This window comes from Pseudomonas sp. WS 5027 (assembly GCF_012985695.1).
Classification (GTDB): domain Bacteria; phylum Pseudomonadota; class Gammaproteobacteria; order Pseudomonadales; family Pseudomonadaceae; genus Aquipseudomonas; species Aquipseudomonas hygromyciniae.
Map to the genome: position 1 here is coordinate 1 of NZ_JAAQWU010000003.1, position 115,343 is coordinate 115,343.

General features: G+C 57.4%; 112 protein-coding genes and 1 pseudogene (1 of these 113 running past the window's edge). 30 read left to right on the forward strand and 83 right to left on the reverse strand.

What is annotated here, in order from left to right:
• Positions 1–256: 256 nt before the first annotated feature.
• Positions 257–1,012, reverse strand: coding sequence for a spermidine synthase (locus HBO09_RS04985; protein ID WP_169996771.1), 756 nt, complete (start codon positions 1,010–1,012; stop codon positions 257–259).
• 142 nt (positions 1,013–1,154) lie between these two features.
• On the opposite strand from HBO09_RS04985, the gene HBO09_RS04990 reads away from it, so the two are divergent.
• Complete coding sequence (locus tag HBO09_RS04990; RefSeq protein ID WP_169996769.1) at positions 1,155–2,501, forward strand: 3-deoxy-7-phosphoheptulonate synthase class II; 1,347 nt, start codon at positions 1,155–1,157, stop codon at positions 2,499–2,501.
• Between the two features lie 169 nt (positions 2,502–2,670).
• Here the strand turns inward: HBO09_RS04990 and HBO09_RS04995 are convergent, their stop codons facing one another.
• Both HBO09_RS04995 and HBO09_RS05000 read right to left on the reverse strand, forming a co-directional pair.
• The gene (locus tag HBO09_RS04995) at positions 2,671–3,903 is read right to left on the reverse strand and encodes a winged helix-turn-helix domain-containing protein (protein ID WP_169996767.1); all 1,233 of its coding nucleotides are present in this window, start codon (positions 3,901–3,903) and stop codon (positions 2,671–2,673) included.
• A gap of 44 nt (positions 3,904–3,947) precedes the next feature.
• Positions 3,948–4,157 (reverse strand): DUF1127 domain-containing protein, encoded by a 210-nt coding sequence (locus tag HBO09_RS05000; RefSeq protein ID WP_169996782.1) that lies wholly within the window; start codon positions 4,155–4,157, stop codon positions 3,948–3,950.
• 70 nt (positions 4,158–4,227) lie between these two features.
• On the opposite strand from HBO09_RS05000, the gene HBO09_RS05005 reads away from it, so the two are divergent.
• Positions 4,228–5,109 carry a LysR family transcriptional regulator gene (locus HBO09_RS05005; protein ID WP_169996765.1) on the forward strand — a complete coding sequence of 294 codons (882 nt, stop codon included), beginning with the start codon at positions 4,228–4,230 and terminating at the stop codon, positions 5,107–5,109.
• Here the strand turns inward: HBO09_RS05005 and HBO09_RS05010 are convergent.
• On the reverse strand, positions 5,099–5,848 hold the full coding sequence (locus HBO09_RS05010; RefSeq protein WP_169996763.1) for a sulfite exporter TauE/SafE family protein: 750 nt from the start codon (positions 5,846–5,848) through the stop codon (positions 5,099–5,101). The genes HBO09_RS05005 and HBO09_RS05010 overlap by 11 nt on opposite strands.
• A 108-nt stretch (positions 5,849–5,956) precedes the next feature.
• On the opposite strand from HBO09_RS05010, the gene HBO09_RS05015 reads away from it, so the two are divergent.
• From HBO09_RS05015 to HBO09_RS05025, 3 genes are all read left to right on the forward strand, one after another.
• Positions 5,957–6,907, forward strand: coding sequence for a LysR family transcriptional regulator (locus HBO09_RS05015; protein WP_170060851.1), 951 nt, complete (start codon positions 5,957–5,959; stop codon positions 6,905–6,907).
• Between the two features lie 77 nt (positions 6,908–6,984).
• Positions 6,985–7,428 (forward strand): MarR family transcriptional regulator, encoded by a 444-nt coding sequence (locus tag HBO09_RS05020; protein ID WP_169996760.1) that lies wholly within the window; start codon positions 6,985–6,987, stop codon positions 7,426–7,428.
• Between the two features lie 250 nt (positions 7,429–7,678).
• Positions 7,679–8,098, forward strand: coding sequence for an organic hydroperoxide resistance protein (locus HBO09_RS05025; protein WP_169996758.1), 420 nt, complete (start codon positions 7,679–7,681; stop codon positions 8,096–8,098).
• Between the two features lie 61 nt (positions 8,099–8,159).
• Here HBO09_RS05025 and HBO09_RS05030 read toward each other — a convergent pair whose 3' ends face one another.
• A complete protein-coding gene (locus HBO09_RS05030; RefSeq protein WP_029298017.1) occupies positions 8,160–8,732 on the reverse strand; it encodes an elongation factor P in 573 nt (190 codons plus the stop codon).
• Positions 8,733–8,781: 49 nt separating this feature from the next.
• A complete protein-coding gene (gene earP / locus HBO09_RS05035; RefSeq protein WP_169996756.1) occupies positions 8,782–9,915 on the reverse strand; it encodes an elongation factor P maturation arginine rhamnosyltransferase EarP in 1,134 nt (377 codons plus the stop codon).
• Between the two features lie 132 nt (positions 9,916–10,047).
• Between earP and HBO09_RS05040 the strand changes: the two genes are divergently transcribed.
• A complete protein-coding gene (locus HBO09_RS05040) occupies positions 10,048–10,416 on the forward strand; it encodes a hypothetical protein (RefSeq protein WP_169996754.1) in 369 nt (122 codons plus the stop codon).
• 13 nt (positions 10,417–10,429) lie between these two features.
• Complete coding sequence (locus HBO09_RS05045) at positions 10,430–10,912, forward strand: GreA/GreB family elongation factor (RefSeq protein WP_169996752.1); 483 nt, start codon at positions 10,430–10,432, stop codon at positions 10,910–10,912.
• A 5-nt stretch (positions 10,913–10,917) separates the two neighbouring features.
• Here the strand turns inward: HBO09_RS05045 and cysB are convergent, their stop codons facing one another.
• From cysB to HBO09_RS05070, 5 genes are all read right to left on the reverse strand, one after another.
• Positions 10,918–11,892: an HTH-type transcriptional regulator CysB gene (gene cysB / locus HBO09_RS05050; protein ID WP_010176165.1), complete on the reverse strand. Its 975-nt coding sequence runs from the start codon at positions 11,890–11,892 to the stop codon at positions 10,918–10,920.
• 104 nt (positions 11,893–11,996) lie between these two features.
• Positions 11,997–12,497: a universal stress protein gene (locus tag HBO09_RS05055; protein WP_169996750.1), complete on the reverse strand. Its 501-nt coding sequence runs from the start codon at positions 12,495–12,497 to the stop codon at positions 11,997–11,999.
• A gap of 70 nt (positions 12,498–12,567) precedes the next feature.
• A complete protein-coding gene (locus HBO09_RS05060; protein ID WP_169996748.1) occupies positions 12,568–13,485 on the reverse strand; it encodes a 5'-nucleotidase in 918 nt (305 codons plus the stop codon).
• A 9-nt stretch (positions 13,486–13,494) separates the two neighbouring features.
• The gene (locus tag HBO09_RS05065) at positions 13,495–14,457 is read right to left on the reverse strand and encodes a putative 2-dehydropantoate 2-reductase (protein ID WP_169996746.1); all 963 of its coding nucleotides are present in this window, start codon (positions 14,455–14,457) and stop codon (positions 13,495–13,497) included.
• Positions 14,454–14,831: a thioredoxin gene (locus HBO09_RS05070; protein WP_169996780.1), complete on the reverse strand. Its 378-nt coding sequence runs from the start codon at positions 14,829–14,831 to the stop codon at positions 14,454–14,456. Before HBO09_RS05070 ends, HBO09_RS05065 begins: the two co-directional genes overlap by 4 nt.
• Before the next feature lie 145 nt (positions 14,832–14,976).
• Between HBO09_RS05070 and HBO09_RS05075 the strand changes: the two genes are divergently transcribed.
• Positions 14,977–16,053, forward strand: coding sequence for a 3-deoxy-7-phosphoheptulonate synthase (locus tag HBO09_RS05075; RefSeq protein WP_029297994.1), 1,077 nt, complete (start codon positions 14,977–14,979; stop codon positions 16,051–16,053).
• Between the two features lie 56 nt (positions 16,054–16,109).
• Here the strand turns inward: HBO09_RS05075 and HBO09_RS05080 are convergent, their stop codons facing one another.
• On the reverse strand, positions 16,110–16,391 hold the full coding sequence (locus tag HBO09_RS05080; RefSeq protein ID WP_029297992.1) for a GNAT family N-acetyltransferase: 282 nt from the start codon (positions 16,389–16,391) through the stop codon (positions 16,110–16,112).
• Positions 16,392–17,004: 613 nt separating this feature from the next.
• Here HBO09_RS05080 and oprI point away from each other — a divergent pair.
• On the forward strand, positions 17,005–17,256 hold the full coding sequence (gene oprI, locus HBO09_RS05085) for an outer membrane lipoprotei OprI (RefSeq protein ID WP_003172710.1): 252 nt from the start codon (positions 17,005–17,007) through the stop codon (positions 17,254–17,256).
• Between the two features lie 134 nt (positions 17,257–17,390).
• On the opposite strand, the gene HBO09_RS05090 is transcribed toward oprI, so the two are convergent.
• The 3 genes from HBO09_RS05090 to HBO09_RS05100 are packed head-to-tail and all read right to left on the reverse strand — an operon-like array spanning position 17,391 to position 19,377.
• Positions 17,391–18,359: a L,D-transpeptidase family protein gene (locus tag HBO09_RS05090; protein ID WP_169996744.1), complete on the reverse strand. Its 969-nt coding sequence runs from the start codon at positions 18,357–18,359 to the stop codon at positions 17,391–17,393.
• 59 nt (positions 18,360–18,418) lie between these two features.
• A complete protein-coding gene (locus HBO09_RS05095; protein ID WP_029297976.1) occupies positions 18,419–18,715 on the reverse strand; it encodes a hypothetical protein in 297 nt (98 codons plus the stop codon).
• Positions 18,716–18,771: 56 nt separating this feature from the next.
• Complete coding sequence (locus tag HBO09_RS05100) at positions 18,772–19,377, reverse strand: arylesterase (RefSeq protein ID WP_169996742.1); 606 nt, start codon at positions 19,375–19,377, stop codon at positions 18,772–18,774.
• 10 nt (positions 19,378–19,387) lie between these two features.
• On the opposite strand from HBO09_RS05100, the gene HBO09_RS05105 reads away from it, so the two are divergent.
• Both HBO09_RS05105 and HBO09_RS05110 read left to right on the forward strand, forming a co-directional pair.
• A complete protein-coding gene (locus HBO09_RS05105) occupies positions 19,388–20,071 on the forward strand; it encodes an ABC transporter ATP-binding protein (protein ID WP_029297972.1) in 684 nt (227 codons plus the stop codon).
• Complete coding sequence (locus HBO09_RS05110) at positions 20,071–22,581, forward strand: ABC transporter permease (RefSeq protein ID WP_169996739.1); 2,511 nt, start codon at positions 20,071–20,073, stop codon at positions 22,579–22,581. The genes HBO09_RS05105 and HBO09_RS05110 overlap by 1 nt, the downstream gene beginning before the upstream one ends.
• A gap of 67 nt (positions 22,582–22,648) precedes the next feature.
• Here HBO09_RS05110 and greB read toward each other — a convergent pair whose 3' ends face one another.
• Positions 22,649–23,122 (reverse strand): transcription elongation factor GreB, encoded by a 474-nt coding sequence (gene greB, locus HBO09_RS05115; RefSeq protein WP_169996778.1) that lies wholly within the window; start codon positions 23,120–23,122, stop codon positions 22,649–22,651.
• Positions 23,123–23,260: 138 nt separating this feature from the next.
• A complete protein-coding gene (locus HBO09_RS05120) occupies positions 23,261–24,454 on the reverse strand; it encodes a hypothetical protein (protein WP_169996737.1) in 1,194 nt (397 codons plus the stop codon).
• A gap of 310 nt (positions 24,455–24,764) precedes the next feature.
• On the opposite strand from HBO09_RS05120, the gene HBO09_RS05125 reads away from it, so the two are divergent.
• The 3 genes from HBO09_RS05125 to HBO09_RS05135 are packed head-to-tail and all read left to right on the forward strand — an operon-like array spanning position 24,765 to position 28,221.
• Positions 24,765–25,691, forward strand: a complete 927-nt coding sequence (locus HBO09_RS05125) for an ABC transporter ATP-binding protein (protein WP_169996734.1) — start codon at positions 24,765–24,767, stop codon at positions 25,689–25,691.
• A complete protein-coding gene (locus HBO09_RS05130) occupies positions 25,688–26,413 on the forward strand; it encodes an ABC transporter permease (RefSeq protein WP_169996732.1) in 726 nt (241 codons plus the stop codon). Before HBO09_RS05125 ends, HBO09_RS05130 begins: the two co-directional genes overlap by 4 nt.
• Before the next feature lie 26 nt (positions 26,414–26,439).
• The gene (locus HBO09_RS05135; protein WP_262381180.1) at positions 26,440–28,221 is read left to right on the forward strand and encodes a Gldg family protein; all 1,782 of its coding nucleotides are present in this window, start codon (positions 26,440–26,442) and stop codon (positions 28,219–28,221) included.
• Between the two features lie 9 nt (positions 28,222–28,230).
• On the opposite strand, the gene HBO09_RS05140 is transcribed toward HBO09_RS05135, so the two are convergent.
• The 3 genes from HBO09_RS05140 to HBO09_RS05150 form a co-directional block, all read right to left on the reverse strand.
• On the reverse strand, positions 28,231–28,539 hold the full coding sequence (locus HBO09_RS05140) for a class I SAM-dependent methyltransferase (RefSeq protein WP_169996727.1): 309 nt from the start codon (positions 28,537–28,539) through the stop codon (positions 28,231–28,233).
• 247 nt (positions 28,540–28,786) lie between these two features.
• Positions 28,787–29,221: a DoxX family protein gene (locus HBO09_RS05145; RefSeq protein WP_169996725.1), complete on the reverse strand. Its 435-nt coding sequence runs from the start codon at positions 29,219–29,221 to the stop codon at positions 28,787–28,789.
• A gap of 103 nt (positions 29,222–29,324) precedes the next feature.
• On the reverse strand, positions 29,325–30,746 hold the full coding sequence (locus tag HBO09_RS05150) for a transglycosylase SLT domain-containing protein (protein WP_169996723.1): 1,422 nt from the start codon (positions 30,744–30,746) through the stop codon (positions 29,325–29,327).
• A 235-nt stretch (positions 30,747–30,981) separates the two neighbouring features.
• Here HBO09_RS05150 and HBO09_RS05155 point away from each other — a divergent pair, with 235 nt between their 5' ends.
• The 3 genes from HBO09_RS05155 to HBO09_RS05165 all read left to right on the forward strand — a co-directional run bounded on the left by HBO09_RS05155 (position 30,982) and on the right by HBO09_RS05165 (position 33,872).
• Positions 30,982–31,788, forward strand: a complete 807-nt coding sequence (locus HBO09_RS05155) for a TatD family hydrolase (protein WP_169996721.1) — start codon at positions 30,982–30,984, stop codon at positions 31,786–31,788.
• Between the two features lie 96 nt (positions 31,789–31,884).
• Entirely contained in the window at positions 31,885–33,366 is a 1,482-nt protein-coding gene (locus HBO09_RS05160; protein ID WP_169996719.1) for a methyl-accepting chemotaxis protein, read from the forward strand.
• 143 nt (positions 33,367–33,509) lie between these two features.
• On the forward strand, positions 33,510–33,872 hold the full coding sequence (locus tag HBO09_RS05165) for an Mpo1-like protein (protein WP_169996717.1): 363 nt from the start codon (positions 33,510–33,512) through the stop codon (positions 33,870–33,872).
• Between the two features lie 7 nt (positions 33,873–33,879).
• Here HBO09_RS05165 and HBO09_RS05170 read toward each other — a convergent pair whose 3' ends face one another.
• The 3 genes from HBO09_RS05170 to HBO09_RS05180 all read right to left on the reverse strand — a co-directional run bounded on the left by HBO09_RS05170 (position 33,880) and on the right by HBO09_RS05180 (position 35,914).
• Positions 33,880–34,677, reverse strand: a complete 798-nt coding sequence (locus HBO09_RS05170) for an acyl-CoA thioesterase domain-containing protein (RefSeq protein WP_169996715.1) — start codon at positions 34,675–34,677, stop codon at positions 33,880–33,882.
• Positions 34,678–34,778: 101 nt separating this feature from the next.
• Positions 34,779–35,540: a CHAD domain-containing protein gene (locus tag HBO09_RS05175; RefSeq protein WP_169996713.1), complete on the reverse strand. Its 762-nt coding sequence runs from the start codon at positions 35,538–35,540 to the stop codon at positions 34,779–34,781.
• Between the two features lie 95 nt (positions 35,541–35,635).
• Entirely contained in the window at positions 35,636–35,914 is a 279-nt protein-coding gene (locus HBO09_RS05180; RefSeq protein WP_029300795.1) for a hypothetical protein, read from the reverse strand.
• Positions 35,915–36,130: 216 nt separating this feature from the next.
• On the opposite strand from HBO09_RS05180, the gene HBO09_RS05185 reads away from it, so the two are divergent.
• The gene (locus HBO09_RS05185; RefSeq protein ID WP_169996711.1) at positions 36,131–37,168 is read left to right on the forward strand and encodes a patatin-like phospholipase family protein; all 1,038 of its coding nucleotides are present in this window, start codon (positions 36,131–36,133) and stop codon (positions 37,166–37,168) included.
• A 324-nt stretch (positions 37,169–37,492) separates the two neighbouring features.
• Here HBO09_RS05185 and HBO09_RS05190 read toward each other — a convergent pair whose 3' ends face one another.
• From HBO09_RS05190 to kdpF, 6 genes are all read right to left on the reverse strand, one after another.
• Entirely contained in the window at positions 37,493–38,188 is a 696-nt protein-coding gene (locus tag HBO09_RS05190) for a response regulator (RefSeq protein WP_169996709.1), read from the reverse strand.
• A 49-nt stretch (positions 38,189–38,237) separates the two neighbouring features.
• Positions 38,238–40,889, reverse strand: a complete 2,652-nt coding sequence (locus HBO09_RS05195; protein ID WP_169996707.1) for a sensor histidine kinase KdpD — start codon at positions 40,887–40,889, stop codon at positions 38,238–38,240.
• A 136-nt stretch (positions 40,890–41,025) separates the two neighbouring features.
• Positions 41,026–41,571, reverse strand: coding sequence for a potassium-transporting ATPase subunit KdpC (kdpC, locus tag HBO09_RS05200; protein ID WP_169996705.1), 546 nt, complete (start codon positions 41,569–41,571; stop codon positions 41,026–41,028).
• A 57-nt stretch (positions 41,572–41,628) separates the two neighbouring features.
• A complete protein-coding gene (kdpB, locus tag HBO09_RS05205; RefSeq protein ID WP_169996703.1) occupies positions 41,629–43,692 on the reverse strand; it encodes a potassium-transporting ATPase subunit KdpB in 2,064 nt (687 codons plus the stop codon).
• 5 nt (positions 43,693–43,697) lie between these two features.
• Positions 43,698–45,392: a potassium-transporting ATPase subunit KdpA gene (kdpA, locus tag HBO09_RS05210; RefSeq protein WP_169996701.1), complete on the reverse strand. Its 1,695-nt coding sequence runs from the start codon at positions 45,390–45,392 to the stop codon at positions 43,698–43,700.
• An 8-nt stretch (positions 45,393–45,400) separates the two neighbouring features.
• Complete coding sequence (gene kdpF / locus HBO09_RS05215) at positions 45,401–45,490, reverse strand: K(+)-transporting ATPase subunit F (protein WP_032863112.1); 90 nt, start codon at positions 45,488–45,490, stop codon at positions 45,401–45,403.
• Positions 45,491–45,903: 413 nt separating this feature from the next.
• On the opposite strand from kdpF, the gene eat reads away from it, so the two are divergent.
• The 3 genes from eat to HBO09_RS05230 all read left to right on the forward strand — a co-directional run bounded on the left by eat (position 45,904) and on the right by HBO09_RS05230 (position 48,272).
• Positions 45,904–47,268 carry an ethanolamine permease gene (gene eat, locus HBO09_RS05220; RefSeq protein ID WP_169996699.1) on the forward strand — a complete coding sequence of 455 codons (1,365 nt, stop codon included), beginning with the start codon at positions 45,904–45,906 and terminating at the stop codon, positions 47,266–47,268.
• A gap of 111 nt (positions 47,269–47,379) precedes the next feature.
• A complete protein-coding gene (locus tag HBO09_RS05225; RefSeq protein WP_003172675.1) occupies positions 47,380–47,547 on the forward strand; it encodes a DUF2897 family protein in 168 nt (55 codons plus the stop codon).
• A gap of 134 nt (positions 47,548–47,681) precedes the next feature.
• A complete protein-coding gene (locus HBO09_RS05230) occupies positions 47,682–48,272 on the forward strand; it encodes a TetR/AcrR family transcriptional regulator (RefSeq protein WP_169996697.1) in 591 nt (196 codons plus the stop codon).
• Positions 48,273–48,289: 17 nt separating this feature from the next.
• Here the strand turns inward: HBO09_RS05230 and HBO09_RS05235 are convergent, their stop codons facing one another.
• The 26 genes from HBO09_RS05235 to HBO09_RS05360 form a co-directional block, all read right to left on the reverse strand.
• Positions 48,290–48,625 carry a helix-hairpin-helix domain-containing protein gene (locus HBO09_RS05235; RefSeq protein ID WP_169996695.1) on the reverse strand — a complete coding sequence of 112 codons (336 nt, stop codon included), beginning with the start codon at positions 48,623–48,625 and terminating at the stop codon, positions 48,290–48,292.
• Positions 48,626–48,733: 108 nt separating this feature from the next.
• On the reverse strand, positions 48,734–50,728 hold the full coding sequence (locus HBO09_RS05240) for a nucleoside-diphosphate sugar epimerase/dehydratase (RefSeq protein WP_170060855.1): 1,995 nt from the start codon (positions 50,726–50,728) through the stop codon (positions 48,734–48,736).
• 87 nt (positions 50,729–50,815) lie between these two features.
• The gene (locus HBO09_RS05245) at positions 50,816–51,856 is read right to left on the reverse strand and encodes a glycosyltransferase family 4 protein (RefSeq protein WP_169996693.1); all 1,041 of its coding nucleotides are present in this window, start codon (positions 51,854–51,856) and stop codon (positions 50,816–50,818) included.
• Entirely contained in the window at positions 51,853–52,815 is a 963-nt protein-coding gene (locus HBO09_RS05250; protein WP_169996690.1) for an SDR family oxidoreductase, read from the reverse strand. The genes HBO09_RS05245 and HBO09_RS05250 overlap by 4 nt, the downstream gene beginning before the upstream one ends.
• Positions 52,815–54,068: a glycosyltransferase family 4 protein gene (locus HBO09_RS05255; protein WP_169996688.1), complete on the reverse strand. Its 1,254-nt coding sequence runs from the start codon at positions 54,066–54,068 to the stop codon at positions 52,815–52,817. The genes HBO09_RS05250 and HBO09_RS05255 overlap by 1 nt, the downstream gene beginning before the upstream one ends.
• Before the next feature lie 13 nt (positions 54,069–54,081).
• Positions 54,082–55,212: a UDP-N-acetylglucosamine 2-epimerase (non-hydrolyzing) gene (wecB, locus tag HBO09_RS05260; RefSeq protein ID WP_169996686.1), complete on the reverse strand. Its 1,131-nt coding sequence runs from the start codon at positions 55,210–55,212 to the stop codon at positions 54,082–54,084.
• Positions 55,213–55,236: 24 nt separating this feature from the next.
• Positions 55,237–56,355: an NAD-dependent epimerase/dehydratase family protein gene (locus tag HBO09_RS05265; RefSeq protein ID WP_169996684.1), complete on the reverse strand. Its 1,119-nt coding sequence runs from the start codon at positions 56,353–56,355 to the stop codon at positions 55,237–55,239.
• 3 nt (positions 56,356–56,358) lie between these two features.
• Complete coding sequence (locus HBO09_RS05270; RefSeq protein WP_169996682.1) at positions 56,359–57,393, reverse strand: polysaccharide biosynthesis protein; 1,035 nt, start codon at positions 57,391–57,393, stop codon at positions 56,359–56,361.
• A 310-nt stretch (positions 57,394–57,703) separates the two neighbouring features.
• Positions 57,704–58,486: an AglZ/HisF2 family acetamidino modification protein gene (locus tag HBO09_RS05275; protein WP_169961299.1), complete on the reverse strand. Its 783-nt coding sequence runs from the start codon at positions 58,484–58,486 to the stop codon at positions 57,704–57,706.
• 1 nt (position 58,487) lies between these two features.
• Positions 58,488–59,102, reverse strand: a complete 615-nt coding sequence (gene hisH / locus HBO09_RS05280; RefSeq protein WP_169996680.1) for an imidazole glycerol phosphate synthase subunit HisH — start codon at positions 59,100–59,102, stop codon at positions 58,488–58,490.
• On the reverse strand, positions 59,099–60,232 hold the full coding sequence (locus HBO09_RS05285) for an N-acetyl sugar amidotransferase (protein WP_169996678.1): 1,134 nt from the start codon (positions 60,230–60,232) through the stop codon (positions 59,099–59,101). Before HBO09_RS05285 ends, hisH begins: the two co-directional genes overlap by 4 nt.
• Before the next feature lie 31 nt (positions 60,233–60,263).
• Positions 60,264–61,412, reverse strand: a complete 1,149-nt coding sequence (locus tag HBO09_RS05290) for a hypothetical protein (protein ID WP_169996676.1) — start codon at positions 61,410–61,412, stop codon at positions 60,264–60,266.
• A complete protein-coding gene (locus HBO09_RS05295; RefSeq protein ID WP_169996674.1) occupies positions 61,399–62,631 on the reverse strand; it encodes a hypothetical protein in 1,233 nt (410 codons plus the stop codon). Before HBO09_RS05295 ends, HBO09_RS05290 begins: the two co-directional genes overlap by 14 nt.
• A gap of 54 nt (positions 62,632–62,685) precedes the next feature.
• The gene (locus HBO09_RS05300; RefSeq protein ID WP_169996672.1) at positions 62,686–63,351 is read right to left on the reverse strand and encodes a GDSL-type esterase/lipase family protein; all 666 of its coding nucleotides are present in this window, start codon (positions 63,349–63,351) and stop codon (positions 62,686–62,688) included.
• The gene (locus tag HBO09_RS05305; protein ID WP_170060852.1) at positions 63,326–64,579 is read right to left on the reverse strand and encodes a hypothetical protein; all 1,254 of its coding nucleotides are present in this window, start codon (positions 64,577–64,579) and stop codon (positions 63,326–63,328) included. Before HBO09_RS05305 ends, HBO09_RS05300 begins: the two co-directional genes overlap by 26 nt.
• A gap of 33 nt (positions 64,580–64,612) precedes the next feature.
• Complete coding sequence (locus HBO09_RS05310) at positions 64,613–65,548, reverse strand: Gfo/Idh/MocA family oxidoreductase (protein ID WP_169996668.1); 936 nt, start codon at positions 65,546–65,548, stop codon at positions 64,613–64,615.
• Between the two features lie 12 nt (positions 65,549–65,560).
• Positions 65,561–66,544 (reverse strand): Gfo/Idh/MocA family oxidoreductase, encoded by a 984-nt coding sequence (locus tag HBO09_RS05315; RefSeq protein WP_169996666.1) that lies wholly within the window; start codon positions 66,542–66,544, stop codon positions 65,561–65,563.
• A gap of 29 nt (positions 66,545–66,573) precedes the next feature.
• Entirely contained in the window at positions 66,574–67,335 is a 762-nt protein-coding gene (locus tag HBO09_RS05320; protein WP_169996664.1) for an oxidoreductase, read from the reverse strand.
• Positions 67,322–68,023: an acylneuraminate cytidylyltransferase family protein gene (locus tag HBO09_RS05325; RefSeq protein WP_169996662.1), complete on the reverse strand. Its 702-nt coding sequence runs from the start codon at positions 68,021–68,023 to the stop codon at positions 67,322–67,324. Before HBO09_RS05325 ends, HBO09_RS05320 begins: the two co-directional genes overlap by 14 nt.
• A complete protein-coding gene (locus tag HBO09_RS05330; protein WP_169996659.1) occupies positions 68,020–69,036 on the reverse strand; it encodes a Gfo/Idh/MocA family oxidoreductase in 1,017 nt (338 codons plus the stop codon). The genes HBO09_RS05325 and HBO09_RS05330 overlap by 4 nt, the downstream gene beginning before the upstream one ends.
• Entirely contained in the window at positions 69,033–70,079 is a 1,047-nt protein-coding gene (locus HBO09_RS05335; protein WP_169996657.1) for a nucleotidyltransferase family protein, read from the reverse strand. Before HBO09_RS05335 ends, HBO09_RS05330 begins: the two co-directional genes overlap by 4 nt.
• Positions 70,080–70,097: 18 nt before the next feature.
• Positions 70,098–70,766 (reverse strand): acetyltransferase, encoded by a 669-nt coding sequence (locus HBO09_RS05340; RefSeq protein ID WP_169996655.1) that lies wholly within the window; start codon positions 70,764–70,766, stop codon positions 70,098–70,100.
• Positions 70,763–71,848: an N-acetylneuraminate synthase gene (gene neuB / locus HBO09_RS05345; protein ID WP_169961283.1), complete on the reverse strand. Its 1,086-nt coding sequence runs from the start codon at positions 71,846–71,848 to the stop codon at positions 70,763–70,765. The genes HBO09_RS05340 and neuB overlap by 4 nt, the downstream gene beginning before the upstream one ends.
• 3 nt (positions 71,849–71,851) lie before the next feature.
• On the reverse strand, positions 71,852–73,006 hold the full coding sequence (gene neuC, locus HBO09_RS05350) for a UDP-N-acetylglucosamine 2-epimerase (RefSeq protein ID WP_169996653.1): 1,155 nt from the start codon (positions 73,004–73,006) through the stop codon (positions 71,852–71,854).
• Complete coding sequence (locus HBO09_RS05355) at positions 73,003–74,154, reverse strand: LegC family aminotransferase (RefSeq protein ID WP_169996651.1); 1,152 nt, start codon at positions 74,152–74,154, stop codon at positions 73,003–73,005. The genes neuC and HBO09_RS05355 overlap by 4 nt, the downstream gene beginning before the upstream one ends.
• Before the next feature lie 9 nt (positions 74,155–74,163).
• Positions 74,164–75,144, reverse strand: a complete 981-nt coding sequence (locus HBO09_RS05360; protein WP_169996649.1) for an NAD-dependent 4,6-dehydratase LegB — start codon at positions 75,142–75,144, stop codon at positions 74,164–74,166.
• A 582-nt stretch (positions 75,145–75,726) separates the two neighbouring features.
• Here HBO09_RS05360 and HBO09_RS05365 point away from each other — a divergent pair.
• The 4 genes from HBO09_RS05365 (at position 75,727) to HBO09_RS05380 (ending at position 80,495) form a co-directional block, all read left to right on the forward strand.
• Positions 75,727–76,761: a glycosyltransferase family 2 protein gene (locus HBO09_RS05365; RefSeq protein ID WP_169996647.1), complete on the forward strand. Its 1,035-nt coding sequence runs from the start codon at positions 75,727–75,729 to the stop codon at positions 76,759–76,761.
• A 93-nt stretch (positions 76,762–76,854) separates the two neighbouring features.
• A complete protein-coding gene (locus HBO09_RS05370; protein ID WP_169996645.1) occupies positions 76,855–77,544 on the forward strand; it encodes a hypothetical protein in 690 nt (229 codons plus the stop codon).
• Positions 77,541–79,355 carry a hypothetical protein gene (locus tag HBO09_RS05375; RefSeq protein WP_169996643.1) on the forward strand — a complete coding sequence of 605 codons (1,815 nt, stop codon included), beginning with the start codon at positions 77,541–77,543 and terminating at the stop codon, positions 79,353–79,355. Before HBO09_RS05370 ends, HBO09_RS05375 begins: the two co-directional genes overlap by 4 nt.
• A gap of 99 nt (positions 79,356–79,454) precedes the next feature.
• A complete protein-coding gene (locus HBO09_RS05380; protein WP_169996641.1) occupies positions 79,455–80,495 on the forward strand; it encodes an acyltransferase family protein in 1,041 nt (346 codons plus the stop codon).
• 103 nt (positions 80,496–80,598) lie between these two features.
• On the opposite strand, the gene HBO09_RS05385 is transcribed toward HBO09_RS05380, so the two are convergent.
• The 20 genes from HBO09_RS05385 to mtnA all read right to left on the reverse strand — a co-directional run bounded on the left by HBO09_RS05385 (position 80,599) and on the right by mtnA (position 102,321).
• Positions 80,599–80,901, reverse strand: a complete 303-nt coding sequence (locus HBO09_RS05385; RefSeq protein WP_178120355.1) for a hypothetical protein — start codon at positions 80,899–80,901, stop codon at positions 80,599–80,601.
• Between the two features lie 300 nt (positions 80,902–81,201).
• Positions 81,202–81,792 carry an SDR family NAD(P)-dependent oxidoreductase gene (locus HBO09_RS05390; RefSeq protein WP_169996639.1) on the reverse strand — a complete coding sequence of 197 codons (591 nt, stop codon included), beginning with the start codon at positions 81,790–81,792 and terminating at the stop codon, positions 81,202–81,204.
• Between the two features lie 116 nt (positions 81,793–81,908).
• A complete protein-coding gene (locus HBO09_RS05395) occupies positions 81,909–83,471 on the reverse strand; it encodes an IS66 family transposase (protein ID WP_169996637.1) in 1,563 nt (520 codons plus the stop codon).
• 61 nt (positions 83,472–83,532) lie between these two features.
• Entirely contained in the window at positions 83,533–83,868 is a 336-nt protein-coding gene (gene tnpB, locus HBO09_RS28795) for an IS66 family insertion sequence element accessory protein TnpB (RefSeq protein ID WP_169996634.1), read from the reverse strand.
• Positions 83,865–84,197, reverse strand: a complete 333-nt coding sequence (locus tag HBO09_RS05405; protein ID WP_169996632.1) for a transposase — start codon at positions 84,195–84,197, stop codon at positions 83,865–83,867. The genes tnpB (HBO09_RS28795) and HBO09_RS05405 overlap by 4 nt, the downstream gene beginning before the upstream one ends.
• Positions 84,198–84,296: 99 nt before the next feature.
• Positions 84,297–84,614 (reverse strand): metallophosphoesterase, encoded by a 318-nt coding sequence (locus HBO09_RS05410; protein WP_346266411.1) that lies wholly within the window; start codon positions 84,612–84,614, stop codon positions 84,297–84,299.
• Positions 84,615–84,773: 159 nt separating this feature from the next.
• Entirely contained in the window at positions 84,774–84,932 is a 159-nt protein-coding gene (locus HBO09_RS05415) for a DUF6429 family protein (protein WP_169996630.1), read from the reverse strand.
• Between the two features lie 65 nt (positions 84,933–84,997).
• A complete protein-coding gene (locus HBO09_RS05420; protein ID WP_169996629.1) occupies positions 84,998–86,509 on the reverse strand; it encodes an IS66 family transposase in 1,512 nt (503 codons plus the stop codon).
• Positions 86,510–86,527: 18 nt separating this feature from the next.
• Positions 86,528–86,887, reverse strand: coding sequence for an IS66 family insertion sequence element accessory protein TnpB (tnpB, locus tag HBO09_RS05425; protein ID WP_052966798.1), 360 nt, complete (start codon positions 86,885–86,887; stop codon positions 86,528–86,530).
• 405 nt (positions 86,888–87,292) lie between these two features.
• A complete protein-coding gene (locus HBO09_RS05430; protein WP_169996627.1) occupies positions 87,293–88,642 on the reverse strand; it encodes a Wzz/FepE/Etk N-terminal domain-containing protein in 1,350 nt (449 codons plus the stop codon).
• A 369-nt stretch (positions 88,643–89,011) separates the two neighbouring features.
• Positions 89,012–89,245, reverse strand: a complete 234-nt coding sequence (locus tag HBO09_RS05435) for a lipopolysaccharide assembly protein LapA domain-containing protein (RefSeq protein WP_169996625.1) — start codon at positions 89,243–89,245, stop codon at positions 89,012–89,014.
• Positions 89,246–89,270: 25 nt separating this feature from the next.
• On the reverse strand, positions 89,271–89,567 hold the full coding sequence (gene ihfB / locus HBO09_RS05440) for an integration host factor subunit beta (RefSeq protein WP_008437689.1): 297 nt from the start codon (positions 89,565–89,567) through the stop codon (positions 89,271–89,273).
• A gap of 329 nt (positions 89,568–89,896) precedes the next feature.
• Positions 89,897–91,591 (reverse strand): 30S ribosomal protein S1, encoded by a 1,695-nt coding sequence (gene rpsA, locus HBO09_RS05445; RefSeq protein WP_029298694.1) that lies wholly within the window; start codon positions 91,589–91,591, stop codon positions 89,897–89,899.
• A gap of 121 nt (positions 91,592–91,712) precedes the next feature.
• On the reverse strand, positions 91,713–92,402 hold the full coding sequence (cmk, locus tag HBO09_RS05450; protein ID WP_029298696.1) for a (d)CMP kinase: 690 nt from the start codon (positions 92,400–92,402) through the stop codon (positions 91,713–91,715).
• Positions 92,399–94,609, reverse strand: coding sequence for a bifunctional prephenate dehydrogenase/3-phosphoshikimate 1-carboxyvinyltransferase (locus tag HBO09_RS05455; protein ID WP_169996775.1), 2,211 nt, complete (start codon positions 94,607–94,609; stop codon positions 92,399–92,401). Before HBO09_RS05455 ends, cmk begins: the two co-directional genes overlap by 4 nt.
• A gap of 28 nt (positions 94,610–94,637) precedes the next feature.
• Positions 94,638–95,750 (reverse strand): histidinol-phosphate transaminase, encoded by a 1,113-nt coding sequence (gene hisC / locus HBO09_RS05460; protein WP_169996623.1) that lies wholly within the window; start codon positions 95,748–95,750, stop codon positions 94,638–94,640.
• 9 nt (positions 95,751–95,759) lie between these two features.
• A complete protein-coding gene (pheA, locus tag HBO09_RS05465) occupies positions 95,760–96,854 on the reverse strand; it encodes a prephenate dehydratase (protein ID WP_029298704.1) in 1,095 nt (364 codons plus the stop codon).
• Positions 96,854–97,939, reverse strand: coding sequence for a 3-phosphoserine/phosphohydroxythreonine transaminase (serC, locus tag HBO09_RS05470; RefSeq protein WP_169996621.1), 1,086 nt, complete (start codon positions 97,937–97,939; stop codon positions 96,854–96,856). Before serC ends, pheA begins: the two co-directional genes overlap by 1 nt.
• A 226-nt stretch (positions 97,940–98,165) precedes the next feature.
• The gene (gyrA, locus tag HBO09_RS05475) at positions 98,166–100,820 is read right to left on the reverse strand and encodes a DNA gyrase subunit A (RefSeq protein WP_029298707.1); all 2,655 of its coding nucleotides are present in this window, start codon (positions 100,818–100,820) and stop codon (positions 98,166–98,168) included.
• Positions 100,821–101,244: 424 nt separating this feature from the next.
• Positions 101,245–102,321: an S-methyl-5-thioribose-1-phosphate isomerase gene (gene mtnA, locus HBO09_RS05480; RefSeq protein WP_169996619.1), complete on the reverse strand. Its 1,077-nt coding sequence runs from the start codon at positions 102,319–102,321 to the stop codon at positions 101,245–101,247.
• A gap of 109 nt (positions 102,322–102,430) precedes the next feature.
• Here mtnA and HBO09_RS05485 point away from each other — a divergent pair, with 109 nt between their 5' ends.
• The 5 genes from HBO09_RS05485 to HBO09_RS05505 all read left to right on the forward strand — a co-directional run bounded on the left by HBO09_RS05485 (position 102,431) and on the right by HBO09_RS05505 (position 107,801).
• Positions 102,431–103,762, forward strand: a complete 1,332-nt coding sequence (locus HBO09_RS05485; RefSeq protein WP_169996617.1) for a TRZ/ATZ family hydrolase — start codon at positions 102,431–102,433, stop codon at positions 103,760–103,762.
• A gap of 63 nt (positions 103,763–103,825) precedes the next feature.
• Positions 103,826–104,524: a bifunctional 2-polyprenyl-6-hydroxyphenol methylase/3-demethylubiquinol 3-O-methyltransferase UbiG gene (ubiG, locus tag HBO09_RS05490; RefSeq protein WP_003172645.1), complete on the forward strand. Its 699-nt coding sequence runs from the start codon at positions 103,826–103,828 to the stop codon at positions 104,522–104,524.
• 4 nt (positions 104,525–104,528) lie between these two features.
• Positions 104,529–105,200, forward strand: a complete 672-nt coding sequence (gene mupP / locus HBO09_RS05495) for an N-acetylmuramic acid 6-phosphate phosphatase MupP (RefSeq protein WP_169996615.1) — start codon at positions 104,529–104,531, stop codon at positions 105,198–105,200.
• Between the two features lie 154 nt (positions 105,201–105,354).
• Positions 105,355–106,095, forward strand: a complete 741-nt coding sequence (locus tag HBO09_RS05500; RefSeq protein ID WP_169996613.1) for a YciK family oxidoreductase — start codon at positions 105,355–105,357, stop codon at positions 106,093–106,095.
• A 779-nt stretch (positions 106,096–106,874) separates the two neighbouring features.
• Positions 106,875–107,801: a GGDEF domain-containing protein gene (locus HBO09_RS05505; protein ID WP_169996611.1), complete on the forward strand. Its 927-nt coding sequence runs from the start codon at positions 106,875–106,877 to the stop codon at positions 107,799–107,801.
• A 23-nt stretch (positions 107,802–107,824) separates the two neighbouring features.
• On the opposite strand, the gene HBO09_RS05510 is transcribed toward HBO09_RS05505, so the two are convergent.
• The 8 genes and pseudogenes from HBO09_RS05510 to HBO09_RS05540 all read right to left on the reverse strand — a co-directional run.
• On the reverse strand, positions 107,825–108,616 hold the full coding sequence (locus HBO09_RS05510; RefSeq protein ID WP_169996609.1) for an iron-containing redox enzyme family protein: 792 nt from the start codon (positions 108,614–108,616) through the stop codon (positions 107,825–107,827).
• A 46-nt stretch (positions 108,617–108,662) separates the two neighbouring features.
• Positions 108,663–111,125, reverse strand: a complete 2,463-nt coding sequence (locus HBO09_RS05515; protein WP_169996607.1) for an EAL domain-containing protein — start codon at positions 111,123–111,125, stop codon at positions 108,663–108,665.
• Positions 111,126–111,220: 95 nt separating this feature from the next.
• Positions 111,221–113,026: an ABC transporter ATP-binding protein gene (locus HBO09_RS05520; protein ID WP_169996605.1), complete on the reverse strand. Its 1,806-nt coding sequence runs from the start codon at positions 113,024–113,026 to the stop codon at positions 111,221–111,223.
• Positions 113,019–113,621, reverse strand: a complete 603-nt coding sequence (locus HBO09_RS05525; protein WP_169996773.1) for a DsbA family protein — start codon at positions 113,619–113,621, stop codon at positions 113,019–113,021. The genes HBO09_RS05520 and HBO09_RS05525 overlap by 8 nt, the downstream gene beginning before the upstream one ends.
• Positions 113,622–113,657: 36 nt before the next feature.
• Positions 113,658–114,599, reverse strand: a complete 942-nt coding sequence (locus HBO09_RS05530) for a rhodanese-related sulfurtransferase (RefSeq protein WP_169996603.1) — start codon at positions 114,597–114,599, stop codon at positions 113,658–113,660.
• A 104-nt stretch (positions 114,600–114,703) separates the two neighbouring features.
• Positions 114,704–114,793: pseudogene (locus HBO09_RS28800) on the reverse strand (outer membrane lipoprotein carrier protein LolA); the annotation flags it as partial.
• A 31-nt stretch (positions 114,794–114,824) separates the two neighbouring features.
• Positions 114,825–115,118: a BolA family protein gene (locus HBO09_RS05535; RefSeq protein WP_169996601.1), complete on the reverse strand. Its 294-nt coding sequence runs from the start codon at positions 115,116–115,118 to the stop codon at positions 114,825–114,827.
• A gap of 3 nt (positions 115,119–115,121) precedes the next feature.
• Positions 115,122–115,343: the final stretch of a DUF2059 domain-containing protein gene (locus tag HBO09_RS05540; RefSeq protein WP_057958889.1), read on the reverse strand. Its footprint extends 294 nt past the window's final position; only the last 222 of its 516 coding nucleotides appear in the window; the start codon falls outside the window, past its right edge — the gene reads right to left on this strand; its stop codon occupies positions 115,122–115,124.

A 115,343-nucleotide genomic window follows, 5' to 3' on the forward strand; every position in this document is an offset into this window, starting at 1 on the left:
TGGGCTGCGAAGCAGCCCCAATAAGCCCGCCGCGTTTCTTCAGATAAACCGCGATGGCCGGGTTTAGGGCGGCTTCGCCGCCCAGCGCGGGCGATGCGGCGTTCCGACAAGCCCGCTCGCCACAACAGCCCTATCTGCCTGGGTTTATGCGATGCAGCAAAATTGTGTAGATACCTATGCTCATCGCGGGCAAGCCCGCTCCCACATTTGACCGCGCACACCTGTGGGCTTGCCCGCGATGGGCCAGTACCGACACCTACGTCGCCGGCCGAACAGCCTTGATCAACGGCTGCAACGAATACCCCAGGCGCGGCGCCAGCGCCTCGGCCCGCGCAGAAACCGCCGCCAGGTCTAGGGTCTGGTCCAGATCCGCCGGCACGATCAGGATCACATTGCCCTCCTTCACCGGCAACTCCCAGTAGTGCCGATGATAAAGCCCGCGCAACAGCGCAGCACCCAGCGGCTTGCCATCATCGGTCGCCCACTGGTTGATCACCAACCAACCGCCGGGGTTGAGTTTCTTCTGGCAGTTTTCCAGGAAGGTCCAGGCCAGATGGCCAACCCCAGGCCCTACATCGGTATACAGGTCGACGAAAATCAGGTCCGCCGGCTCTGCAGTCTCCAGCAACTCCAGCGCATCGCCCACGCGGATGTACAAGCGCGGGTCATCATCAAGCCCCAGGTACTCGATGGCCAGGCGCGGTACGTCCGGGCGCAGCTCAATCGCCTCGACATCTTCCAGGGGCAGGAACTTGAGGCAGGCCTGGGTCAGCGTCCCGGCCCCCAGGCCAAGGAACAGCGCGCTTTCGGGCTGCTCATGGCATAAGGCGCCAATCAACATGGCACGGGTGTAGTCGTACTCGAGCCAGCTTGGGTCGGCGGTGAACACACAGCTTTGCTCGATGGCATCGCCAAACTCGAGAAAGCGGTAGTCAGCCACTTCCAGCACACGGATCATGCCGAAGTCATCGTGGACCTCAGCCAACAGGCGCTCGACGCGCTCCTCAGTCATTTCATCTCCTAATGGGCCCGGACACGGGTGCAAGCCGCCTGGTAACAAGCGGGAAAGGCGCGATTGTCGGCCAAGCAGCGCCAGCAGGTCACGCACTAATTGCTGATAACATGCACGCTCCCGACATTCATTCGAGTTCACGATGAGCCAACCTTGGAGCCCCGACAGCTGGCGCGCCCTGCCGATCCAGCAACAACCCCACTACCCCGATGCCGCGCACTTGCTGCAGGTTGAGCAGAGCCTGGCCAGTTACCCGCCGCTGGTCTTCGCCGGTGAAGCCCGGGAGTTGCGCCGCCAGTTTGCCGAGGTGACCCAGGGTCGCGCGTTCCTGCTGCAAGGTGGCGACTGCGCCGAGAGCTTTGCCGAGTTCTCCGCAGCCAAGATCCGCGACACTTTTAAAGTGTTGCTGCAGATGGCCATTGTCATGACCTTCGCCGCCGGCTGCCCAGTGGTCAAAGTCGGGCGTATGGCCGGCCAATTCGCCAAGCCGCGCTCGGCCAACGATGAAACCATCGACGGCATCACCCTGCCCGCCTACCGTGGCGATATCGTCAACGGCATTGGTTTCGACGAGAAAAGCCGCGTCCCGGACCCCGACCGCCTGCTGCAGTCCTACCACCAGTCCACCGCCACCCTGAACCTGCTGCGGGCCTTCGCCCAGGGCGGTTTTGCCGACCTGCACCAGGTGCACAAGTGGAACCTGGACTTTATCGCCAACTCCGCCCTGGCCGACAAGTACAGCCAACTGGCGGATCGCATCGACGAGACCCTGGCCTTCATGCGCGCCTGCGGCATGGACAGCTCGCCACAATTGCGCGAGACCAGCTTCTTCACCGCCCACGAAGCACTGTTGCTCAACTACGAGCAAGCCTTCGTGCGCCGTGACAGCCTGACCAACGATTACTACGACTGCTCGGCCCACATGCTGTGGATCGGCGACCGCACGCGCCAGCTCGATGGTGCACACGTCGAGTTCCTGCGCGGGGTGAACAACCCGATCGGGGTCAAGGTCGGCCCGAGCATGAATCCTGACGACCTGATTCGCCTGATCGACATCCTCAACCCGGACAACGACCCCGGCCGCCTGAACCTGATCGCACGCATGGGCGCCAACAAGGTCGGCGATCACCTGCCCAACCTGATCCGCGCCGTGCAGCGCGAAGGCAAGCAGGTGCTGTGGAGCAGCGACCCGATGCATGGCAACACCATCAAGGCCAGCAGCGGCTACAAGACCCGGGACTTCGCGCAGATCCTCAGCGAAGTGAAGGAATTCTTCCAGGTCCATGAAGCCGAAGGCACTTACGCCGGCGGGATTCATATCGAAATGACCGGGCAGAATGTCACCGAGTGCATCGGCGGTGCGCGACCGATTACCGAGGATGGCTTGTCGGACCGCTACCACACCCATTGCGACCCGCGGATGAATGCCGATCAGTCGCTGGAGCTGGCGTTCCTGATTGCCGAGACGCTGAAGCAGGTCAAACGCTAGGGCCGCGAATCCCCCTGTGGCGAGCGGGCTTGTCCCGCGCTGGGCTGCGAAGCAGCCCTAAAACCAGGCACTACGCAGTATCTGATACACCGCATTGGCTTACTGGGGCTGCTTCGCAGCCCAGCGCGGGCGATGCGGCGTTCCGACAAGCCCGCTCGCCACAGGGGCCCTACCTGCCTGCCTCCATTGCCAGCATCGCCACCCGCAACCGGGCCGCACTGTGCCGCTGACAATTGATCTGCACCTGCTCCAACCCCAGCCAATCAGCCATCTGCCGCAAGTTCAACGCCAACGCCAACATCCCCGCTTCGTCCAGCCCCGGTTCTTCCTCGTGCACCGCGTGGACCGCCAGCCGCCCGCTGGCACGCTCGGCCCGCAAATCCACCCGCGCAGCAATCCGTTCGTTGTGCAGGAATGGCAGCACGTAATAGCCGTAAACCCTTTTGTCCTGCGGGGTGTAGATCTCCAACCGATAACGGAAGTCGAACAGCCGCTCGGTACGGCTACGCTCCCAGATCAACGAATCGAAGGGCGACAGCAAGGCACTGGCCGCGACTTTGCGTGGGACGCTCGGCTCAGGCAGGCAATATGCCGGCTGTTTCCAACCCTGGACCTGGCAGGCCTGCAATTGCCCATCCTCGACCAGCTCGGCAAGGCGCCCGCGACTGTCTGCCGGTTCCAGGCGAAAGTAATCGCGCAGGTCCTTTTCCGTCCCCACACCCAACGCCGTCGCGGCATGCAGCAGCAGGCCACGCTGGGCACTGTGCTCACTCAAGGGCGCCTGTTGCAGAATCGCCGGCGCAATGACCCGCTCCGGCAGGTCGTATAGCCGCTCGAAACCACGGCGCCCGGCCACCGTCACCAGGCCGGCGGCGAACAACCACTCCAAAGCGTGCTTTTCGTCACTCCAGTCCCACCAGGGCCCGGCGCGCTCCTCACGGGTCGACAGGCTGCCAGCCCCCAACGCGCCCTGCTGCTCGACGATAGCCAATACCCGGCGGATGGTGGCCTGTTGCTCGCGTCCAAAACGCGCCATCTGCTGATAGATCCCCTGCCCCTCGGACGCACGCTGCATACGCCAGCGCATCAGCGGATACAGGGCCATGGGCAGCAGCGAGGCCTCATGCCCCCAATATTCAAACAACGTGCGCCGCCGCCCCTGACTCCAGGCGGCCTGTTCGAGCAGCAGCGGGGAATAACTGCCCAGGCGGGAAAACAGCGGCAGATAGTGGGAACGCACCACGGCATTGACCGAATCAATCTGCAACACCCCCAGTCGCTCGATCAGGCGATTGACCTGCACGGCCTTGACCTGCGCAGGCGGTTGCCGCCCGGAAAAGCCTTGGGCCACCAGCGCCATGCGGCGCGCCTGCTTAAGGGAGAAACTCAGATCTGCGGGCATGTGCATCTCCTGATTAGGCCCGCAGACTGTAGCGCGAACCCCCGTCATTTACCCAACGGATCATTCCAGAAATGCCGGTGACGCTCTTGCTCGACATCTGCGCGGGACAAGCCGATATCCTTGAGAGATTCATCACTCAGCTCTGCCAGGAACTGCCGCTCGCACTGCAGCGCGTACCAACGTAAAACCCTTTGAAACAGCCCAGCAAACGGGCGCTTCGCCAGCACCCCATCCTCTTTTTTTTGGCCTTTCATCATCTCGCCCTCCAGTGGGGATGACTAAAGTCTGTGCCTGGCGCTAACATCAATCCAACGAATGTTTCTTATGAAATACATCTCCAGGATTGATCAATTGCGTAATTACCCGAGTATCGATACCGAAGTGCTGCGCACCTTCGTTGCCATTGCCGACCTGGGTGGTTTCACCCGTGCTGGCGAGCAGATCAATCGCACTCAGTCAGCGGTCAGCATGCAGATGAAGCGCCTGGAAGAGGACGTGCTGCAACGCAAGCTCTTCGAGCGTGACGGCCGACAGGTCAGGCTCACGCCCGAGGGCCAGGTGCTGCTGGGGTATGCGCGGCGCATCCTGAAGCTGCACAGCGAAGTCTTCAATACCTTACGCGAGCCGCACATGGTCGGGCTGGTACGGATCGGCACGCCGGACGACTACGTGATGCGCTACCTGCCCGGCATTCTCAAGCGGTTTTCCAAAGCGTACCCGCTGATCCAGATCGAGATGCACTGCGAAGGCACGCCGGTGTTGATGCAGCGACGTGACTTGGCATTGACCGTCATCAGCCGTGAATCGGGGAGCGAAGTCGGGGAACTGCTGCGCAACGAACGTATGGTCTGGGTGGCATCCCACTGCTTCTGCGTGGACGAACACGAAGTCCTGCCCCTGGCAGTTTCCGGCATGGACAGTTATTGCACCCACTGGGCCACCGCATCGCTGGATGCCTCGGGGCGTCCGTACCGCCTGGCCTATCACAGCTCCAACGGGGCCGCGATTCTAGCGGTAGTCGGCGCAGGTCTGGCGGCGATGGTCATGATGGAAAGCCTGGTCACCGACGATCTGCGCATACTCGGCAGCGACGAAGGTTTCGGCCCACTGCCGATGGTCAATTTACGGCTGCTGCGCAATCCAGCCATGGCCTCCCCGATCACCGAATGCCTGGCCGAGTACATTCTTGAGGGCTTCAGACCTTAAAGGTCAGCATCACCGCGCACACCACCAGGAAGCCGCAGAACAACCCGCGCAGCAAACGCTCCGGCAACGCATGGGCGATCTTCACCCCCCAACTGATGCTGAGCAGCCCGCCGACGGCCAGAGGCACGCCGATCAGCCAGTCCACTTCCTGATGCCAGGCATAGGTCACCAGGGTGACGCTGGTACTGGGTAAAGCCAGCGCCAGGGACAAGCCTTGGGCGACCACTTGGCTGGTGCCGAAAATGCTGGTCAACACCGGGGTAGCAACCACTGCACCACCGACGCCGAACAAGCCGCCCATGGAGCCGGACACCGCCCCCAATACCCCGAGCCACGGCCAGGAATAGCGCATCTGCGCTGAAGGAGGTGCATTGCTGGTGACCATGCGCACCAGGTTGTACGCCGACAGCGCCACCAGAAACGCAATGAAGCCAATGCGCATGACACCTGCATCGATACCCACAGCCCAGATCGAACCCAACCAGGCAAAGCAAAAACCCATGAGCCCAAGTGGCAAGGCATGGCGCAGCTCGATCCGATTGCGCTGGTGATAACGCCACAACGCCAGCATGACATTGGGCACAACCATCACCAGCGCAGTACCTTGGGCGATTTGCTGGTCCAGGCCAAACAGTACCCCCAGCACCGGAATCGCGATCAGCCCGCCACCAATGCCGAACAATCCGCCCACGGTGCCCAAGGCTATGCCCAGCAGCACATACATCGCTAGATCCACCACAACACAACACTCCGCCGTCTCAAGCCCTGCATGCTACGCAGTCCCCCCTAGTATGGAAACGCACAGCAACGCACAATGGCTATGCCAAATCCGCACAAGCGCATCCCCATGAACCCCACCACCTTGACTGATCAACTGAGCCTGTTTCTCGATGTACTGGAGGCAGGCAGCTTTTCTGCTGCCGCGCGGCGCCACCCACTCACGCCCTCCGCTGTGGCCCGTCGGATCGACAGCCTGGAAAGCGCCGTGGGTAGCCGGCTATTCCTGCGCAGTACCCATGCGGTGCTGCCCACGCCTGCAGGCACGGCATTTGCCGAGCGTGCAAGGCGGATTGTCCGGGAGTTGCAACTGGCCCGAGCCGAGGCTGTGTCCTTGAGCCATGCGCCCGAAGGCCTGATTCGCGTGGATGCACCCGCCGCGTTTGGCCGGCGCCACCTGGCGCCGGCAATCGCAGACTTTCTGACCGTCTACCCAGGGCTGGATGTGCACCTGCACCTGATCGACAGCTTTGTCGACATGCAGGGCGAGCACCTGGGCAAGGTTGATCTGGTGCTGCGCGCCGGGCATATCGTCGATACACGACTGATCGCCACGCCGCTGGCCAGCATCGTGCGCATCGCCTGCGCCAGCCCGGCCTACCTGAAAAACCGGGGCACGCCGACCCATCCCAGCCAGTTGAATGAGCATGACGGCCTAGACTGGGAAGGCTTGGCGCCAATGTTCGCCTGGCGCTTTGAACTCGATGGTCGTAAGAACACCTACCGTCCGCAGCGTATCCGCATGAGCGCCAACAATGCCGAAGCCCTGCTATCCGGCGCCCTGGCCGGGCTGGGCATCGCACACTTGCCCACCTGGCTGGCCAGCGAGTATCTAGTGCGTGGCGAACTGGTGCCGTTATTCTGCGAAAACGGCCTGCCTAACGCCGAAAGTGCTGGTATTTACGCCCTACGCCTGGAACAACAGGCCAACGCCCGCAGCCGCCTGCTACTGGAGTACCTCAAGAGCCGTTTCAGCCCTATCCCACCGTGGGATCTGGCGCTGCAAAGCGGCTGGGGCTGACTGCTGCGACAGATTTATCTGGCGCGTTAAAGGTTTGACCGCTAGATTCCAGAGCAAATACGTTTTAAGGCACTGCCATGACCGACCCTTGCGATTCCCTGCTCCTCAACAACCAACTGTGCTTTGCCTTGCACTCCACATCGTTGTTGATGACCAAGGTCTACAAACCCCTGCTGCAAGCCATCGGCCTGACCTACCCACAGTACTTGGCGATGATGGTGTTGTGGGAAGAAGATGGTTTGACCGTGGGCGAAATCAGTAGCCGCCTGCTCACCGATCCGGGCTCACTGACACCGCTGCTCAAGCGCCTGGAAGCTGAGGGCCTGTTGAGTCGCACCCGTAGCCGTAGCGATGAGCGCGTAGTCGTGGTGGAATTGACCGAAGCTGGCCGAGCCCTGCGGGACAAGGCCGTGGATGTTCCCCCATGCATCCTAGGCGCCAGCGGGATGCAGATGGAGCAACTGCAGAAGCTGCAGGCGGACTTGCTGCAATTGCGCAGGAATTTGCAGAGTAGCGTCTGACCCTCACGCTGTTTTCGACCAAACATACCCCTGTAGAAGCCGGCTTGCCGGCGAAAATTGCGAGCGATAACGCGGTGTGCCTGGTGCCCCGCGTCGCACTCGGGTTTTTCGCCGGCAAGCAGGCTCCTACAGGGGATCGGGACTGGTTCGTAAATTTATATTGCGCACTAAACATTTGCGCGATACATTCACCTCGTACATTACTTAGCGCGCAAACTTTTAGCGCAAATTAAACCGCGAGGAGTCTCCCATGCAAGCTCTCTATACCGCAGTAGCCACCGCCACTGGCGGCCGTGATGGTCGTGCCGTTTCCAGCGACAACATCCTCGATGTCAAACTTTCTACGCCAAAAGAGTTGGGCGGCGCTGGCGGTCAAGCCACCAACCCGGAACAACTGTTCGCCGCTGGCTATTCGGCCTGCTTTATCGGCGCACTGAAATTCGTCGCCAGCCAGAGCAAACGCAAAATCCCCGATGACGCCTCGATCACCGCCCATGTGGGCATCGGCCAGATACCCGGTGGTTTTGGCCTGGACATCGATCTTCACGTGTCCCTGCCCGGCCTGGAACAAGATGAGGCGCAAAGCCTGGTGGAGGCTGCCCATCAGGTTTGCCCTTACTCCAACGCCACCCGTGGCAATGTCGATGTGCGTTTGCATATCACGGTGTGACTGGTCACCAGGCATAAAAAAACCCGACTCTTGGTCGGGTTTTTTATCAGTAACGCCAGAATTACTTCTTGGCGCGACCTTTGTACGAACCACCTTCACGGGTGTCGATCTCGATCAGATCGTCGATTTCGATGAAATCAGCCACTTGCAGTTCGGTACCGTTAGCCAGCTTGGCTGGCTTCATCACTTTGCCCGAAGTGTCGCCGCGAGCGGAACCTTCGGTGTAGGCAACCTTACGCACGATGGTGGTCGGCAGCTCCACGGAAACCAGGCGCTCTTCGAAGAAAATGGCTTCGCAGACGTCGGTCATGCCTTCTTCAATGAACGGCAGAACAGCTTCGATATCTTCAGCGTTCAGCTCGTACATGGTGTAGTCGGTGGTGTCCATGAACGTGTAGGTGTCGCCGCTGATGAAGGACAGGGTCGCTTCTTTACGGTCGAGGATTACGTCGTCCAGCTTGTCATCGGCGCTGTATACGGTTTCGGTCTTGTAACCGGTCAGCAGGTTCTTCAGCTTGGTCTTCATGATTGCGCTGTTACGACCAGACTTGGTGAACTCAGCTTTCTGAACCAACCAAGGGTCGTTGTCGATACGGATCACGGTACCGGGTTTCAGTTCTTTACCAGTTTTCATTACGAATATCCGAAATTTGGATGGGATTTACAAAAATCAAGGTCGCGTATCATATCCAATTTTCATAAAACTGTACCAGCGCCGTCGCAAGATCAGCCTGCAAGGCCTGTTCCAGACACCATTTTTCGGCGTGCTCGGTCAGTTCCGGCCAATGCCCCAGCAGGATTTTCCAGCTTGAGGCCATATCGCTGTCGGTGTTCCAGGCTTGCCATAGGGCGATCAGCGCGGCTTTTGCGGGTGCCGACAGGCCTTGGGTATAGAGCGCGAGGAAGGCATCGAGCTTGTCCAGGTGAATATCATCGTCCTGACGATAGATGTGCCATAGCAACGGGCGCCCAGCCCATTGCGCACGCACGAAGGAGTCTTCGCCGCGCACGGCGTTGAAATCGCAGCACCACAACAGGCGGTCGTATTGTTCCTGCCGCACGAACGGCAGTACCTGGATCGTCAGCGTACCGCGCAGATGAATATCCCCTGCTACCAACGCCTCGACACCCAGCCAGCGCTGCACGTCGCCGAGGATGCGCCCTTCCGGCACCAGCAGATGAGTGGCTTGCCCATCAGCCGCCAACACGTCCAGCCAACTGGCCAATCCGGCGTTTTCATAGGCAAACAGCGACATCAGGCGCGCGCCCTCTGCGGGAAACACGCCCAGCGCCTGCAGGAATTGTTGCCGAGCCTGCGGGTCACGCTGAAAGGCCTGCCGTTGTTCAATCAGCCCGACCTCACGCAACAAGCCGCCCGTACCAGAACGAAACCCCGGGAAGAAGAAGTACTTTTGCACACCCTTGAACTTCACCGACGGCAGGCCGTGGCAACCGACGACCCATTCCTCGGCGCTTAAATAGTCAAGGTTCATCCACAGTGGCGGGAGCTCACACCCAGCCATGGCCTCCATATAGTCATGGGGCAATTGGCAGGCAAACGCGGCAATCACCACATCAGCCGCTGGCGTAGCCGCCCAGTGCGCTGACCAGTGACGCACATCGACGCCCTCTTGCCACTGCTGGTCCAGTTGCACATCCACCTCAGGGCACATGCGTTCGAACGCCCGCAAATCATCGACCCACAAGCGCACCACGCAGGCGTGTTCCGCGGCCAATTGCCGGGCCAGGCGCCAGGTCACGCCGATGTCGCCGTAGTTGTCGACGACGCTGCAAAAAATATCCCAGCGGGCTTTCATTCCGGGCTCCATCATTCAAAGGCTCGATTGTCCGCATAAATGCCGCCATGCAGAAGGGTTGATCGCGATTATTCTGCACGCCGGCTATGCGACAATCCTTCGCTCACCGCAACCGTGTGCCAGGAGGCCGCCATGTCCGATCGCCCGCTGTCGATGTTCAAACTCAGTATTGCCGTGGCCATGGGCCTGTGGCTGGGCTTTGTCGCCATCGCGCTGACAGGCTGGCTGGCCTCGCGCTACCTGCTTGAACAGCCCGTGGCCGCCGTCACCCAGGCCGTCCAACAACTGGGCAAGCCGCCCGCCGTTACACCAGAGCCACCGAACCGGATGTTTGAGCAATACCAACAGAACCTGCACAAGCAGGAACAGCAACAGGCCCTGGACCAGGCGCGGGCGAACCCGCGCAATCTGTCCAACCCCAAATGCCAGTTCTGGCTCCAGCAGGACCAGAACGCCCCCAACGACAAGAGCCGGGCCAACGTCCTGCAATTTTGTGATTGAGCCGCAAGCCCCCATGAATAAACACGCCGTCCTCCAGTTGATCCTGGAAAAACTCTCCGCCGACCTGGATGTGGCGCAACGCGCCGCGCAAACCGCCTACGAAACCGCAACCCACGAAGAAAACATCGCCGAGAACAAGTACGACACCCTGGGCCTGGAAGCGTCTTACCTCGCCGCCGGGCAAGCCAAGCGCGTGGAGGAAATCAGGCAATCACTAGTGCTGTGTCAAAACCTCAACCTGCGACCCTACGATGAGCAACGGGGCATTGAAGTGGGCGCTTTGCTCGGCCTGGAAGACGACAACGGCCGTCAGCAATGGCTATTCCTCGCGCCGGACGCGGCAGGCCTGAAAGTCTATGTGGTGGGGCAGTTGGTGACCGTCATCACCCCTCGCTCGCCGCTGGGCAAAAGCCTGCTGGGCAAATTAGAAGGGGATGAGGTAGAGATTCTGGTGGCGGGCGCCCGGCAACAGTTCGTGGTGACCGAGGCCCGCTAGGTCGGTCAGTGAACCGGCAGTTCAACGCCGTCGAACAGCTCTTCCAGTTCCTGCTTGTTATGGCACTGGATCGCCTTGGCCATGACTTCACGGGTCAGGTGCGGGGCAAACTTCTCGATGAAATCGCACATGAAGCCACGCAGGAACGTGCCACGACGGAAGCCGATCTTGGTCACGCTGGACTCGAACAATTCGCTGGCATCGAGCACCACCAGATCGCTGTCGAGCTTGGTATCGACAGCCATCTTGGCCACGATGCCAACGCCCAGGCCCAGGCGCACGTAAGTCTTGATCACGTCGGCGTCCGCTGCAGTGAACACCACTTTGGGCGTGAGGCCACGATGGCTGAAGGCTTCGTCGAGCTTGGAGCGGCCAGTGAAGCCGAACACGTAGGTGACAATCGGATATTCCGCCAGCGCTTCCAGGGTCAGCTTCGGCAGCTTGGCCAGTGGATGGCCCTGAGGCACCACGACGCAGCGGTTCCAGCGATAGCACGGCATCATCACCAGGTCGCCGAACAGCTCCAGGGCTTCGGTGGCGATGGCGAAATCGACGGTGCCATCGGCCGCCATTTCGGCGATCTGCATCGGCGAGCCCTGGTGCATGTGCAAGGCCACGTCCGGGTACTGCTTGATGAACGAACTGATCACCGGCGGCAGCGCATAACGGGCCTGGGTGTGGGTGGTGGCGATCGACAGGGTGCCTTTTTTCTCGTTGGAGAATTCCTGAGCGATCTGCTTGATGCTTTCAACCTTGCGCAGGATTTCACCGGCCGTGGTGATGATGCGCTCACCGGCAGGCGTGACGCGGGTCAGGTGCTTGCCGCTGCGGGCGAACACTTCGACGCCCAATTCGTCTTCGAGCAGGCGGATCTGTTTACTGATACCCGGTTGCGAGGTGTAGAGGCTTTGAGCCGTGGCGGAAACGTTGAGGTCGTGGTGCGCCACTTCCCAGATGTAGCGCAGTTGTTGAAGCTTCATATGTGTCCCTCAAAGCAGATAGACGCCACGGATATCAGCGACGGTATATAACTATATTAAAGGTTGGATTGATAAATCTAGAACTTTTTATCGTTTTCACCCCATCACACATCATCACTGCGTCGACGCTGCAGCAAAGGCACCAGATAGACCGGTACCTGAGACAACTGCAACACCCGCGCCGCGGTACGCCCCAGTGGCGCCGAGATCCCGGTGCCCTGGCTATGACTCCCTACGATCAACAAATCCACCGAGAGTTTCTGCGCCTGCTCGAGAATCACTTGGGCGGGATCCCCCTGGATCACCCGCACGGAACGAATCGCCAGCAAGTCCTGCTCGCCGTCCTGCAACTCTTCACGAAAACTGTCCAGCACCCGCTGTTCGATGTTCGCCATTACGGTGTTCAGCCCCTGGCTCTGCCATTCGCTCAACGCCTGCTCATCAAGATAGGTCTGCAGCACCGATTCTGCGAACAGCCCGATCGGCTCCACCACATGAATCACATACAGGTCCGCCTTGAACGTACGCGCCATCGCCAGCGCATGTTGCATCACGTAAGGCGCATACACACCCAGGTCTGAGGCGTACAACATCGACCGAATCATAGAACCTCCCGGGCTGCCAGGATGGCGGGGATTGTTTCAGCTTAGCAGCGCCTCCGCGACTGCGATGAACTTAGCTCTGGACCTGGACTTTCGGCTCATTGCTCACGCCATGGGGCACATGCCCGGTGGCCACAACCTCCCTGGCTTTCTCGCAATGGCCGGCCTGGTCGTCAAAAAACACGTCGGCGGCGAACGCCTCAAGGAACGCTGATTTTTCCAGGCCGCCAAGAAACAGCGACTCATCCAGGCGGATGTCCCACTCGCGCAATGTGCGGATCACCCGTTCGTGGGACGGGGCCGAACGCGCCGTCACCAACGCCGTGCGGATCGGGCATGACTCATCGGGGAACTCGCGCTGCAACAGATTGAGGGCGGCCAGGAACCCTTTGAATGGCCCGCCGCGCAGCGGCTCGCGGGCCGCTTGCCGCTCGCTGGCCTGGAAGGCTTCCAGGCCGCCGCTCTGGTAGACGCGCTCGGACTCGTCGGAAAACAACACCGCATCGCCATCGAAGGCAATCCGCAATTCGGCACTGCAAGCCCGGCGGGCGCCGCCAGACAGAATGGTCGCCGCCGCAAAACCGGCATCCAGTGCGCTGCGTACATCTTCGGCATGGGTCGAGAGGAACAGGTGACTGCCAAACGCCGCCAGATAAGGGTGGGGGTTACGCCCACCGACGAAGGCGGCGCGGGAAATATCCAGGCCGTAATGCTGGATCGAATTGAACACACGCAAACCGGTATCGGCACTGTTGCGCGACACCAGCACCACTTCGACCCGCGCGCGGCCCAGGCTGGCATTGAGGGTCAGGAGCTTCTTGACCAGGGGGAAGGCGTCCCCCGGCTCAAGGATTTCTTCCTCGTGATCGATCTGATACTTGCGGTAGGCCTCGACGCCCTGGGCCAGATAAACCTTATGGCTTTCACCCAGGTCGAACAGTGCCCGCGAGGAAATCGCCAATACCAGTTTGTCGCTCATGCCTTTGGCCATATCTGTTCCTCAACCGTTGCGTCGATCAATAAAGTCCAAGGCCTGATACAGCACCTGCATCCGCGGCATTTCACAGCCAGCGGCCCGGGCGGCAGCCAGTGGACGGGCGTAGATCGCAGCCAGCTCCAGGGGGCGCTGGTGCAGATGGTCGTGATACATGCTGGGCCAGTAGTCCTTCAAACGCTCGGTCATGCTGAACATCTGCGCGGCGTAGCCGGGCGCGATTTCATGACCGCATGCATGGGCGCCCTGCACCACTTCGGCCATCAGGCCCTGGATCAATTCCCGGCTGGATTCGTCGGCCATCAACTCCGAGGTATTCGCACCGAGCAACACCGACAGGCCGTTGTACGGCACATTCCACACCAGCTTATGCCAGCGCGCCTGGTCCAGATCAGGCATGGCCTGGGAGTCGATCCCAGCCTGGCGGAACAGCCCGGCACCCTCTTCGACAATCGCCTGGCGGCGAGCAGTATCATGTGCGGCATCGCCACTGTGATAACCCAGACTGACCCGGCCCATGGCCTGGTGTTCGACAATCCCCGGTCCGGAACGGTGGACGCAGATATAGCAAAGCCCACCGAGCAAATGCAGGGACTCAGGCAAATGTTCGCGTAGGCCGTCTTCGACACCGAGGCCATTTTGTAACAGCACAACCTTGGCATCGGGCGCCGCTACCTGGGCAATGGTCGGTGCCAGCTCAACGTTGCCGGTGGTTTTGGTGCCTACCAGCAGCCAGTCGCAAGGCGGCATGTCGGCCGCATTGGCATAGGCCTGGACCGGGTGCAGGCTCAACGCCCCGTGTATCGCACTATTGAGTTGCAAGCCCCGCTCGCTCACCGCCGCGTATTCACTGCGTAGCAGGAAATGCACGTCGTAACCGGCGCGCGCCAGCATCAACCCGTAAAAACCACCAATGGCACCGGTACCGATAATTCCAATGCGCGGCCCAGGCTCAACAGCACTCGTCATGGCAACTCCTCTGGTAGTTGTTTGAGCGCCTCATTTATAGCGTCGCTCAGGTCACTCGGGTTAAGGCGCACCTGTAGCGCGCCGTGGAGTTGACCCTCGCACACTACAAATAAAGCCGGCAAATGAAAGATCCCGTAGCGCGCAACCGCGCCACCATTATGCCCAGCATCGACCCAACAGAGGTGCTCCACCGGCAGGTCCCAGCCCGGCAACTGTTGGCGCGCCCAACGACAACTGGAACAACCGACACTGGTAAACACCAGCAGCGAAGCGCCAGGCAGCGTCAGCAGTTGCTGGTCGATATCAAAATCCGTCAATTCAAACGCTTTCACTCGATCCGCACCACCACCTTTAACCAGGCAACACACTATCAGGCCACACGACAACGCGCGCAATTGCCCATTGTCGAGCAGGCTTGTACGCGCTAAGGTTCGGCTCCCCGCTGCATTTAAATCATGCTGTGCTCCGCCGCACGGGGTTCGCTGGCGGCCGGCACCCGTGACCCTGACGAGTAACACGATGGCTGATTTACCGATCAACGACCTAAACGTCGAATCCAACGAGACCCTGATCACGCCCGATCAGCTCAAGCGCGAAATCCCTCTGAGCGACGCTGCACTGCAGACTGTCACCAAGGGCCGCGAAGTCATTCGTGACATCCTCGACGGCACTGACCACCGCCTGTTCGTGGTGATCGGCCCTTGCTCGATCCACGACCTCAAGGCTGCACACGAGTACGCCGAGCGCCTCAAAGTACTGGCTGCGGAAGTTTCCGACACCCTGTACCTGGTGATGCGCGTGTATTTCGAGAAGCCGCGTACCACCGTTGGCTGGAAAGGCCTGATCAACGATCCGTACCTGGACGACTCGTTCAAGATCCAGGACGGCTTGCATATCGGCCGCAAGTTGCTGCTGGACCTGGCTGAGATGGGCCTGCCAACGGCCACCGAAGCCCTGGACCCGATTTCCCCGCAATACCTGCAGGACCTGATCAGTTGGTCGGCGATTGGCGCCCGTACCACCGAATCGCAAACCCACCGCGAAATGGCCTCTGGCCTGTCCTCGGCCGTGGGTTTCAAGAACGGTACCGATGGCGGCCTGACCGTGGCGATCAACGCCTTGCAGTCGGTTTCCAGCCCCCATCGTTTCCTGGGGATCAACCAGGAAGGCGGCGTGTCCATCGTCACCACCAAAGGCAACGCCTATGGCCACGTGGTACTGCGTGGCGGCAATGGCAAGCCCAACTATGATTCGGTCAGCGTGGCCTTGTGCGAACAGGCGTTGACCAAGGCGAAGATCAAGCCAAACATCATGGTCGATTGCAGCCACGCCAATTCCAATAAAGACCCGGCGCTGCAACCGCTGGTGATGGAGAACGTGGCCAACCAGATCCTGGAAGGCAACCAGTCGATTATCGGCCTGATGGTCGAGAGTCACCTGAACTGGGGTTGCCAGGCGATTCCAAAAGATCTGGCCGACCTGCAATACGGTGTGTCGATCACCGATGCCTGCATCGACTGGTCCGCCACCGAGACCACTCTGCGCAGCATGCACGCCAAGCTCAAGGACGTATTGCCCAAGCGCAAACGTACCTGACGCACACAAAAACGCCGGGCTAAGCCCGGCGTTTTTTTATGTGCGCATATTTGCTTTCACAGCTTCGCCGCATGGCGCTGGTGGCGCTCCATGTAGCGCTCCACGTAGGAGCAGGACGGGATCACCGTATAGCCCATGCTCTCGGCGTATTGCAGTGCTTCTTCGGTCAGCGCCGCAGCAATGCCGCGCCCACGCAGGGCATTGGGCACAAACGTGCGGTAGATATCCAGGGTCTGCTTCCCCAGGTCCATGTAGGTCAGATAGGCACGATGACCGTCCACATTGGTCTCGAACTGATGACCAGCCTGGTCATGGTGGATGGACAACGCCTCGCTCATCACTACTCCTCGCGGGTCTTGGTTTCTGACCCCTACCTTACCGATGTTTTTCCGGCGAAGGAACATCTACGCCACCCGTGCCGGTTTCGACAACGAGAAAAGCCCTACAGCACTCACGCCCTGCACCCAGGAATAGTAGGCACCAATCCTGTCATTGCTCAAGGGACGCTCGTCATCCGTCGGGCTGGCGGACATAGAAAGTGCTGATCGAACATCTGGTGGTCGATAGCCTGAACATTGCCGGCAGTTGAAGCTTGAGACGAAGCACCGCTCTTAAAGTCACCTCTACATGCGCGAAAGATGCCCATCAGCGCCTGGATAATCTGAACAATAGTATTGGTGCAGATATATAAATTGACATCGACTTACAACGTTTAACACTTGCCAGGCGGCGCTTTCAGCCTGGATCCAATCTCTGACCGCGCAGCAAAAACTGGATATTTTTTATACAAACTCGCTAAAGATTAGCCAAAATAGATTCAGCACAAGAATTTTTTTTGCTTCTTGCGCTACGTCAGTTTACTTACTACAAGTAATGGGTAGTATGTACGCCGGCTATTAGCTCACTCTGAGATAGTAGCCATTAAATAGAAAGTCCTTGAAGGGGAACACGATGAACAACGTTCTGAAATTCTCTGCTCTGGCTCTGGCCGCAGTTCTGGCTACCGGTTGCAGCAGCGTCTCCAAAGAAACCGAAGCTCGTCTGACTGCAACTGAAGACGCAGCAGCTCGCTCCCAGGCTCGTGCAGACGAAGCCTACCGTAAAGCTGATGAAGCTCTGGCTGCTGCTCAAAAAGCACAACAGACTGCTGACGAAGCTAACGAGCGCGCTCTGCGCATGCTTGAAAAAGCTAGCCGCAAGTAATAATCCTTCGGGGTTGTTATCAAGCCGATCCATTTTTGGATCGGCTTTTTATTGCCCGGGATTCGGCTCTAAATCCCGGGCAATAAAAAGCCCGCCAGGAGCAATCCATGGCGGGCGTCGATTGGCGGCAGGTGTTACTGCTGCAGATCGACCGGCATGCTGGTGACCATCGGCACCGCTCCTGGCTCGCCGATCTGCGCGGGCAAGCCATCTTCGGCTGCGACGACATCACGCACTTCATCCCAGTTGACCCGCAGGTTGTTGGCCAGGTCTTCGCGCTTGAGCATCGCGTTGATGACGGCCGTGTGCTTGTCGACCACCGACGGCGTGCCATCATCGTTCAATGGCGCGTGGGCCTCCAGGTAGACCTTGCCGCCGCTGATGCCGAACTTGTACGCCTCATTGATGATCCGCACGGGCGTACCCACCGGGACCATCTTGGCCATCTCCAACACGTTGTTGTTGAACATGCGGAAGCAACCATGACTGGTACGGGTACCAATGCCGAACTTCTTGTTGGAACCATGAATCAGGTAGCCCGGCGTACCCAGGGTGAACTTGAACGGCCCCAGGGGGTTGTCGGGACCGGCCGGCACCACATTGGGCAGCGGGTCGCCGTCCGCCGCATGCTCGGCCTTGATCGACGCGGGTGGGGTCCAGGTCGGGTTGGGGGTCTTGGCAATGATGCTGGTATGGGCAATCGGCGAGCCCCAGCCTTCACGACCGATTCCGAGCGGGAAGGTGTACACCACGTCCTGGCCCTTGGGGTAATAGTACAGACGGTACTCCGCCAGGTTGATCACGATGCCTTCCCGGGGACCTGGCGGCAAAATGAAACGGGTCGGCAGCACAATCTCGACCCCGGCCCCCGGCAACCAGGCATCGACGCCGGGGTTGGCCGCGACCATCTCCGAATAGCCCAGGTCATAAGTAACCCCCAGGTCGGCAAACGTGTCTTCGTACTTGGCCTTGATCACCTGAACCTGGCCGACAATGTCCTCACCCGGCGGTGGCAGGGGCAGTTGCAGGGCTGCAGCAGGACCAACTGCGCACAATGCAGCGAGAGACAGGCAACGGGTGACGACAGACAGGCGCGACAACATCCGGAAAATCCTTCACAGATCGACGAGGGTAAAATGGCGATTGTAGCGTGTACCTGCCCTTAAAGCTCGAAACGCAACTCAGGCCAGATAGGCGGCGTGCCGCGCTTTTGCGATTCGAGAATCGCCCGGCACAAGGGGCACAGGCGCTGGTCCTGGAAGATCGAACGATCCACAGAGGACCAGCGAGGTTGGGCAGGCAACAATGTGCCGCAGAGCGTGCGATCGATGGTGCCACCCAGTTCCAACTGGCGCGTCACCAGGTGCACCTTCACTTCCTGGCAGGCGAACAAATCCAGCTGCTCGTCGGGCTCGATCAGTTGGTAGGCAAACAGGGACCAGGCAGGACGCGACGACATCGGGGGCTCCAAATCGGGGGCGCCACCTTAGCCGAAAGACCGCTGCTAGAAAAGCGTCATAACAGCGGTTTTAGCGTCGGCCAGACATTTTCCAGCAACTTGGCCTGGGCGCCGACTGCCGGGTGCAGTTGATCAGCCTGCATCATCTGCGGATCGCCCCCCACACCCTCAAGGAAAAACGGCACCAGGGGGACGTTTTTTTCCTTGGCCAACACACCATAGACTTCGGCAAATGCGGTGGTGTATCGCGGGCCATAATTGGGCGGCAACTGCATCCCCAACAGCAACACCTTGGCGCCACCGGCCTTGGACTGGTCAATCATCGACGCAAGATTTTGTTGCAATTGCGCCGGGGGCTGACCGCGCAAGCCGTCGTTCCCCCCCAACTCGATCACCACCACGTCGGGCTTATGCTCTGCAAGCGCCGCCGGCAGCCGCGCCAAGCCTCCGGCACTGGTGTCGCCGCTGATGGAGGCGTTGACCACTTTATCGTCGAAACCCTCCTGCTTGAGGCGTTGCTCCAGCAGTGCGACCCACCCTTTGCTGGTATCCAGGCCGAAACCGGCACTGATACTATCGCCAACGATCAGGACAGTACCCGCCGCTGCGTTCTGGGCCATGCACATCAGGGCCAGGCCAGCACTCAAAAACCATATTCGCATCGGATTCTCCATGGGCGCATGCATTCTCACCGCGCAGAACCTTAGCAAAGTGGTTCCCAGCGCGGAAGGTGAACTGACCATCCTGCACGAACTGAGCCTGGAACTGAACAAGGGCGATAGCCTGGCCATCGTCGGCAGTTCCGGTTCCGGAAAGTCCACGCTCCTTGGCCTGCTGGCCGGGCTCGACCTGCCCAGCAGCGGTGAAGTCACCCTCGCCGGCCAGGCCCTGAGCGTCCTCGACGAAGATCAACGGGCACGTATCCGCGCTGAACACGTCGGCTTTGTGTTCCAGTCGTTCCAGTTGCTCGACAGCCTCAATGCCCTGGAAAACGTCATGCTGCCCCTCGAGCTGGACGGGCGCAAGGACGCCCGCGAACGCGCCAGGCACTTGCTCGAACGGGTCGGTCTGGGCCAGCGCCTGACCCATTCGCCCCGCCAGCTCTCCGGTGGCGAGCAGCAACGCGTGGCGATTGCCCGGGCATTCGCTGCCGAGCCGGACGTGCTGTTTGCCGATGAACCCACCGGCAACCTCGACAGCCACACCGGCGAGCGCATCAGCGACCTGCTGTTTGAGCTCAATAAAGAGAACGGCACCACCCTGGTGCTGGTGACCCACGACGAGCGCCTGGCCCATCGCTGCCGACGCCTGATCCGCCTTGAAGCCGGCCTGATGGTCGAGCCCCTGGAGCCTTGATGGCACGTCTGCCGCTGTTGCGCCTGTTCAGCCTTGCCCTACGCCAGTTATTGCGCGATGCCCGCGCCGGTGAATTGCGCGTGTTGTTCTTCGCCCTGCTGGTGGCTGTGGCCGCCAGCACTGCCATCGGTTATTTCGGGGCGCGGCTCAACGGCGCGATGCTGCTGCGCGCCACCGAGTTCCTCGGCGCCGACCTCGTGCTGGAGGGCAGTTCTCCTGCCCGTCCCGAGCAGGTAACCAGCGGCACGCAACTGGGCCTGGCGCACGCCAGGGTGGTGGAGTTCTCCAGCGTCATCGCCACCGACAACGGCATTCAGCTATCGAGTATCAAGGCAGTCAACGAGCAATACCCTCTTCGCGGCCAACTGAAAAGCGCGGCCGAGCCATTTGCCGAAGAAACCTCGGGCGGCGGGCCGAAAGCCGGCGAGGCCTGGGTCGAAGCACGCCTGCTGACGGCACTGGACCTGAAAGTCGGCGACAGCATCGACGTGGGCATGAAAACCCTGCGCCTGGGCCGGGTCCTTACCTATGAGCCGGATCGAGCCGGCAACTTCTATAGCCTCACCCCACGGGTGATGATCAACCTGGCCGACCTTGAGGCCACCGGCGTAGTCCAGCCCGGCAGCCGGGTCAGCTACCGCGAGCTGTGGCGCGCGCCGCAAGCCAGTACCGCCCTGCAGACCTACCGCGACCAGATAACCCCGGGGCTGGCCGCCAACCAGCGCCTGCAGGACGCACGGGACGGAAACCAACAGATCGGGGGTGCCCTGGGCAAGGCCGAGCGCTACCTGAACATGGCCAGCCTGGTCGCCGTGCTGCTGTCCGGGGTGGCTGTGGCCTTGTCGGCGAACCGCTTTGCCAGCCGCCGCTTCGACGCCAGCGCACTGTTGCGTTGCCTGGGTCTGTCGCGCCGGGAAACCATGCTGTTGTTCAGCCTGCAACTGACTGTCCTAGGCTTGCTGGCCAGCCTCGCTGGTGCGGCACTGGGCTGGCTTGCACAGTTGGGGCTATTTTACCTGTTGCACGATCTGCTGCCGGCAGACGTGCCGCCGGGTGGACTGCTGCCCGCTGTCGCTGGCATCGGTACCGGGCTGGTGGCCCTGGCCGGTTTTGCCCTGCCCCCTCTGGCCGCCCTGGGCCGAGTCCCGCCGCTGCGGGTATTGCGGCGCGACTTGCTGCCGATCCCCTCCAGTACCTGGATGGTGTATGGCGCGGCGTTGTTTGCCCTGGGCCTGATCATGTGGCGCCTGAGCCTGGACCTGGTGCTGACCTTCGCCCTACTGGGCGGTGGGGTTATCGCCGCGCTGATCCTCGGTGGCCTGCTCCTGCTGTTGTTACAAAGCTTGCGCCGCCTGCTGGCGCGCGCCGCCCTGCCCTGGCGCCTGGGTTTGGGCCAGTTGTTACGTCACCCGTTGGCGGCGGCGGGCCAGTCTCTGGCGTTTGGCCTGATCCTGCTATCGATGGGTTTGATCGCCCTGCTGCGTGGCGAGTTACTGGACACCTGGCAGAACCAGTTGCCCAAGGATGCACCCAACTATTTCGCCCTCAACATCCTGCCGGCCGACAAGGACGCCTTCGGTGCCCGCCTGCTTGAACTGCAGGCGCAGGCAGCGCCCTTGTATCCCGTGGTGCCGGGACGCCTGATCAGCATCAACGGCGAGCCGGTCCAGGAAATTGTCAGCAAGGACTCCAGCGGCGATCGCGCGATACAACGGGACTTGAGCCTGACCTGGGCGGCCAACCTGCCCCCGGGCAACACCCTGACATCAGGCACTTGGTGGTCGGATCAGCCGGGCGATGCCATTCCAGGTGTGTCGGTAGAGGCCAAGGTCGCCGACAGCCTCAAGCTCAAACTCAACGATCACCTGATCTTCACCGTTGGCGGAGAAAACCGTGAGGCCAGGGTCACCAGCTTGCGGGAGATCAATTGGGACAACTTCCAACCCAACTTCTTCATGATCTTCCAACCGGGCACCCTCAAGGACCTGCCGGCCACATACTTGACCAGCTTTTATCTGGCCGCCGGCCATGACCAGCAGATCGTCGATCTGTCCCGAGCCTTTCCGGCGGTGACCATCCTGCAGGTCGAGGCGCTGCTTGCCCAATTGCGCAGCATCCTGGCCCAGGTCACGCTGGCCGTGGAATACGTGCTGCTGTTTGTCCTGGCGGCTGGCATGGCGGTGCTGTTCTCCGGCCTTCAGGCCACCCTGGACGAACGCATCCGCCAGGGCGCCTTGTTGCGCGCCCTGGGTGCGGAACGCAGGTTGCTGGTCAAGGCCCGGCGTATCGAGTTCGGGCTACTGGGTGCGGTCAGCGGACTGCTGGCCGCGCTGGGTACCGAACTGGTGACTCTGGTCCTGTATCGCTATGCTTTTGACCTGGTCTGGCACCCTCACCCCTGGCTGCTGGTGCTTCCAGTGATTGGTGCAGTGTTGATTGGCGGTGCCGGGGTATTCGGTACGCGCCGAGCGTTGAACGCCAGCCCGCTGGCGGTATTGCGCGAGGGTTGAAACAAAAACACCGGCTCCCGTTTGGGAGCCGGCGTTCCTACAAGCGCCATCGCCAGCAAGCCGGCGCCTACCTGATGTACTCGATGCCGGTGATCCACCAGCACATTTCGCCGCTTGGTGTCTGCACAATGGCTTCATCATCCACCTCTTTACGCAGCAAGGCCCTGGCCATGGGTGAGTCGATGGAAATGTAGTCCATGCGCTCATAAATCTCGTCATAGCCCACGATTCGAAAACGCTTGGTTTCCCCCTGCTCGTTCTCGATATCCACCCAAGCCCCGAAGAACACCTTGCCCTCCTGCTCGGGCATGTATTCCACCACCCGCATATCTTCCAGGCGCTTGCGCAGGTAACGCACCCGGCGATCGATTTCGCGCAGCAGCTTCTTGTTGTACTGGTAGTCGGCGTTCTCGCTGCGATCTCCCAGCGACGCTGCCCAAGTCACTTTGCGCGTGGTATCAGGACGCTTTTCTCGCCACAGGTAATCAAGCTCTTTCTTCAGCGCTTCATGACCTTCTTTGGTAATCAGCTTGGTACTCAAAAGCGTCACATCCCTCGGAAATTTCCATTGGTTCAGACCACTGCCGCATCCGCAAAAGATGCACTGGCTGCCTGACGGCAACCGGTCGGCCTTGATCATAAATGAACGCCAGAAAGTATCCAGGCCTGATTCCCCTGGTCAATCGGGACCAGGTACATTGCCCGCATCCACGCCGCGCTGCCGGTCGATCTTTTCTGCAGGAAACAAGGTTGCGTCCAGGCGATACAACAACGCCTTCAGATCGCCCCTTAGGCCCGATAACTGCCCCATGTTGCTCGCCAGTTGCTCAGCCTGTTGCTGGGTTGCCCGATCCAGCGCCTGCAGCCTGAACGATTCATCTTCGATCTCACGCGCCCAACCCTCCAGGCGGCGTTGCTCTGCCTGCTGCAACTGCGCCTCCCGGGCCTGGTGCTCTTCACGCCCCTTCAACGCCAGGGTTCTTTGCTGCAAGTCAGTCTCCAGCGCCGCCAACTGTTGATTGGCCTGCTCCAGTGCGTTTTTTTCCCGTAGCAACTGACTTCTCTGCTGCTCAAGTTCCTCCTGCTGCTCAAACGCCGCGCGCTTCTGTTGCGTCAACTCTTGCGCCACACGGGCAAGGTTGGTCAGCGTGGTATCCACTTCAAGCAGGGACGCCTGATCCGGCACTACGGCTGGCGGGACGACTTCGGGTGGTGCCACAGTCTCCTGCACTCGCGGAGCAGGTTGCTGGGGCTGCGACGTCTTTGGCGCAGTAGGTAATGGCTCAACAGCCGTTAACGCCGGCAAAACTACCGTCGGCTCCTCGTCCGGCTCCGGCGCCACAGTCTCAGCAAGACTTGCCGTACTGGGTGGCGACACCATTTTTGACGAGAAGCGAATGGACGGCACAATCAGCTCGGCGCTCTCAATCGCAGGCAGGCCAATGACTGAAGTCCCCAGGGTGATCACCTTCATCACCAATACCTTCTTGATCATCAGCGAGTGGTGATCCTCTGGCCTCGCCGTCGGTAGCTTGCTGCCCTTCAAATCAATGAAGTGATAAGGCACCTGCGACTCCGAGCCATTGCCATCCTTGACCCCGGATGCGGTGGCCAGAGTGATGATCTGTTTGAGGACGCTCATCGCCAGTTGCAGGTTGTCCTTGGACTCGATACCTCCAAGAAAATACCGCTCGGCCTTTTTGCGCAATGCAGCGATATAGACACGTGAGCTCCCGGGCTCGACCTCTTCGTCCAGGCTATAGACAAGAAAGTTCGCAGCGATTTGCGGCACCGCAAAGCAACAGAGCAATGCACCGTTAACCGGGGAATCATGACCAGAATGTTCAAGAACAAGAGTACGTAGAAGCATCATCAGTATCGGACTCCATTACGGCAGTACTTCATATACACGCCATCTATCAAATCAAAATCAACACTTCACCAAGAGCAACACAATTGTTTCAGCGAGTGATTGAGGCACATGTAGGACTTACCTTATTCCAGCGTTTCAGCGTTTCCAATCGCCCCTATTGAACGTACCATTTTTTAACAAAACCGCACCTTAAACACTTGATCAACACTTTTTCACCCACGACCTTCGGCCATTTTCAACCTGAAAAACAGGCTTATGGAGCCACTGCATACTCCGCATGCCCCGGCAAACAACCAAGTAGAAAAGTCCAATGATCGAAATAACAAATCTAACAAAAAAAACCGGACGGACAATGGCCATTGACAACTTGACGTTTAGCGCTAGCCCCCGCGAATGTCTAGGATTGTTTGGACATGATGGCGCAGGCAAAAGCACATTACTCAAATTGCTTTCAGGCGCTATTCCGGTAACTTCCGGCACGATAAAAATATATGGCACGGATATCTCCATCCATCCCATAAAGGCGAAAAAAACAATAGGTTATCAACCTGAATCGGCACTCGGCCACGGCAACATGACAGTCAAGAACTTCCTGGGTTTCATGGCCGAGATACGCGGACTGCGTGGCCTGGAAAAACGCAAGATGGTTGATCGGGCAATCACCCGCCTGGAGCTCTGGCGAGTACTTGACTCACCTATCGCAACCCTTCCTCAAGGGCACCAGCGCAAAGTGGCGCTGGCCCAAGCCATCCTGCATGACCCCAGACTGCTGTTACTCGATGAGCCCACCGCTGGCCTGGATCCTCTGCAAAAACAAAAGGTCGGGACGCTCATCCAGTCCCTGGCCGAAGACATGACGGTCATCGTCGCCTCACGCAATCCCGAAGAGTTCTCCTGTATCTGTCAGCGGGCGCTGGTTATAGCCGAGGGAAGATTGCTGGCCGATGCCCCCATCAGCGAGCTACAGCGCAGTTCGCACCATTACCAGGCAATCACTCTGGCCGCCGATACCCCCCTGGACCTGCTGGCACTGGCCGTGCTCCCGGGAGTGGCTGGCATCGAAGAACACCGGCATGCCGCCGGCAGCGTGACCGTGCTCGCGATGCCGGGGCAAATCATCTATCCACACGTCAATGCCCTGGTTGCCAACCGTCGCTGGAAGATCAACACCCTGAGCCTTGAGCCGGGGCGCCTGAGCGATGTCATCCACCATTTGAGCCAGGAGGCACTCAATTGAAACGTCTACCCGTGATATTCAAGCGGCAACTGAGCAGTTACTTATCGAACCCGACTACTTACTTTGGTATCGCGATCTTCTTGATTGCCAACACCGTGCTCGGCTTGCATGTAGGAAACTTCTTGGAAGACACTCAGGAAAACTTACACGCGTTTTTTCAGTTCCATCCTTGGCTTTATCTTTTTTTCATTCCTTTTATTTCAACACTGCTTTGGGCGAACGAGCACAAAGACGATGCATTCTACTTTACAAGCACACTGCCAGTATCTGCCTTCGAGCTGACACTGGGCAAATTTTTGGCCGCCTGGACCCTCTGCGCGTTAACGATTTTATTGAACTTCCCGCTGATCATTACCATAAACTACCTGGGCATAGCGGAGTATTCGACCATGCTGGCCCAGTTCATCGGGAGTTGGCTACTGGCAGGTGCTTATCTTTCATTCGCCTGCCTGATCTGTGTGCTGGCCTACAATCGCCTTATTATTTTCACCATCACACTCGCGCTACTGTTGGCAGTAAGCACGTTATCGCTAGTACTGGATATGTTGGACCATCAGGCACCCATCTGGGTAATCGACAGTTTAATTTCACTCAACCCACAGATACGTTTCAGCGCGATAGATAGTGGCCTTCTGACGCTGCACGACACGTTGTACTTCATAAGCATGATCATTGCGTTCCTCACCGCGACCACCCTTACTTTAAATTTCAGGAAAAGCTGAGAAAGGAAATCCCCATGAGGAACCTCATGCACTTCGGCATGACGTTGATCGTCATTGCCCTGCTTTTTCTTGCCTTCAATCTGGTTTGGGCACTGAAGCTGCCCAATTATCGTCTGGACCTCTCAGAGAAAAAAATCCATACCCTGTCGCCTTCGACGCAGGCCCTGCTCGCGGGGCTTGAAAGCCCCATGGACGTATATTTTTTCAACGCCAGCCACGCCAGTAAAAGTGAAGCATTGAAAAGCCATGGCGCGTACATCGCCCTGCTGCTCAAGGCCTATGAAAGCGCATCAAAGGGCAACGTTACGCTGCACCTGATTGACCCTGAACCCTTTTCAGAGGAGGAGTACAAGGCAGAGTCATTGGGCCTGGATAGAAAGCAGGGGCTATTTGGGCTCATCGGTACCCGTGCCAACCATGAACCTCAGAAAATCCAACGATTCGACCCGGCCCAGGCGAACTTCCTGGAGTATGAGATCAGCCACTTGATCCACAATGTCGCACGCCAGGAACAGCCAGTAATCGGCCTGATCTCCGGAATAACCGTGGACGGCAGCCGGGATGAACGCAATCAGCAAATCGCACCACCATGGCAGTTGCTCAAGGAACTGCGCGGTCAGTTCAATCTGATGAGCCTGGGCAGCGACATTTCGCGCATCCCCGGGCACGTCAAGACCTTGATGGTGGTCCAGCCCGCTCGACTACCGGAACAGGCCCTTTTTGCCATTGATCAATTTGTCCTGGCAGGGGGCAAGTTGATGATGTTTATCGACCCCCTGGATGATCCGGGCTCAACCACCGAGAACCCAGGCCAGCAAAGCCTGCTCACCGCATGGGGCGTACAGATTCCGGCGAACCAGGTATTGGCAGACAGCCTTTATGCAACGCCGGTAGTAGTCGCGAGTGGCCAAGCACCCGTACGCCATCCTGGGGCGCTGACCCTCCCCCGGGAGGCAATGGCGCAGCACGATATCAGCACCTGGGGCGTTGACAGGGTAACGCTGTTGAATTCCGGTACGCTCATGCCCCTGAAAAAAAGCCGCACCACCTTCACTCCGTTGCTCCAGAGCTCAGGGCGAGCCTATACGTTCGATGGCGCACGCTTCGCCCAACAGGATGGATTCGACTCCATGCTCAGCGAGGCCTCCATTCGCGGCCGGCCGAATGTGATCGCAGCACGGATACAGGGCCCCGCCTATTCCGCCTTTCCTGACGGCATCAATGGCCAGAAAGCGACGTTGCAAAAGGCCGCCAATATCCATGTGGTACTGGTTGCCGACACTGACGTGCTCAGTGACCGCGTCTGGCTGGCCGCACGCACTGCCGATGGACAACAAGCGCAGCGCCCGGGCAATGCCAGGTTTGTCTTCAATACCCTGGATAACCTGGCGGCGCCTGACACACTAAGCGCTATCAGCCCTCGCGCGAGCGACGCGCAACAGCCAGGGTTGCTGGACAAAATGCGCAACGAAGCTGCGCAGTCCTACCGGAAAAAAGCCAGCCTCCTGGAGCAACGCCTGGATCAGGCCGAAAAGGAATGGCAGACGCTGAACACGCCGTCATCAATGCTGGGGAGCCAGGCCCTCTCCTCCAACACGCTGCTGCAGGCGCTTAACAAAGAACGCCTGCGCCTGCGCATGGAGCTTCACACCCTGGAAAAGGAAGCCTACAAGGACGTCCGACAGTTGGAACACACCGTGGCACTGCTCACTATCATCCCTGTTCCGTTGATAGTGAGCCTGCTAGGGCTGGGGGTTCTCATGTCGCACCGTCGTCGCCAACATCCACCTGCCGCAGCATTCTATTGAGTGTCGCGGTCAGCGACGGGTAATCAAGCCCTGGCGTGCCACGCGGGTCAGGTGTCGGATGAACTCACCGGCATCTTCGGCGTTGGGCGCCTGGATCACCGCCAGGTCAAAGCTGTCCGTGGCAAAGCGCGCCAGGGACTCGCCGTCTTCGACAAACTGGATCAGGAAGGCCGAAGGACGACCAGTACGGCGGGGCCAGCCATCCAGGTACCGCAACAGCGTCGGCTGGTGCTTGCCGCCAAGGAGGATCTTAGGGTTGCGCTGAGTGAGGCCCGCAGTGATCGGGGCCAGGCGTACAAGAGGTCGTAGTGCATTCATCGTGTCGTGTCTCTGCCTCAAAAGTCTGCGGGCAGGTGAGAGGCAACACCGAACCAGCGCTTTAGCGGTATTTCGAAACCTGGAGCAGGCTTCTGTCGGGACTGCAACGAGTCCCTGTGGCGCCCCGCAATTAGCTGTTTAAATCGGCGCATGCAGCATCCTAGAGAAGCCGGTGGGGCGGTGTCAAGAATCCCGTACAACGAAAAAGGCCCGCACAGGGCGGGCCTTTAACACGTGTGCAGCAAGATCAATTGGCGATGGCGCGGTCGGCAGACAGCTTGCCAGCACCTTCGAACAGGACCGCCACAGTGCCGCCCAGCAGTGCCAGGGCGAACTCATAGCCGTTGTTGGCCATGAACAAACCGTTGCTGATATGCACCGAGAAAATCGCCACCAGCGAGACAATGGTCAAACCCAGCGCCGCTGGGCGTGCCAGCAAGCCAATGATCAGCGCCAGGCCAGCAAAGAATTCAGTGCCGCCCGACAACAGGGCCATCAGCGTACCCGGTGCCAGGCCGATGCTCTCCATCCACTGCGCCGTCCCCGCCAGGCCGCCACCGCCGAACCAGCCAAAGAGTTTTTGCGAACCGTGGGCGGCAAAAATGATGCCGACGAAAATCCGCAAGACAGTCAAGCCAAAGCCTGCACGGGTGGACAGAACGTTTTTGATCATTGGGCTCATGTAGATAATCCTTTTCGATGATGGGGTGGGTTGGCCGCTATATTAATCAGTTTAAAGAATGATAAAAGCCGAAAAAAGCGCTAATCAATATCGATAAATTAGATTATTTGCGTGAGGCGACCTTGGACGTCACCGGTTCCAGGGAGTCCCGTTCCCGATCAAAGGCCAAGTAGTACTTGTTCACGCTATTAACATAGCTGACGCCGCCCATTCCGACCTGCTCCATGGCGATGCGCTCCACCTGGAAGAACCACTGATTGGGGTTCAAACCCCGGCGCCTGGCCTCGGCGCGCATGCCCTGCACCCGTTCCGGGCCCATGTTGTAGGCGGCCAGGACGAACGCCATACGTTCGCGCTCGTTGAGCTTGGGGCTGGCGAAGAACTTGCGGCGAATCAGGGCCAGGTAGCGCGCCCCCGCCTGCACATTGCTGTCCAGGGTCTGGATATTGTTGACCCCTACCCGCTGGGCGGCCGAAGGGGTGATCTGCATCAGGCCCGTCGGCCCACTGCCACTTTTCGCGGCGGGGTTGAAGGACGACTCCTTGAAGGCCAGGGCCGCCAGGTTCAGCCAGTCCATGCCTTGTTCGCGGGCATGCTTTTGCAGGACCGGGCGCAGTTTTTCCAAGCGCTGACGATCAGCCCGCGCCAAGGGGTAGCGCACCTGATAGAGGCGCCGATAGATACGCTGGAAAGCTACATCCTGGTCTGACGGGGTCGTGTAGGTTTTCAGGAAGCGGTCGATGCTGGCCCGCAGCATCGACGCATCCTGGCGCACAAACCAGTACTCCTCGCCCGGCTCGCTGATCGCTACTTGCTTGTCGAAACGCAACTTGGGCAGGATCTTCGACCAGCGCTCGGCAATCGGGCGCTCGACAATGGTCAAGTGGAAGATCCCGGCCTGGACCATCTCCAGCACATCTTCCACCGCCAGGCTGGGGTCCACCCATTCCACCTTGACCGGCGGCAGCTTGCGCAGCGCCAGCTTCTGGTTGATCTGATTGACCGCCTCCCCCGCTGCGCTGCCCGTGGTCAGGGCCAGGGTGCGCCCGGAGAGTTGTTCCAACCGGGTAAACCGCCGCTCGCCCTTGAGACCCACCAGCCACAGCGGCACGTCACTGGCAATCGGGTCACTGCTGCTGATCTTGTGGGCAGCCGTCGCATCCAGTAGCTCACCGGGCGCCACCAGGTCGCCTTCGCCACGGGCCAACGCGCCCAACAACTGATCCTTGGCCTTGGGAATGATCTTGAGGTTGATTTCCTGGCCATCGCGGGCCCGGCCATTGAGGTAGTGCTCGAAGGCCCGCAGGCGATGGTACTCGACACCAATTGACTGGCCCTGGACTTCACCGGAACTGTTGCGACTCTGGTTGACCAGCACGCGCAACGTGCGGCTGCTGCGGATTTCGGCCAGGTCGCGGACCTTGCCCGGCTTGGTCACTTCCAGCGGCCCGTCCAGGCGCGCAACCGCCGCGTTGGGCAGCAGTAGCGTCAGGCATACCATGAGCAATGCCGAGGGTCGGATCATCCGCTCTCCGGAAAGAACAAGGCCCCATGCATCGCGAAAAACGCCACATTGGGGGACAGAAACAGAGCGCCAGAGGCGCAGACTTTGGGCGCAAGGGTGTCACAGCAGCAGGCCATCGGCCAACCACGGTGTTACTTGCGACGTTCAAAGACAGCGATAACTCGTTGTAGTTCTTGGCTTTTCTTATAAATCTACAGCTCTGATAGACTTTCCGGCCGCAGGCGGAGATAGCACCATGCAACTCATTGATATTGGCGTCAACCTGACCAACCCCAGTTTCGACGACAAACACCAGGCCGTGCTCGACCGCGCCTATGCCGCCGGCGTGGGCCAACTGGTCGTCACCGGCACCAGCGTGCCCGGCAGCGAACAAGCCCTGGACCTGTGCCAGCGCTGGGATCCAAGCGCCCGACGATTGTTCTGCACCGCAGGCATTCACCCCCATAGCGCCAGCGACTGGAACGCCGACAGTGCACGGCAACTGCGCGACCTGCTCAGCCAGGACCGGGTGCGGGCCGTGGGTGAATGCGGGCTGGACTTCAACCGTGATTTCTCACCCCGCCCCCAGCAGGAAAAAGTCCTCGAAGCCCACCTGGCATTGGCCGTCGAATTGCAGTTGCCGGTGTTTCTCCATGAACGGGACGCCAACCAGCGCCTGCTGGAGATCCTGCGCGACTACCGTGATCAACTGCCCGCCGCGGTGGTGCACTGCTTCACTGGCGAACAACGTGCGCTGTTCAGCTACCTCGATCTGGACCTGCATATCGGTATCACCGGCTGGATCTGTGACGAACGCCGTGGCACGCACCTGCACCCGCTGGTCCGGGAAATCCCCCGGGGCCGCCTGATGCTGGAAAGCGACGCGCCCTACCTCCTACCGCGCACCCTACGGCCCAAACCGAAGAACGGGCGCAATGAGCCAGCCTACCTGCCGGAGGTGTTGCGCGAAGTAGCCCTGCACCGCGAAGAAAGCCTGGAAGACCTGGCCCAACACAGCTCCGCCTGCGCCCGTGGGTTTTTCGGCCTGCCTGCGTTGGATTGACGCGGTGCATTGACCCATATCAACACCCATTTTCCGGATAGCGGCACAATAATGGCACCTTGCCAATACTGTTTCCGCTATCAGAGAAAACCTTCCATGGGTGCCTGGCTTAGCAATATCTCGCTGAAGTACAAATTCTGGGCCGTGAATGCGGTCGCTTTCATCACCACACTGCTGCTGGTGCTGTATGCCGTGCACCTTGAGCAACAGGCTCGCAGCCATGCCTCCCAAGCCTCGGCACAAGCCCAGGGCCGCTTGCTCGGCGCGTGGCCGGCCGGGCAACCGCTGCCCAAGGACGAGCACTGGCTGGTGTTCCAGCGGGGCCTGGCTCCCGAACTGGCAGACCAGGACCTGTCCGCCCTCAGCGAGGCCCAAGGCTGGGTCGAGTTAAACCCTATGCCGCTGTTCGGCGAAAACCCGTTGCTGGGCGCCGAAGTCATCTCCCGCGCCGACGGCCAGCAAATCGCCGTGCTGGCTTATGCGCCGAGCCTGAGCCAGGTGTTTACCGAACGCTTCACCAACTATGCAGTGGCGGTGCTGATCCTGATGCTGGCGATGCTTTGCGCCTCGCAACTGCTGATCCGCTTTTTGCTCGCCCAACTCAACACCTTGAAAGACGTGATGCTGCACGTCGAGAAAACCGGCGACCTCTCGGCCCGCGTGCCCCTGGCGTGCAAGGATGAGGTCGGGCAGATGGCCAGTGCCTTCAACGCCATGCAGGCCGGCTACCAGCGCGTGGTGAGCACCGTGGCGCGCACCGCCAAACTGCTCGACGACGGCGCCGCACGCCTGGCCAGCAGCATGAATGAGGTCCAGCACGGCATGCTCGGCCAGCAAAGCGAGACTGACCAGGCAGCCACCGCGATCAATGAAATGACCGCCACCGTGTACCACATTGCCCAGCACGCCGGCGCCACGCGGGACCTGTCCCAGACCGCCGACACCCTGGCCGGCAGCGGCCAGGAAGTAGTGACCCGGGTCCAGCGTTCGATTGCCGGGTTGTCCACCGGCGTACAACAAACCGCCGAGATGATCCAGAAGCTGGCCGAGGACAGTCAGAAGATCAATGGCGTGGTCGGGGTGATCCATAGCATCGCCGAACAGACCAACCTGCTGGCCCTCAACGCTGCCATCGAAGCCGCCCGCGCCGGGGAGATGGGCCGCGGCTTTGCCGTGGTGGCCGATGAAGTGCGCAACCTGGCCAAGCGCGTGCAAAGCTCCACCGATGAGATCACGCGCATGGTCTCGGCCCTGCAGGCCGGCACCCGGGATGCGGTGGACTTTATGCAGGAAAGCTCGTTCAAGGCCGATGACTGCGTGCAACAGGCCCAGGAAGCCGGCGCCTCACTCGCTGAAATCACCAGCGCCGTGGCGCAGATGCGCGAGAGCAACACACAGATTGCGGTCGCCGCCGAACAGCAGAGCCATGTAGCCGAAGAGATGAACCGCGCGGTGGTGAGCATCCGCGATGTCACGGAAAACACCGTGCAACAGACCGTGGACTCAGCGACCACCAGCAACGAACTGGCAACCCTGGCCGGAGAGTTGAGCAAGGCCATCGGCCAACTGAAGTTGTGAAGTTGGCTGCCGATCCGTCAGCGCACGCCGCTGACGGATCCCATCAAAACGCTATAACCCCCATAGCCAACCCCAATTCGCCGCCCCTGCCTGCCCAACCTAAACTCTGTTCATCGTGTTTCAACGGACAGAGGATTTTCAACATGGGCAAACGTCACCCCAATCTCCCGGCCTGGCAATGGCGCGTCTACCCGCAGAACCATCAGCACCCGACCAATCTGGTATTGCACCTGATTGCCGTGCCGCTGTTCATCGTCGGGTTTCTGCTGATTGTGTCCGGCGTGTTCAGCCTGAGCCTGGCCAGTTTTGCCATCGGTGTAGTCGGCGTACTCGCCGGCCTTGCCCTGCAGCGCCATGGCCATAGCCTGGAAGCCCAGGCCAGCGAGCCGTTCAGTGATCGTAAGGATGCGGTGCAGCGCCTGGTGGTCGAGCAGTTCGTGACCTTTCCGCGCTTTGTGCTCAGCGGTGGCTGGTGGCAAGCCTGGCGTCAGCGCCACCGCCACTGAAGCTGGCTCAGGCGAAGACCACCACGGTCTGACGGCTGATGGCGATCAACTGACCGTCAGGCCCCCACAACATCGCAGCGGCATGGCCGTAGCCATCGCGGGCATGCTCGATCTCGACGTGGTACTGGCACCAATCCAGGGTCGTCAACTGCGCCAGGGGCTGGAGGAATTCGATGGTCCAGGTCAAGGTGCTGCCCGCCGCCGGTCTCTTGAGATGCGGGAGCAAGGCCGGAGGCCAGGCATCCACCAGCGCGAGGATATGCGCTTCAGTCAAAGGCTCCTCCTTCACATCCCCCCGCAAACGCACCCAACCGCCCATCTCCCGGGATTTGTTACCGGTGAACGGCAAGCCGCCGACGCTCCAGCGCATCGCCAGATGGCGCATGAACTCAGGCGTCACCCCTTTGATATAGGGCAGCTCCTGGCATTCGTCCCAATGCTTGAAGGTTGGCGCGGGCAAGGCCGGCACGTCGATTTCCGAAGGCCGTGATGCGCCAAAGCTGGCCTGGGTCAGGGTCATCACTTCACCGCCCTGCACCACCCGCCCCAGCAACTGGCTGACCGCCTTGCCTTCGCGTAGCACTTGCACTTGATAGCTGGCAGATACGTCGGGCGCCACCGGCCCCACAAATGTCACGGCCAACGAGCGCAACGGGCGGTCTGCTGGTACCTGGGCGCGCAACGCTTCGTATTGCAAGGCGGCAACCAGGCCGCCAAACGTGGCGCGGCCCTGGGCCCATTGCGCCGGGATAGACACGTCCAACGGGTTATTACGGGCGGCGTCGAGCAAATCACTAAAGCGCATGGCGACCTCATATCAAGAAAATCGATGAGCGATCTTAACCAGCGCACCCGCCCGGCACAGCACTTATTCCGGCCAAATACCCAGACAGATAAGCCGCAGGCTCAGAAACAATCCGCCGCCAACTTGTCGAGTACCCGATCCGCCTTGCCTTCGGCCTGAGCCATGGTGCGCTGCCAAACCGCGACACAGGGCTGCAGATCTGCCTGGTGCTCGGCTTGCGCCAGCCATTGCCAGCAGTCGTGCCAATCCCCCAGCGCACCCTGGGCAGACTTGAGACGGGACACGGCCTTGGCCGGCACCTTGCCCAATTGCGGATAAGCTTCGGCCGCGTAGCGCACGCGCTTGATCAACAAGCGCAGGCGATGACGGTCGTGATCGGGATCGTGCAATGCCACCTCGAGCGCCTGCCATTGCTTGGCCAGGCGCTTTTCGATACGGATGCGCAGGCCCTTGAGCAGTTTTTGCTGCTGGGACGCGCGGATAAATCGGGGGAAGGCTTCCATGATGCGCAGTAGTTGCGCCAGTTCCGGGCTTTGCGCCACGTCTTTGTAGGTCTGCGGCTGCTGGCGCAGACGACGGGCCGCTGCGTCATGATAGCCGTGCTGCTGCAGATAGGCCGCCAGCACCTCACGGTCGCGCAGCGGCGTGGTCAATTGACCGACTGCGCTGGCGGCTGCTTCCAGTTGCTCGACGCCAGGCAGTCCGCGCAAGGGGCGCAACAGGCTGCGCAGACGCCGCACCGTGGTGCGCAGGTCGTGCAGCGCTTCGTCATCGGTAACCGCCGCCAAGCGCGCCTGACAACTCAACAATCCGACTTCCAGGCCTATGACCTGGGCGACTAACTGATCCACCAACGCCGACATGCTGCTTCCCCTGTTAAACAACGTCCATGCACCTGCGCAAAACAGGTGCCTGGAACCACCTTAACCACTCCCCCGGCATGTTGCGCTGACTCGGATCAACGCCCGGCGCGCGACTCACGGATATAGAAACGGGCTTTTTCCGCTTTACTGGCGCACCCTTCGAACGCTTCGAATTGTTGCTGGGTCTTGGCACCGGTCAACAACGACAGGGCCTTGGAATAGCTGACCGTCCCGGCGAAACCTTCAGCCTTGGCCAAATCCAGCTCGTGCCACGCGGCATCCAACTGGCTGCCACAGCTATCGCGATAGGCCGTTTTGCCGGCACAACCGGCCAGGGCCAACACAATCACAGGCAAACACATCCAGGCTTTCATCAATGACACCTCAAGAAAAGAAAACAGTCGTGGGATGTAGACGTTGCCTACATCGAAAAGTGCCTTATCACACAGCCTGAAATGCCCAGCGCCGATAGCCAAAGCATACCCGAGCAAATAGCTCGACTTACGAAATTTATCGCTCTGGTCAGCAAGGATTGAAGCCACCCCCTGCTTGGGTGCATTGTGGACAGCTGTTTTGCGAAGGATCCGATTATGAAAAAACGCGTTGCATTGGTCCTTGGCTCCGGTGGAGCGAGGGGTTACGCCCATATCGGGGTGATCGAAGAGATCGAAAAACGCGGCTATGAAATCGCCTGTATCGCTGGCTGTTCCATGGGCGCGGTGGTGGGTGGGATCTATGCGGCAGGCAAGCTGCAGGACTACCGGAACTGGATCGAAAGCCTGGATTATCTGGACGTTCTGCGCCTGGTGGATGTGAGTTTTCGCCTAGGCGCGATACGCGGCGAAAAGGTCTTCGGGCAGATCCGCAAGATCGTCGGCGAGATCAATATCGAAGACCTGCGCATTCCTTACACCGCGGTCGCCACCGACCTGACCAACCAACAGGAAATCTGGTTCCAGGAAGGCTGCCTGCACCAGGCCATGCGCGCCTCGGCGGCGATTCCCAGCCTGTTTACCCCGGTGATGCAGGGCAACCGCATGCTGGTGGACGGCGGCCTGCTCAACCCGCTGCCAATTGTCCCGGTGGTGTCGAGCCATTGCGACTTGATCATTGCGGTCAACCTGAACTCCACCAACCAGAAGCATTACAAACTGCCGGTGATCCAGCGCCCACCAGCATTCAAAAGCCGCTTCGACAACCTGGTGCGTTCGCTGGGCTCGCACCTGCCGTTTCGGCGCAAGCAGGCCGAGCAACTGCTGTTGCTGGAACAGGAAGCGCTGCAGGCGCAAGCCGCCGATATCAACCCCTGGCTCGAAGGCGCCGAGCCCGAAGCCCAGCAACCGGCCGCCGCCCCAGAGTCCGCCGGTGCGCCGAAATCCGCTACCGGTTCGTTCATCATCGACAACGTGGGGCCGGCGTCGCTGCTGGATTTGATCAACCAGAGTTTCGAGGTGATGCAGACGTCATTGGCCCAGTACAAGATCGCGGGCTACCCGCCGGATGTGCTGATCAACGTGCCCAAGCGCGTGTGCCGGTTTTTCGAGTTCTACAAGGCGCCGGAATTGATCGCCCTGGGGCGCGAGATTGCCAGTGATACGTTGGATCGGTATGAGAGTGAGCAGGGTTGAGATCTTTGCTGGGGCTTGGGGCCCTATCGCGGGCAAGCCCGCTCCCACATTTAGATTTGTGAATGCATTCAAAAGGTGGGAGCGGGCTTGCCCGCGATGAGCATCGGTATCTACACAACTTTGCCGCAACACCTAAATCCAGGCAGATAGCGCAGTTGTGGCGAGCGGGCTTGCCCCGCGCTGGGCTGCGAAGCAGCCCCAAAACCAGCCGCTGCGGTGTATCTGGTACAACGCATTCGGCTTATTGGGGCTGCTTCGCAGCCCAGCGCGGGCGATGCGGCGTTCCGACAAGCCCGCTCGCCACAATCCCTCAGCCCTCAGCCCTCAGACCTCAGCCCCCAACAACCGATACCCCACCCCCGCCTCGGTCACGATAAAGCGCGGCTGGGTCGGGTCATCCGCCAGTTTCTGGCGCAAGTGCCCCACCACAATACGCAGGTAGTGGCTGTCTTCGGTATGGGTCGGGCCCCAGATATCCTTGAGCAACTGCTGCTGGGTAATCACCCGGCCGGGATAGCGCGCCAGTTGCGCCAGCACCGCGTATTCCTTGCGGGTCAGGGCCACGTCGACACCGTCCAGCAACACCCGCCGATAGGCCAGGTCCACCGTCAGCGGGCCAAACTGCAGCGCCGCCTGTTGGGCTTCTCCAGCAGGCGCCTGGCGTAACAACGCACGGACCCGGGCCAGGAACTCCTGGATGCCAAATGGCTTAGTCACGTAGTCGTTGGCGCCACCGTCCAGCGCTTGGACCTTCTGCCCTTCACTGGCACGAACCGACAACACCAGCACCGGGGCCGCCGACCATTCGCGCAACTCGCGCAGTACTTGTTGGCCGTCCATGTCCGGCAAGCCCAGGTCCAGCACCAGCAGGTCCGGCTTGCTCAAGGCCGCCTGGGCCAGCCCTTCGGCGCCGGTCCCGGCCTCAATTACCTTGTAGCCCTGGGAGGCCAGGCTGATGCGCAAGAACTTGCGGATCTGCGGCTCGTCATCAATGACCAAAATCGTCGCAGTCTGGCTCATGGTGTTCCGTCACAATCGCTGAAAAAAATTAAGAGTAGCGCACCTGATATCACGCTTCACTGTCCAGGCTCGGCTGGGTCTGCAATGGCAGGAACAACGTGATGCAAGTACCCCGCCCGTCGATGCCCTCGGCCACGCTGATATGCCCGCCGTGGGCACCAACCATGCCCTGGCAGATTGCCAAACCTAGCCCGGTGCCCTGCCCGCCACGGTCGCCGCGGGCGGCGGTGTAGAACATATCGAAAATCTTCGCCCGCTCCTCTTCGGGAATCCCCGGGCCTTCGTCACTGACCGAGAAAAACAACGCCTGCTGCGCCACACCGGCACGCAGTTGCAGACGACCATGGGGCGGTGAAAAACGCGCGGCGTTTTCCAGCACATTGACCAGGGCCTGCTCGATCAAGGCGGCATGCACATAAAGCAGCGGCAACTCGGGCGGCACATCGGTACTGACCTGCAACGGCGCCAATACCGCACGCAAACGGCCGAGGGAGCTGCCGACGATATCGGCGGGCGATACCCAGTCCCGCGCCAGCTTCAGCGCACCATGGCCCAGGCGGGTCATGTCCAGCAGGTTTTGGATATAGCGGTCCAGGCGCTCGGCTTCGTCGCGGGTGCCTTCGAGCAGCTCACGGCGATCTTCCAGGGGAATCGCTTCGCCCAGGGCCAGCAGGCTGTCGATGCTGCCGCGCATGGAGGTCAGCGGCGTGCGCAGGTCATGGGAGACCGAAGCGAGCAAGGCACTGCGCAGTTGCTCGGTTTCGCCATGCAAACGGGCTGCCTCCAGGTTCTGCGCCAACTGGGCACGGGCCAGCGCCTGGGCCAACGGCTGGCTCAAGGCCGTGAGCAGGCGCCGACGTTGACCGCTGAGTTCCAGGCCAGGCTTGGGGCTGACGCCGAGCAAACCCAATGGACCATTTTCAGCGGACAACGGCCACCACCACCAACGCCCAAACGGCAAGGTTCCGGTGCCCATGCCCGCCGGCTGGTCGTGTTGCCAGGCCCAGTCGGCGGCGGCACGTTCGGCCTCGGTGAAGGTGATCGGCCCACCGGTCTCGACCTTCCACTCACTGGGCCCGTCGCGATTGACCAGGCACAGCTGCAAATCGCTCCAGCCCTGCAGATGATGGGCCGCAGCGCTAATCACCGCCTGGCGGTCGGTGGCGGCGGTGAGTTTGCGCGACAGGTCGAGCAGCTCGCTGGTTTCTTCCTGGGTGTCACGCAGAGCCTGCAGTTGCCGGCGCTGGCGAGCAGCCAGGTTGCCGGTCAGCGCCGCCATCAGCAGGAAAAACAACAGCGTCAGCACATCTTCTTCACGCTGGATGGCGAAGGAAAAATTCGGCGGAATAAACAAAAAGTCATAGGTCATGAACGACAGCGCCGCACAGGCCAGTGCCGGGCCCAGGCTGCTGCGAACCGCCACCAGCAGCACCGCCGCAAGGAACACCAGGGAGATGTTGGGCAGCGGCAGGATACTCGACACACCCCACGCCAATGCACTGGCCAGCACGGTTGCCAGCAGCGCCAGGGCGTAGTCGAACCACACCAGGCCCCGCACCTCGGGCAAGCGAGGCGGCACCGGCGTTTCATCGCTGTCGAGCACGTTGATTTCCAGGCCTCGGGCATTGCGCAACAAGCGCGCCGCCAAGCCGCCGCCGAACAGTCGACGCCGCCAGCGCGGGCGCGACTGCCCCACCAACACCAGGCTGGCACGGCGTTCGGCCGCGTGCTGGATCAGGGTCTTGGCCACTTCGCCGGCACGCAGCAACACCACTTCGCCGCCCAGGCGCTCAGCCAGTTGCTGGGCGTTTTGCAGGCGCAGCCGCGACTGCTCGTCACGTACCCGACCGTTGTCCACATGCACCAGGCTCCAAGGCAAATGCCGACGCTGGGCCACACGGCTGGCGTGGCGCACCAGGCGCTCGGCCTCGGCATCGCCATCCACCCCCACCAACAGACGACCGCGCACCGTCGGCGCGGCCTGGCCCAGTTGCCGGTAGCCCTGGGCCAGATCGTCATCGACGTGGGCGGCGGCGGTCTGCATTGCCAACTCGCGCAGGGCCATGAGGTTGGTCTGGGTAAAGAATGCATCGATGGCGGCGCGCGCCTGTTCCGGCACGTAGACCTTGCCGTCGCGCAGGCGCTCCAGCAACTCGCGGGATGGCAGGTCGATCAGCAGCAGCTCATCGGCTTCCTGCAACACCCAGTCCGGCAGGGTTTCGCGCACTTGCACACCGGTGATGCCGCGCACCTGATCGTTGAGGCTTTCCAGGTGCTGGACGTTGACCGTCGTGAACACGTTGATGCCGGCGGAGAGCAGTTCCTGGATGTCCTGCCAGCGCTTTTCATGGCGGCTGCCCGGGGCGTTGCTGTGGGCCAGTTCGTCTACCAGCACCAGCCTGGGTTTGCTGGCGAGCAAGCCGTCGAGGTCCATCTCTTCGAGCATTACCCCACGGTATTCAGAGCGCAGCAGCGGTTGCTGGGGCAGGCCACTGAGCAAGGCCTCGGTCTCGGCGCGACCATGGGTCTCGACCACCCCAGCCACCACTTTGACGCCCTGGCGCAGTTGGGTGTGGGCCGCCTGGAGCATGGCGTAGGTCTTGCCCACGCCCGGCGCGGCACCAAGAAATACTTTGAGCCGGCCACGGCCGTGCTTGGGTAGGTCGGCTAGGAGGGCATCGGCGCGGCCGGAGTCACTCATGGGAACAGGTCTCTCAAGGTCAATAGAGCCACTGTAGGAGCGAGCTTGCTCGCGAAGCACTCAAGTACACCGCGCTCATCCTGGATAAGCGCGGCGCCCTCAGGTTTTTCGCGAGCAAGCTCGCTCCTACAGGGAGTTACAGCTTTTCCAGCGCCATGTTCAGCGCCAGTACATTCACCACCGGCGGCCCCACCAGCGGCTGCTCGATATGCTCGTCCATCAAACGCTCCAGGGTCGCCACCGGTAGCTGGCGTGCCGCCGCTACCCGCGCCAGTTGATAGGCAATTGCCTGCGGTGGCAAGTGCGGATCAAGACCACTGCCGGAGGTCGTCAACAGCGCCAGAGGCACGGGCCCTTGGCCTGGCACCTGGATTTTGCCAGCGTCGTCAAACACCCGCGTCGCCAGCGCCGGGTTGCTTGGGCCCAGGTTGCTGGCACTGCTGGAGACGGTGGCGAACGCACCTGCCGACGGCCGCGAGTGGAACCAGCGCTCGCCGGTAAATTCCTGGGCAATCAGGCTTGAACCCCGCACCTTGCCTTCAGCATCGCGTACCAGGCTGCCATTGGCCTGATCGGGAAAGGCCACCTGGGCGACGCCGGTCACTACCAGCGGATAGGCCACGCCAGTGATCAGGGTCATCAATACCAACAGGCTTATGGCCGGACGGATCATGTTGGACATTTCAGCTTCCTCAATTCAATCGTGACCTTGCAGGAGCCGGCTCCTGCAAGGGTTGGGTCAGACCAGATGCAGCGCAGTCAGCAGCATGTCGATCGCCTTGATCCCGGCGAACGGCACCAGAAGCCCGCCCACGCCATAGATCAGCAGGTTGCGCCGCAGCAACGCCGCCGCACTCGCCGCCTGCACCCGCACACCGCGCAGCGCCAAAGGAATGAGCACCACGATGATCAGCGCGTTGAACACAATGGCCGACAGAATCGCGCTCTGCGGACTGCTCAGGTGCATCACGTTGAGTACGCCCAGTTGCGGGTAGATCGAGGCGAACAGTGCCGGCAGGATCGCGAAGTACTTGGCCACGTCGTTGGCGATGGAAAAGGTCGTCAGCGCGCCCCGGGTCACCAGCAATTCCTTGCCGATCTGCACCACGTCCAGCAGCTTGGTCGGATCGCTGTCGAGGTCGACCATGTTCGCCGCCTCGCGGGCCGCCTGGGTCCCGTCATTCATCGCCATGCCCACGTCCGCCTGGGCCAGGGCCGGGGCGTCGTTGGCACCGTCGCCACACATGGCCACCAGGCGCCCGTCGTTCTGCTCATGGCGGATGCGCGCCAGTTTCTTCTCTGGCGTGGCCTCTGCCAGCACATCATCCACACCGGCTTCGGCGGCAATGGCGGCGGCGGTCAAGGGGTTGTCGCCGGTCACCATCACCGTGCGGATCCCCAGCTTGCGCAGCTCGGCAAAGCGTTCGCGAATACCGGGCTTGACCACGTCCTTGAGGTGGATCGCCCCCAGCAATTTGCCATCGGCACATACCAGCAACGGGGTGCCGCCACTCTGGGCGATCTTGTCGATTTCCCGGGACAGCGCCGGCAACAGGTCCTGGCGTTGCAGACCGATAAACGCCAGCAGCGAATCAACAGCGCCTTTACGGTAGACGCGGCCTTGATAGTCCACACCGGACAAGCGCGTTTCGGCACTGAACGGCACGCCCGTCAGCTCTTGTACCGAGGGCTCGGTGTACGGATGCAGGGCACGCAGGTATTCGACGATGGATTTGCCTTCCGCCGTATCGTCTGCCAGCGAGGCCAGCAGCGCGCCTTCGGCCAACTCCTTGCCGTTGACGCCGGGCGCGGCATAGATGCCAGCGCAGCGGCGGTTACCGAAGGTGATGGTGCCGGTCTTGTCCAGCAACAGCACGTGCACGTCCCCCGCCGCTTCCACGGCGCGCCCGGACTTGGCGATCACATTGAGGCGCACCAGGCGATCCATGCCGGCGATGCCGATGGCCGATAGCAGGCCACCGATGGTGGTGGGAATCAGCGTGACCAGCAGCGCCACCAGGAACACCAAGGGCAGGCTGCCATTGGCGAAATGGGCGAACGGCTGCAAGGTCACGACCACCAGCAGGAAGATCAGGGTCAAGCCGATCAGTAGGATGTCCAACGCCACTTCGTTGGGGGTTTTCTGGCGCTTGGCGCCTTCGACCAGAGCGATCATGCGGTCCAGGGTCGACTCGCCGGGGTTGGCGGTGATGCGAATCACCAGCCAGTCCGAGACCAACCGGGTATTGCCGGTGACCGCCGAGCGATCGCCGCCGGATTCGCGGATGACCGGCGCGGACTCACCGGTGATCGCCGCTTCGTTGACCGCCGCGATACCTTCGATGACTTCGCCGTCACCGGGGATCATTTCCCCGGCCGCTACCCGCACCACATCGCCTTTGCGCAGGCTGGTGGCAGGCACCACCTTGAAGCTGCCATCGGCCTCCTGGCGCCGCGCACTCAAGCCCTCACTGCCGGCCTTGAGGCTATCGGCGCGGGCCTTGCCACGGCCCTCGGCCAGGGCTTCGGCGAAGTTGGCGAACAGCACGGTGAACCACAGCCACAGGGCAATCTGCACCGCGACAAAGGTCGGCACGCTGCTGTCCGGCACCAGGCACAGCACGGTGGTGAGGATTGCGGTCAGCTCGACCACCAGCATCACCGGCGAACGCTTCAACTGGCGCGGGTCCAGTTTGACGAACGCCTGGACCAGTGCGGGGCGCCACAGGGCCGAGATCGCGGTCTTGGCCGACTCCTGGGTCTTGGCCGGAGCGGCATTGTTTACAGGCATATTCATGTTCATACCCCTTAGAAGCCCATGCTCAGGTGTTCAGCGATAGGGCCCAGTGCCAGCGTCGGCAGGAAGGTCAGGCCACCCACCAGCAAAATGGTCACGGTCAGCAACGTCACAAACAACGGGCCGTGGGTCGGGAAGCTGTTCTGGCCAATCGGTGCGCTTTTCTTCATCGCCAGGCTGCCGGCCAGGGCCAACACTGGGAGGATGTAGCCAAAGCGGCCGAGCAACATGCCCAAGCCCAGCATCAAGTTGTGAAACGGGGTATTGGCACCCAGGCCACCAAAGGCCGAACCGTTGTTGGCACTGGCCGAGGTGTAGGCATAAAGCAATTGGCTGAAGCCGTGGGGGCCGGGGTTGCTGATGGTTGCGGCGGTGGCCGGCACGCTGGCGGCAATCGCGCCAAGTACCAGTACGCCCACGGGCATCACCAACAGGGTCACCACCAGCAGCTGCACTTCCCGGGCCTGGAGTTTCTTGCCGAGGTATTCCGGGGTACGGCCAATCATCAAGCCGGCAAGGAACACTGCAATCAGCACGTTGAGCAGCATCCCGTACATGCCGGCGCCGACACCGCCGAAGATCACTTCGCCGACCATCATATTGACCAGCGCCACCATCCCGCTCAGGGGGTTGAGGCTGTCCTGCATGCCGTTGACCGAACCGTTGGACGCCGCCGTGGTGGTCACCGACCACAGCACCGTGCCGGTGGTGCCGAAGCGCGCTTCCTTACCTTCCAGCGGCGCAGTCTGCTCCACGGCCGGATTGTTCAGGGTCGGGTTGGGTTGGTACTCGGACCACAGCGACACCGAACCGCCAATCAGGAACAGCGCGAGCATGCAGCCGAGAATCGCCCGGCTCTGACGCAGGTCCTTGACGTAGTGGCCAAAGGTAAACACCAGCGCCACCGGGATCATGATGATCGCCGCCACTTCAAACAGATTGGCCCAGGCGGTCGGGTCTTCGAATGGGTGCGCCGAGTTGACGCCAAAGAAGCCGCCGCCGTTGGTCCCCAGTTGTTTGATCGCAATCTGGCTGGCGGCCGGGCCGAGCGGGATCACTTGGTCGACACCCTGTAGGGTCAGCGCATCAACGTAGTGGGCGAAGGTTTGCGGCACGCCCTGCCAGACCAGGAACAACGCCAGCACCAGGCATAATGGCAGCAGGCCATAGAGGGTGGCGCGGGTCATGTCCACCCAGAAATTACCCAGGGTGCTGGCGGATTTGCGACCAATCCCACGGCAAAGGGCGACAAGGACGGCAAGGCCCGTGGCCGCACTGACAAAGTTCTGCACGGTCAGGCCAGCCATCTGGCTCAGGTAGCTGAGAGTCGCCTCACCGCTGTAGGACTGCCAGTTGGTGTTGGTCATGAAACTGACTGCGGTGTTGAACGCCTGCGTCCACTCCTGACCGGGTAATTGCTGCGGATTGAGCGGCAAGTAGTCCTGGAACAACAGGATCGCGAACAGCAACAAAAAGCCAGCCAGGTTGAACGCCAGCAGCGCCAGGGTGTATTTCTGCCAACTCTGCTCTTGTTGCGCATCGACCCCGGCCACGCGATAACACACGCGCTCCACCGGCCCGAGCACCGGCGTTAGCCAGGTGCGCTGCCCTTCCATCACCTTGTAGTAGAAGCGCCCCAGAAATGGCGCCGGAACCAGCACCAAGACGAAGAAGGCGATGATCAGCCAATAATCATAACTTTGCATAGCCGCTCCTAGCCCCGATCCGCGCGCAACAGCGCAACCAGCAGATAAATGAACAGCGCCACGGCCAATAGCAGTGACACCCCATCCAGAACACTCATGGAAGTTTCTCCGTCATACGGCGACTGCCGCGTATGGAGGCATTGTCCGCAGGAGGGGTGTAAAGGAGCGAGGGCGAGGGGGTGGAGGGGGCGTAAAGATGGCGTAAAGAGTGGGGTCGCGGGAACGCTATGGCGCCTGATAGGGCCTCATCGCGAGCAAGTCCGCTTCCACGTTTGACCTCGTTTATCCTGTGTGAATGCGGTCGAATGTGGGAGCGGCGGTGCGACGATTCGACTTGCTCGCGAAAGCGTCAGCATAGCCACCGCCGCCCTACCCTGGTGCACGAAATAACGGTCTCAAGCAACAGACTATCTCCCGCACGACAGTTCCAGCCCTTTACGACACCCTTTTCCAAGCTGGCATGGCCGCTGCAACGTCCTGAAACATTCCAAACCGTTCAGGAAGCAGCGCAATGAACACACAACTCAAGCCCACCTTGGGCACCTTGCACCTGTGGGGCATCGCCGTCGGGCTGGTGATCTCCGGCGAGTACTTTGGCTGGAGCTATGGTTGGGGCGTGGCCGGGACGCTGGGCTTCCTAGTGACGTCATTGATGGTCGCCGCCATGTACACCTGTTTCATCTTCAGCTTCACCGAACTGACCACCGCGATTCCCCACGCAGGCGGGCCGTTTGCCTACAGCCGTCGGGCCTTCGGCGAGAAAGGTGGGTTGATCGCCGGGTTGGCCACCTTGATCGAATTCGTCTTCGCGCCGCCGGCGATTGCCCTGGCCATTGGTGCCTACCTGAATGTGCAGTTCCCGGCACTCGACCCTAAACACGCGGCGGTCGGGGCCTACTTCGTGTTCATGGGTTTGAATATTCTCGGGGTGAAACTGGCCGCGACCTTCGAGCTGGTGGTGTGCGTGTTGGCCGTGGCCGAGTTGCTGGTATTCATGGGCGTGGTCGCGCCGGCGTTCAGCTTCAGCAACTTCGCCCTCAACGGCTGGGCAGGCTCCGATACCTTTGGCGCGCCGGCGATTGCCGGAATCTTTGCCGCAATCCCCTTCGCCATCTGGTTCTTCCTCGCCATCGAAGGCGCCGCCATGGCCGCCGAAGAAGCCAAGGACCCCAAGCGCACGATCCCCAAGGCTTACATCAGCGGCATCCTGACCCTGGTGTTTTTGGCCATGGGCGTGATGTTCTTTGCTGGCGGCGTGGGCGATTGGCGCACCTTGTCGAACATCAACGACCCATTGCCCCAAGCGATGAAGACCGTGGTGGGCGAAAGCTCCGGCTGGCTGCATATGCTGGTGTGGATTGGCCTGTTTGGCCTGGTGGCCAGCTTCCACGGCATCATCCTCGGCTACTCGCGCCAGTTCTTCGCCCTGGCCCGCGCCGGCTACCTGCCCTCCTCACTCGCCAAGCTGTCACGTTTCCAGACACCCCACCGGGCAATCCTTGCCGGCGGCGTGGTGGGCATCGCCGCGATCTACAGCGACGGCCTGATCAACCTCGGCGGCATGACCCTTACCGCGGCGATGATCACCATGGCCGTGTTCGGCGCCATCGTCATGTACATCATGAGCATGCTCAGCCTGTTCAAGCTGCGTAGGAGCGAACCGCTGCTGGAACGCACTTTCCGCGCACCGGGCTACCCCATCGTGCCGGCGATCGCCCTGATCCTGGCGTTGGTCTGCCTGGTCGCCATGGCATGGTTCAACACCCTGATCGGCCTGATCTTCCTTGGATTCATGGCCGCAGGCTTCATCTACTTCCAACTGACCGCCCAAGACCGCGCCGACGCACCGGCCGATGCAATGTTGACCGGGCTCTAAACCAGCGAGGCAGAACGGGCCTACAATGGAACGACTGACGAAAGCCGTCACTCAAAGCTGATAGTGCCGTGGGGAATCTTCCCCATGGCAGTCAGCCTCAAGGAGAGCCCTATGCCCTGGTATGCCTGGTTGATCATGGTGGTCGCCATCGGTTCGATCGTTGGTGGCTTGATGATGCTGCGTGACAGCGCCAACAAAGTGGAACTGACCGACGAACAACGCAAACGCGTCGCCGAGCGCAATGCTCAGGCCGACGCCAAGGATGCGCAGGATCGCTGAAACAAACGCCCCGTGCTGACCGATACCGGCAGCACGCCAGGCGAACCGATTCAGATTAGTGCAAATTTGTAATCGCACCGAGAAACGCCGCCAAACCTTGGTTAATATGGCCTGATGTTTCAGAGGGCCCTCTTATGCGCTACTCGCAAAATCACAAAGCTCAAACCCACCAGCGCATCATTAAAGAGGCGTCGGTGCGGTTTCGTCGCGACGGCATCGGCGCCACCGGGCTGCAGCCCCTGATGAAAGCCCTGAACCTGACTCATGGCGGGTTCTACGCCCACTTCAAATCCAAAGACGAACTGGTGGAAAAAGCCCTGCAAGCGGCCTCCGCCGAGCTGGATGCCCATTGTGCAGCGCTCTTCAGCCAAGAGCGGCCGCTGGAAGCATTCATCGACAGTTACTTGTCCGAGTGGCACCACACTTCCCCCGACCAAGGCTGCCCGTTGCCCACCATGTCCTCGGAACTGGGGCAACGCGGCCAACAAAGCCCCACCACCGATACAGTCCTCGACGCCCGACTCAAACAAATCGAAACCGCATTGGGCAGCCCCAGTGCCGACGAACAAAGTCTGGTGATCATGTCGACACTGGTAGGCGCATTGGTGCTGGCGCGTAGTGTCGAAAACCCACAACTGGCGACACGCATTCTCGACGTCGTGCGGGAAAGCCTGAAAACCGGGGTCAATACAGCCACTGCAGATATAAAAAAGGCCGGTCAATGACCGGCCTCCTGCCTTGATTACTTAACCTCCAGCCTGTCGCGATTCTTCTCCAGCAGCGACTTGCCAATCCCCTTCACCTCCAACAACTCATCCACCGCAGTGAACGATCCATTGGACTCGCGATAAGCGATGATCGCCTTGGCCTTGGCGGCGCCAATACCGAACAGATCGCGGCGCAGGGTTTCAGCGTCTGCTGCGTTGAGGTTGACTTTTGGGGCCGACTTTTCGCTTTTGTCTACCTGAGCCGCTACCGGCACTGGCGCTTCGGGCTTGGCCGACGGGGCGGCCATGGCCGTGACGGACAGGCTGGTGAGAACGGCAAAAAGCAGGGAGGAAAAAACGGATTTACGCATTAGAGACGCTCCATGACATCAGTGGGAAAAGCAGCTTTCCGAAGCTGCTTTTCAAACTTAGGTGATGTGGGGGGATAGTCAAAAATGGGTGAGTTACAGGGTGTTAACTCAAGGTTCCAGACGACGTTGCTGGTAGATCCAATCAACGATCTCACCGTCTGGGGCATAACCGCTGACGGTATCGCGCAAGAGCTGGCGGACGCGGTTGTAGTCGTCCGCTTCCACTGCCGCGAGCAATTGAGTCAGCTTGTCCTTGAGTACATCCCATGGCAGGTGATCTTCGTTGGCACTCATGATCATCGGGTGCTGGGTCGCGACAACATTGTCACCGATGAGCAACTCTTCGTAGAGCTTCTCGCCAGGGCGCAAGCCGGAAAACTCGATGGCAATGTCGCCGTGGGGATTTTTGTCGGAGCGTACGCTAAGGCCGGACAAGTGGATCATTTTCTCGGCCAGTTCAACGATCTTCACCGGTTCGCCCATGTCCAGCACAAACACATCACCGCCCTGCCCCATGGAACCGGCCTGAATGACCAACTGCGCGGCCTCGGGGATGGTCATGAAGTAGCGCGTGATTTTCGGGTGGGTCACGGTCAGAGGCCCGCCGGACTTGATTTGCTTGTGAAACAGCGGAATCACCGAGCCAGAGGAACCCAACACATTACCGAAACGCACCATGGTGAAACGGGTTTTGTTGACACGGGAAATATTGGCATTATCACCGAACAATACCGGCGCCAGTTCACGACTCAGGGCTTGCAACGTCAGCTCGGCCAGACGCTTGGTGCTGCCCATGACATTGGTGGGACGCACAGCTTTGTCCGTGGAAATCAGGACAAAGTTGGCAACGCCCGACTGCAGTGCAGCTTGAGCCGTGTTCAGGGTGCCGATCACATTGTTTAACACGCCTTCGGCAATATTGTGCTCGACCATCGGGACATGCTTGTAGGCAGCAGCGTGGTAGACGGTATCTACATGCCAGGTTCTCATCACATCCAGCAACTTGGACTGATTACGCACCGAGCCCAGAATAGGTAGTAACTTGACTGGTAGCGATTCGCGAACGATCCGTTGCTCAAGCTCCGAGAGGATGCTGTAAAGGTTGAACTCGCTGTGCTCGAACAACAGCAGTGTCGTGGGGCGCAGAGACAGAATCTGCCGGCATAACTCAGAACCGATGGAGCCACCAGCCCCCGTCACCAGGACATTCTGACCCTTAACGCAGTGCTCCAGGAGTTCGCCCTGAGCAGGTACGGTATCACGGCCCAAGAGGTCGGCGATGTCGACTTCCTGAATGTCATCGACCTTGACTCGACCGCTGGCCAGATCCATAAAGCCAGGAACACTTCGTACATGGAGGGGGAAGCCTTCGAGGAACCCAAGAATTTCACGACGCCGGCCACGATTGGATGAGGGAATCGCGAGCAGGATCTCTTGAGCGCCGGTGGCGTCGATCATACGTTGGATATGTTTAGGTTTGTATACTTGTAGTCCGGAGATGACCCGCTCGGTAATACTGGCATCGTCGTCGATAAAGGCAACTGGGCGCATCGCGCGGCCCATGCGCAAGGCCGCCACCAATTGGTTGCCTGCTGCTCCCGCACCATAGATGGCAACACGCGGCAGACCGTCTTCACGACTGGTAAACGGCATGTGCTGCGATGCGGAGAACCAGTCTCCCAGAAAGTATTGGCGCATGGCTAAACGTAGCCCACCCACCATGATCAGGCTGAGCCACCAGTAGTTGAAAATAATGGAGCGTGGGACGACATTCTGGTGGTTACTGTACCAGTAAACGACAACGCCCAAAATCAAGGAGGACAAGCTGACTGCCTTGATGATTGCGATTAGTGCATCGTTACCAAAATATCGCATCACTGCGCGATACATGCCAAAGCGGACAAACAAAGGGATAGCGACCACAGGCGCGGCGATAAACAGCCAGAGATGCTCCAGAAACGGATTGACCATCTCATCAATCCCAAGCCGTACGATGAACGCAAGCCATAGCGCCGCCCAAACGACCAACACATCAGTAGCCACCTGAATCAGTCGTTTTTTGCGGCGCGGCAACCCCACCAGGAACGCCCGTAATGTTTCCATAACCCCTTCGCCCACCTCAGACCGCTCCTATAGATTATTACTGCGTACCCATTCTACGTTTATCGACATATTCTGACCTATAAATCGTCACCTGTTACTGGTAGTCGCAGAAGCGCTGCTTTCCAACTCACCAGCATGAAACTTGAGCGCCAGCGCAATAAGGGGTATGTAGGCGATAACCACGCCCAATGCGCCGTCCAGCCCTAGCAAGACCACGCACATCGCAATCGGTAGTAACCAAAACAGGTTAAGAGCTGCAACCGCCAGTGTCACCGGCAAATGCTTGCCACAACGCCTGGAGGCAAATTGATAAGCGTGACTACGATGGGCCTCATAAACTTTGTCTCCGCGCACCAACCGGCGGATCAGTGTGAAGGTGGCGTCCACGATGAATACACCCAACAGAATCAGCCACGCCCATAACAACTGTGAGGAAGCCCACGCCGCCTGGATAGAAAGAACACCTAAGATCATCCCCAAAAAACCGCTGCCTGCATCCCCCATGAAAATTCGAGCAGGCGGGAAGTTCCAGAACAGAAACCCAGCGACAGCCATCGCCAGCAAGAGCGGAAGTAAAACCAAGTCTTCAAGACCATTCAACCAGTAGAGAAGGCAAATACCCAGGCACACACAGATAGCCTCAACGCTGGCAATGCCGTCAATACCATCCATGAAGTTGTACAAATTGAGCATCCATACAAGATAAAAAGCGGCGAGAACACCACCCGCCCACCCCAGGTCCACGCTCATGCCAAAGAGCGTTATTGCTGGTAGCCCGCCCAACCAGAACAGCGCCCAGGCCGCAGCGGCAAAGTGACCCAGCAAGCGCCAACGAGCGGCAATATGACCGTGGTCATCCATGAAACCTATAATCGCGATCAACGCGCCCGAACCACCCGCGGCTATCAAGACATCAGACGACACTGCGTGTGTCCAGCCCAAAAACGGTAAAGCCAAAGTGAAAGCAGCCACAATAGCTACGCCTCCACCACGCGGGGTTGGCACGGAATGAGAGCTGCGGGCGTTTGGAATATCAATAATGCTGCGAACAAGCGCATAACGTCGCAGCGCCGCAGTCAACGCAAACGACAAAACAGCAACGACAGGAATCAACCACCAATAAATCATTGTTTTTTATGTTCCATATAATGCGCCGCGGCTACTTTTAATGCGTTATCCACGGAAACCGGGGGCGTCCATTGTAATAAGGATCGTGTTTTGCTGATATCAACCTGCAAAGAACCGCAAAGTCGCTGAGACAATGACTTTTTACCGAGCAGGTTTGCAGTTGTGCTGAGTATCCAACTGGGGACCGGTAACAACCGCGCCGATTTATCCAGCGCCAGGGCCATCCTGCGCAACAACTGGGTGGTTGAAAGATCCTCTCCATCGCTAACCAAAAATGTCTGATTGGCCGCCCCGCTATGGACTATGGACGTTACGATCAAGTCGACCAGATTATCCAAGGCCACCAGACTCCGGCCGTTATGAATTGCGCCAAATGGCAAAGGGACAGCCTTGTCCAGCCAGCGCATCATGTTCAGAAAGTTGGCTTTCACACCTGGGCCATAAACTAATACCGGCCGAATAATCACGACTTCCATTGCGGTACGACCCGCCAAATCCCGCAATCCCTGCTCCGCTTCCATCTTGGAAACACCATAGGGGTCGCGTGGTTCAGGGCGGTCATCTGCAGTATAGGGCTTACCTGGCTCGGTGCCCTCGCCATTGACCTTGATGGAGCTGATAAAGACAAAACGTCGGACTCCCGCTTCAGCCGCTTGCCGAGCGAGATTCAAGGTGCCCTCAACATTAACCTTGCGAAAAGCCGCCAGTGGATCAGTCACAGTATCGTTCATCACATGTACGCGGGCAGCGCAATGAACTACTGCATCGACCCCGGTAAGATGTTCGCTCCAGGAAGCCCCTTCAAAAGAATCGAATCGAACGGTATCCACGTCCTCTTTAACCCCTTGGGATCCATTGCGAACAGCTGCTGTCACGGAGAAACCATCGGCTGCCAAGCGGCGCAACACGGCGCCACCGACAAAGCCGGTGGCACCGGTCAAAAAAATAGATTGCGACATTACTGGCGTCCTTTACGTAAGGTTGCATCATGAAACAGCTGTTCCAGGCGAGCCAACAAAGTGGGCTTTGAATAGTTACCCAGGTAGTACTCACGGCCAGATTTGCCCATGCGCATACGCTGATCCGCGTCGGTAGTCGCCAACTCAAGCGTGATACGCGCGAGTGCTACGGCATCACCTGATGGACACGACAAACCTGCCCCGGACTCATCGATGACGCGCGCGGCCTCGCCATTGATCATGCCAAGGATGGGTTTACCAGAAGCCAAATAGGCCTGGACCTTGCCGGGAATAGTCTTTTCGAATACGTCATTTGTCTTCAGCGAGACCAGCAACGCATCGGCACAAGCAAACAAGGCGGGCATTTCCTCCAGAGGATGACGTCCCAACAGCAGAACATTATCCAGCTGGCGGGACTTAACCTGGTCGGCGAGCCATTCGCTCATACGCCCATCACCGACAATGACCCAGCGTACGGGTACTTTACCTACTAGCGCCTGAGCGGCATCTATAACCGCGGGGAAATCCTGTGCATCACCCAGATTACCCGCAAATAAAACAGTAAAGACTGTTTCGTCACGCTCCAGCAAGGACGAAGCAGGAGGCGTAGCGCTGGAAAAGTCATCTTCAGCCCAACTGGGAAAGTAAACCAAACGCTCGGGGGCAATTTCCTGAGTACAGTAGCGCTTCACGTTTTCAAAAAAGCCGTGGGATTGTAGCAAGAGATAGTCCGCACGATTGTAAATCCAGGAAACCATTCGCCCTACCATCGCCAGTAACAGTGGTCGCCGTAACACGCCGACTGCCCGAAGGGTTTCTGGCCATAAATCCAAGACCCAAATGAAAACCGGAGCTTTCTTCAAACGGCCAATCACCAAGGAGGGTATCGCCGCCATGATGGGAGAAACCGCATAAACAAAAATCGCATCAAACCTCTCACCACGTAACTTCCATGGTCCTACTATTGAGGCCGAGGTAAAAAAAGAGAGATAGTTCAGTATCAGACCAATACTCCGTTTACCACGAGGGATCAGCGGTACCCTGACAACCTTGGCACCTGAATATTCCATAAAACTACCTGGCTGCGCACGATAACTTTCGTAGACCTTGCCTTCAGGGTAGTTGGGCAGTCCGGTCAATACCGTGACATTGTGCCCCTTCTCGGAAAAGTCTCGAACAAGATCATTGATGCGCATATTTTCCGGCCAAAAATATTGCGTCACCACCAGAATATTCAGCTTATTATCAGGCATTAAAATAACTCAATCAGTAGCGTTTCCAGACAATACGATTCACATAATCGGTATAGCTATGAATAATCCTGGCAACTTTCTCTGAAACATTAGGCATGCTGTAATCGCCTACCAGACGCAAAGTGCGCTCATCACCCGAACCTTGACTCTCCAGGATATTTAGCCCTTGAAGTACACGGTTGACCTCAAGCCCAACCATCATGACCGCTGCCTCTTCCATCCCTTCTGGACGCTCATGTGCTTCACGGATATTCAAGGCCGGGAAGTTCAGGATAGAGGACTCCTCGTTGATCGTACCACTGTCCGACAATACCGCCTTGGCGGTCAGTTGCAGTTTGTTGTAATCCTTGAAGCCTAGCGGCTTGAGCAACTGTACGTTCTTATGAAACGTTACACCCATTGCATCCACACGTTTTTGTGTACGAGGATGGGTTGAAACGATGACCGGAAGCTCATAGTGAGCAGCGACGGTGTTGAGCACATCCACCAGCTTGAGGAAGTTCTTGTCCGAATCGATATTCTCTTCGCGGTGAGCACTGCAGACAAAAAACTTGCCATGCTCCAGCCCCAGGCGTTCAAGTACATCCGACCCATCAATACCCGCACGATAGTAATTAAGCACCTCGAACATAGGGCTGCCGGTCTTGATCACCATGTCCGGGGATAGCCCTTCACGTAGCAGATAATCGCGCGCGATTGTGCTGTACGTCAGATTGATATCGGCGGTGTGATCAACGATACGGCGGTTGATTTCCTCAGGGACCCGCATATCGAAGCAGCGATTGCCCGCTTCCATGTGAAACGTTGGGATCTTGCGGCGCTTGGCAGGAATGACTGCCATACAGCTATTGGTATCACCCAGTACCAGCAGCGCTTCGGGCTGGACTTCAGCGAGCACGCGATCAACAGAAATAATCACATTACCAATGGTTTCTGCGCCGCTCGTACCGGCTGCGTTCAAAAAGTGATCGGGCTTGCGAATGCCCAAATCCTGGAAAAAAATCTCATTGAGTTCATAGTCGTAGTTCTGCCCGGTATGAACCAACACATGATCACAATGCCTGTCGAGCGAATCAATGACTCGCGACAGACGAATAATCTCGGGACGAGTGCCTACTACCGTAACAACTTTCAACTTCTTCATGGCTGTCTCTACTTGAGCATGTGTTTAGGCTTCAGTGCCCACGGGCAACGCATAGGTGTCGGGGTGTTCACGATCAAAAATTTCGTTAGCCCAGAGCATGACGATCATCTCATCATGGCCGACATTAGTAATATCGTGGGTCCAGCCTGGCACTGTTTCTACAATTTCAGGTTTTTCACCAGTGGTAAACAGTTCGTAAAATTCGCCTGACACGATGTGTCGGAAACGAAAACATGCATCACCTTTGATCACCAGAAATTTTTCGGTTTTCGAATGATGGTAATGGCCACCGCGGGTGACTCCAGGGTGCGCGGTGAAGTAGGAAAACTGGCCAGAATCCCGAGTCTTGAGCATCTCGACAAAGACACCACGCGGATCACCATACTTGGGAACTTCATAGGTAAAACGCTCTGGGGGCACGTAACTCAGGTAGGTGGAATAGAGTGCCCTGGTCAACCCGGTGCCGACCGCTTCCGTTAACAGGGTTCCACGGCTATCGCGAAAGGCCGTCAATTGTGTTGAAAGCGCTCCTACCGTTGTTCCATAGACGGGCTCAACCGTGATGAAGGGATTACCGGACAGCTTGCCATCCATCACCGCGATAAACTGGGCGATCACATCGTCGATATAAACCAATGTAATAGCAGCGTCAGGATTATTGATCTGGATTGGCTGGTCACGGGCAATATTATTACAGAACGTCGCTACCGCCGAGTTGTAGTTGGGACGAGCCCACTTTCCAAACACATTGGGCAAGCGAAAAATATGTACCTGTACGCCATGCTCCGCTGCCAAATCAACCAACGCTTGCTCAGCACCCAATTTGCTGACCCCATAGGCATTATCAAGCTCTGCCTGACTGGATGAAGTGTAAAGCACTGGGATTTTTCTACCGCTGGCAACAATACCGTCACAGACTGCACGAGTCAGATCCGTATTTCCGGTTTTGAAATCTTCAGGATCCTGCGGCCGATTGACACCCGCCAGATGAAATACAAAATCGGCCTGCAAGAGCATTTCTTTCAACGAAAAAATGCTGTCCTCACGAGAAAATTGCAAAACCTCAACATCCGGACGCTCTCGCAAATGTACACAGAGATTTTTAGCTACAAAACCTTGGGCGCCTGTGATCAGTACCTTCATTGCTTACTCCTCAAGAGTGGCGTATTCGCCACGCTGGATTGCGCGCATGAATTCCAGTTTCAGGAGCAACTTTTGCATGCCCTCTACATCCAAGCGATCGGTGTTGTGAGAGTTATAATCTTCCATAGTAGAAATTTTCTCCTCACCTTCCTCCACAAATTTACTGTAGTTCAAATCACGTAAATCAGGTGGTACGCGGAAGTATTCACCACGGTCTTCGGCGCACGCCATTTCCTCACGACTCAAAAGTGCCTCGTACAGTTTCTCGCCGTGGCGGGTGCCAATGATCTGAATAGGGTGCTGCGGCAGCCCCATCAAGGCAGTCAGCGCTCGCGCCAAGGTTTCAACAGTGGCCGCAGGAGCCTTTTGAACGAACAGATCGCCGTTATTCCCGTGCTCAAACGCATAAAGAACCAAATCAACTGCGTCCGCCAACGTCATCATGAAACGAGTCATGTTGGGATCAGTGATCGACAGCGCCTTTCCAGCTCGAATCTGATCGATAAACAGTGGAATAACTGAACCACGGGACGCCATGACGTTACCGTAGCGTGTACCGCAAATGACAGTTTTAGTTTCGTCAACATTACGAGACTTAGCTACCATGACTTTTTCCATCATGGCTTTTGAAATACCCATCGCATTGATTGGGTAAACCGCCTTATCGGTACTGAGGCAGACGACTCGCTTTACTTCGTTTTGAATGGCTGCTTCCAGCACGTTGTCAGTACCAATAACATTGGTTTTGACAGCCTCCATCGGATGAAACTCGCAAGATGGGACTTGCTTGAGTGCAGCCGCATGAAAGATGTAATCGACACCACGGGTAGCATTCAGCACGCTTTGGTAATCACGAACATCACCAATATAAAACTTCAACTTTGAATTGTTGTAGTGCTTGCGCATGTCGTCTTGTTTTTTTTCATCACGACTAAAAATGCGGATCTCGGCGATATCCGTATCTAAAAACCTCTTCAGGACTGCATTGCCAAAAGAGCCGGTGCCGCCTGATATGAGAAGTTTTTTTCCATTAAACATAATTCACCTAAACCTTTATATGAAATCCAAATCAGTCAGAATACGGCACAAAACAAAGACATCTATTTTTCCGGCCCCTCGAAAAGCCAACAAATACTGCGTAAGCACCTGAGCGCAGCCGCTTTTCCAGGCCTCATCTCACCCAGCGCAGTAACGGGCTTATGTACAGGGCAAACTCATATCATACCACCTCGCTAGCCTGCACTCCCCAACAAGTCCGGCGTAACGCCAGTGGCCACGCATCAAGCTCAGCCGCCCTTGCGCGACTCGAATAATGCGATCATCACTACAAGCTCATCGCCCCGAAAAATCAATGTAATTTCAAAGCCGAAAGTATCAATGTATCCTTTTGTGCTGCACTGGGATAGCTGATCAGAACGGCACGATAAGGTCCCTTGAATACAAAGAAACTGCCTGCTGCGACGCCCACGACACCACAGACCGAAATCACCTCGCCCATATGCTCCAGCGAACCACCGCCCCCCAAAATGGTGACAGGAATACTCACGGCCTTACGTAATTCCATCGCCAGATCAATGTCATAGCCCTTCATCCGGCCATCATTGTCGATGGAGTTGATCACGATCTCCCCCGCCCCATGTTTCTCCACCTCGGCTGCGACATCCAACACATTACGCTTGGTATTACGCGTGCCATTGTGCGTCCAGACATCATGTTGTTTGCTGAGCAAGCGCTTCTTATGATCGAGCACAACCACAACGCTTTGCCGACCGATTTCTTCAGCAATACGGGTAATCAGCTGTGGATCTTCCAACGCGGCAGCGCTGATAGCCACCTTCTCTACACCAGACGCAATGATTCGCTTGGCCTGTTCCGGCGTGCGAATACCACCGCCATAACACAGAGGCATACGGCATTCAGCAGCCAAGTGCGCAATCTGCTTGTAATTGGGCTCACGACCATTAACGGTGGCGTCAATGTCCACGACAATCAATTCGTCGGCTTCTTTCTCGTTGAAAATTTTCACCGCGTTGATCGGATCACCCACGTACTTGGGATCTTTGAAACGTACGGTTTTTACTAACCCGCTATCCTGAATCAATAAACAGGGAATAATTCTAGGTCTTAGCATTTCATAGTTCCGCGAAATTTTTAAGAAGGCCCACCCCAAAATGATGGCTCTTCTCCGGGTGGAACTGAACGCCATAGACATTATCCACAGCCACCGCACAACTGAAATCCAGACCGTACGAAGCGCGGGCAGACGCATGGGACTCCTGACTACATTCGAAATAGAAGGAATGGAGAAAGTAGAAACGCGCGTCCTCTTCGAACCCCTTAAACAAGGGATTCAAGTGCAATGGCTCGACATCATTCCACCCCATGTGAGGCAGCGCCAAGCGTTCCAGTCCAGGCACAGAACGAAAGTGTCGTACTCGCCCCGGCACCCAGCCGAGCCCTGGCAATGACCCTTCATCGCTGGAGTCTGCAAGGATCTGCATACCCACGCAGATACCAACAACCGGGACTTTTTTTACAAGAACCAACTCATCGAGTGTTTCACGCATCCCGGATGCATTCAAACGCCCCATAGCATGATCAAACGCACCTACACCCGGCAAAATCAGCTTGCTTGCACCCAGCAGTTCCTGCGCAGAGCGGGCGACAGTCACTGGTATATGGAGGCGCTTGTAGACATTCACGAAGGCCTGGATATTGCCCAAGCCGTAATCGATTATGGTAATCATCTGAACAGTCTTCTTTCCAGACCCAGCGCACCGAGCACACGGGCCCCCAGACCGATCATGAAACGTTTATTTTTGTAGTCATGAAACGTTTTGTTCTGGCCCTCAAAAAGCGCTTGCAACTCCTCGACACTCAAGTCGAGCTTATTGGCAACGTACTCAAACTCCGACTTCAGGAACTGTTCATCCAGTTCGGGCCGGGAAATGCGCTCCAACGCCGCCTCACGGGTCATTTGCCCCGTCATGATCAAGCTGGAGAAGTGAGCCCGGCGCTTTTCGTAACCAAATTTCCGGGGCATCCAGTAATCTTCGTAAAAACGGGTAAAGCGCGACTCATGGTGCTTGTGCTGGAACTTCTTCCATCCAAACAACCGCTCAAGAGTCTCTTCTGCATCCTGCTTGATGTAGGGCAACAAATTCAGCGGGCGCACCACTTGCATACCGAGTACGTAGCGGTAATAAATCTTGTATGCCAACACATCAACAATCGGGAAACTTTTCAACTTTCGTGAGCCGAACTTTCCATGAATATCATTTATCAGGGTCTTATCGATGCCCGGGTAAGCGCCCCATTCCTCAGGTTCGCGGCAGCATTCAGTAGAAAAATTCCCCCCAGTCAACACATATTTTATCTTGTGTGCCTTGGCGAATTTGTACAGTCCCGAGAAAAATGCAGTGTCCTGTGGGATATCCTGGTCAGCAACCTGAGCCTTGAGAAAAGCCAGTTGCAGGCTTTTCATCTCTTCCCAGTTGATGACTTCGGTGTATAGATCCAGACCCAGACCGTCAACCAGCTTTTCAATGTTGCTAACCGCCTGATCGGTGTTCCAACCAGCGTCGACGTGAAAAAGCAGCGGCCGCAGCCCCATTTTCTCCTTGGCAATATACACAAGGTAGGAGCTGTCCAGCCCGCCACTCAGACCGATGATGCAATCAAAATCGCGCCCACTGCCGTCGGCTTTTATGCGCTCGGCAATCTTCATCAACTCCGCCTCACCTCGCGCATCAACATGCCAGTTGGGCTGGATGTTCGTACGAAAGTTGCCACAGTACTCACAACGACCCTGCGCATCGAAGCTGATGTGAGGATCGGAGGTGTCCATGATGCACGTGTTGCATATTTGGTAGCTCATAAGGCTCCCCGTTCAAATCCCGCCATTGACATTACGGGTGATCCATAAACATCTGTATGGAGCACTCATCCTTTAGAAACAAAACATTTTTCCCTAGCGCCTTGTACTCATAGCCCAGGAACGAATCATAAGAAACCTGGTAATCACAATCCGGAAATACAGCAGGCGCTGCCACGTGGTCGGCCAACGAAGTCAGCTGCGAAACCGACTCATCGTAGAGATGGCGCGGATGGAGTTTGACCACCACAAAAAAATCGAACCTGGACTTGACACGTTCAATAAAATCAATTTCGATGGCCAGAAAGGGAGCGGATGAGGCGAGAAAGAGCACCTCTTTCTCACTGCCCATGTCATCGAGCTTCAGCTTGGGCTTGATAATATCAGTTCTTTTAAAATGATAATATCGTGAGAAGACGGCCTCAAATTCGGGATCGAAGACATACAAACAGTCAACCTGGCCAAATGGGTGGGCAAACTCAAGATCAGCATGAATGTAAGCGTGCTGAATAATCGAACAGTAACTAGTTACATGCGTTGCTATGTAGTCCCACCGCTGCAGGTTGCAGTCAGTAACCAACTGCTTGCCCAAGCCTGACAACTTGCAGACAAACAATGAGAACCAAACCAGCGGCAACAGATCTAGGACATGAAAAATGAGGTCCTTACGCCGCACACCCTGTTGAGTCGGATACGTCAGAATGGACCATAATACCCTCCACACGATGAGCACTGCACGCAAATAGTCCTTCGCGTCTAGGTATCGCAGCACCGCCCAAGGTCGCCGGCACTCAAATCGCATACGCTGGTCGAAGTCGTCAAATAGGTAATGAAACAGCTTCAAGTTCTTTGTGTTAGGCAAACACACCGTCTGTGGCAACGCAGTTGCATGTCGGCGAAAGAGCGGTAGCAAGAACACCAGTGCCAACAAGAGATTGCCCAGCGCTGCCAATGCGAGCATCGGCAGGATCGAGAATTTCATAAGCCATAACAGCCACAGCACTGGCACGCCATAGCGCTTACGCAGGGATAAAAGCGGCATGACCTTATATTGGGGCAACGCTTCAGCCAGAGGCTCCGAGGCCAGGAATTTCGCCTTCAGCGAGCGATCGAGACATACCTCATTCACATACGCTTGAAGAATCAACTCGGACAACGACGAAATACTTTTATAGCTCATCATAAGTTACTCGAATAAAAAGCACGCGACTGCACAATAATAGAAGCCCATAAAAAACCACGTTAAATAGTGCAATCCACTGCAACATACTTCCACGAAACATACTGAGGAAAAACAGTAACTCACAGACAAAAATAAATAGAAATACTGGCCCCAGGCGATAGCGCAATAAATACAAGCCACAGATAAATAAGGAGTAGATAAATATTGGAATAATCCAAAATACGTAGCTCTCGTAATTCAAATACAGCTCAGTCTCAATCGGCCATTGCTGGGTTGCCGCCCCTTCAAACCATTGCTCGGGATAATAGATCGACGTCAGCCAACGACTGATGTCGTGCAAGTACTCTTCAGACGGCACCCCAACGAAGGTCAACCACTTGTTGATCGGATAACTCATCGTCAAGAATGCGTCGGATGGCATGTCTCGAAGAATCATGTCGTGCAAAAAAATTGTATTAAAGTAGCTCAAGAAATACTCAAGCAACATTTCCGGAGTGCTGTAAAAGCCATTGGAGCGAAAGTACATGGCAAAACTGAAAGCCAAGGTAAATCCAAGAAAGATGAACGCCCCCTTCTTGAGCGTGAGCCGCGCCACACTTAGCCAGGGAATGCTGAAAAAAATGGCAAAATAGAAAATTCGACTTTTAACCCCCTGAATATATGCACAGAAGGTCAAAACCAACAGCACGAACAGAATCAAAAACCAACTGACCCGACGCTGGGTCCGCCAGTAAAATCCGAGCACGAAGGCAAGAAAATTAGAACTCATGATAAGCAGAAAATTGAGCAGTCCGTAGCCTTTCTTATTTTCAAGATAGGTATCGCTGTAATTACCAAACCAAGCATCAATGCCCCCGGTTACTTGAAAAAAGTACAACCCTCCTACCAGAATCAGAGTACTTGCGACGAACAGCATCAACGGGTTGACACGGTAACTTGAAAACAGATCCTGAGCCGATGTTCGCGCCATCAAGACTTCAAAAAAGCGGGTGAAGAAGAAAAACAGAGAAAACACATAGGCAAACGACAGGACTGCCTCATCGGAAAGCTTTGACCAATCGTTAACCTTCCCCCATGGCAGGACATAAACCCAGCCTACCCACTCCAGCACATAAAACAGGATGCTCGGAAAAACAAAGTAAAGGAAATAACTACCAAAAACTATATTCGAAGGGCACAGCACTTCCTTGTTCCTGAACATAAGGAACACTACCAGCATGAACGTCACAACCAGGAATATCATACGCCCTACCAAATCCTATATTCAGTGCTCTCAACCACGAGCCAAGACTGCACTCACTGCTTGGAACACCTGTTCATTTCCCATGGCATTCAAATGATGGTTATCACTGAGAAAAATATCTTCGGCCAACGCGGGGTAACACCCGGCCAGAAAGCCATTAGGAAAACTCGACGCCAGAATTGCATTGTATTGAGCCACAGCGGCCTCGATACGTGGATTTTTTGTTATATACGCAGCTGAAGGCGGCGCGATTGGCACAACCAACACCTTCGCACGGGGAAACTGATCAGAGAGGCGTTGAAGGTTGGCCTTGAACTGCTCTGGCTGGACATAGCGAATTCCACGCGAAACAATAAGCGTCGCATAGTTTCGCTTCACCCATCGGTGGATAAGCCGATTGACGACACCGGGCATTCTCAGCAACAGCGAAAGCTCCGTTTTCTTGATCGCACGGGGGTAGCAATCGACAATTCCCACTTGAACAATCACCACATCAGCATCGATAGCCTGATAGTAGTCGTCAACCAAGGACACCAACTGATTGGTGTCCATCCCCGGCACACTGACCACCCGAAATCTGTAGCTCGCCGCATGCTGATCTGCAAGACGATAGGTCCAGCATTGCTCATCGTCGATACGAGCCGGTTTAACCCGGGGCAAGCCCAGAGAGTCAGTTAATACAAATACTTTCTTCATGTTTGTCTTGGACACTTATTCTTTTGAGTAAATATACAACAAGGGCACCAACCAGCAGGGCATTGAGTAGAGGCAAAAAAACTAGGAACGACGTGCCAATAAAAAAATAACCGTATAGGAAGGACAGTGAGAGCCCTACCAACATCAAGACAAGGTAGGACGCTGCTAAAATTCTCTCCAAGCGCTGGGCCAAATAAAAATTACACAAAAAGCCCAAACAGATCAGCAGCGTTTTTAACGTCAGCATCGACACCAACACCCCCAGCAGCGCCCAACTCAACTTATCAACCACCAACAAAAACACGACCATCACTAATACAAAGAAAATCACGACACCTAGCAAATAGGTCGCGTACTTTGTCACCATCGCGGTGAACGTACCTTGATGTGTCGCATCGATACCACTGAAGCGTTTCAATAGTCCCGGCGTGAAGTAATACAGCACTGAGGTCATACCTAGAAAGTAGATATTGGTCAGCACGTCGACGTATTGAAAGTCCGCCCTTACCTTTTCGGCAGCTTCTAATGTATTCAATACCAGCCGGTCAGAAGTCAGTAACACCACCAGCCCACTAGCCATCAAGAACATATACTTTGAAGAGCTAAGCACCTTAAAAAAAAGCGCTCCATTCGTCGTAGCATGAGACCTGAAGGCCTTGAGCGTGAACAGGCAGAAGGCAAAAAATACACAGATGACAAATGCGGCCGATGCCCCCCACGCACTAAAGAACCTAACCTCCAGTGCAATACCCTGACTCAACCAGGCAAGCAGTGAGAACGATACAAAAAATACCGTCGCCCATGCTACGTTCAAAGTATTGAGCAGTAAATCCATCCCTTGCAGCCTGAATACCGTCTGACAGGCAGTTTTAAGGTGATTGATTCCTCCAATGAAAAGCCCTGCCATCAGGTAGAAGTTATCCCGAGCAATCACAGCTGCAATCATGAGCGCGAATGCGACAAAAGCTGAGAAGTAAAGCTCCAGCCTGAGGACATCGTTCTTTTCATCGTTACTCGTACTGATCGCACCGTCCCGAATCGCACCGTTGTGAAACCCCATCGCCAGGAAGGTACTGTAGGAGATCACAATAAAAGCAACACTGGAGTCTGCGAGTGCCTGCTGGCTTGCCATGTTAGTGAAGAACAGTGTTAGTAACGCCACTAGCGAAAATTCGCTATAGGTTGCCAACACGTACTTGATGGCACCCGCTCGCCCTTCCTGCCTCATAACGCTAATACGCTGTGTGATACCGACTCGAGGTTAAACATAGGCGGCAATACGCGCGTATAGCTTGCTATTTTCGAGGTGATCTTCCAAAGAACACAAGCCTGACTTGTCCGACACCAGAAAATGCTTGACTTGCAGATACAAGCCAGGCTTGTAATCAGCGTCTAGGGTTACGTCAATGTCTAGGGTTTCTACTGCAACACTGTTGATAAGCTGCACCTGCAACGTCTCCAGCGGCTTGAAGATAAAGCGACGTTTGAGGGTCAACACCTCTATAGCCCAACGACCCGGCGCCTCCCAGTCCCCCGAATAAGAAAACAAAGCGCCCTCTTCCGTTTCACCTGCACCGGCAAACCGCGCAGCCCTACGATGCCAGGACAAGCCACCTGCGGTAAACGTAGCAATTTCACGGGGTTTGCCTCCTAGGTAAAAGGCTAGGTCGGTTACGTGACTGGTGTTGGCAAAGAACCAGTTTTCCTTAACCCCCTCAGCCTTGGGGATTTTCTGAATGGTGTCAGACCACTCGGTAATTTCAAAGTTGAAGCTGGTGACTCCACCATCCTCTTCAATCAGCTCACGAGCCTTTATTACCGAGGCCAAGAAGCGCCGATTGTAAGCGATGTAAATTGACGCTCCCTGCGCCTGCGCAAGCGCCTGTAGTCTCTCAATAGCTTCCAAGGTCATGCCGCCTGGTTTTTCCACCAGCAAGTGCTTCACCCCGTTTTCCAAGAGGTAGGTACTGGTGTGCTCCAATTGCTCGACACTGACCGCAACGATTGCATGAGTGATGGAATGGATCGAAGGAAAAAAAGCCTCTACCCCACCAACAAGTGGCTGGACACCAACGCTGGCGTTGAAATCGCCCGCAGATTGCTGGCTACGGCCAACAACAACGAAAGGCTTTTCCATGCCTTGCAGCACTTTTGCGTATTGAACGGCCATCGGGCCGGCACCAACTAGTAAAATCATGATTAACCTGAATCAGGTGATTGGGCAAAGGGTGTGGGCGTAACCATCTTGCTTGTTGAAAAACTCAAGCAATCCCTGAAGGAAGGGTGCATGCAACGAGGCTGACTCATTGAAGGGAGTCAATTCGCATCGCCCATTACCGCTTGCAAGTAACTGCCTGCCAACCTCGTGAGACAACTGGCTTTGGTAGAGGGCCGAGAATGTCAGTACTTCCTGGTGCCCGGTTTCTTTAGCCTGGATGGTGCACTTCCCCACCGACTCGCTGACGCTGATAATAAAGTGTTCCGTCTCAATACGGATTCTCAGCGGCACCGGCTCGGTTCCCGCTGTCGACGTCAAGAAAAAACCACGCTCACCCGAAGCACCGGACAATGTACCCGATACCTCTTTGTAGCCTGGGCGCTTGCTTTCCGCGACCGCGACGTCAAGACCAGAAGTATCAAGCACATAGTCATGCTCGCCACCGAGCATAGCCCAGAGGTCGATAAAATGAATCGCATTGCAGGCCAGCCCCCAGCCATTACCCTGCACCTGCAGGCTCAGGGTCTGTTCATTGGCCAGGCGCTTTTTCAGTTCTTGATAAATCGGGAACATGCGTCGCGGGCAGTTCACCCATACCCGAGTGTCCACAGAGGACAAAAGATGGCTTGCCTCATCCAGTTGCTCAAGTGATTGGAAAAGAACCTTTTCCAGAACCAACTGGCGAACGCTGACGTTGGCCAACAATTCCTTGAGCACCTGTAAGCGACAGTTTGCATTGGTTGCGATGATGCAAAAATCGATGGTCCGACTGGCCTTGGATATATCGGCCAGAAACTCGATGGACTTGATGCTTTCGGACTTGGCAACCTGCTCCCAACGCTCCTGAGCGACCTTGCGCGCCTCCGTTGACGGTTCCACCACCTGGATAGAAATATCAGCAAAGTCCGAAAGCGCCAATGCTTGCAGATGACGACTGCCCAACTGTCCTGCGCCTATCAGTAAAAAATTCAACATATTTGGACGGTTTCTTTCGTGAGCGTGAATTACAGGCTAAAACCATCATCGACGATGATGTTCTGGCCATTAACGTAACGAGCGTGGTCGGAAAGCAAAAATTTTATCGAACCGAGCACATCACTGATATCGAGCATTCCCTTACCCAGCGTTTGCTTCTTGTATTGCTCCAGAAACTGCTCAGGCTGGTGATCGAAAATGCCACCAGGACTCACGCTGTTCGACCTGAATCCGCTGTCCGCGACATAACTGGCGAGATACTTGCTCAGATGAAGGAGCGCCGACTTGATAGCCGCGTACTCTACGGGCATGGTCATAGGCGTGTTGGCGTAGACTTCAAACTTCGGCGCCACAACCCCATAGATCGAAGATATGTTCACCAGGGAAAACGGTGCCTGTTCACGTTTGAAGTAGGCGGCGCACTGCTGCATAAAGAGAAAAGACGAACCCAAGTGCAAAGAAACGTTCTCATTGAAATCTGCGAGCGTGACATCAAAAAACTTCGCACCATAGCGCTTATTTCGCGGATATGAGCAGTTGACAGCCCCATCAACACCATTGATCGTAGAGAATAGTGCATTAACCGTTGACACATCGTTCAGGTCAAGCTCTACACAGGTCAACGAAGCGCTTTCCACATCAACACCCTGCTGCGCAAGACGCTCTGTCATCAAGTTCGGCTTGATGTCTGCGGCAATGACATGGGCCCCGTCAGCGATCAATGCAGCGGTCAATTTGCTTCCAAGCAACCCACCCGCCCCCGCCACCAGAAACTTCTTATTCTTCAACATGGGTTTTCTCTTTGTCAGCCAGAAGTATTTCGGCCATTTTGAAATCGTAGATATCATCAATATCGACGGCCCGCTCACGGGGCACCACAACAGACCTTACGCGCCCTGAAAAGATGCGCTCATTGTTCAAAATGAATTCGGGGAGAGCAACGTAAGCCACCGTCGTCATGTCATAGACTGCCGGCGCGTCTTGCCGTCGATGCACGTTATCGCCTGTACACACCAGTTGGCTACCGCCCTGAGCATCGCGAACGACCATATTGAAGTAGGGACTGCGCGACGCAGGGGTTACGGTGACCACAACATCAGTGCTGTGATCCAGGGAAGCCAAGCACTGCTCGACGTCCCCGACACTGCGCAGCGGACTGGTCGCCGGCAGGCTGACAAACACGTCAAACACATGCCCTTCCGCCTGAAGGTAGTTGATGGCGTGCCGCCACGCCAGCCACTCAGGCGCCGTATCAGTCGCCAGTTCGTCAGGTCTTTTGATAACCGTAGCGCCATATGCTTCGGCCACCGCCGCAATTTCGTCGGAATCGGTAGATACGAAGATATTATCGATACCAGACACCTGCTGCGCCACCCTGATGGAGTGTGCAATCAACGGGTGATCACCTAACGATTTAATGTTCTTTCCTGGCAACCCTTTGGAGTTACCTCGTGCAAAAATGAAGGCGTACACAGTCACGCTTGAATATCTCCGATTTTGACAACCTGACCTATAGCAACAGATCTTTTCATTGCCTCGATCAGGCACAGTGTCTGAAGCCCATCTTCGAGCCCGATTACAGGCGAAGCCGAACCTTCTGCCACTTGGGCAAAGTGCCGCAACTGATCAAGGTACATGCTGTTGCGGTCGTAACAAGTATCGTCGAACAGCACACGCTGCTGGTCCCGGCCCGTGTGCAGGACAATGCCATTGTTGAGAATGTCCCAGATCAAGGTGCCTTGCTGCCCGATCACCTTGCAGGTACGTACCGGTGCTCGCTGGAGAAAATCCATGTGCACATTGATGACCAATCGGTCTGAACGAACCAGGAGCGCATCGACGGTATCCTCAACGTCAATTTCTAGAGCGCCGGTATTCCGTGCGACGCAATACGCCGTTTCAAATTTACCAAACAGCCAACCGAGGTAATCGAGTTCATGACTGAGCTCCAGTAATACGCCTCCACCCAACTCGCGCCGGGCAGACACATTCTTTCGGTAATCACTGGCGGGTCGCCAGTCTGGCAGATACTGCCCAACGTCAACGCTGACGCTTCGGACCTCACCCACAATACCCTCGTCCAAGAACGCCTTGAACTTTAGCGCCGAAGACATGAACCGTAGATTGTAAGCGATCTCAATCCGGTCTTTGTGCGCAACCAATACATCACGGTGGGCTGCGAATCGTTCCAGCGAATCGGACACGGGCTTTTCAATCAAAACCGGCACCTGTCGATTGAGCAACTGCGCAGCATATTCCGCGTGCAAAGGCGCAGGCGAAGCGACAATAGCGAACAGCGGGTTGTCTTCGAGCGCCTCCTCCAGGGAGCCGTAGATGAGCGTATCGTCGCCAACATCATCCGCGGACAACGTTCTGCCCGACGCAGAAACACAGCCGATACGCGCTGAAGCAAAAAGCTTCCTGATGTTTCCAATATGCCGCTTTGCAATACTGCCGCTTCCAATGACTAAGTAGATGGACTGTCCGCTCATAGCCCGCCGAACTCTTGCTGAGCACGCTGAAAGTCTTCCATCCGACCGATATCAAGCCAATACTCATGGACAGGGAACATATTGACGTCGCGACCGACAGCAATTTCGCGCTCCAGCAGTGTCGGCATATCCACTCGCGTCCCCGCGGCAACGCTCTTCACTAGTTCAGGAGAAAGCAGGTATATCCCGGCATTGATAAAAAAGCGCTGGATCGGCTTTTCCACCATCGATTGAATGCGATGACCATCATTCTGAATAACGCCGTAGGGCACGCAATACTCATATTCGCGCACGCACATGGTCGCCGCGCCAGGATGCCCCTGATGGAATTCCAGAAGATTCTCGAAGTTAAGCGTGGTCAGCAAGTCACCATTCATCATAAACAGCGGAAGATCGATCTCATCATGAGGCAGCAACCCCAGAGCACCGCCAGTACCCAGAGGTGCCTCTTCATGAATGTAACGAATCGAGACACCCCATTGACTACCGTCACCAAAATGTTCGCGAATCATTTCCGGCATGTAGTGGGTGGAGATAAAGAAGCGGTGGAAACCGGAATTAATAAACCGTTCGAGAATCAGCTCCAGGATCGGCTTGTCTCCGACCTTGAGCAGGGGTTTTGGGCAATTATGCGTCAAGGGACGCAAGCGGGTACCAAAGCCCCCCGCCATCAAAAATACCGGATTATCCCTGCGGCGCTTGTGCAAAAGATCGTGCAATGTTTCCAAGCCAATGACTTGCCCATGGGGATCCACCACCGGCAGTTGCAACAACTGATAGGTTTCCATGACGGCTAGGATTCTTTCCCTACTCCAGCCAAGACCAGCGGTACGCGGTGTCGTGCACATGATTTCCTGAATAGGGGTCGTCAATGGTCGCTGCTTCAATAAGGCCCGGCGGACATCGCCATCGGTCAGGGTGCCCAACAGGCGACGCTCCTGATCGACAACCATGACAATACGCACCGCAACACGATCAAGCGTTGCGATGGCCTCTTCCATTGAGCACTCTGGACCGACGAGTGTTAACTCCCATTGTTTCATTGAATACCTTCTCTATGTTTACTCGCCCGACACAGGTCTGGAACGCGCCGTTTGTCCTAATAAAATGCTCCGGGCTGGTAAGTCACGAACCATCACCGCCCCGGCACCGACAACTGCATACTCTCCAATCACCAGCCCTTGAATCACCGTCGCACCTGCACCGACGAACGCACAGGTTGCCACCTGAACGTTTCCACAAAGTGTCGCACCGGGGGCAATGTGCACATGGGCAGCCACACGGCAATCATGGTCCACACTCGCCCTAGTATTGACTATGGTGTTGCATCCCAGGCTCGCATCCGGCTGAATGACAACTCCCGCCATCACCTGCACCCCCTCTGCCAAAACCGCAGACCCATCGACGAAAGCTGTCGGATGCACCAGAGTGGGAAATCGAAAACCCTTGTCCACCGCTCGCTCATAGATTGTTTGCCGAAGGCTACTCCCGACTACCTGCCCAATGCCGTTTATCAGACCAACGCGCGCACAATCGAGTTGCTCCAGCACCTCGTCGCCGCCCAATACTCTGATTCCACGCCATTCTACAACTCCCAACCGATGGAGTTCCGGATCACAGACACCCTGCACTTCCAAGCCTCTGGCGATAGCCAGTGAAAGCAAGACCTTCGCGTGACCACCCGCCCCCAGCATGACCAACTTCAGCGACCCACTCGGCGGAGTGGTCATTGCTCAATAATCTCACCAGCTTGAACAGCCCGCTGACTGCGGCTGCCAACCAGTTCCCACAAAGCCGTGGGCGGCAAACCGGAGCCACTGCGAGCGGTTGTCAGGTCATCCCTGGTAATGATCGAGTCTGATTTGATATCTCTTGCCGCCACCACCTGCTGTCGAGCAGCTTTACGAGTATCCCATTCACTCGGCTGAGGCGCCTTGCACCCATCTCCCAACGCCAACTCCAGAGCGCGAATCTGACTGACCATGGACTTCAACTCATCAGGCTCCAGCGATGCCTTATGATCCGGCCCCGGCATCGAGCGGTCCAACGTGAAATGTTTCTCGATGACCTTGGCTCCACGGGCTACGGCAGCGATGGAAATCAAACTACCTTCCGTATGATCCGAATAACCCACCGTCAAACCGAAAGCCTTCAACGTGTCCATCGCCCGCAGATTGACCTCTGCCCAAGGCGTCGGATATTGAGATGTGCAATGAAGTAGCGTGACGTGGCCATGAAGACGCTGACGAACCTCTGGGCGGCTCCAATTCTTCCAGACTTCGTCCATATTGGCAGGCTCACGGTCAGAGACCACTGCATGCGCTACGATCGCTAACCCCTGCTCAACTTCGCTAATGGTCGCCATGCCGGTAGAAAGCACAAGGGGCTTGCCAGTATGTGCGAATTGCCATAACAGCGGGCCATTTGTAAGCTCTCCAGAGGGCACCTTGAAAAATGGCAACCCCATTTCACACAAAAAATTCAGGCTGTCGGTATCAAACGCGGTAGACAAAAATTCGATACCACTACGCCGTGCATGGGCCTGCAAATCAACATGCCACGCTCTTGGCAACTCAAGCTTTTTGAGCATGGCAAGCTGGCTTTCTGCCACGTCAGTACTCTGCTTTTGATATGAGGCCTTGGGAGCAGCCTTTGATGCTAGACGTACTGCGTCAAACGTCTGAAACTTCACTGCATTAGCACCCGCTGCCGCTGCCGCGTCAACGAGGGCGAACGCCAGATCACGCTCACCATTATGGTTAACGCCCGCTTCAGCGATGATGTAAACCGAATCTTCGTTGGATGCTTTCATGGTTTAACTCAAATCGTGAAATGACTTGTGATAGGCCCCATCGAAACGCTCGAGAACATCAACAATGCGATGGGCCGCATTGCCAGCGCCGTAGGGGTTGACCGCCTCTTTGCAAACACTGGCGAACGCTGTAGAGAGCGCGCGGCGAATCGCGTCTTCAATTGATCGTATGTCAGGTGTGCAATTGATCACAGAAGCAGAGGCGAGGCGACCGGCTTGCCGGGCACCAATGTTTACAGTAGGGACACCGAAAGCCGGCACTTCAATAATGCCGCTGGAAGAGTTACCCACCACCACATCGGCCAACGCAACCGCGCTCAGGTAGCGCCTGAATCCGAGTGAGGGAATTGCCTTGACTCGCTCAGGGGCACACTGCGCATATTCTTCCAGCAACGGAATAATTGCCCGCCCACCGTTATCGGCGTTGGGATACGTGAGAATAATCTTGTGCTCAGGAAACTGATCAAGAGCGGACAACAGCGCATTGAAGCTTTGCCTTGGATCCTCTTCAAGCATCGTTACGGGGTGGTAAGTCACCAACAGAAAAGGCGAGTTCAGATCAAACTCCAGACTCTCCGACAACTCATCTCGCGTCATTCTTGGACTGCGCAGCAGATGGTCCAAACCTACCGCTCCCACGTTGAACACTCGCTCAGGTGACTCACCCATCTGGATGACACGCTGGCGATACGGCTGCGTAGCCACAAAGTGGAAATAGGCCATTTTGGTGATGGCGTGGCGAATAGCATCGTCGTAAGCGCCCTCGGTAATTTCGCCACCATGCAAATGCGCCACCGGAATCTTCATGATCAGGGCGGCCTGCACGATTGCCAGCGCTTCGAAACGATCCCCGAGCACAATCAAAATATCAGGACGCAAACGATCCAGGGTATCGGCGAAGCCCAGGGTGCCGAGCCCCATGGACTTCACTACTCCCACGTCGCTATCCGAAGACAGGAGCATTTCGACTTTGGCATCAATGGCAAAACCGTCAGCCTCAATGCCTTTCCAGGTTTCTCCAAACTCAGGTGAAAGGTGCATACCACTCACAATCACCTGCAACGCCAAGCGCTCACTCGCCTGAATATCTTTCATCAGCCAATAAAGCAAACCGTACTCGGCGCGAGTTCCAGTAAACACTGCAATGTTGCGCTTCAAACCTGCAACTCCGGCACAACGCTGCTCGGTATATTAACAACCCGCTCTTCCAGCCACAGGGCGTTGCTCAAGTCACCCTGCAGACTCTTCGAATAAGCAGGCAAATGACTCATCAACTTCCAGATTGGCCGCGTCATTACGCCTGCCTGGTTGCTGAACGCCAGTAACTCATCGCGCTGCATGAGGTTTTCACAAATCACGGCGTTGAGCCAGTAATTGGAACGACACCCCTGGGGCTCAACGACAAACTGGAACTGGCTGCCCTCGAAGAATGCCTGGTAACGGCCTGCCAGAATGCGCTTGGCCGCAATAAAGGAGTCCAACTGTTCAAGCTGAGCACACCCAAGGGCCGCATTCAGATTCGGTAACCTATAGTTATAGCCCACCTCGTCATGAACGTACTCGTACGCATGGGCCTTTTTCGCAGTGGTAGTGAGATGTTTTGCGCGGCCCCCCAGAGCTTCATTGGCCAGGATCATACCGCCGCCGCCAGTGGTGATAGTTTTATTGCCGTTAAAACTCAACGTCCCCACACAACCGAACGTACCGGTATGACGCCCCTTGTAAAGACTGCCCAGAGACTCCGCGGCATCTTCAACCAACGCCAGCCCCCAGCACCCACACACCTCAATCAGAGAATCCAGTTCTACAGGGTGACCAAATGTATGCATGGGCAAACAGGCGCGGAGCACCCTGTCACTACTTTTTACTCTGCAGACACCGTCGACATCCAAATAGGCATGCTCCTGCAGCCAGCGCTCAAGCGCTACCGGTGAAAGCCCCAGGGTGTGTTTGTCCACATCGATAAATACAGGCTCGGCACCGCAGTAAGCAATAGCATTACAGGTCGCTACAAAGGTGAGCGGTTGCGTCAGGACCAAATCACCGGACTTGACACCAGCCAGCATCAAGGCGACATGCAAGGCGGCGGTACCATTGACAGTTGCGACCGCTCGCGGACTGCCGGTATATGCTTCCATCTCGCGTTCGAAACGATCAACGAAAGCACCGACGCTGGAAACAAACGTCGAGTCTACAGTTTCCAGCACATAGCGCTTTTCGTTCCCGCCAAAGACAGGAGCATGCAAAGGAATGAATTCATTAGTGCGATATTGTTCCCGCACAAACTTCACAAGTGAGTCGAGCATGGCAGCGCCTCAGACGTTGTAGAGATCGGCTTTATATTTAGCCAGGTTCTCTGGGCGAGTAAACCAGTCAATGGTTTCCTGCAGACCTTGGCGGATCGAATACTGCGGTTCAAAACCTGTAAGGCCGTGAATTTTTCTGTTGTCGCACCACAGCCGGAACACTTCCGACTTCTCTGGGCGCAAACGCTGGTCATCTGTCAGAAACTCCACATCGCTACCCATCAACTCGCGAATGAGGTTAAGGGTATCACCCACAGTGATCTCGTAGTTGGAGCCAATATTGACGACTTCACCGACAGCCTTTTCGCAACGTAACAGGTCCAGAAAACCACGGCAGGTATCAGCCACATAATTGAAGTCACGAGTTGGCGAGACATCACCCAGCTTGATCTGCTTCTTACCACTGGCAATTTGCGTGATGATCGTCGGAATAACCGCACGCGCTGATTGACGGGGTCCGTAAGTGTTAAACGGACGAGCAATAGTCAGTGGAAGATCAAAGGCGTTGAAAAAGCTCATGGCCATGGCATCAGCACCCATCTTCGACGCACTGTAAGGTGACTGCGGCTGGAGCGGGTGATTCTCATCTATTGGTACATATTGGGCAGTACCATAGACCTCGCTGGTGGAGGTATGGATAACCCTCTGCACGCCGTTATCGATAGCAGCCTGACAAATATTCAAGGTGCCTTTGACGTTAGTGTCCACATAACTATCAGGCGCAACGTACGAGTATGGAATAGCGATCAACGCCGCTAGATGAAACACCGCATCAACACCCTTAGTAATATGTTTGCAATAGTGCGGATCACGGACGTCGCCATTCAACACTTCAATATCTTTCAGGCAACTTACATCTTCCAGCCAGCCCCAATAATTGAAAGAATTATACTGAGATAACGCCTTGACTTCGTACCCTTCCCGAACCAAGAGCTCGGTCAGATGCGACCCAATAAATCCATCTGCGCCGGTCACCAAAATTTTCTTCATCACGTCACCTTAACTGTAAATCCAACTACGATACGATTCGCCAGTGCAGGTAGAGCGAAAAAACCGCCCAACACCTACATCGGACTACGCATCGCGCGCTTCATCTCAGACCACATCAAATTTTTCTTCCAGCAATTTACAGTCTTTAGTCCGACAACACTAGCTTTCAAGCCTCACAACCCACCAGTGTCGGCGTACCGCGATCAATCCAAATACCACACGCCCATCCCCTCCAAACGACCTGCACTCAACCCCACAGAAGATGAGGTCGCGGCCAGTCAGGACGGCAGAGACGCGGCGGGAGTGCGATGTGGCGAAGCTGTTCGTAGGAGTATTTATTGACCAGTCGGGATGAAGCGAAGACCCACAGCTTATCAGGAACAACGCGGAGCCAATAAATGTGATGACCCATAGAAAATTATGACCTGTTCCCGCGCCCGTACAGCGAAACCTTGGGGCCAGCCATTTTCAGCAAGGTGCGTACGGACAGCTTGCGGCAGTGGCATTTTGCCGTATTTTTGATTGCAATACAGTGGCATTTAGACATAAAATAATTAGACACATAACAAAATGGACTTTTCCGTGATTTTGATTCCTGCCTACGAACCGGACGGCACTCTAGTCAAGCTAGTGGATGAACTTTTGGCACTAATGAACACAAATGAGCAGACAATACCGCTGCTCATTGTGAATGACGGTTCGCGCACTGCGACGGCGCTTAAGGTGTTCGCCATCTTGGTAGAACGTGGCATTGAAGTATTGACACATACCGTGAACATGGGGAAAGGGGCGGCGCTAAAGACGGGCGTCGCCGTCGCCCGCGATCGGGGACTTTCCTTTGTAGTCACAGCAGACGCCGATGGACAGCATCTGCCGGTAGACATCATGCGTGTATTGGCGGCAGGCGTGGAAACGGAGGATTCAGTCATTCTTGGCCGTCGCGTATTTGACGCTTCGACGCCCTTGCGCTCGAAGTTTGGCAACGAACTGACGACACGTGTATTCCATCTTGTTCATGGTAAACGTGTAAATGACACGCAAACTGGACTTCGATTTATTCCTGCTTGCTTTTATGAAGACCTGCTGGCCATACCCAAAAATCAATATGACTTCGAGCTGGCGGCACTTATTTTGTTTGCCCGCAAGAACAAACTGCAGGAAGTGGTGATTAAAACCATTTACGAGCCGGGCAACCCGTCGTCGCACTTTCGTAAACTTCAGGATTCAGCAAAAATCTACGCCGTGCTATTACGCGGCGGATTAGCTTCATTGTTCCTAGCACTCATGGATTTCCTGACGTTCCACCTGGTCGACTTGTTCAGCGGCTCGACAACCTTGTCCGTGATTGGAGCCCGCACCGTCGGAACACTTGGTTATTTCTACCTCGCTCGCAATTTTGTGTACAAAGTCGATGGCGATGTAGTCAGCACATTCATCCGGTACTTGCTGCTAGTACTGCTCAATATCTCAATACTGGTGCCGATGATCGATATTGCAAAGGAGCAGTTTGCGATACCCAAGATAGCCACTTACATCTTCGGGACTCTGGTACTGTTCTTCTTCAATTTCTTCGTTCAGAAAGCCTTCATTTTCAAGTCACCTGCCACCGAGCAATAGCGAATAGGGCCTTTCTCTAGGCCTCCTCGATACATACACGTGAAATAAACAGTAATCGGAGTGCCAATTGGTACTGCGTCTTGGCGAGCTAGAATGCCCTATACAACCCAATCGTTTTCTCCTGCCCCCCCTTCATCCGCCGAGGCGCTATTACCGCAGCGTGCATTCCGCTGGATCGCCGCGCTACTCGGGTTATGGCTCGCCGTTGGCGCGTGCTATCTGTACCGGCAGGAACTCGCGATGAAACTCGGGTTATGGGATGCCTTCGCGATCAACGCAGTGAACTACTCAAGATTCAGTGACGCTCGCGATTCCGAACCAGTCTTCCAGGACCAACTACTGCTAGTCCGGCAAGGGTATCGCTCCGGTGCGCTGTTCGTCGGCCCTATCACCATTTATAGCCGTCAACTGCTGCCGATTGACAGCCAGATGAGCTACCAGATGAGTTTCGACCTGATGACCGTCACCGACGGCACAAATGATCAGGGCTCAGAAACCTACGCTGGCGTAGTGTTCTACGACGAGGGTCAGAACATCATCGTTCAACCGGAGTCGCACATGTATGGCGTTGCCTGGAAGGACCGTGTTCTTCGTGCCACGGGCAGGCTTACCTTACGCGGAGTCTTCTCGCCGACGGGGCTGGCCCTCAACCGGATCCCGGCGAATGCCCGCTACATTAAGATCGCCATCGATCTTAATTATGCTGATCCTCGCGCGGCGGCCATCCTTTCAAATATCACTTTTGTGCCGCTTCCATCTGTTGCGCCAGGAGAGAACAAATGACGCTGTTTCATGGTTTTCTGGCGGTTGCCGTATTTCTGTTGTTGATTGGCTTCACATGGCCGATCAAAGGCAGAATTGACGTGCTGTCTCTGACCACACTGACCGTCGCTAAATCGATGTGGCTGAGCTGGATGGTAGTTTTTTCTTCATACTGGCTGAATCTGGGTGATGTGTCGGCGATGGTCCTGCTAGCAGTCACTTTGCTCACGCTCTGGCGTTTGCGCCAAGGGGGCGTTGCAGACGTCTGGTTCAGCGGCTATGGGCTATTACTTGCGATTGCACTAATGGTAATTGGCTATGCGCTAAGCCCATTGGACGCGATCAAGCCGATTTTGGATGGACAGATCGTGCTATCGGGCTGGGATGTGAATGCATCCTGGAACAATTGGGCGATGCAGCTCTTCGAGAATACCTATTCGCCTTATATAGCAGCGTATCCGCTTTTCCTCCCGGGCTTGTGGTCCCTAATCTACAAGGCGCAGGCCAACCCAATGGTATGGGTAATGACACGCCTTATGCTGTGTGCATTTCCACTGATCCTGATGATACAGATTGGCTCGCTCGCGATTGCACGACGTCCACTGGCAGCGCTGTTGGTGTTCCTGTCGCTATGGGAGATTTTCCTCGCTAACCCGTTGCTTTTGATCGGTCTCACCGACCCGATTGTAATGATGCTGACCTTGATTGCAGGTGTGGCACTGTACCTAGCGATCTGCAGCGATGAGCAGGAAGGCCCGGTCGACCATTACACCTTATGTGCCGCCCTGTTCGCCGGGGTCGGGGCAATAACCAAGCAACCTGGCACACTGAGCGCTGTGATCATCGGCCTGGGGGTGCTGCTGGTCGGCATTCATCACTCAAAACAACTAACGTGGTACTTGGTACGGCTGCTGGTGCTCGTACTGCCGGTTGCGACCTTCATGCTTATCTTCTTCACGAGACCGTCGCTGCCCACTGCACTGGGCAACCTGAGCTTCCTTATGAGCCTGACCTCCAAGGCGTCCGCCGGTGGTGGTATCTACGAGCACGGCTGGAGTTACGTCGTTTCCATGTTTGGCAGGTTTCCATTACTGCTGATGCTTACGCTGGCAGCATTAAATCTGGCGACACCCAAGCGCAAGCTCAGTCAGATCGGTCTTTTGTACCTCGCAGGCTTTGGCATCGCGTTCACGACCTATTCGAACTGCTGTGCCTACGATGAGCGTAATGGCTGGTTCCTGATCGCATTGCTGAGTATGTCGGCGATCTGTGGCGTTTCGATTCTTGAAGGCGCGATGATGCGTGAACTCGCTCCGTGGCGTCGCTTTTTTGGCCGTCTGTTGCGTCATGATGATCCATTGGCGCGCCCGCGCACAATACGCAGCGCAAAGTTGCAGTTGCTGGCCATTGTGCTTGCAGTGGCCGTAGCGGGCCTGCTGCAGATGGTGGTGGGGGAGTCGCGCTATCTCGAGGCTGAAAAGAATGCCCGTCGCAATATTGTTTGGCCAACGGTCAACAACCTTGCCTATTTGAACATCGACTCGCTAGGGAAAGGTCTGATCATCACCAATTACCAGTTCGTATCCTTGTTGCCCGACCTGGAGAAACGCTATCGTATCTGTCCGGACATTGCATGCGTCGCTGCGGCCATCAAGCAGTTCCCGGGGAGCCGGGTGTTAATAGGCCCAGAGTCCTTCGACTATCCCCCCTTGAGGGCGGCGCTGGGGCCGGGCGATTATCTTGCAACCGAAGCTAAGTATGGGTTCAGCCTCACTCGAGGGCTGACCATCAACGACCTGCCGCTGAATCTAGTGACGCCCCTCCATCCGTGACCGGGAGCGCTTTGCAGGCCTGCTCCAGGCATGCAAGGTTATTTGGACGGATACTGATAAACTGCGAGTCTTTACTTAAATTCGAATAAGGGGGTGGTAGTGAGTCCGTTAAGTCCTAGGTGTATTACTTATTTCGACTGCCTGAGATTTTTACTTGCTCAAACAGTGGTTGTGGGCCATGGTTTCGGTTTCTTCTTCGGTTATTGGGGTGGTTTTTTTCCATCAAAGGCACCTTATATCCAGTCGATTGCGGTTGTTGGGTTCTTTTTTGTCTCTGGATTTCTAATATGTCGGAGTGCAGTTGCAAACATAAAGTACAAAGGCGGCGACTATGTGCGCTACTATGTGGATAGATTATCTAGAGTATACACCACTCTTGCTCCATGTTTGATTTTTGTTTTTTTGGTTGATCTTTTCTTCTCTTATCAGGTTTCTGATTTTGAGTTGGGGAATAATTTAACAATAAGTACGTTCTTCAAAAATCTTCTTCTTCTTCCGTCGATGCCGTTCGGAACGATGAGGCCGATATGGAGTTTGATGTTTGAGTGGTGGATATACATCCTATTTGGAGGAGTTGTATTTTTTCGAAAAAATTGGATTTTTTCGGCTATATGTATTGGGGTGGGCGGGTATTATACCTTTAAGGTAAATGCGAAAGGAGAGGCTGGTCATTTAGAGGTTATTTGGATGGCTGGAGCTATCGCGTCAGTTATATTTGAGAGCATTGGAAGATATGCTTACTCTCGATATGCAGCCTGGGTATCTTTATCGTTTGCGACTGTTATTTATCTGCTGACACGCGATGCTTATAATATTTTTGCTGGCTTGCTTTTTTCGTGCGGCTTATTGTTTATAGCTATAAGCTTTAATTGTAATAATGCGATTATTAGTTCAAAAGTTTCGTGGTGCTTTAATAGATTGGCAGGTTACAGCTTTACGTTATTTTTAACGCATTATACAGTTCTGTACTGGCTGCAGAAGATGGGTTTCTCAGGATTGGGCGGTCTTTTTCTGGCGCTCATTCTAGCGAATATAACTGCCTTTTTTATCGCATCGTTTACTGAAGATCATCACAAAAGTGTATCGAGCAAAATCCTAAACGTCATTACGAACTTAAGAGCAATAGTAATTGTACGATAGAGGTTTCTGTAAGCGGTGCGACTTTGTTTTATATATGCCTGGCTATAATTATTTTTTATTCGCGCAGTGAAACTTCTGACCAGGCACGCAGTGTTTTTTTTCACTACACCGCACGCATGGAGACACTTATATTGGCCCGAGCATTAAGTTCAATGATAGTTAATGCTCCATCATCAAAGGAACGGCCCATATCGATGTATACTACACCCCCCAAGCATGTAACCGAGGTCACTGTTGAGTGACCGACATAAACGTGGTTTATGCCTTTAATTAAAACCTCATCATGATTTTCGATTTTGTTTCTGGCATACAGTGCTTTTTCCAAAGCTAAACGCTCATAAGTTTCGCCAAGTCGACCAGTAATAGCGTCTTTTGCATTCTGCCAGTAAGCGTCTGGCCAAGTCACCTTCCGAACTCCAGCATTAAGGACGATGGTGTCCGCGTATTTTTAAGCGGACGCGATCACCCTTATCGCCAGGATTTCCATGCACCAATGAAGCTCTTACCCCAAACTGTTCAAAGCTCAGGTCATCAAGGAATGCCTTCAAAACGTGTCTACCGGGCGGTTACACACTACCGTCACGGCGCAGGGGGGGCGGTGTTTCATGACGGGCAGTATCGAGTGGCTGCGCAACATCCCGGGGCGAGTCGATAAGTAAGGGCTTGAACCTCGCCGCTCTTTTCGAGCGGCGAAGTACGCCTTTTGTTACGACACGTATCTAGCCGTTGGAATGATGGATCCGAAACATTGCAGAGTAACTACGATTCCCGCCGGAGCCAGATCTTTGGATGCGGCCTGAGTCAGCACCCGTACCGCCATTTTTGAGGCGGTGAGGATATCTATCAGCGTCGGGTTTTTATGCCCAGCACTGGACGATACGTTGATGATCGTGCCTTTTTGGCAACGCTGGCGAAATTTATCCGCGGCAGCCTGAATCCCCCAATGTGTGCTTTGAACACTGTGATTGATCAACCGTGCAACTTCATCATAGCTAATATCAGCGTTTAGGCACTCTCTCTCAAAGCCAGGGTTATTCACCATGATGTCTAAGCTGCCGAATGTTTTTTCCGCATGATCGACTGCCTCACGAAACTGCTCCTGTCGGGTCAGGTCGCTCAGGAAAACTGACACGCGACGTCCCACTGTCGTGATCTCCTCGGCCGTATGCCGCAGCAGCGTTGCGTCATTATCGACCAGTACGATATCAGCCCCCTCCTTGGCCAGGCGAATGGCGATTCCCCTCCCGATACTCTGTCCCGCCCCCGTTACAAGCGCAATTTTTCTAAGGCTATTCATATGAAGTAACTAATGCTCTTTGATAATTAACTGATAAGGTCGTGGTGCTGGTACCTGCCGCGCCTGTGATCAAGATGTAACGTGCCGTCTCTTTTGTCATTTCGCTTTCAGTCACTCTAAAACGAGTTTGCCATCTCCGATAAATTAACAGTGCCCCACTGATGCGGCAGCAGTCGAGCGATCTCACTCGCCCGCTGCGTTGGCAGGCGAGTAAGAACGTCCTTCAGGTACGCATACGGATCATGCCCATTCATGCGCGCAGATTGGATCAAGCTCCTGATTGCTGCCGCCCGTTTGCCACTGCGAAGCGACCCGGCAAACAACCAGTTTGAGCGCCCAAGTGCCCATGGCCGGATCTTATTCTCCACTTGGTTGTTGTCGATGGGCACGGCCCCGTCTTCCAGGTAGCGCGTCAGCGCTACCCAGCGTTTAAGGCTGTAATCCAGGGCTTTGGCCGTTGCTGATCCATTGGGCACCAGATCGCGCTGGGCCAGCATCCAGTTATGCAGCGTTTTGATGATCGGGGCTGCCTTTTCCTGGCGTATTCGCCAACGATCCTCATCGCTCATATCCCGAGCTTGGCGTTCGACTTCGTACAAGCCGCCAATCGAGTACAGCGCTTGTTCAGCCAGCTGGCTTTTGTTCGCCACGTGCAGATCGAAAAACTTGCGGCGGGCGTGGGCCATGCAGCCAATTTCGGTTATGCCTTTCTCGAAACCGGCTTTGTAGCCAGCGAAATCGTCGCATACCAGCTTGCCGTTCCACTGCCCAAGGAAGTTGCGCGCATGCTCGCCTGCACGACTGGGACTGAAGTCATAAACCACAGCTTTGAGTGCCGAAAACGGCGTGGTGCTGTAGGCCCAGACGTAAGCGCGGTGAGTTTTCTTCTCGCCTGGCGCGAGCATCTGAACCGGAGTCTCATCGGCGTGGATTACGCCTTGAGCCAACACTTGTTCACGCAGCGCGTCGACCAGAGGCTGGAGTTGCACACCGGTCTGTCCGACCCATTGCGCCAGTGTCGAGCGAGCAATCGACAGCCCGGCCCGACCAAAAATTTTCTCCTGCCGGTACAGCGGTAAATGGTCGGAGAACTTCGCAACCATCATATGGGCCAACAGGCCTGCGGTCGGGATGCCCTTGTCGATCACCTGGGCCGGTACAGGCGCCTGGATCAGTGTTTCGCACTGGCGGCACGTCCATTTTCCACGCACATGCTGCTCTATGGTGAACACGCCTGGGGTGTAATCGAGCTTCTCGCTGACGTCCTCACCGATGCGCTGAAGTTGACAGCCGCACGCGCAGTGGGTGTCTTGCGGTTCGTGATGGATCACTGTGCGAGGAAACTGCGGCGGCAGTGGTGCACGCTTGGGCTTCTGACGTGGCTCGGCCGGTGCGGCCGGCGGATTGGCTGCCTTCAGCTCGGCTTCGATAGCTGCGATATCGGTATCGAGCAGATCGTCGAGCAGACTGCCTTGGTCGAGGCTCAGTTGCTCACTGCGCTTGGCGAACTTATGTCGCTTGAGGATGGCGATCTCGTGAGCAAGTTGCTCGTTGACCGTTTCAAGGCGTTGGATCTTCTGGCCCATTGCGTTGACCTGGGACAGCAACTGCATAGCTTGTTCGGCTAAGGCGCGAAGCTGTTCCGATGTCATTTGATCGAGGTTGGGCGAGGAGTTCATGCCCCTGATTGTGCCAGAACAGGCGATCAGCGGCGATAAACCGATGGGCTAATGGCAGGTGCTAAAGCACTGTGATCGCGCCGCCCGCGCCAACTCGTTGCCAAGGCAACCCCAACACCAAGGCCTGAAGTTGCTCGCTGTCGAGTTCGACTTCCGAGCCGTGCCGAATACCTGGCCAGTGAAACTTGCCCTGGTTCAGCCTTCGCGCCGCAAGCCAGATACCCACGCTGTCATGCACCAGAACTTTCATCCGATTGGCGCGGCGATTGGCGAAGAGATAAGCGCAGTGCGGCTTCGCCGCACCGAATACAGCAATGACCCGGGCTAACGCGGTCTCGGTACCGGCACGCATGTCCATCGGTTCAGTGGCGAGCCAGATGGCGTCGATGCGAATCATCGCAACAGGTCTCGCAGAAAGGTGGCACAGGCGGCAGCGCTTTCGGTCGGCCAGTTCACTTTGACGGTGCCACGCGGGTGCTGGATTTCAATGCAGATGCTCGATGAAGGAGCCTGGGAGTGCCCTCCGGCTAGCTGCAAAGGCAGCGGAATGAAAGCAGGTTGCAGCGCCATGGCTTTGTTCGTTTGTACCCGAATCCATTTATGGACGAGGTTCGCGTTAAGGCTGTGATGCTGCGCGACGCTAGCAATCGAAGCACCGGGCTGGGCGCACTCTTGGACAACCTGGGCCTTGAAGGATTTGGAATAGGAACGGCGTTGTGGCTGCATGGAAAGACCCGCTTAAAAGGCTAGAAATGGTGTCCACTAAAATTAGGTGGACACCATCGCCTCTGGCGTCGGGGTCTGGAAGGTGAGTTGGCCGGACGGTTACTTCTGCCATTTGTCATTATTATGTATAAGCGGCGCTTCAGCATGCACAATACCAATTGTTCTTCCATTCGTTAACTCAACCTCAATTATTAGAGGGAGATTTTGCAATGTATCAGACAGTTTTTGTTGAAATATAGACGGTAGTTCATAGAGCCATGCCCCACCATTGCGAGAATGCCTGGCAACGTCCCCCTTGCCAGAAACACAGTCGATGAGCATCTGTTCGTGGTTACCTCTCACGGCATGAAACCATGGCTCCTGCAGCCAATCCATGACGTCGATGGAGTCGGGTCCTCTGTCAAGGAGGTCGCCCACGGAGAAGATCCGTAAGCGCTCCATAAACCCCACCTACCGTATGGCCGGGGTATGAAGTCAGGTATCCGATTCGGATGCATGCTCTGCTTGAGTTCTTACCCCAAACAACCGGTCGGCTATCTGCCGACCTCGCTCCAGCCCTTCAGCCGTCAACCAAATCTATTTGTTCTTGTTCACCGGATTACTGATTAAACCCTGTTCATGCAATCGATTCATGGTCTCGAAGTCGAACCCTTTCCAAGCATTGCCGTCATCAAAACTGAAGGTTGCCAACAGGGCAAGCATGGCTTCTTCAATCAATTTATCGTCGTATTCCATGATCGTTGCTCCGCTCGTATCTTTAAGCTCACCATAAACCCCACCAGCCATGGTGGATAGCGCGTTTAGCTATGCGATACCGGCGAGCAGTTCCAGGGTAGTAAAGCTTCGTAATCCTCAATCGAGGATGCCAGTGGCAGCCGCTCAAGTGCGTGGCGCAGCCACGCATAGGGCTCTTGGCCGTTGGCTTTGGCGGTCTCAACCAAGCTGTAAAGTTGAGCGCTGGCCGTCGCGCCTTTGGGCGTGTCGCTGAACAACCAGTTCTTCCTTCCGATCACGAAGGGCCTGATGGCTCGTTCGGCTGAGTTGTTGTCGATCGGCAAGTAGCCTTCCTCGACATACCGCTCAAGTTTGCTCCAGTTATTGGCCAGGCAGGTGATGGCTTTTCCCAGCGCGTTCTGAGCGGTGACCTGGGGCTGCGTCTTTTCGATCCAGCTTTTCAACTGAGCCAGCACCGGCAGGCTGTGTTCGTGCCGGCCAACTTTGCGTTCCGCATCGCCGCTGGTCTTGAAGTCGCGTTCGATACCGTAAAGCTTGTTGATCAGGGTCAGCGCGATATCAGCGCGCCCCGTCTTGCCTTTGGGCTGTACTTTTTGAGCATCGATGAATTTGCGCCGCGCATGTGCCCAGCAGCCTAAACGCTCCACTTCGACCTGAGCGCCCAGCGCGTTGTAACCGGCGTAATCATCGGTCATCACGTAGCCGCGATAGCCATCAAGCAGGCGCGTCGGCACCTCCTGAGCCCGGCTGGTGGAGTAGTCGAAAAGGATCACTGGTTTGTCGGGTGGGCCGCCGGTTTGCACCCACATCCAGAACTGGCTGCTGGGCTCCAGATCCTGCTCTTTCAACACCTGCACGCGGGTTTCATCGCAGTGGATGACGCGGCTTTCCAATAACTGATCGCGCATTAAATTCAGCAGTGGTTGCAAGTGTTCACCGCACTGGATAACCCAGCGGGCCAAGGTCTGACGCGGGATATCGATGCCATGGCGGCCCAGCACTTTTTCAAAACGGTGAAGCGGTAAACCGTCCACGTATTTGGTGGTCAGCAGCATCGCCAGCACGCTTGGGCTGGCCATACTTTTTTCAATCAACTGAGCGGGCTTGTCCGCAGTGGCCGGAGCCGTTTCACAGGCACGGCAACCGTAGACCTTACGGACGTGTTTGATCACGCGGATTTGCATCGGCACGATTTCAAGCTGCTCGCTGAGCTCCTCGCCGATGGCGTGTTTGCGGCAGCCGCAGACACAGGTCAGTTCATGTTCGGGCAGTTCGTGGATGATTTCAATGCGGGGGAGATCGGCCGGCAACGGTTTGCGTTTGCCACGCCGCTGGGTTGGTGCAACAGCCTCTTCTTCTGCGGCTTCATCAATGGGCTCGATGACGCTTTCCGCTTCATTGAACAGGGCCAACTGCGGCGTTGCCGGATCAGCCGTTTGCTCGGACTTGCGTCCGAACAGGCGCTGACGCAGCAGTGCGTTTTCTTCTTCGAGGAAACCGACTCTGGACTGCATCTTCGCAAGCATCTGCTTGAGCAATTCAGGATCATCGGGGAGGATTTCGGGCATGGAAATCATGCCCTGGATTATACCGAATCAGGCCACGTATCGAGGCGTCAAAACCTGATGAGGACGGTTGCGCCACAGATCAAAACCATCAAGTAGCCAGTTCAGTTCCTGGACGGTCAGGATGATCGCTTCATCGTTGGCATCGGGCGATGTTTTAAATCGTTCGGATTCGAGGCGCTTGAGCCAGAGGCAGAAGCCGTTGCGTTCCCAATACAAAATCTTCACGCGGTTGCGTGGCTTGTTGAGGAAGACGAAAAGCACAGGATCGAATACCGCGACTTTGATATCCAGTTCGACCAGCGCCGCTAGGCCATCAATGGATTTTCGAAAGTCGACAGGCTTGGGGTAGAGATAGACTTTTTCGACTTTAGCATCGGGTCGCATCATGGCGGGCTGGCTCCTGAGGGAATCGGGAGCACAGCATCCGGGATCAGCTAAGCGCTTTGAATGTGGGGTTCATGGAGCGCTTACGAAGATCCGATCTGCGCTTTTATTAAAACCGATTTTTTTAAAAGATATGTTAAGAGTTTTAAGCATCCGTGGATGTCATGCCCTTATGCAAGCTGATCAGGGTGAGCGTTACAGCCCCTCCCCGGTGCCCCATATGCGCTAACCTAACCTCTCGCCCCACAACTCGTCTGCTGATAACCCCGCTTTCGTGGGGATTAACGCAGCGCTTTGCTAGTCTCTTGACCACTACACATCACCGCAAGCCATTCGCCCGCTTGCCCTGCTTGCAAGGGGTGTAGTGACCGAATAAAACAGTGAGGCACAGGCCTCACGGCAGTAACATTAGTTCTTGGAGAGCCCACCGGAACGCTCGCGCGGAAGGCTAGCGCACTCAGCAAAGGGGCTTGGCAGCAACCTGCTGTTAACGCTGACCACTTGGAAGGCATGTCGAGCAAGCGCTATGCATACTGCAATAATGGCTCCCAGTAGTAGACCAAGCGTCACCACCAGCAGCCGATTTGGCTTGACGGCAGACAAAGGCTCCAACGCTTGCTGGTCAATAGTCACCAGCTTAAGCCGGCTCATATCAATATTCAGATTATTAAGACGAGTTATTTCTGCACGCAGAGGTTGCACGCCGGCAAGAAAAATATCTTCATTCTCTCGGCGGTTGAGCACCTCGATTTCGCGATTGGTCGCCAACATTTGAAGCTCCTTGGCGATCTGCGCTATTCGAACCTCAGTGAAGTCGTCCGACTTTCTCTGCTGCAAAGCTGTCAGTTCGGCTTTTAGGGCCTCCACACCCATAAAGTAAAGCGGGATCTGTTGGTTGTTGATTTCAGTGCGCATTACGCTGGAAGCACCAGAACGTACCGACTCACCCAACGAAGATGGCGTCGTCGGTTTTTGGATATCCAGTGACCGGGCGATACCAATAGCTTCATTGAGCTGGGCCATTCGATCGCTACGCTGGGTTTTAAGTTGTGTGCGGAGCGCCTTCAACTCATCCTGTAACTGAGCCCGCCGGGTAGAGTCGGCTTCCTGCAAAGACGCGATCTTGGCTTCCTTTTCAATATCGTAGCTTGACCGAGCGGAATCGAGTTTTCCTTTAAGCTCATTGAGCCGATTCTTAACAATTGCCTGCAAATCAGCAGCAATCTGCTCACGCTCGTTAGCGATGGCGTAATCAACAAATCCATTGAGAATAGCGACGCCATCAATTCCCTTCGGATAGTTCATTTCGAGCTTGATATATGCGCTGAGGGAATTTTTCTTGCTGGCGTCCGGCAAAACCAGATTGATTGAGTTGCGATTGAACGCTTCAAAACTCTGCTCCAAGGTTCGACCTGGCCGCTCAAACGCCTTGAACAATTTCTGGTTTGCTCTGAAAAAAGCCAGACGAGTATCATATGACTCCAATGAAGCGCCTACTTTAATAAGCGCCTCGGATGGAGGAAGCTGATAAACCTCAGATCGGTTCAACGCATCGAGCTCATTCAGTGCGGCTGGCCGCAATACAGCGCTGACGCTATATACAGGAGTAGCCAGAAACGCATATGCCGCCGCGATCAAACCGACCCCGGCAGTCACAAGCAAAAGAAGTCTTTTCTGCTCCCAAACGACTTTAAACAACGCGACGAGATCAATCTCGCCTGAGGAGGGAACCGGGGGGGCGCGGAAGCTACTACTCACAACAAAAACCTGCCTTCAAAGAGAAACTGCGGGCTCGTTATGCAGACGATTTTGTGGTTTTTTTGTATTTATAAGGGTCGGCCAAAAAGCCCAGCGTCGCTGCCAGGCCCTGGACACACAAAATGACTGGAATCGAGAACAGGTTGCATTTTGCCATCTCGCCATAACATTACAAGACTTGACATGCCCGTAGGGCAATTCCTACTCAATTGAGGAAGCTGCAGGGAAAATGATTCAGCGGAGCCCCAATATCACTATTTCCAGCCGACAGAGAAGCGTTAACGCATCCTAGCGGGTAGAGCCAACGCCCAACGGAGGGCCTTACACCTGCAATCGAAGCGACAAACGGTATGCACCTTCCGACCAACCCTACAGCGCGGGCTTTAGGCGTTTCTTACGGCGAACCAGCAAACTCAGAAACGGCCCCACCAACATCCCCACAATCAACGCCAACGTCACAAACACCGAAACTGGCAGCTTTGGCGTAGACCACCCCAAGAACGCCAGGGCGACGTCTTGCTGGTTTTCCAGTACGAATGCCAGGATCGCCAAGGCGGCGATCAGCACAATCAGTACCAGGGCAACGCGCTTTACACCGCGCATAAACTTCTCCTATCCCCAAAAAAACTCAGACGCTTTCTTCTTCGTCTTCGTTCACTCGATCCCGCAATTCCTTGCCCGGCTTGAAATGAGGCACGAATTTGCCGTCGAGGCTGACGGACTGGCCGGTTTTCGGGTTACGCCCCACGCGCGGAGCGCGGTAATGCAGCGAGAAGCTGCCAAAGCCGCGGATCTCGATCCGATCACCAGTGGCCAGGCACTGGGACATTTGCTCAAGCATGGTCTTGATGGCCAACTCCACATCCTTGGATGAGAGCAGCCCTTGATGGGTGACAATTCGTTCGATCAACTCCGACTTCGTCATATTTTTCCCTTCTTTTTCAAGCAGCTAGGAAAAGCGCTCCGAAGGTTTTAGCATGACCAGATGAATTTGAACAGCCTGTGGCTTGACTTATCTTGCGCAAACTATGGCAACCCTCACAGAATCCGCGATAACAGCAGATAGCCCCCAGGAAGCCACAGCAGACGCCTTACCGATAAAGCGCTGTCAGTGCCGGAATCAGAAACCCTCAGCCCGTACGCAGCCTCAGGCCGCCCCCATTACGCAGACCAATCGCATCCAAGGGCAAAACCCAAATCCCAGACACAAAAAAGGGCGACCGAAGTCGCCCTTTTTCTATGGCCTGACAGAACTTAGTTCTGTTTTTCCATTTGTGCACGCAACAGGTCGCCCAGAGTGGTCGGACCCGAAGCAATGTCAGAGGTAGCTGGCTTGTCGCGCAGGCTCTGGATTGCTTCTTTCTCTTCGATCTCGTCTTTCGACTTGATGGAGAGTTGGATTACGCGGCTCTTGCGGTCAACGCTGATGATCTTGGCTTCTACTTCCTGGCCTTCTTTCAGAACGTTACGAGCGTCTTCAACGCGATCACGGCTGATTTCGGAGGCTTTCAGAGTCGCTTCGATATCGTCACCCAAAGTGATGATGGCGCCTTTAGCGTCAACTTCCTTCACGATGCCTTTAACGATTGCACCCTTGTCGTTCTCTTGAACGTACTCGGAGAACGGATCGCTTTCCAGTTGCTTGATACCCAGGGAGATGCGCTCGCGCTCTGGGTCAACCGACAGGATAACGGTGTCCAGCTCGTCGCCCTTCTTGAAACGACGAACAGCTTCTTCGCCAACTTCGTTCCAGGAGATGTCGGACAGGTGAACCAGGCCGTCGATGCCGCCGTCCAGACCAATGAAGATACCAAAATCGGTGATCGACTTGATGGTGCCGGAGATTTTATCGCCCTTGTTGAACTGGCCAGAGAAATCTTCCCATGGGTTAGATTTGCACTGCTTGATGCCCAGGGAGATACGACGACGCTCTTCGTCGATGTCCAGAACCATAACTTCCACTTCGTCGCCGACTTGTACGACTTTCGAAGGGTGGATGTTCTTGTTGGTCCAGTCCATTTCGGAAACGTGTACCAGGCCTTCCACGCCTTCTTCCAGCTCTGCGAAGCAGCCGTAGTCGGTCAGGTTGGTAACACGCGCGGTTACGCGAGTGCTTTCTGGGTAACGGGCTTTGATAGCAACCCATGGATCTTCACCCAGTTGCTTCAGGCCCAGGGAAACACGGTTGCGCTCGCGATCGTATTTCAGAACCTTGACATCGATCTCGTCGCCAACGTTGACGATTTCGGAAGGATGCTTGATACGCTTCCAAGCCATGTCGGTAATGTGCAGCAGGCCATCGACGCCACCCAGATCGACGAATGCGCCGTAATCGGTGAGGTTCTTGACGATACCTTTGACTTGTTGGCCTTCCTGCAGGGATTCCAGCAGAGCTTCACGCTCGGCGGAGTTCTCTGCTTCCAGCACGCTGCGACGGGAAACGACAACGTTGTTGCGCTTCTGGTCGAGCTTGATGACCTTGAATTCGAGTTCTTTGCCTTCCAGGTGCGTGGTGTCGCGCACTGGACGAACGTCGACCAAAGAACCTGGCAGGAACGCACGGATGCCGTTAACGTCGACAGTGAAGCCGCCTTTAACCTTACCGTTGATAACGCCCTTGACCACTTCTTCAGCTGCGAAGGCTGCTTCGAGAACAATCCAGCATTCAGCGCGCTTGGCTTTTTCACGGGACAGCTTGGTTTCACCGAAACCGTCTTCAACCGAGTCCAGAGCAACGTGAACTTCGTCACCGACATTGATAGTCAGGTCACCAGCGTCGTTGTAGAACTGCTCAAGCGGGATGAGTGCTTCAGACTTCAGACCAGCGTGAACGGTTACCCAGCGAGCTTGGTAATCGATATCAACGATAACACCGGTGATGATGGAGCCAGCCTGAAGGTTCAGGGTTTTTAGGCTTTCTTCAAAGAGTTCCGCAAAGCTTTCGCTCATTTTAATTCCTGTTGATAAGGGCGAAGAATACGCCCATCTGCCACACCCCAGACGGTGTGGGTTACGTTCATATAAGAGAAGATGCGCAGGTCTAGGACTGGTCCCCTGCACTTCTTCTGAGTCATCCGGCGATATCGCGAAGGGCGATTTCACTCAAGATGCGTTCCAGCACCTGCTCGATGGACAATTCCGTGGAATCCAGCTGTATGGCGTCAGCCGCCGGTTTGAGCGGGGCTACCGCACGCTGGGTGTCACGCTCATCGCGCGCACGAATCTCATCTAGCAGACTCGACAGACTAACACCATCCACCTTGCCCTTCAACTGCAAGTAACGGCGGCGCGCCCGCTCCTCGGCACTGGCCGTCAGGAAAATCTTCAGCGGCGCCTCGGGGAACACCACGGTCCCCATATCACGGCCATCGGCCACAAGACCCGGCGGCTCCTGGAAAGCCCGTTGACGCTGGAGCAAGGCATCACGCACGGCCGGCAAGGCGGCGACCTGGGAGGCCCAGGAGCCAACCTGCTCGTTACGCAGATCATCGGTTACGTCATCTCCTTCCAGGATAATGCGCAGCGAATGACCTTCGGTCGCGCCGACGAACTGCACGTCCAGGTGAGCCGCCAGCAGCACCAACGATGCTTCATTGGTCAGGTCGACGCCGTGATTACGCGCGGCGAAAGCCAGCAGGCGATACAACGCCCCGGAGTCCAGCAGACACCACCCCAGGCGCTTGGCCAGCAGGCCCGCGACAGTGCCTTTGCCAGAGCCGCTTGGCCCATCGATGGTAATCACCGGTGCTTTGATATTCACAATTGAGCCTCTTGGGCTACACGAATGCCGACTTGGGCAGACAGTGTAAGAAAATTCGGAAAAGATGTAGCTACGTTGGCACAGTCATGGATACGAATCGGCGCAGTGGCACGCAGGGACGCCACACTGAACGCCATGGCGATCCTATGATCACCGTGGGCATGCACCTCCCCCCCGGCCATGCGGCCGCCATCAATGATAATCCCATCAGGGGTCGACACACACTTCACACCCAGCGCCAACAGACCGTCGGCCATAACCTGGATGCGGTCGGACTCCTTGACCCGCAACTCTTCGGCGCCACGCAATACCGTACGCCCTTGGGCACAGGCGGCGGCGACAAACAGTACCGGGAACTCGTCGATAGCCAGGGGAACCAGCGCTTCGGGAATCTCGATGCCCTTAAGCGGTGCCGCACGTACACGCAGGTCCGCAACCGGCTCGCCACCCACTTCACGCGGGTTTTCCAGGGTGATATCAGCCCCCATGAGACGCAGGATATCGATTACCCCGGTGCGGGTAGGATTGATGCCCACATGCTCAAGCAACAACTCGGAACCCTCAGCGATCGAGGCGGCCACCAGGAAGAATGCCGAGGAAGAGATATCACCCGGCACTTCGATGCGCGTAGCCACCAGTGCATGGCCCGACTCAACCGCCGCCGTCGCGCCAACGACCTCCACCGGCCAGCCAAAACCGCGCAACATCCGCTCAGTATGATCACGGGTGGGCGCAGGCTCGGTCACCGCCGTCCGACCTTCGGCGTACAACCCAGCCAGCAACAGGCTGGACTTGACCTGGGCGCTGGCCATCGGCAGCGTGTAATTCAACCCCTTGAGAGCCTGCCCACCACGAATGGTCAGCGGTGGCCGGCCTTCCGGCCCGGTCTCGATCACCGCGCCCATCGCCCGCAACGGCTTGGCCACGCGATTCATCGGCCGCTTGGACAGCGAAGCATCGCCGGTCAGGACACTGTCAAAACGCTGCGCCGCCAACAAGCCCGACAGCAGGCGCATGGACGTGCCCGAATTACCGAGATAGATCGGCCCCGGCGCCGGCTTCAAGCCATGCAGGCCCACACCATGGATGGTCACTCGCCCATGATGGGGACCTTCGATCACCACACCCATGTCGCGAAACGCCTGCAAGGTCGCCAGGGCATCCTCACCCTCAAGGAACCCCTCGACCTCAGTAACACCGTCCGCCAGCGACCCGAGCATGATCGAGCGATGGGAAATGGATTTATCCCCAGGCACCCGGATCTTGCCACTCAACTGCCCACCGGGGCTGGCGACAAACACCACATCGTCAGCGTTGACCGCAGCGTCCATATAGGCACGCCGCGCCAGGATCTTGCTGAAATGCTCGCGCGCTACCCGAGCACGAGTGAAGACACCCAGCAACTGGTGACCATCTCCCGCGTCGACCGCATCGCGCAAGGCATCCAAGTCGCTGCGGAAGGTGTCCAGGGTACGCAGCACTGCCTCGCGATTGGCGAGAAAAATGTCGTGCCACATCACCGGATCGCTCCCGGCAATCCGCGTGAAATCGCGAAAACCGCCGGCGGCGTAACGGAAAATCTCCAGATTTTCATTGCGCTTGGCCAGGGAGTCGACCAGGCCAAAAGCCAGCAAATGCGGCAGATGACTTGTCGCAGCCAGCACTTCGTCATGGCGCTCGACCTGCATGTGCTCGACATCCGCACCCAGCTCGCGCCACAGCCGGTCCACCACAGCCAAGGCGGCGGGGTCGGTTTCGGGTAGCGGCGTGAGGATCACCTTGTGCCGACGAAACAGTTGGGAGTTGGATGCTTCCACCCCACTCTGCTCGGAGCCGGCAATCGGATGCCCCGGCACGAAACGCGCCGGCATGCCACCAAACGCCAGCCGCGCCGCACGCACCACATTGCCCTTGGCACTGCCGACATCCGTGAGGATCGCCTGACCCAGATCCATGGCAGCCAGCAGCGCCAGCAGTTTTTCCATGGCCAGGATCGGCACAGCCAACTGAATGACATCGGCGCCCTGGCATGCCACGGCCAAGTCCGCCTCGCAACGATCCACCACGCCCAGCTCAACCGCCAACTGGCGCGATTGCGGATCCAGATCCACACCAACCACTTCGCCACACAGGCCACTTTCACGCAGGCCCTTGGCAAAGGAGCCGCCAATCAATCCCAGGCCGACCACCACCAGGCGACCGATCACAGGCACAACAGGTTGCATTGCAATCACATCAACCACGGGCCAGAACCTTGGCCAGCGCCTCAAGGAAGCGGCTGTTTTCAGCCGGCAAACCGATGGTGATACGCAAATGGTTGGGCATGCCGTAGTTGGCCACCGGACGCACGATCACGCCTTCGCGCAGCAGGCCCTGGAATACCGGAGCGGCCTCTTGGGCGAGATCCACGCAAACAAAGTTGCCCTTGGATGGAATCCAGCCCAGGCCCAACTCACGAAAGCCTTGCTGCAGTTGCTGCATGCCGCTTTCGTTGATCCGCCGCCCTTCTTCCAGGTACTCGGCATCCTTGAGCGCCGCGCAGGCCGCCGCCAGCGCCAGACTGTTGACGTTGAAGGGCTGGCGCACACGGTTCAGCACATCCGCAACAACGGCGGTGGACAACCCGTAGCCGACTCGCAGCGACGCCAGGCCATAGGCCTTGGAGAAGGTGCGCGATACCAGCAGGTTCGGGTAGGCCGCGAGGAAGTCCAGGCCGTCGGGCAAGTCACTACCTTCGGCGTATTCGATGTAGGCCTCGTCCAGCACCACCAGCACATGCTCAGGCACATCCTGCAGGAACTCGTTCAGCGCATCGGCACCGAACCAGGTGCCGGTCGGGTTATTCGGGTTGGCGATAAACACCACGCGGGTCTGGGCATCGATGGCCGCCAGCATGGCCGGTAGGTCATGCCCCCAGTCCTTGGCCGCAATCACCCGCGCCTCGGCACCGACGGCCTGGGTGACAATCGGATACACCGCAAACGCGTGCTCACTGAACACCGCATTCAGGCCCGGGGCCAGATAAGCACGCGCCACCAGCTCCAGAATGTCGTTGGAGCCATTGCCCAGGGTCACCTGATTCAACTCGACCCGGCAGCTCTCGGCCAACAGGGACTTGAGGGCAAAACCATTGCCGTCGGGATAACGGGTCAGCTCCACCAACTCTTCGCGGATCGCCGCCAACACCTTGGGGCTTGGCCCAAGAGGGTTTTCATTGCTGGCCAGCTTGACGATCTTCGCCGGATCCAGATTCAACTCGCGCGCCAACTCGTCCACAGGCTTGCCTGGAACGTAAGGCGACAGTTGTTGCACGCCCGGCTGCGCCAGGGCGAGGAAGTTGCCACTCATGTCAAAGCCTCACAAAACCGCTTTCGGGTAGGAACCCAGCACCTTGAGTGCCACGGCTTCCTGACTGATTTTCTCCAGCACACCCTTGACCAGCGGATCACGGTGGTGGCCGACGAAGTCGATAAAGAACACATAGGTCCATTTACCGCTGCGCGAAGGACGTGTCTCGATGCGCGTCAGGTCAATCCCGTTGTCATGGAACGGCACCAGCAGTTCATGCAGCGCACCCGGCTTGTTGCTCATGGAGACGATGATCGACGTCTTGTCGTCGCCGGTCGGCGGCACTTCCTGGCTACCAATCATCAAGAAGCGCGTGGAGTTATCCGGGCGGTCCTCGATTTTTTCGGCCAGGCGCGTCAGACCGTACAGGCCCGCAGCCATATCCCCGGCAATCGCCGCCGAGTTCCACTCGCCCTTGACCCGCTTGGCCGCCTCGGCGTTGCTGGACACCGCCACGCGCTCGACATTCGGGTAATGGGCGTCCAACCACTTGCGGCACTGGGCCAGGGACTGGGCGTGGGAGTAAATGCGGCTGATGCTGTCTGTCTTGGTGTTTTCACCCACCAGCAAGTGGTGGTGAATGCGCAGCTCAACTTCGCCACAGATCACCATGTCGTGCTCAAGGAAACTGTCGAGCGTATGGTTGACCGCGCCTTCGGTGGAGTTTTCCACCGGTACTACGCCGAAATTCACCGCACCGGCAGCCACTTCGCGGAACACCTCATCGATGGCCGCCATTGGCTTGCTGATCACCGCATGGCCGAAATGCTTCATCGCCGCCGCCTGGGTGAAGGTGCCTTCAGGGCCGAGGTACGCCACTTTCAAGGGCTGCTCAAGGGCCAGGCACGAAGACATGATTTCGCGGAACAACCGCGCCATCTCTTCATTACCCAGCGGCCCCTGGTTACGCTCCATCACCCGCTTGAGCACTTGGGCTTCTCGCTCTGGGCGATAGAACACCGGCACTTCGCCTTCGGCCAGGGAGGCCATCTTGACCCGCGCCACTTCCTGGGCACAGCGCGCCCGCTCACTGATCAGCTCCAGGACTTTGGTGTCCAGGGCGTCAATGCGTACACGCAGGGCCTTGAGTTCTTGCTCAGACATTAGCCGTGTTCCTTTTCGAACTCTGCCATGTAGGCCACCAGCGCCTTGATGGCATTGATGTCGACGGCGTTGTAGATGGAGGCGCGCATGCCGCCTACCGAACGATGCCCCTTGAGATTGAGCAAGCCACGCTCGTCGGCACCCGCCAGGAATGGCTTGTCCAGGCGGTCGTCGGCCAGGCGGAACGGCACGTTCATCCACGAGCGGTCGCTCGGGTTGATCGGGTTGCTGTACAGGCCGCTGGCGTCGATGAAGTCGTACAGGGTGCGCTTCTTCTCTTCATTGAGCTTGCCCATGGCCGCCACGCCGCCCTGCTCTTTGAGCCACTCGAACACCAGGCCCGACAGGTACCAGGCAAAAGCCGGCGGAGTGTTGTACATCGAGCCGTTGTCGGCCGCGACCTTGTAGTTGAGCATGGTCGGGCACACCGACCGGGCACGACCGAGCAGGTCTTCACGGATGATGTTGACCAGGATGCCACTCGGGCCGATGTTCTTCTGTGCGCCGGCGTAGATCATGCCGTAGCGGGACACATCCATCGGGCGCGAGAGAATGTCCGAGGACATGTCGCACACCAATGGGACATCACCAACTTCAGGCACCCAGTCGAATTCCAGGCCACCGATGGTTTCGTTCTGTACGTAGTGAACATAGGACGCGTCCTTGGACAGCTTCCACTCGTTCTGGCCTGGAATGGCGAAATAATCGTAGGGCTTGGCAGTACCGGCCACGTTGACGTTGCCGTAGCGCGAGGCCTCTTCAATGGCCTTCTGCCCCCAGATACCGGTATCGATATAGTCGGCAGTACCGTCTTCCGGCAGCAGGTTCAGCGGGATCTGGGCGAACTGCTGGCTGGCGCCGCCTTGCAGGAACAGCACCTTGTAGTCCGACGGGATGTCCAGCAGGTCACGCAGATCCTGCTCGGCCTTGGTGGCAATGGATACGAACTCATCGCTGCGATGGCTCATTTCCATCACGGAGAGGCCTTTGCCATGCCAGTCGAGGAGTTCACCCTGCGCGCGCTGCAGGACTGCTTCAGGAAGTGCCGCGGGACCAGCACAGAAGTTATAGGCTCTCTTGCTCACATCCAATCTCGCTCTGATCTGTTGGTCACATAATTCGTGTTCGACACATAACCCCTGTGGGAGCGGGCTTGCTCGCGAAAGCAGTGTGTCAGCCCGCCTATGCGCTGACTGATACGCCGCTTTCGCGAGCAAGCCCGCTCCCACAGGGGAATGCGCAGTATTGCAAACTTTCAAAAGGGACAAATAACAAGGGGGCGAATTTTCATCCGCCCCCTTGGTTGTCCGCTTATTCCTGCGGTTCTTCTTCGTCTGCGGCAGCATCGAGGGTTGGCTCGTCGACGCTGTCATCGCCGGCTGCGATCACCTCGCCATCGAACTCCTCACCTTCCAGCTCCTCGCCTTCGACTTCCGATGGTTCCTGGACACGCTCCAGACCCACCAGGGTCTCGTCGCTGGCCAGCTTGATCAAGGTCACCCCCTGGGTGTTACGGCCCAGGCTCGACACTTCATCAACACGGGTACGTACCAGGGTGCCCTGGTCGGAAATCAGCATGATTTCCTCGCCATCCAGCACCTGGACCGCGCCGACCAGACGGCCGTTGCGATCGTTGCTGACCATGGCGATAACACCCTGGCCGCCACGCTTGTACTCGGGGAACTCACTGATGGCGGTACGCTTGCCATAACCACGGGCCGAAGCCGTGAGAATCTGGCTGCCTTCTTCCGGGATCAGCATGGAAATCAGCTTCTGCCCTTCCGGCAGGCGCATACCGCGCACACCGCGGGCGGTACGACCCATGGCACGCACGTCGGACTCTTTGAAGCGCGTCACTTTGCCACCGTCGGAGAACAGCATGACTTCACGCTCGCCATCGGTAATGGCCGCGGAGATCAGCACGTCGCCTTCGTCCAGTTCCAGGGCGATCAGGCCCACGCTGCGCTGGCGACTGAAGGATTCCAGCGGGGTCTTCTTCACGGTGCCTTTGGCGGTTGCCATGAAGATGAAGTGACCTTCGGTGTATTCCTCGACCGGCAACATCGTAGTGATGTATTCATCGGTGTCCAGCGGCAACAGGTTGACCAGCGGACGACCACGGGCAGCGCGGGACGCTTCCGGGATTTCGTAGGTCTTGAGCCAGTACACCTTGCCCTTGCTGGAGAACAGCAGCAGCGTGGTGTGGCTGTTGGCTACCAGCAGGTGAGCGATGTAGTCCTCATCCTTCACGCCAGTCGCCGACTTGCCTTTACCACCGCGACGCTGAGCCTGGTACGCAGCCAAAGGCTGGGTCTTGGCATAGCCGCCGTGGGAAATGGTCACCACACGCTCTTCTTCCGGGATCATGTCACCCAGGGTCAGGTCGAGGCGCGCATCGAGAATTTCAGTGCGACGCACGTCGCCGTATTCGGCGCGGATCACTTCCAGTTCTTCGCGGATCACTTCCATCAGGCGCACGGCGCTGTTGAGGATGCGGATCAGCTCGCCGATCTGGTTGAGGATCTCCTGGTACTCGGCCAGCAGCTTCTCGTGCTCCAGACCGGTCAGGCGGTGCAGGCGCAGTTCCAGGATGGCCTGGGCCTGTTCCGGCGACAGGAAATACTTGCCATCACGCAGGCCGTATTGCGGGTCCAGGGTCTCCGGACGGCACGAATCGGCACCGGCACGTTCAACCATCGCCACGACGGCGCTGGACTCCCATGGCATCTTGATCAGTGCTTCCTTGGCTTCCGACGGAGTCGGCGAAGCCTTGATCAGGGCGATGACCGGATCGATGTTCGACAGCGCAACCGCCTGGCCTTCCAGGATGTGCCCACGTTCACGGGCCTTGCGCAGTTCGAATACGGTACGGCGAGTCACCACTTCGCGACGGTGACGGACGAAGGCTTCCAGCAGATCCTTGAGGTTCAGGATGCGCGGACGACCGTCGATCAGGGCCACGACGTTGATACCAAACACGCTTTGCAGCTGGGTCTGGGCGTAGAGGTTGTTGAGGATCACCTCAGGCACTTCGCCACGACGCAGCTCGATCACCACGCGCATACCGTCTTTGTCCGACTCGTCGCGCAGTTCGGTGATGCCTTCGAGCTTCTTCTCTTTAACCAGCTCGGCGATCTTCTCGATCAGACGCGCCTTGTTCAACTGGTACGGGAGTTCGGTGATGACGATCTGCTGGCGGCCACCGACCTTGTCGATGTCTTCGATCATCGAGCGGGCGCGCATGTAGATGCGGCCACGACCGGTGCGATAAGCTTCGATGATGCCGGCGCGACCGTTGATGATCGCGGCGGTCGGGAAGTCCGGGCCAGGAATGTACTGCATCAACTCATCGACGGTCAGCTCGGGGTTGTCGATAAGCGCCAGGCAACCGTCGATGACTTCACCAAGGTTGTGCGGCGGAATGTTGGTGGCCATGCCCACGGCAATACCGCTGGAGCCGTTGACCAACAGGTTGGGAATACGGGTCGGCATGACCGCCGGGATCATTTCGGTGCCGTCGTAGTTCGGCACCCAGTCCACGGTTTCTTTGTGCAGGTCAGCCAGCAGCTCGTGTGCCAGCTTGGTCATGCGCACTTCGGTGTATCGCATGGCCGCGGCGTTGTCGCCGTCGACCGAACCGAAGTTGCCCTGGCCGTCTACCAACAGGTAGCGCAGGGAAAACGGCTGGGCCATCCGAACGATGGTGTCGTACACCGCAGTGTCGCCGTGAGGGTGATACTTACCGATCACGTCACCGACAACACGGGCAGATTTCTTGTACGGCTTGTTCCAGTCGTTACCCAGCTCGCTCATCGCGAACAGCACACGCCGGTGCACGGGCTTCAAGCCATCGCGCGCATCAGGCAGTGCCCGACCGACAATTACGCTCATCGCGTAGTCGAGGTAGGACTGTTTCAGCTCGTCTTCGATATTGACCGGGAGGATTTCTTTGGCCAGTTCGCCCATGAGAAGCCTGATTCCTTTTTCGGGTGAAACCTCGTCACATCCATATGGGACGAACGAAGCTCGCCGCCGCCGGCATGATGCCTGGCAACGACTTACGACAAATCAACGAGTTATGACACGGATCTGCGCATTAAAGGCCGCCCCTTGGGGTGACCTTGGAAACCGCCGAATGGTATCACAATCGCCGCCACGCACCTATCCCCCAGATGCGCATGGAGCGTAGTAAGTTGACGGATGACAGGCTTGAGGGCGACGAGAGGGGCTCAGAGCCGGATCAAGGCTCGGACCAGCCTATGGATCCGAGGGTTTTGTTGGCTTTTCGGGCCAATCGCGGGCAAGCCCGCTGCCACAGCTGATGTGTAAATGCATTCAAAGTGCCGGAGCCGGCTTGCTCGCGATAGCAATCAGCTAAACACCAACGCTTTTAATGCAGGCGCTTGCGGCACATCAATTTGGCTATCTTGGCGGTGTCCGGCCGCTCAACAATGCCTTTTTCGGTGACGATCACGTCAATCAGATCTGCCGGCGTGACATCAAACACCGGGTTAAAGGCCGCTACATCGGCGGTAAATCGCTGCCCGGCGACTTCCAGCAGTTCGCCGGCATCCCGCTCTTCCAGGGCGACATCATCGCCAGTGGCCATCATCAGGTCCAGGGTGGAACTCGGGGCCACCACCATAAAGCGCACGCCATGGTGCATGGCGCAGACTGCCAACTGGTAGGTGCCGATCTTGCTGATCACATCGCCATTGGCGGCGATGCAGTCAGCGCCCACAATCACCCAGGTCACGCCCTTGGTCTTGAGGATATGCGCGCCGGCCGAATCGGCATTCACTGTGACCGGAATGCCCTCGCCCGCCAGCTCCCAGGCGGTCAGCCGCGAGCCTTGCAGCCAGGGGCGGGTTTCGTTGGCATAGACCTGCTCGACCATGCCCTCCAGAAACGCCCCTCGGATCACCCCCAGCGCAGTGCCTACACCACCGCTGGCCAAGGCCCCGGCATTGCCGTGGGTCAGGATCGCCTGGGCATTGCCCTGGTGCTTGCGGATCAATTCGACACCCAGTTGCGCCATGGTCAGGTTGGCTTCACGGTCGCTTTCATGGATCGCGACGGCTTCGGCCTCCAGCACCGCCAGCGGGTCGGCGTGCTTTTTGAGGCGATCGAGGCGATCGCGCATGCGCTTGAGGGCCCAGAACAGGTTCGACGCGGTAGGACGGCTTTCGGCCAATAGCGCATAGTCCTCCTCCCATGCAGCCTGCCAGTCACCGCCCTCGGCGATCCGTGCGCGCGCGGCCAGCACCAGCCCATAGGCGGCGCTGATGCCGATGGCCGGTGCGCCCCGCACCACCATCGTACGAATGGCCGCAGCCACTTCATCGACCGTCGCGCAGGCCACCCAGCTTTCCCGGGATGGCAGCGCACGCTGATCGAGCAGGTGCAGTGCGCCATCACGCCAATCGATGGCCTTCACTTTCTCCGCTGCCAACAGTCGATCGCGCATCCCTCACCCCGTACTCATCAACAAAAGCCGCGGATTATAGCGATCCGCCAGCCAGGACGCTCGGGTATACTTCGCCCTCTTTATATGACCGCCTCGGACGATGCCCGCTATGACGCCACCTGCCGCCCCGCTCGACTTACTGTTGCTGCCAAGCTGGCTGGTACCGGTCGAACCTGCAGGCGTGGTGCTCAAGGCGCACGCCCTGGGCATCCGGGACGGACGTATCGCGTTTATCGGCCCGCGGGCGCAGGCCCTGAAGCTGGCAGCCCACGAAGTGCGCGAGTTGCCCGGAGTGCTGCTCAGCCCCGGCCTGGTGAATGCCCATGGCCACGCGGCAATGACCCTGTTTCGCGGCCTGGCCGACGACCTGCCACTGATGACCTGGCTGCAACAGCATATCTGGCCGGCCGAAGCCAAGTGGGTCGATGAGACGTTTGTACGTGACGGCACCGACCTGGCGATTGCCGAGCAGATCAAGGGCGGCATCAGTTGCTTCTCGGACATGTACTTCTTCCCCAAGGTCGCCAGCGAACGCGTACACAACAGCGGCTTGCGCGCACAGATTGCAATTCCGATCCTCGACTTCCCGATCCCCGGCGCAGCCAATGCCGACGAGGCGATCCGCCAGGGTGTGGAGTTGTTTGGCGACCTCAAGCATCACCCGCGAATCAAAATCGCCTTTGGCCCCCATGCCCCCTATACCGTCAGCGATGCAACCCTGGAAAAAGTCCGGGTGATCGCCGAGGAGCTGGACGCCGCCATTCATATGCATGTCCACGAAACCGCCTTTGAAGTGCAGCAGTCCGTGGAACAGTATGGCGAACGCCCCCTGGCTCGCCTCGGGCGCATGGGGCTGCTCGGCCCGCGCCTGCAGGCCGTTCATATGACCCAAATCAGCGAAGACGACCTGGCGTTGCTGGTAGAAAGCAACAGCAGCGTGATCCATTGCCCCGAATCCAACCTCAAACTGGCCAGTGGCTTCTGCCCGGTGGAACGCTTGTGGCAGGCCGGCGTCAATGTGGCAGTAGGCACCGATGGCGCGGCAAGCAACAATGACCTGGACCTGTTGGGCGAAACCCGCACTGCCGCGCTGCTGGCCAAGGCCGTCGCCGGCTCGGCCAGCGCCCTGGATGCCCACCGTGCGCTGCGCATGGCTACCCTCAACGGTGCGCGGGCCATGGGCCTGGAGGCTGAAATCGGCTCGTTGGAAGTGGGCAAGGCTGCGGATATCGTGGCCTTCGACCTTTCGGGGCTGGCCCAGCAACCGATCTACGACCCGGTCTCGCAGCTTATATATGCCACCGGACGCGATTGTGTGAAACACCTTTGGGTCGGCGGCAAGCAACTGCTCGACGACCGGCAACTGACCCGCATGGATGAACAGCAACTGAGCGCCACAGCCGCTGCCTGGGGCCGGCGCATCAGTGGACACCACGAATAACGCCGGCCCGGGATCAACATTCCGCGCCAGGCACACCGTTTTATCGGATTTAGAGGACTACCCATGAGTAACGTCGACCACGCCGAAATCGCCAAATTCGAAGCCCTGGCCCACCGCTGGTGGGACCGCGAAAGCGAGTTCAAGCCCCTGCACGACATCAACCCGCTGCGGGTCAACTGGATCGACGAGCGCGTCAATCTGGCCGGCAAGAAAGTCCTCGACGTGGGCTGCGGCGGCGGCATCCTCAGCGAGGCCATGGCCCAGCGCGGCGCCACGGTGATGGGCATCGACATGGGCGAAGCGCCTCTGGCCGTGGCCCAGTTGCATCAGTTGGAGTCGGGGGTGAGTGTCGAATACCGCCAGATCACCGCCGAAGCCCTGGCCGAGGAAATGCCCGAGCAGTTCGACGTGGTGACCTGCCTGGAGATGCTGGAGCACGTGCCCGACCCATCGTCGGTGATCCGTGCATGCTTCCGCATGGTCAAGCCCGGCGGCCAGGTGTTCTTCTCCACCATCAACCGCAACCCCAAGGCCTACCTGTTCGCGATCATCGGCGCCGAATACATCATGAAGCTGCTGCCGCGCGGCACCCATGACTTCAAGAAATTCATCCGTCCTTCCGAACTCGGCGCCTGGAGCCGCCAGGCCGGGCTGACCGTCAAGGACATCATCGGCTTGACCTACAACCCGCTGACCAAGCACTACAAGCTGGCCAGCGACGTCGACGTCAACTACATGATCCAGACCCTGCGAGAGGAATAAACCTGTGAAGTTGAAAGCGGTTCTTTTCGACATGGACGGTACGCTGCTCGATACCGCGCCGGACTTTATCGCCATCTGCCAGGCCATGCGCACCGAACGTGGGCTTGCGCCGATCAACGACCAGCATATCCGCGACGAAGTCTCCGGCGGCGCCCGGGCCATGGTTGCCGTGACGTTTGCCATGGACCCGGAGTCCCCAGGCTTTGAAGCGTTGCGCCTGGAGTTCCTCGAACGCTACCTCAAGGGCTGCGCGATCCATAGCAAGCTGTTTGATGGCATGGCCGAACTGCTGGAAGACATCGAACGGTCCAAGCTGATCTGGGGCGTGGTCACCAACAAGCCACTGCGCTTTGCCGAGCCGATCATGAAACAACTGGGCCTGGCCCAACGCTCGGCACTGCTGATCTGCCCGGACCACGTGAAAAACAGCAAGCCCGACCCGGAACCGCTGATCCTGGCCTGCAAGATGCTCGACCTGGACCCGGCCAGCGTACTGTTCGTGGGCGATGACCTGCGGGATATCGAATCGGGCCGCGACGCCGGCACCCGCACCGCCGCCGTCACCTATGGCTACATCCACCCCGACGATAATGCCCGCAACTGGGGCGCCGACGTCGTGGTCGATCACCCACTGGAACTGCGCAAGGTGCTCGATAGCGCACTCTGCAGCTGCTGAATGGCTAACCAATGAAGCTTTAATGTGGGAGCGGGCTTGCTCGCGAAGGCGGTGGGTCATCTGCTAGAGAGTTGACTGACACTACGCTTTCGCGAGCAAGCCCGCCCCCACATTCAGATATGTGCTGCCCCACTGAATTTTGTTGAGGTCGATTATGTTTGATTACTCCGCTCGCCCAGAATTGCTCAAGGACCGGGTCATTCTGGTCACCGGCGCCGGTCGCGGGATTGGTGCTGCGGCAGCCAAGACCTATGCCGCCCACGGTGCCACCGTGCTGTTGCTGGGCAAGACCGAAGCCAACCTGGCCCAGGTCTACGATGAAATCGAAGCCGCCGGCCACCCGCAACCGGTGGTGATCCCATTCAATCTGGAAACCGCCCTGCCCCATCAATACGATGAGCTGGCAGCGATGATCGAAAAAGAATTCGGCCATCTCGACGGGCTGCTGCACAACGCTTCGATCATCGGCCCGCGCACCCCGATCGAACAACTGTCGGGCGAGAATTTCATGCGCGTCATGCATATCAACGTCAACGCCATGTTTATGCTGACCGCCACCCTGCTGCCACTGCTCAAGCTGTCCCAGGACGCTTCGGTGGTGTTCACCTCCAGCAGCGTCGGGCGCAAGGGTCGTGCCTACTGGGGCGCCTATGGCGTATCGAAGTTCGCCACCGAAGGCCTGATGCAAACCCTGGCCGACGAACTCGACACCGTCGCCGCAGTACGCTCCAACAGCATCAACCCGGGCGCCACCCGCACCAGCATGCGTGCCCAGGCTTATCCTGGAGAAAACCCGGCCAACAACCCGCTACCGGAAGAGATCATGCCGGTGTACCTGTACCTGATGGGCCCGGATAGCTCGGGGATCAATGGGCAGGCATTCGACGCGCAGTAATCCCCAGAATACGGGAGCGGGCTTGCCTGGGATGACCCTAGGTCTCTAACTGACGACTTACCCTGTGGCGAGCGGGCTTGCCCCGCGATGGGCTGCGCAGCAGCCCCACTCCAGGCACCGCGCTTGCTTCAGACATACCGAGCCGCCAGGTTTTGGGGCGGCTCCGCCACCCAGCGCGGGCGATGCGGCGTTCCGACAAGCCCGCTCGCCACAACAAGGCCGTAGCCAGGCGCAGAGTCTTGGGCACACCACCGCATCACACGTGGGGACTGGCTTGCCTGGGATAACCCTAGGTCTCTACACAACTTTCAGAAACTGACGACTTACCCCGTGGCGAGCGGGCTTGCCCCGCGCTGGGCTGCGCAGCAGCCCCACTCCAGGCACCGCGCTTGCTTCAGACATACCGAGCCGGCAGGTTTTGGGGCGGCTCCGCCACCAAGCGCGGGCGATACGGCGTTCCGACAAGCCCGCTCGCCACACCCCCCACAGCGCCTGGCGCCAAATTCCCAGCACTATGCATACGCAGTAAATCCTATCCCCTTGTTTTATAAGCAATAAAAAACATCGCACTAAATGGCACGCTTTTCGCTCTAACTTGCTTGAAACAGGCGGCACGACGTAAAGACGTGCGGCATGGGACCAGGGGTTATAACCCCCGGCAAAGCGGACTAGACTGTTACCTATGTTTTACGGAACTGAAGGAACAGTAAGACGCCCGCCAGTGGCCGCTCCCATTGAGCCTGTAAGACAGCATTAAGTGCTTAGAGGCCTACCCGTTTATGAAAACACCGACCCAGACCAACGCAATTGACTTCGACAGTGCAAAATTGCAACGCCTGGGCTTTGGCCAGCCTTCCCTTATTACACGGCGCCCCGTTAGCCTCGCGCAACTGCGCCAGCAACTGAACCTGCAATTGCAGACCAGCCTGGAAGCGGAACGGATCCTTGGCCTGTTCTTTCGCGAAGTGCAGCGCCTGGTGCCCCTGGATGCCCTGCAATACCGCCATGAAGCCAGCGACCTGCGCCTGGAGTTCGGCCAGCGCGGCCATCACTCCGTGAGCTACAGCCTCAGCCACCAGGGCGAACACCTGGGAGAGCTGGTATTTCGCCGCAACCAGCGCTTCAGCGAGGAGGAACAGGGCAATCTGGAGTCGCTGCTGGCCAGCCTGCTATACCCCATGCGCAATGCCTTGCTGTATCGCTCCGCGACCCGCAGCGCCCTGCGCGATCCACTGACCGAGACCGGCAACCGCGTCGCCATGGACCAGACCCTGGGCCGGGAGATCGAAATGGCCAAGCGGCACCTGTATCCGCTGTCCTTGCTGATGCTCGATATCGATCACTTCAAGCACATCAACGACAGCCACGGCCACGCCACCGGCGACAAAGTGCTCAAGGCCGTCGCAGCCTCGATCAAAAGCCAGTTGCGCAATGTGGATATGGTGTTTCGGTTTGGCGGGGACGAGTTCCTGATCCTGCTTTCCAACACCAGCCGCGATGCCGCCACTATGGTCGGCGAACGCCTGCGCCAGGCAGCACAGGCCCAGGACTACTGGGCGGACACTACGCGTATCGAATTGACGGTGAGCCTGGGTTGCGCGACCTTGCTGGCGGGTGAGTCGGCCGAGAGCCTGCTGCGCCGGGCCGACAATGCCTTGTACGTGGCCAAGCGCGAAGGCCGCAACCGCCTGGCAATGGCGGGGTAAACGCTACCCCGCCATTGCCCGGGTCAGGCTTCGCTGGTCGCCAGCACCTGGCGCTCGCGGGTCACTGGGGTTTTCTCCAGTTGCATGCAGCGCTCCAGGAACAGGTACATGTAGTCGTAGCTTTTGCACACAGCCTGGCGCAGTTCTACTTGCAACGCCTTGCTCGGGTTCATGCCCGCCAGGGTGCAAATGATCTCCAACGCTTCCCACGGGTGGGCGTCGTCGTACTGGGCATGCATCTTCAACCACTTCATGGCGCGCTTGCGATCTTCTTCAGGGAAAGCGGCGGCATACACGCCCGTCGAACACACCAGCGCAGACCACTCCCCAGTGGCGCCTTCGATGGCGTAGTTGGTGGCGGCAATCGCAACGATCAACGAATCGGCCGAACTGGTGTGCCAGCACCAATGACTCAGTGCATGCAGCTCTGGCGCTACGTTTTGCGCCTGCAGTTCTTCCAGGCCTACACCGTGGGCGCGCGCCCAATGCATCCAATAATCGGCATGGTTCAGTTCCACGCGAATATTGCGCATCAACCAACGTCGCGCCATATCCTCCCCAGGATGACGGGCAAACTTGGTCTTGGTCAGGTTTTGTGCCATGTACAACGCGAACTGTTCCACCACTGGCCAGCCACCAATCAGGTACTGACGCATGGTCTTGGCACTGAGCTTGTTATCGCGCATGCGCTGGTACAGTTCGTGTTCGACAACTCGGCGCTTGCTCTCGCTACAGTCCTGGATCAATTGCTGAGCCCAGGCGGGGTAACTTGAGGCTTCCATAAGCGGGCCGGTTCTGCTGAATGTGTCGATCACTGTCGGGCTCCTTTTGATTTGTGATGTGTACAGACCAGCAGATGTTTCAGCGGAACGTGCCGGGCGCCTTGAATAACAGAGGCTGCGGGCGCGCAGGTCGACATTGCAAACTATCGCAGGTAAACAATTGCGGGCGCTCAATCAGGTAGCCCTGAGCGTAGTCAACGCCAATCTCGAGCAATGCCTGCTCGATGTGCGGCGTTTCGACAAACTCAGCAATAGTGCGTTTACCCATGACATGGCCGATGTGATTGATCACTTCGACCATGGCGCGGTTAATCGGGTCGTCCAGCATATCCTTTACGAAACTTCCATCGATCTTCAGGAAGTCTACAGGTAAATGTTTGAGGTAGGCGAATGAGGACATTCCGGCACAAAAGTCATCCAGGGAGAAGCAGCAACCCAAGGCCTTGAGCTCATTGATAAAACGAATCGCGCTACCCAAATTGGAAATTGCGCTGGTTTCGGTGATTTCAAAACAGATCATGCCCGGTGGAATGCCATAGGCACTGAATTTCTCCCGCAGGAAGCTCAGGAAATCATCATCGCCGATGGTGATGCCCGACAGGTTGATCGCACACATCGCCATGGGCCTGCCGGGTCGCTCAAGCATGCAACGGGCAATCAACTTGAACACGTTCTCCACCACCCAGCGGTCCAGGGAGGTCATCAACCCGTAACGCTCGGCGGCCGGGATAAAGCTGTCAGGCAAGATGATCCGCCCCGCCTCATCGTGCAGGCGCAACAGAATCTCGATATGCCCGGCACCCGCCTCGGTGTGACCCAGGGGCGCGATTTCCTGGGCATACAGGCAGAAACGGTCCTCTTCCAGGGCCATGTGCAACCTCTGGATCCAGGCCATTTCGCCAAAGCGCAAGGACAGTTCGGTGTCGTCGGCATGATAGACCTGCACCCGGTTGCGCCCCTTCTCCTTGGCCATGTAGCAGGCCATATCCGCGGCACGCAATGAAGTCTCCAGGGTGGTCGGGGTGTGCGAGATATGCACCAGGCCGATACTGACGGTGGTGACAAACGGTCGGCCTTTCCAGACAAAGTGCAGGTTTTGCACGGTATGTCGCAGGCTCTCGGCGATCTTCTCGGCCACCGGCGCCGGGCAGTTCTCCAGCAGGATGCCAAACTCATCCCCCCCAAGGCGAGCCAGGGTATCGCCCTCGCGCAGGTCCGATTGCAGCAAGGCGCAGATATGCCGCAACAGTTCATCGCCCGCCGCATGGCCACAGGTGTCGTTGACCAGCTTGAACTGGTCCAGATCCAGGAACATCAAGGCATGGCGCGCCGACTGCTGGCGCCCGATGCCATGCAGCACCTGCTCCAGGCGATATTCAAATTCACGCCGGTTGGCCAGCCCGGTCAACGCATCATGGGTCGCCTGCCAGGACAGATTGGCAATGTACTGGCGCTCCTGAGTCATGTCGTGCAACACCAACACCGCACCGCTGACCTTGCCAGCGCTGCGGATCGGTGCGCCCACCAGGGTCACGGAGACGGTGCTGCCATCCAGGCGCTGGATCAGCTTGGAGTGTTCGCTGCCACCGCTGAGTTGGCCGTCAAGAATATGGTCGATCAGGGTAAACCCGTCGACCTGGGCGTGCTCATCCAGCAAATTGAACAACGCGGCCAACGGCAGGCCTTGGGCCTGGGCCGCGTTCCAGTGGGTCAGGGATTCCGCCGCCGGGTTCATATACGCGATAGCCCCGTCGACATCGGTGGTGATCACCCCATCGCCGATGGACTCCAGGGTGATCTGCGCCCGCTCCTTCTCCAGTTGCAAGGCATCGGCAAACGCATGGCGCTGTGCCAACAGCTTGCGCGTGCGCAGCAACGCCAAGGCGATCAGCCCCAAGGCGGTGGCCAGGTTGGTGATCAGCAACAGGCGCAGAATCACTCTGGAGCCTTCACCCAAGGCGTCGCTGAAGGCCTTGGCCGCGGGTGTCACCCCATCGTTGATGGCAATGATGCGGTCTTTCCAGGCATGGATATCGGCACTGCTGACCCGATTGGCGATGATTTGCCGGTGCATCTCCTGCGCCAGCTCATCAAGTTGCACCAGGTAGCTATCACCGACGGTCCACAGTTCGATGGCTTTTTCCAAGTAGCTGAAATGGCGAAAGTTGAGATACAGCCAGATCAGGCTCGACACATCATCTGGATGGTTGCCGCCCTTTAGGATCCCCTGGCGCGCCGCCGCCAGGTCAGGACTGGGGCGATCCAGGGCGATACGCAGCTCGTGCCCGCCCTGGGGTACGGCAATGGCGTTCTGGTATTTGAGAAAGGTCGCCTGGTCGCGGTTGTCGGCGTACAGGGTCAGGTAGTAGATGGCGTCTTTCTGGCCCTTGGACCACAGGCTCTCGCCCGCCACATAGCCACGCACAGCCGACAGCATGTAAAGACTGACGCAGCCCAGCAGTGCCTGGAACAGCACAACGGCAATAAAAGGCCAGACAATACCGAGCAAACGGGGTGTTCCGAGAGTTCGCTTCTGCTTCATGAGATCCCTTGCTTGAGCACAGGCGAGTAAAAACTGCTCCTGACAGCACAGCCGAGGCCAAACGCGACCCCTTCAGGGCCGGAGCCGGGATCGATTCAGCGAACTTGTTGCAAGTGTCCATAAAGCTTGGCGTACAAGCCGCCATCGGCTATCAGTTGCTGGTGGTCGCCATCTTCGGCGATGTGCCCACCGTCAAACACTAACACCCTATCAGCCTGCTTCACCGCCGACAAACGGTGCGCAATGATCAGTGTAGTACGCCCACTGAGAAACCGCGCCAGGGCCTGGTGCAGGTTGTACTCGGTCGCCGCATCCAGGGCCGAGGTGGCTTCGTCGAGAATTACCACTTTCGGCTCGGCCAGCACCATCCGGGCAATCGCCAGGCGTTGGCGCTGGCCACCGGACAAACGCACGCCCGAACGCCCGACAATACTGTCCAGGCCCTGGGGCAACCCTTTGACCGTAGCATCCAGCTGGGCAATTTCAAGGGCCTGCCAACAGGCCTGGTCAGTGCGCTCGCGGCCCATGGTGAGGTTGGCGCGCACGGTGTCGTTGAACAGCGCCGGATGCTGCAGCACCACCGCGACATGCTCGCGGATGGTTTCCAGGCCAATCGCCTGCTGGCTCGCGCCGCCGAAGCTGATCGTCCCCGCTTGCGGGGTGTAGAGCCCCAGTAGCAGTTGCACCAGGGTACTTTTACCGCCGCCACTGGCGCCGACGATCGCAACCTTTTCGCCGGGGGCAATGGCCAGGTTCAACTGGTTGAGCACCAGGTCTTCGCCGTAGCCGAAATCCAGGCCCCGTACTTCGATGCCCACGGTTTCGCTCCCGGTAAACGGATCCTCGCCCCCGGCATATTGCGGCTCGTCAGCTCGGGCCAGCAGTTCATTGATGCGCGTCAGCGCACCGCCAGCGGCGTAGTAGGCGTACTGCAAGTTCAGCAGTTGTTCCACCGGGCCGATCATGAACCACAGGTAGCTGAACACCGCGAGCATCTGGCCGATGGACAGGTCGGAAAACAGCACCGTGAGCATCGCCGCCGCACGGAAAATATCGATACCAAACTGGAACAACAGGCCACTGGCGCGGCTGGAGGCATCGCTTTTCCACTGGGAGTTGATGGCAAAGTCGCGCACTTCCTGGGCTCGCTGCCCCAGGCGCCCGAGGAAGAAGCCCTGGCGATTGCCGGCGCGCACTTCCTGGATAGCATCCAGGGTTTCCGTCAGGGCCTGGGTGAACCGCGAGGTGCTGTCGTTTTCCAGCTTCTTCAGGTGCTTGACCCGCTTGCCCAGCTGCACCGTGGCATAGATCACCAGTGGGTTGAACAGCAGGATCAACAGCGCCAGCTTCCAGTGCATCCACATCAGGATGCCGGAAGTGCCGACCAGGGTCAGCATGGCCACCAGGAAGCGGCTCAAGGTTTCGCCGACAAACTTGTCCACGGTGTCCAGGTCGGTCACCAGGTGCGTGGTCACGGTGCCGCCGCCCAGGCTTTCGTATTCACTCAGGGAAATGCGCTTGAGCCGTTCGATCAACCGCACGCGGATGCGGTAGACAATATCCTTGGCCAGCCCGGCAAACAGGCGCGCCTGGACCACGTTGAACACCAGCGCCGCGCAACGCAGCACCAGGGTGATCAGCAGCATCAGGCCGATATAGCCTGCGGCCTGCTGCCAGGGTGCTGGCAACGCGTGGTTCATCACCTTCAGTGCGGCATCGCCATTGCCCAGCAACACCTCGTCCACCAGCAACGGCAGGAGCAAGGGAATCGGTACGCTGCACAGGGTCGCCAGAACGGCGACACCATTGGCGATCCACAACGCTTTTTTATGGCGCAGGGCCAGGCGGCGGATTTCTGCCCAGGTCAGCCGATCAACGCGTACGGCGGGTTGATCAGCCACAGGCGGCTCGCTCCAACCAGCGACCGAGCAACGGCGATAGCTCGGACAGCGGCTGGTAGCCGTTGGTCAACAAGGCCAATTGGCCATTGCGCTCGGCCAACAAGGTAGGGAAACCGGCGATGCCCAGGTCCTGAACCCAAGTGAAATCGGCGGCCGTGGCGGCATGTTGTTCGGCACGATCAAAGGCCTCGGCAAACTCGATACGCGGCACTCCGGCGGTCTCGGCCAGTTCCACCAACACACTGGCGCGGGTCACATCGCGACCCTCGACGTAAAATGCCTGCTGGATCAGCCCCAGCAGCTTCCACGCACAATCGGGTGCCAAACCGCGAGCCGTCACGAGCGCACGGCATGCCGGCTCCGTGTCATATACAAAGCCGTCAGGCAAGGCGCCCTCCAGGCGGAACGGCTGGCCAGTGGCTTCAGTCACCGCCTGCCAGTGTTCCAGGATATAGCGCCGGGTGGCCGGCTCCAGCGCCGAACCACTGCCGGTGCGCAAACCGCCGACCACCAGGTGCAATTCCACGCCAGCTGCCTGGGCCTGCTCAACCAGGGCCTTGGCCACCGGGGCAAAACCCCAGCACCAGGAACACATCGGGTCCATTACATAGAGCAGGCGCGCGGACATGGTTCAAGCCTCGGTGGATGATTGCTTGTAGTTGTAACCAATCGGGTGCGGCATATTGCGGGCCTTGGCCAGTTCGATCTGCTTCTGGCGGTCGATCGCACTGCGACGGGTCTTCTCGGACAGCTTATCCCAGCAATGCGGGCAACTGATGCCGGCCACGTAATGCTCGGATGCGCGGTCCTCTACGCTAACCGGTGTACGGCAGGCATGACATTGATCGTAGTCACCTTCGCTCAAGTCGTGGCGCACGGTCACGCGGTTATCGAAAACAAAACAGTCGCCCTGCCATTTGGTTTGCTCCTGGGGCACCTCCTCGAGGTACTTGAGGATGCCGCCCTTGAGGTGATACACCTCATCGAAGCCTTCGCTGAGCATGTAGCTGGACGCCTTTTCACAGCGAATGCCGCCGGTGCAGAACATGGCGACTTTCTTGTGTTTGGCCGGGTCGAAGTTGGCTTTGATGTAGTCGGGAAATTCGCGAAAACTGGTGGTCTTCGGGTCGATCGCGCCTTCAAAGGTGCCGATCGATACTTCATAGTCGTTACGGGTGTCGATCAACAGCACTTCTGGATCGCTGATCAGGGCGTTCCAGTCTTGTGGATCAACGTAGGTACCGACTTTCTTGTTGGGGTCGACGCCTTCGACGCCCAGGGTCACGATCTCTTTTTTCAGTTTGACCTTGGTGCGGTAGAACGGCTGCTCATCGCAGTACGACTCTTTGTGGTCGATATCGACCATGCGTGGGTCGTTCTTCAGCCAGGCCATCAGGCCATCAATGCCTTCGCGACTGCCGGAAACGGTGCCGTTGATGCCTTCTTCGGCGATCAGCAAGGTGCCCTTGATACCGTTGTCGACCATGGCCTGCAACAGGGGCTCGCGCAGGGCGACGTAATCTTCGAGGGTGACGAACTTATACAGTGCCGCCACGACGATGGGTTGTGTCATGGGTGTTCTCTCCAGGTGGCTACCCTCGCAAAGGGTGAACCGGATGCAAAAAAAAACGCGCCGACTGAGCGGCGCGTTGCGGATTCTATCAGGGATAAACCCCGAACTGTAGGAGCGAGCTTGCTCGCGAAAAACCTGAGAACGCCGCGTGCTTTCAGAATGCGCGCGTCATCGTTAACGATCTTCGCGAGCAAGCTCGCTCCTACAGAGGTTGAGCGTTACCGATCAATGTCCGCCGGCGCAGGTCGGCGAGGCCGGCGCTGCGTCGATTTTCGCCCATTCTTCAGGCGTGTAGGTATGCAGTGCCAGCGCATGGAACTCGCCCATCAGGTCACCCAACGTGGCGTAGACCTTCTGGTGGCGCTTGACGCGGTTGAGCCCGTCGAACTGCTGGCTGACCAGCACGGCCTTGAAGTGCGTCTGCAATCCACGGCTGTGCATATGGCTTTCGTCCAGCACACTCACGTGTTCCGGGCTCAGGGCGGCAAGTGCCGATTCGATACGCTGCTGCATGGTCATTGCTTACTTCTTCTTGGCGGGTGCGGCTTTGGGGGTCAGCTCGTTGGTCATGTCTTCCAACAGCTTGTTCACGACCGGTACGGCGCTTTCCAGCTTGGCCTGGGTCAGTTGGGCCGATTGCTGGGTCAGTTGCGGCATTTTCTCCAGGACTTTCTTGCCCAGCGGAGACTTGTAGAAGGCAACCAGGTCCTTGAGCTCGGATTCGCTGAAGTTGCTGGTGTACAG

Coding starts and splice junctions, on each gene's coding strand:
- HBO09_RS04985 (WP_169996771.1), bottom strand. CDS start 1,012: ATGACTGAGGAGCGCGTCGAGCGCCTGTTGGCTGAGGTCCACGATGAC.
- HBO09_RS04990 (WP_169996769.1), top strand. CDS start 1,155: ATGAGCCAACCTTGGAGCCCCGACAGCTGGCGCGCCCTGCCGATCCAG.
- HBO09_RS04995 (WP_169996767.1), bottom strand. CDS start 3,903: ATGCCCGCAGATCTGAGTTTCTCCCTTAAGCAGGCGCGCCGCATGGCG.
- HBO09_RS05000 (WP_169996782.1), bottom strand. CDS start 4,157: ATGAAAGGCCAAAAAAAAGAGGATGGGGTGCTGGCGAAGCGCCCGTTT.
- HBO09_RS05005 (WP_169996765.1), top strand. CDS start 4,228: ATGAAATACATCTCCAGGATTGATCAATTGCGTAATTACCCGAGTATC.
- HBO09_RS05015 (WP_170060851.1), top strand. CDS start 5,957: ATGAACCCCACCACCTTGACTGATCAACTGAGCCTGTTTCTCGATGTA.
- HBO09_RS05020 (WP_169996760.1), top strand. CDS start 6,985: ATGACCGACCCTTGCGATTCCCTGCTCCTCAACAACCAACTGTGCTTT.
- HBO09_RS05025 (WP_169996758.1), top strand. CDS start 7,679: ATGCAAGCTCTCTATACCGCAGTAGCCACCGCCACTGGCGGCCGTGAT.
- HBO09_RS05030 (WP_029298017.1), bottom strand. CDS start 8,732: ATGAAAACTGGTAAAGAACTGAAACCCGGTACCGTGATCCGTATCGAC.
- earP (WP_169996756.1), bottom strand. CDS start 9,915: ATGAAAGCCCGCTGGGATATTTTTTGCAGCGTCGTCGACAACTACGGC.
- HBO09_RS05040 (WP_169996754.1), top strand. CDS start 10,048: ATGTCCGATCGCCCGCTGTCGATGTTCAAACTCAGTATTGCCGTGGCC.
- HBO09_RS05045 (WP_169996752.1), top strand. CDS start 10,430: ATGAATAAACACGCCGTCCTCCAGTTGATCCTGGAAAAACTCTCCGCC.
- cysB (WP_010176165.1), bottom strand. CDS start 11,892: ATGAAGCTTCAACAACTGCGCTACATCTGGGAAGTGGCGCACCACGAC.
- HBO09_RS05055 (WP_169996750.1), bottom strand. CDS start 12,497: ATGATTCGGTCGATGTTGTACGCCTCAGACCTGGGTGTGTATGCGCCT.
- HBO09_RS05060 (WP_169996748.1), bottom strand. CDS start 13,485: ATGGCCAAAGGCATGAGCGACAAACTGGTATTGGCGATTTCCTCGCGG.
- HBO09_RS05065 (WP_169996746.1), bottom strand. CDS start 14,457: ATGACGAGTGCTGTTGAGCCTGGGCCGCGCATTGGAATTATCGGTACC.
- HBO09_RS05075 (WP_029297994.1), top strand. CDS start 14,977: ATGGCTGATTTACCGATCAACGACCTAAACGTCGAATCCAACGAGACC.
- HBO09_RS05080 (WP_029297992.1), bottom strand. CDS start 16,391: ATGAGCGAGGCGTTGTCCATCCACCATGACCAGGCTGGTCATCAGTTC.
- oprI (WP_003172710.1), top strand. CDS start 17,005: ATGAACAACGTTCTGAAATTCTCTGCTCTGGCTCTGGCCGCAGTTCTG.
- HBO09_RS05090 (WP_169996744.1), bottom strand. CDS start 18,359: ATGTTGTCGCGCCTGTCTGTCGTCACCCGTTGCCTGTCTCTCGCTGCA.
- HBO09_RS05095 (WP_029297976.1), bottom strand. CDS start 18,715: ATGTCGTCGCGTCCTGCCTGGTCCCTGTTTGCCTACCAACTGATCGAG.
- HBO09_RS05100 (WP_169996742.1), bottom strand. CDS start 19,377: ATGCGAATATGGTTTTTGAGTGCTGGCCTGGCCCTGATGTGCATGGCC.
- HBO09_RS05105 (WP_029297972.1), top strand. CDS start 19,388: ATGGGCGCATGCATTCTCACCGCGCAGAACCTTAGCAAAGTGGTTCCC.
- HBO09_RS05110 (WP_169996739.1), top strand. CDS start 20,071: ATGGCACGTCTGCCGCTGTTGCGCCTGTTCAGCCTTGCCCTACGCCAG.
- HBO09_RS05120 (WP_169996737.1), bottom strand. CDS start 24,454: ATGATGCTTCTACGTACTCTTGTTCTTGAACATTCTGGTCATGATTCC.
- HBO09_RS05125 (WP_169996734.1), top strand. CDS start 24,765: ATGATCGAAATAACAAATCTAACAAAAAAAACCGGACGGACAATGGCC.
- HBO09_RS05135 (WP_262381180.1), top strand. CDS start 26,440: ATGCACTTCGGCATGACGTTGATCGTCATTGCCCTGCTTTTTCTTGCC.
- HBO09_RS05140 (WP_169996727.1), bottom strand. CDS start 28,539: ATGAATGCACTACGACCTCTTGTACGCCTGGCCCCGATCACTGCGGGC.
- HBO09_RS05145 (WP_169996725.1), bottom strand. CDS start 29,221: ATGAGCCCAATGATCAAAAACGTTCTGTCCACCCGTGCAGGCTTTGGC.
- HBO09_RS05150 (WP_169996723.1), bottom strand. CDS start 30,746: ATGATCCGACCCTCGGCATTGCTCATGGTATGCCTGACGCTACTGCTG.
- HBO09_RS05155 (WP_169996721.1), top strand. CDS start 30,982: ATGCAACTCATTGATATTGGCGTCAACCTGACCAACCCCAGTTTCGAC.
- HBO09_RS05160 (WP_169996719.1), top strand. CDS start 31,885: ATGGGTGCCTGGCTTAGCAATATCTCGCTGAAGTACAAATTCTGGGCC.
- HBO09_RS05165 (WP_169996717.1), top strand. CDS start 33,510: ATGGGCAAACGTCACCCCAATCTCCCGGCCTGGCAATGGCGCGTCTAC.
- HBO09_RS05170 (WP_169996715.1), bottom strand. CDS start 34,677: ATGCGCTTTAGTGATTTGCTCGACGCCGCCCGTAATAACCCGTTGGAC.
- HBO09_RS05175 (WP_169996713.1), bottom strand. CDS start 35,540: ATGTCGGCGTTGGTGGATCAGTTAGTCGCCCAGGTCATAGGCCTGGAA.
- HBO09_RS05180 (WP_029300795.1), bottom strand. CDS start 35,914: ATGAAAGCCTGGATGTGTTTGCCTGTGATTGTGTTGGCCCTGGCCGGT.
- HBO09_RS05185 (WP_169996711.1), top strand. CDS start 36,131: ATGAAAAAACGCGTTGCATTGGTCCTTGGCTCCGGTGGAGCGAGGGGT.
- HBO09_RS05190 (WP_169996709.1), bottom strand. CDS start 38,188: ATGAGCCAGACTGCGACGATTTTGGTCATTGATGACGAGCCGCAGATC.
- HBO09_RS05195 (WP_169996707.1), bottom strand. CDS start 40,889: ATGAGTGACTCCGGCCGCGCCGATGCCCTCCTAGCCGACCTACCCAAG.
- kdpC (WP_169996705.1), bottom strand. CDS start 41,571: ATGTCCAACATGATCCGTCCGGCCATAAGCCTGTTGGTATTGATGACC.
- kdpB (WP_169996703.1), bottom strand. CDS start 43,692: ATGAACATGAATATGCCTGTAAACAATGCCGCTCCGGCCAAGACCCAG.
- kdpA (WP_169996701.1), bottom strand. CDS start 45,392: ATGCAAAGTTATGATTATTGGCTGATCATCGCCTTCTTCGTCTTGGTG.
- kdpF (WP_032863112.1), bottom strand. CDS start 45,490: ATGAGTGTTCTGGATGGGGTGTCACTGCTATTGGCCGTGGCGCTGTTC.
- eat (WP_169996699.1), top strand. CDS start 45,904: ATGAACACACAACTCAAGCCCACCTTGGGCACCTTGCACCTGTGGGGC.
- HBO09_RS05225 (WP_003172675.1), top strand. CDS start 47,380: ATGCCCTGGTATGCCTGGTTGATCATGGTGGTCGCCATCGGTTCGATC.
- HBO09_RS05230 (WP_169996697.1), top strand. CDS start 47,682: ATGCGCTACTCGCAAAATCACAAAGCTCAAACCCACCAGCGCATCATT.
- HBO09_RS05235 (WP_169996695.1), bottom strand. CDS start 48,625: ATGCGTAAATCCGTTTTTTCCTCCCTGCTTTTTGCCGTTCTCACCAGC.
- HBO09_RS05240 (WP_170060855.1), bottom strand. CDS start 50,728: ATGGAAACATTACGGGCGTTCCTGGTGGGGTTGCCGCGCCGCAAAAAA.
- HBO09_RS05245 (WP_169996693.1), bottom strand. CDS start 51,856: ATGATTTATTGGTGGTTGATTCCTGTCGTTGCTGTTTTGTCGTTTGCG.
- HBO09_RS05250 (WP_169996690.1), bottom strand. CDS start 52,815: ATGTCGCAATCTATTTTTTTGACCGGTGCCACCGGCTTTGTCGGTGGC.
- HBO09_RS05255 (WP_169996688.1), bottom strand. CDS start 54,068: ATGCCTGATAATAAGCTGAATATTCTGGTGGTGACGCAATATTTTTGG.
- wecB (WP_169996686.1), bottom strand. CDS start 55,212: ATGAAGAAGTTGAAAGTTGTTACGGTAGTAGGCACTCGTCCCGAGATT.
- HBO09_RS05265 (WP_169996684.1), bottom strand. CDS start 56,355: ATGAAGGTACTGATCACAGGCGCCCAAGGTTTTGTAGCTAAAAATCTC.
- HBO09_RS05270 (WP_169996682.1), bottom strand. CDS start 57,393: ATGTTTAATGGAAAAAAACTTCTCATATCAGGCGGCACCGGCTCTTTT.
- HBO09_RS05275 (WP_169961299.1), bottom strand. CDS start 58,486: ATGCTAAGACCTAGAATTATTCCCTGTTTATTGATTCAGGATAGCGGG.
- hisH (WP_169996680.1), bottom strand. CDS start 59,102: ATGATTACCATAATCGATTACGGCTTGGGCAATATCCAGGCCTTCGTG.
- HBO09_RS05285 (WP_169996678.1), bottom strand. CDS start 60,232: ATGAGCTACCAAATATGCAACACGTGCATCATGGACACCTCCGATCCT.
- HBO09_RS05290 (WP_169996676.1), bottom strand. CDS start 61,412: ATGATGAGCTATAAAAGTATTTCGTCGTTGTCCGAGTTGATTCTTCAA.
- HBO09_RS05295 (WP_169996674.1), bottom strand. CDS start 62,631: ATGCTGGTAGTGTTCCTTATGTTCAGGAACAAGGAAGTGCTGTGCCCT.
- HBO09_RS05300 (WP_169996672.1), bottom strand. CDS start 63,351: ATGAAGAAAGTATTTGTATTAACTGACTCTCTGGGCTTGCCCCGGGTT.
- HBO09_RS05305 (WP_170060852.1), bottom strand. CDS start 64,579: ATGAGGCAGGAAGGGCGAGCGGGTGCCATCAAGTACGTGTTGGCAACC.
- HBO09_RS05310 (WP_169996668.1), bottom strand. CDS start 65,548: ATGATTTTACTAGTTGGTGCCGGCCCGATGGCCGTTCAATACGCAAAA.
- HBO09_RS05315 (WP_169996666.1), bottom strand. CDS start 66,544: ATGTTGAATTTTTTACTGATAGGCGCAGGACAGTTGGGCAGTCGTCAT.
- HBO09_RS05320 (WP_169996664.1), bottom strand. CDS start 67,335: ATGTTGAAGAATAAGAAGTTTCTGGTGGCGGGGGCGGGTGGGTTGCTT.
- HBO09_RS05330 (WP_169996659.1), bottom strand. CDS start 69,036: ATGAGCGGACAGTCCATCTACTTAGTCATTGGAAGCGGCAGTATTGCA.
- HBO09_RS05335 (WP_169996657.1), bottom strand. CDS start 70,079: ATGAAACAATGGGAGTTAACACTCGTCGGTCCAGAGTGCTCAATGGAA.
- HBO09_RS05340 (WP_169996655.1), bottom strand. CDS start 70,766: ATGACCACTCCGCCGAGTGGGTCGCTGAAGTTGGTCATGCTGGGGGCG.
- neuB (WP_169961283.1), bottom strand. CDS start 71,848: ATGAAAGCATCCAACGAAGATTCGGTTTACATCATCGCTGAAGCGGGC.
- HBO09_RS05355 (WP_169996651.1), bottom strand. CDS start 74,154: ATGCTCGACTCACTTGTGAAGTTTGTGCGGGAACAATATCGCACTAAT.
- HBO09_RS05360 (WP_169996649.1), bottom strand. CDS start 75,144: ATGAAGAAAATTTTGGTGACCGGCGCAGATGGATTTATTGGGTCGCAT.
- HBO09_RS05370 (WP_169996645.1), top strand. CDS start 76,855: ATGCCCTATACAACCCAATCGTTTTCTCCTGCCCCCCCTTCATCCGCC.
- HBO09_RS05375 (WP_169996643.1), top strand. CDS start 77,541: ATGACGCTGTTTCATGGTTTTCTGGCGGTTGCCGTATTTCTGTTGTTG.
- HBO09_RS05390 (WP_169996639.1), bottom strand. CDS start 81,792: ATGAATAGCCTTAGAAAAATTGCGCTTGTAACGGGGGCGGGACAGAGT.
- HBO09_RS05395 (WP_169996637.1), bottom strand. CDS start 83,471: ATGAACTCCTCGCCCAACCTCGATCAAATGACATCGGAACAGCTTCGC.
- tnpB (WP_169996634.1), bottom strand. CDS start 83,868: ATGATTCGCATCGACGCCATCTGGCTCGCCACTGAACCGATGGACATG.
- HBO09_RS05405 (WP_169996632.1), bottom strand. CDS start 84,197: ATGCAGCCACAACGCCGTTCCTATTCCAAATCCTTCAAGGCCCAGGTT.
- HBO09_RS05415 (WP_169996630.1), bottom strand. CDS start 84,932: ATGGAATACGACGATAAATTGATTGAAGAAGCCATGCTTGCCCTGTTG.
- HBO09_RS05420 (WP_169996629.1), bottom strand. CDS start 86,509: ATGATTTCCATGCCCGAAATCCTCCCCGATGATCCTGAATTGCTCAAG.
- tnpB (WP_052966798.1), bottom strand. CDS start 86,887: ATGATGCGACCCGATGCTAAAGTCGAAAAAGTCTATCTCTACCCCAAG.
- HBO09_RS05435 (WP_169996625.1), bottom strand. CDS start 89,245: ATGCGCGGTGTAAAGCGCGTTGCCCTGGTACTGATTGTGCTGATCGCC.
- ihfB (WP_008437689.1), bottom strand. CDS start 89,567: ATGACGAAGTCGGAGTTGATCGAACGAATTGTCACCCATCAAGGGCTG.
- rpsA (WP_029298694.1), bottom strand. CDS start 91,591: ATGAGCGAAAGCTTTGCGGAACTCTTTGAAGAAAGCCTAAAAACCCTG.
- hisC (WP_169996623.1), bottom strand. CDS start 95,750: ATGAGTGGCAACTTCCTCGCCCTGGCGCAGCCGGGCGTGCAACAACTG.
- pheA (WP_029298704.1), bottom strand. CDS start 96,854: ATGTCTGAGCAAGAACTCAAGGCCCTGCGTGTACGCATTGACGCCCTG.
- gyrA (WP_029298707.1), bottom strand. CDS start 100,820: ATGGGCGAACTGGCCAAAGAAATCCTCCCGGTCAATATCGAAGACGAG.
- mtnA (WP_169996619.1), bottom strand. CDS start 102,321: ATGCGCGATCGACTGTTGGCAGCGGAGAAAGTGAAGGCCATCGATTGG.
- HBO09_RS05485 (WP_169996617.1), top strand. CDS start 102,431: ATGACGCCACCTGCCGCCCCGCTCGACTTACTGTTGCTGCCAAGCTGG.
- ubiG (WP_003172645.1), top strand. CDS start 103,826: ATGAGTAACGTCGACCACGCCGAAATCGCCAAATTCGAAGCCCTGGCC.
- HBO09_RS05500 (WP_169996613.1), top strand. CDS start 105,355: ATGTTTGATTACTCCGCTCGCCCAGAATTGCTCAAGGACCGGGTCATT.
- HBO09_RS05505 (WP_169996611.1), top strand. CDS start 106,875: ATGAAAACACCGACCCAGACCAACGCAATTGACTTCGACAGTGCAAAA.
- HBO09_RS05515 (WP_169996607.1), bottom strand. CDS start 111,125: ATGAAGCAGAAGCGAACTCTCGGAACACCCCGTTTGCTCGGTATTGTC.
- HBO09_RS05525 (WP_169996773.1), bottom strand. CDS start 113,621: ATGTGTTCCTGGTGCTGGGGTTTTGCCCCGGTGGCCAAGGCCCTGGTT.
- HBO09_RS05530 (WP_169996603.1), bottom strand. CDS start 114,599: ATGACACAACCCATCGTCGTGGCGGCACTGTATAAGTTCGTCACCCTC.
- HBO09_RS05535 (WP_169996601.1), bottom strand. CDS start 115,118: ATGACCATGCAGCAGCGTATCGAATCGGCACTTGCCGCCCTGAGCCCG.